The organism is Luteibacter sp. ME-Dv--P-043b (genome assembly GCF_030209605.1).
Lineage (GTDB): Bacteria > Pseudomonadota > Gammaproteobacteria > Xanthomonadales > Rhodanobacteraceae > Luteibacter.
This window is the reverse complement of the sequence record NZ_JARVRT010000026.1, coordinates 1-115343: the sequence shown is the minus strand read 5'-3', so window position 1 is coordinate 115343 and position 115343 is coordinate 1. Positions and strand designations below refer to the sequence as shown.

General features: G+C 66.3%; 99 protein-coding genes, 1 tRNA gene and 3 pseudogenes (1 of these 103 running past the window's edge). 39 read left to right on the top strand and 64 right to left on the bottom strand.

Annotated elements, in window-relative coordinates; all coding sequences use genetic code 11:
* Positions 1-409: the end of a glyoxalase gene (locus QRN34_RS14600; protein WP_285405486.1), read on the top strand. It extends 458 nt beyond the left edge of the window; only the last 409 of its 867 coding nucleotides appear in the window; the start codon falls outside the window, past its left edge; its stop codon occupies positions 407-409.
* 40 nt (positions 410-449) lie between these two features.
* Here the strand turns inward: QRN34_RS14600 and QRN34_RS14595 are convergent, their stop codons facing one another.
* Positions 450-1712: an acetamidase/formamidase family protein gene (locus tag QRN34_RS14595; RefSeq protein WP_285405484.1), complete on the bottom strand. Its 1263-nt coding sequence runs from the start codon at positions 1710-1712 to the stop codon at positions 450-452.
* 342 nt (positions 1713-2054) lie between these two features.
* On the opposite strand from QRN34_RS14595, the pseudogene QRN34_RS14590 reads away from it, so the two are divergent.
* A pseudogene (locus tag QRN34_RS14590) lies at positions 2055-2522 on the top strand (fasciclin domain-containing protein); the annotation flags it as partial.
* A gap of 14 nt (positions 2523-2536) precedes the next feature.
* On the opposite strand, the gene QRN34_RS14585 reads toward QRN34_RS14590, so the two are convergent.
* A complete protein-coding gene (locus QRN34_RS14585; protein WP_285405482.1) occupies positions 2537-3562 on the bottom strand; it encodes a LysR family transcriptional regulator in 1026 nt (341 codons plus the stop codon).
* 124 nt (positions 3563-3686) lie between these two features.
* Here QRN34_RS14585 and QRN34_RS14580 point away from each other — a divergent pair, with 124 nt between their 5' ends.
* Complete coding sequence (locus QRN34_RS14580) at positions 3687-6440, top strand: glycoside hydrolase family 3 C-terminal domain-containing protein (protein ID WP_285405480.1); 2754 nt, start codon at positions 3687-3689, stop codon at positions 6438-6440.
* Positions 6441-6530: 90 nt separating this feature from the next.
* Here QRN34_RS14580 and QRN34_RS14575 read toward each other — a convergent pair whose 3' ends face one another.
* Both QRN34_RS14575 and QRN34_RS14570 read right to left on the bottom strand, forming a co-directional pair.
* On the bottom strand, positions 6531-6836 hold the full coding sequence (locus tag QRN34_RS14575; protein WP_285405478.1) for a helix-turn-helix transcriptional regulator: 306 nt from the start codon (positions 6834-6836) through the stop codon (positions 6531-6533).
* 584 nt (positions 6837-7420) lie between these two features.
* Positions 7421-8008, bottom strand: a complete 588-nt coding sequence (locus QRN34_RS14570; protein ID WP_285405476.1) for a hypothetical protein — start codon at positions 8006-8008, stop codon at positions 7421-7423.
* A gap of 377 nt (positions 8009-8385) precedes the next feature.
* On the opposite strand from QRN34_RS14570, the gene QRN34_RS14565 reads away from it, so the two are divergent.
* The 4 genes from QRN34_RS14565 to QRN34_RS14550 all read left to right on the top strand — a co-directional run bounded on the left by QRN34_RS14565 (position 8386) and on the right by QRN34_RS14550 (position 14202).
* Positions 8386-9558: a glycoside hydrolase family 30 beta sandwich domain-containing protein gene (locus tag QRN34_RS14565; RefSeq protein ID WP_285405501.1), complete on the top strand. Its 1173-nt coding sequence runs from the start codon at positions 8386-8388 to the stop codon at positions 9556-9558.
* A gap of 22 nt (positions 9559-9580) precedes the next feature.
* Positions 9581-10444 carry a class I SAM-dependent methyltransferase gene (locus QRN34_RS14560; RefSeq protein ID WP_285405474.1) on the top strand — a complete coding sequence of 288 codons (864 nt, stop codon included), beginning with the start codon at positions 9581-9583 and terminating at the stop codon, positions 10442-10444.
* A gap of 209 nt (positions 10445-10653) precedes the next feature.
* Complete coding sequence (locus tag QRN34_RS14555; RefSeq protein WP_285405472.1) at positions 10654-11064, top strand: ester cyclase; 411 nt, start codon at positions 10654-10656, stop codon at positions 11062-11064.
* A 558-nt stretch (positions 11065-11622) separates the two neighbouring features.
* A complete protein-coding gene (locus QRN34_RS14550) occupies positions 11623-14202 on the top strand; it encodes a TonB-dependent receptor (protein WP_285405470.1) in 2580 nt (859 codons plus the stop codon).
* Positions 14203-14420: 218 nt separating this feature from the next.
* On the opposite strand, the gene QRN34_RS14545 is transcribed toward QRN34_RS14550, so the two are convergent.
* Positions 14421-15653 carry an MFS transporter gene (locus QRN34_RS14545; protein ID WP_285405469.1) on the bottom strand — a complete coding sequence of 411 codons (1233 nt, stop codon included), beginning with the start codon at positions 15651-15653 and terminating at the stop codon, positions 14421-14423.
* An 86-nt stretch (positions 15654-15739) separates the two neighbouring features.
* Between QRN34_RS14545 and QRN34_RS14540 the strand changes: the two genes are divergently transcribed.
* Positions 15740-16357, top strand: a complete 618-nt coding sequence (locus QRN34_RS14540) for a TetR/AcrR family transcriptional regulator (protein WP_285405467.1) — start codon at positions 15740-15742, stop codon at positions 16355-16357.
* Between the two features lie 83 nt (positions 16358-16440).
* On the opposite strand, the gene QRN34_RS14535 is transcribed toward QRN34_RS14540, so the two are convergent.
* From QRN34_RS14535 to QRN34_RS14520, 4 genes are all read right to left on the bottom strand, one after another.
* Positions 16441-16683, bottom strand: coding sequence for a hypothetical protein (locus QRN34_RS14535; RefSeq protein ID WP_285405465.1), 243 nt, complete (start codon positions 16681-16683; stop codon positions 16441-16443).
* A 771-nt stretch (positions 16684-17454) separates the two neighbouring features.
* The gene (locus QRN34_RS14530) at positions 17455-18084 is read right to left on the bottom strand and encodes a DUF416 family protein (protein WP_285405463.1); all 630 of its coding nucleotides are present in this window, start codon (positions 18082-18084) and stop codon (positions 17455-17457) included.
* 414 nt (positions 18085-18498) lie between these two features.
* Positions 18499-19134: an RHS repeat-associated core domain-containing protein gene (locus QRN34_RS14525; RefSeq protein ID WP_285405461.1), complete on the bottom strand. Its 636-nt coding sequence runs from the start codon at positions 19132-19134 to the stop codon at positions 18499-18501.
* Entirely contained in the window at positions 19134-19319 is a 186-nt protein-coding gene (locus QRN34_RS14520; RefSeq protein WP_285405459.1) for a hypothetical protein, read from the bottom strand. Before QRN34_RS14520 ends, QRN34_RS14525 begins: the two co-directional genes overlap by 1 nt.
* 24 nt (positions 19320-19343) lie before the next feature.
* On the opposite strand from QRN34_RS14520, the gene QRN34_RS14515 reads away from it, so the two are divergent.
* The 3 genes from QRN34_RS14515 to QRN34_RS14505 all read left to right on the top strand — a co-directional run bounded on the left by QRN34_RS14515 (position 19344) and on the right by QRN34_RS14505 (position 21035).
* Positions 19344-19943, top strand: coding sequence for a hypothetical protein (locus QRN34_RS14515; RefSeq protein WP_285405457.1), 600 nt, complete (start codon positions 19344-19346; stop codon positions 19941-19943).
* 86 nt (positions 19944-20029) lie between these two features.
* Positions 20030-20440 carry an antibiotic biosynthesis monooxygenase gene (locus QRN34_RS14510; RefSeq protein WP_285405455.1) on the top strand — a complete coding sequence of 137 codons (411 nt, stop codon included), beginning with the start codon at positions 20030-20032 and terminating at the stop codon, positions 20438-20440.
* 250 nt (positions 20441-20690) lie between these two features.
* Positions 20691-21035, top strand: a complete 345-nt coding sequence (locus QRN34_RS14505; RefSeq protein ID WP_285405453.1) for a nucleotide pyrophosphohydrolase — start codon at positions 20691-20693, stop codon at positions 21033-21035.
* A gap of 663 nt (positions 21036-21698) precedes the next feature.
* Here QRN34_RS14505 and QRN34_RS14500 read toward each other — a convergent pair.
* Positions 21699-22304 (bottom strand): hypothetical protein, encoded by a 606-nt coding sequence (locus QRN34_RS14500; RefSeq protein ID WP_285405451.1) that lies wholly within the window; start codon positions 22302-22304, stop codon positions 21699-21701.
* A 273-nt stretch (positions 22305-22577) separates the two neighbouring features.
* Between QRN34_RS14500 and QRN34_RS14495 the strand changes: the two genes are divergently transcribed.
* Entirely contained in the window at positions 22578-23351 is a 774-nt protein-coding gene (locus tag QRN34_RS14495; RefSeq protein WP_285405449.1) for a class I SAM-dependent methyltransferase, read from the top strand.
* 187 nt (positions 23352-23538) lie between these two features.
* On the opposite strand, the gene QRN34_RS14490 is transcribed toward QRN34_RS14495, so the two are convergent.
* The 16 genes and pseudogenes from QRN34_RS14490 to QRN34_RS14415 all read right to left on the bottom strand — a co-directional run bounded on the left by QRN34_RS14490 (position 23539) and on the right by QRN34_RS14415 (position 36967).
* Positions 23539-23628, bottom strand: a tRNA-Ser gene (locus QRN34_RS14490).
* A gap of 293 nt (positions 23629-23921) precedes the next feature.
* Positions 23922-25202 carry a serine--tRNA ligase gene (gene serS / locus QRN34_RS14485; protein ID WP_285405447.1) on the bottom strand — a complete coding sequence of 427 codons (1281 nt, stop codon included), beginning with the start codon at positions 25200-25202 and terminating at the stop codon, positions 23922-23924.
* 86 nt (positions 25203-25288) lie between these two features.
* Positions 25289-26827: a cation:proton antiporter gene (locus QRN34_RS14480; protein ID WP_285405445.1), complete on the bottom strand. Its 1539-nt coding sequence runs from the start codon at positions 26825-26827 to the stop codon at positions 25289-25291.
* A gap of 56 nt (positions 26828-26883) precedes the next feature.
* Entirely contained in the window at positions 26884-27201 is a 318-nt protein-coding gene (locus tag QRN34_RS14475; RefSeq protein WP_285405443.1) for a hypothetical protein, read from the bottom strand.
* Positions 27198-27527 (bottom strand): hypothetical protein, encoded by a 330-nt coding sequence (locus QRN34_RS14470; RefSeq protein ID WP_036141873.1) that lies wholly within the window; start codon positions 27525-27527, stop codon positions 27198-27200. The genes QRN34_RS14475 and QRN34_RS14470 overlap by 4 nt, the downstream gene beginning before the upstream one ends.
* 19 nt (positions 27528-27546) lie before the next feature.
* On the bottom strand, positions 27547-27939 hold the full coding sequence (locus QRN34_RS14465; RefSeq protein ID WP_285405439.1) for a hypothetical protein: 393 nt from the start codon (positions 27937-27939) through the stop codon (positions 27547-27549).
* A 37-nt stretch (positions 27940-27976) separates the two neighbouring features.
* Entirely contained in the window at positions 27977-28144 is a 168-nt protein-coding gene (locus tag QRN34_RS14460) for a hypothetical protein (protein ID WP_285405437.1), read from the bottom strand.
* Positions 28144-28584 (bottom strand): hypothetical protein, encoded by a 441-nt coding sequence (locus QRN34_RS14455; RefSeq protein WP_285405436.1) that lies wholly within the window; start codon positions 28582-28584, stop codon positions 28144-28146. Before QRN34_RS14455 ends, QRN34_RS14460 begins: the two co-directional genes overlap by 1 nt.
* A 5-nt stretch (positions 28585-28589) precedes the next feature.
* Positions 28590-28850, bottom strand: a complete 261-nt coding sequence (locus tag QRN34_RS14450; RefSeq protein ID WP_285405434.1) for a hypothetical protein — start codon at positions 28848-28850, stop codon at positions 28590-28592.
* 135 nt (positions 28851-28985) lie between these two features.
* A pseudogene (locus QRN34_RS14445) lies at positions 28986-29603 on the bottom strand (DUF2589 domain-containing protein); the annotation flags it as partial.
* 68 nt (positions 29604-29671) lie between these two features.
* Entirely contained in the window at positions 29672-30193 is a 522-nt protein-coding gene (locus QRN34_RS14440; RefSeq protein ID WP_285405432.1) for a DUF2589 domain-containing protein, read from the bottom strand.
* Positions 30194-30196: 3 nt separating this feature from the next.
* Positions 30197-30757, bottom strand: coding sequence for a glycosyl hydrolase 108 family protein (locus QRN34_RS14435; RefSeq protein WP_285405430.1), 561 nt, complete (start codon positions 30755-30757; stop codon positions 30197-30199).
* 117 nt (positions 30758-30874) lie between these two features.
* Positions 30875-31528, bottom strand: a complete 654-nt coding sequence (locus QRN34_RS14430) for a response regulator transcription factor (RefSeq protein ID WP_285405428.1) — start codon at positions 31526-31528, stop codon at positions 30875-30877.
* Between the two features lie 231 nt (positions 31529-31759).
* A complete protein-coding gene (locus QRN34_RS14425) occupies positions 31760-33088 on the bottom strand; it encodes a replication-associated recombination protein A (RefSeq protein WP_285405426.1) in 1329 nt (442 codons plus the stop codon).
* A 56-nt stretch (positions 33089-33144) separates the two neighbouring features.
* A complete protein-coding gene (locus QRN34_RS14420; protein ID WP_285405424.1) occupies positions 33145-34503 on the bottom strand; it encodes a DUF3999 family protein in 1359 nt (452 codons plus the stop codon).
* On the bottom strand, positions 34493-36967 hold the full coding sequence (locus QRN34_RS14415; protein ID WP_285405422.1) for a DUF2339 domain-containing protein: 2475 nt from the start codon (positions 36965-36967) through the stop codon (positions 34493-34495). The genes QRN34_RS14420 and QRN34_RS14415 overlap by 11 nt, the downstream gene beginning before the upstream one ends.
* Here QRN34_RS14415 and QRN34_RS14410 point away from each other — a divergent pair.
* The gene (locus QRN34_RS14410; RefSeq protein WP_285405420.1) at positions 36966-37112 is read left to right on the top strand and encodes a hypothetical protein; all 147 of its coding nucleotides are present in this window, start codon (positions 36966-36968) and stop codon (positions 37110-37112) included. The two genes, QRN34_RS14415 and QRN34_RS14410, sit on opposite strands and share 2 nt — an antisense overlap.
* Positions 37113-37754: 642 nt before the next feature.
* Here QRN34_RS14410 and lolA read toward each other — a convergent pair.
* The 4 genes from lolA to QRN34_RS14390 form a co-directional block, all read right to left on the bottom strand.
* Positions 37755-38405, bottom strand: a complete 651-nt coding sequence (gene lolA / locus QRN34_RS14405) for an outer membrane lipoprotein chaperone LolA (RefSeq protein ID WP_285405418.1) — start codon at positions 38403-38405, stop codon at positions 37755-37757.
* A 152-nt stretch (positions 38406-38557) separates the two neighbouring features.
* A complete protein-coding gene (locus QRN34_RS14400) occupies positions 38558-38986 on the bottom strand; it encodes a hypothetical protein (protein WP_036141897.1) in 429 nt (142 codons plus the stop codon).
* A gap of 7 nt (positions 38987-38993) precedes the next feature.
* Entirely contained in the window at positions 38994-41339 is a 2346-nt protein-coding gene (locus tag QRN34_RS14395) for a DNA translocase FtsK (protein ID WP_081916661.1), read from the bottom strand.
* A gap of 32 nt (positions 41340-41371) precedes the next feature.
* The gene (locus QRN34_RS14390; protein ID WP_285405416.1) at positions 41372-42436 is read right to left on the bottom strand and encodes an alanine dehydrogenase; all 1065 of its coding nucleotides are present in this window, start codon (positions 42434-42436) and stop codon (positions 41372-41374) included.
* A 228-nt stretch (positions 42437-42664) separates the two neighbouring features.
* Between QRN34_RS14390 and trxB the strand changes: the two genes are divergently transcribed.
* Genes trxB through aat form a run of 3 tightly spaced genes read left to right on the top strand, consistent with a single transcriptional unit; the run spans position 42665 to position 45508 of the window.
* Positions 42665-43627, top strand: a complete 963-nt coding sequence (trxB, locus tag QRN34_RS14385; RefSeq protein ID WP_285405415.1) for a thioredoxin-disulfide reductase — start codon at positions 42665-42667, stop codon at positions 43625-43627.
* Between the two features lie 40 nt (positions 43628-43667).
* Positions 43668-44801 (top strand): GNAT family N-acetyltransferase, encoded by a 1134-nt coding sequence (locus QRN34_RS14380; protein ID WP_285405414.1) that lies wholly within the window; start codon positions 43668-43670, stop codon positions 44799-44801.
* The gene (gene aat / locus QRN34_RS14375) at positions 44798-45508 is read left to right on the top strand and encodes a leucyl/phenylalanyl-tRNA--protein transferase (protein ID WP_285405413.1); all 711 of its coding nucleotides are present in this window, start codon (positions 44798-44800) and stop codon (positions 45506-45508) included. Before QRN34_RS14380 ends, aat begins: the two co-directional genes overlap by 4 nt.
* 233 nt (positions 45509-45741) lie before the next feature.
* On the opposite strand, the gene QRN34_RS14370 is transcribed toward aat, so the two are convergent.
* Together QRN34_RS14370 and QRN34_RS14365 are read right to left on the bottom strand one after the other, a co-directional pair.
* Entirely contained in the window at positions 45742-47139 is a 1398-nt protein-coding gene (locus tag QRN34_RS14370) for an MFS transporter (RefSeq protein ID WP_285405412.1), read from the bottom strand.
* Positions 47140-47181: 42 nt separating this feature from the next.
* Positions 47182-48048 (bottom strand): pseudouridine synthase, encoded by an 867-nt coding sequence (locus tag QRN34_RS14365; protein WP_285405411.1) that lies wholly within the window; start codon positions 48046-48048, stop codon positions 47182-47184.
* A gap of 80 nt (positions 48049-48128) precedes the next feature.
* On the opposite strand from QRN34_RS14365, the gene QRN34_RS14360 reads away from it, so the two are divergent.
* The 4 genes from QRN34_RS14360 to QRN34_RS14345 all read left to right on the top strand — a co-directional run bounded on the left by QRN34_RS14360 (position 48129) and on the right by QRN34_RS14345 (position 53777).
* The gene (locus QRN34_RS14360; RefSeq protein WP_285405410.1) at positions 48129-49172 is read left to right on the top strand and encodes an HDOD domain-containing protein; all 1044 of its coding nucleotides are present in this window, start codon (positions 48129-48131) and stop codon (positions 49170-49172) included.
* Between the two features lie 171 nt (positions 49173-49343).
* On the top strand, positions 49344-50240 hold the full coding sequence (locus QRN34_RS14355; protein WP_285405409.1) for a restriction endonuclease: 897 nt from the start codon (positions 49344-49346) through the stop codon (positions 50238-50240).
* Between the two features lie 124 nt (positions 50241-50364).
* The gene (locus tag QRN34_RS14350) at positions 50365-52734 is read left to right on the top strand and encodes a phosphoketolase family protein (RefSeq protein WP_285405408.1); all 2370 of its coding nucleotides are present in this window, start codon (positions 50365-50367) and stop codon (positions 52732-52734) included.
* A complete protein-coding gene (locus tag QRN34_RS14345; RefSeq protein ID WP_285405407.1) occupies positions 52731-53777 on the top strand; it encodes a hypothetical protein in 1047 nt (348 codons plus the stop codon). The genes QRN34_RS14350 and QRN34_RS14345 overlap by 4 nt, the downstream gene beginning before the upstream one ends.
* 181 nt (positions 53778-53958) lie before the next feature.
* Here the strand turns inward: QRN34_RS14345 and QRN34_RS14340 are convergent, their stop codons facing one another.
* Positions 53959-55476 (bottom strand): fumarate hydratase, encoded by a 1518-nt coding sequence (locus QRN34_RS14340; RefSeq protein ID WP_285405406.1) that lies wholly within the window; start codon positions 55474-55476, stop codon positions 53959-53961.
* A gap of 117 nt (positions 55477-55593) precedes the next feature.
* Here QRN34_RS14340 and QRN34_RS14335 point away from each other — a divergent pair, with 117 nt between their 5' ends.
* From QRN34_RS14335 to QRN34_RS14315, 5 genes are all read left to right on the top strand, one after another.
* Entirely contained in the window at positions 55594-56559 is a 966-nt protein-coding gene (locus tag QRN34_RS14335; protein ID WP_285405405.1) for a thioredoxin family protein, read from the top strand.
* A 450-nt stretch (positions 56560-57009) separates the two neighbouring features.
* Positions 57010-57630, top strand: a complete 621-nt coding sequence (locus tag QRN34_RS14330; RefSeq protein ID WP_081916663.1) for a PadR family transcriptional regulator — start codon at positions 57010-57012, stop codon at positions 57628-57630.
* On the top strand, positions 57627-58391 hold the full coding sequence (locus tag QRN34_RS14325; RefSeq protein ID WP_285405404.1) for a siderophore-interacting protein: 765 nt from the start codon (positions 57627-57629) through the stop codon (positions 58389-58391). The genes QRN34_RS14330 and QRN34_RS14325 overlap by 4 nt, the downstream gene beginning before the upstream one ends.
* Positions 58392-58527: 136 nt before the next feature.
* Positions 58528-60666 (top strand): AsmA family protein, encoded by a 2139-nt coding sequence (locus QRN34_RS14320; protein ID WP_285405403.1) that lies wholly within the window; start codon positions 58528-58530, stop codon positions 60664-60666.
* Between the two features lie 71 nt (positions 60667-60737).
* Positions 60738-61634, top strand: a complete 897-nt coding sequence (locus QRN34_RS14315; RefSeq protein ID WP_285405402.1) for a DMT family transporter — start codon at positions 60738-60740, stop codon at positions 61632-61634.
* Positions 61635-61741: 107 nt separating this feature from the next.
* Here the strand turns inward: QRN34_RS14315 and QRN34_RS14310 are convergent, their stop codons facing one another.
* The 5 genes from QRN34_RS14310 to orn form a co-directional block, all read right to left on the bottom strand.
* Positions 61742-61924 carry a hypothetical protein gene (locus QRN34_RS14310; RefSeq protein ID WP_285405401.1) on the bottom strand — a complete coding sequence of 61 codons (183 nt, stop codon included), beginning with the start codon at positions 61922-61924 and terminating at the stop codon, positions 61742-61744.
* A 71-nt stretch (positions 61925-61995) separates the two neighbouring features.
* Positions 61996-62931, bottom strand: coding sequence for a 2-oxoglutarate and iron-dependent oxygenase domain-containing protein (locus tag QRN34_RS14305; RefSeq protein ID WP_285405400.1), 936 nt, complete (start codon positions 62929-62931; stop codon positions 61996-61998).
* Positions 62932-62947: 16 nt separating this feature from the next.
* Positions 62948-64351: a phosphoglucosamine mutase gene (gene glmM, locus QRN34_RS14300; RefSeq protein ID WP_285405399.1), complete on the bottom strand. Its 1404-nt coding sequence runs from the start codon at positions 64349-64351 to the stop codon at positions 62948-62950.
* A gap of 77 nt (positions 64352-64428) precedes the next feature.
* Positions 64429-65328, bottom strand: a complete 900-nt coding sequence (folP, locus tag QRN34_RS14295; protein WP_285405398.1) for a dihydropteroate synthase — start codon at positions 65326-65328, stop codon at positions 64429-64431.
* On the bottom strand, positions 65325-65897 hold the full coding sequence (gene orn / locus QRN34_RS14290) for an oligoribonuclease (RefSeq protein WP_285405397.1): 573 nt from the start codon (positions 65895-65897) through the stop codon (positions 65325-65327). The genes folP and orn overlap by 4 nt, the downstream gene beginning before the upstream one ends.
* Before the next feature lie 76 nt (positions 65898-65973).
* On the opposite strand from orn, the gene sbcB reads away from it, so the two are divergent.
* Together sbcB and QRN34_RS14280 are read left to right on the top strand one after the other, a co-directional pair.
* Complete coding sequence (sbcB, locus tag QRN34_RS14285; RefSeq protein ID WP_285405396.1) at positions 65974-67398, top strand: exodeoxyribonuclease I; 1425 nt, start codon at positions 65974-65976, stop codon at positions 67396-67398.
* Positions 67399-67404: 6 nt separating this feature from the next.
* Positions 67405-68091 (top strand): DUF2461 domain-containing protein, encoded by a 687-nt coding sequence (locus QRN34_RS14280; protein WP_285405395.1) that lies wholly within the window; start codon positions 67405-67407, stop codon positions 68089-68091.
* Between the two features lie 294 nt (positions 68092-68385).
* Here QRN34_RS14280 and epmA read toward each other — a convergent pair whose 3' ends face one another.
* Positions 68386-69339 carry an EF-P lysine aminoacylase EpmA gene (gene epmA, locus QRN34_RS14275; protein ID WP_285405394.1) on the bottom strand — a complete coding sequence of 318 codons (954 nt, stop codon included), beginning with the start codon at positions 69337-69339 and terminating at the stop codon, positions 68386-68388.
* On the bottom strand, positions 69336-71723 hold the full coding sequence (gene ligA / locus QRN34_RS14270; RefSeq protein WP_285405393.1) for an NAD-dependent DNA ligase LigA: 2388 nt from the start codon (positions 71721-71723) through the stop codon (positions 69336-69338). The genes epmA and ligA overlap by 4 nt, the downstream gene beginning before the upstream one ends.
* A 102-nt stretch (positions 71724-71825) precedes the next feature.
* On the opposite strand from ligA, the gene QRN34_RS14265 reads away from it, so the two are divergent.
* On the top strand, positions 71826-73310 hold the full coding sequence (locus QRN34_RS14265) for an MFS transporter (RefSeq protein ID WP_285405391.1): 1485 nt from the start codon (positions 71826-71828) through the stop codon (positions 73308-73310).
* Here QRN34_RS14265 and QRN34_RS14260 read toward each other — a convergent pair.
* Positions 73249-74688 (bottom strand): deoxyribodipyrimidine photo-lyase, encoded by a 1440-nt coding sequence (locus QRN34_RS14260; protein WP_285405389.1) that lies wholly within the window; start codon positions 74686-74688, stop codon positions 73249-73251. The two genes, QRN34_RS14265 and QRN34_RS14260, sit on opposite strands and share 62 nt — an antisense overlap.
* Positions 74689-74806: 118 nt before the next feature.
* Between QRN34_RS14260 and QRN34_RS14255 the strand changes: the two genes are divergently transcribed.
* Entirely contained in the window at positions 74807-75256 is a 450-nt protein-coding gene (locus tag QRN34_RS14255) for a glycine zipper 2TM domain-containing protein (protein WP_285405388.1), read from the top strand.
* 159 nt (positions 75257-75415) lie between these two features.
* On the opposite strand, the gene lpxK is transcribed toward QRN34_RS14255, so the two are convergent.
* The 5 genes from lpxK to QRN34_RS14230 all read right to left on the bottom strand — a co-directional run bounded on the left by lpxK (position 75416) and on the right by QRN34_RS14230 (position 82712).
* Complete coding sequence (gene lpxK / locus QRN34_RS14250) at positions 75416-76396, bottom strand: tetraacyldisaccharide 4'-kinase (protein WP_285405386.1); 981 nt, start codon at positions 76394-76396, stop codon at positions 75416-75418.
* Between the two features lie 2 nt (positions 76397-76398).
* Positions 76399-78174, bottom strand: a complete 1776-nt coding sequence (gene msbA / locus QRN34_RS14245; protein ID WP_285405384.1) for a lipid A export permease/ATP-binding protein MsbA — start codon at positions 78172-78174, stop codon at positions 76399-76401.
* A complete protein-coding gene (locus tag QRN34_RS14240; protein ID WP_036141963.1) occupies positions 78171-78599 on the bottom strand; it encodes a biopolymer transporter ExbD in 429 nt (142 codons plus the stop codon). The genes msbA and QRN34_RS14240 overlap by 4 nt, the downstream gene beginning before the upstream one ends.
* Positions 78600-78602: 3 nt before the next feature.
* The gene (locus tag QRN34_RS14235; RefSeq protein WP_285405381.1) at positions 78603-79262 is read right to left on the bottom strand and encodes a MotA/TolQ/ExbB proton channel family protein; all 660 of its coding nucleotides are present in this window, start codon (positions 79260-79262) and stop codon (positions 78603-78605) included.
* A gap of 81 nt (positions 79263-79343) precedes the next feature.
* Positions 79344-82712 (bottom strand): GH92 family glycosyl hydrolase, encoded by a 3369-nt coding sequence (locus QRN34_RS14230; RefSeq protein ID WP_285405379.1) that lies wholly within the window; start codon positions 82710-82712, stop codon positions 79344-79346.
* 278 nt (positions 82713-82990) lie between these two features.
* Between QRN34_RS14230 and QRN34_RS14225 the strand changes: the two genes are divergently transcribed.
* From QRN34_RS14225 to QRN34_RS14210, 4 genes are all read left to right on the top strand, one after another.
* Positions 82991-83488, top strand: coding sequence for a hypothetical protein (locus QRN34_RS14225; protein ID WP_285405377.1), 498 nt, complete (start codon positions 82991-82993; stop codon positions 83486-83488).
* Positions 83485-84219, top strand: a complete 735-nt coding sequence (locus QRN34_RS14220; protein ID WP_285405375.1) for a hypothetical protein — start codon at positions 83485-83487, stop codon at positions 84217-84219. Before QRN34_RS14225 ends, QRN34_RS14220 begins: the two co-directional genes overlap by 4 nt.
* A 329-nt stretch (positions 84220-84548) precedes the next feature.
* Entirely contained in the window at positions 84549-85091 is a 543-nt protein-coding gene (locus QRN34_RS14215; protein ID WP_285405373.1) for a hypothetical protein, read from the top strand.
* Entirely contained in the window at positions 85088-85852 is a 765-nt protein-coding gene (locus QRN34_RS14210; RefSeq protein ID WP_285405371.1) for a hypothetical protein, read from the top strand. The genes QRN34_RS14215 and QRN34_RS14210 overlap by 4 nt, the downstream gene beginning before the upstream one ends.
* A gap of 20 nt (positions 85853-85872) precedes the next feature.
* On the opposite strand, the gene QRN34_RS14205 is transcribed toward QRN34_RS14210, so the two are convergent.
* The 5 genes and pseudogenes from QRN34_RS14205 to QRN34_RS14185 form a co-directional block, all read right to left on the bottom strand.
* A complete protein-coding gene (locus QRN34_RS14205; protein WP_285405369.1) occupies positions 85873-88236 on the bottom strand; it encodes a DNA internalization-related competence protein ComEC/Rec2 in 2364 nt (787 codons plus the stop codon).
* A 143-nt stretch (positions 88237-88379) separates the two neighbouring features.
* Positions 88380-89042, bottom strand: coding sequence for a hypothetical protein (locus tag QRN34_RS14200; protein WP_285405367.1), 663 nt, complete (start codon positions 89040-89042; stop codon positions 88380-88382).
* A 111-nt stretch (positions 89043-89153) separates the two neighbouring features.
* Complete coding sequence (locus QRN34_RS14195) at positions 89154-89579, bottom strand: hypothetical protein (protein WP_285405507.1); 426 nt, start codon at positions 89577-89579, stop codon at positions 89154-89156.
* A 306-nt stretch (positions 89580-89885) separates the two neighbouring features.
* Positions 89886-90485: pseudogene (locus QRN34_RS14190) on the bottom strand (histone H1-like repetitive region-containing protein); the annotation flags it as partial.
* Positions 90486-90652: 167 nt separating this feature from the next.
* Positions 90653-91258 (bottom strand): rhomboid family intramembrane serine protease, encoded by a 606-nt coding sequence (locus tag QRN34_RS14185; RefSeq protein ID WP_036141978.1) that lies wholly within the window; start codon positions 91256-91258, stop codon positions 90653-90655.
* 137 nt (positions 91259-91395) lie between these two features.
* Between QRN34_RS14185 and QRN34_RS14180 the strand changes: the two genes are divergently transcribed.
* Together QRN34_RS14180 and QRN34_RS14175 are read left to right on the top strand one after the other, a co-directional pair.
* Positions 91396-92271, top strand: a complete 876-nt coding sequence (locus QRN34_RS14180; protein ID WP_285405364.1) for a PhzF family phenazine biosynthesis protein — start codon at positions 91396-91398, stop codon at positions 92269-92271.
* Complete coding sequence (locus QRN34_RS14175) at positions 92271-92726, top strand: YaiI/YqxD family protein (RefSeq protein WP_345782906.1); 456 nt, start codon at positions 92271-92273, stop codon at positions 92724-92726. Before QRN34_RS14180 ends, QRN34_RS14175 begins: the two co-directional genes overlap by 1 nt.
* 87 nt (positions 92727-92813) lie before the next feature.
* On the opposite strand, the gene QRN34_RS14170 is transcribed toward QRN34_RS14175, so the two are convergent.
* From QRN34_RS14170 to QRN34_RS14160, 3 genes are all read right to left on the bottom strand, one after another.
* Entirely contained in the window at positions 92814-93095 is a 282-nt protein-coding gene (locus QRN34_RS14170) for a hypothetical protein (RefSeq protein WP_285405360.1), read from the bottom strand.
* Positions 93096-93236: 141 nt separating this feature from the next.
* Positions 93237-94118 (bottom strand): NAD(P)-dependent oxidoreductase, encoded by an 882-nt coding sequence (locus tag QRN34_RS14165; protein WP_285405358.1) that lies wholly within the window; start codon positions 94116-94118, stop codon positions 93237-93239.
* Between the two features lie 12 nt (positions 94119-94130).
* Complete coding sequence (locus QRN34_RS14160) at positions 94131-95306, bottom strand: NAD(P)/FAD-dependent oxidoreductase (RefSeq protein WP_285405356.1); 1176 nt, start codon at positions 95304-95306, stop codon at positions 94131-94133.
* An 80-nt stretch (positions 95307-95386) separates the two neighbouring features.
* On the opposite strand from QRN34_RS14160, the gene QRN34_RS14155 reads away from it, so the two are divergent.
* Positions 95387-95869 carry a YajQ family cyclic di-GMP-binding protein gene (locus QRN34_RS14155; protein ID WP_036141993.1) on the top strand — a complete coding sequence of 161 codons (483 nt, stop codon included), beginning with the start codon at positions 95387-95389 and terminating at the stop codon, positions 95867-95869.
* A 985-nt stretch (positions 95870-96854) separates the two neighbouring features.
* Here QRN34_RS14155 and QRN34_RS14150 read toward each other — a convergent pair.
* From QRN34_RS14150 to QRN34_RS14135, 4 genes are all read right to left on the bottom strand, one after another.
* Positions 96855-99959, bottom strand: a complete 3105-nt coding sequence (locus tag QRN34_RS14150; protein WP_285405353.1) for a ligand-binding sensor domain-containing diguanylate cyclase — start codon at positions 99957-99959, stop codon at positions 96855-96857.
* Complete coding sequence (locus tag QRN34_RS14145; protein ID WP_285405352.1) at positions 99949-101499, bottom strand: EAL domain-containing protein; 1551 nt, start codon at positions 101497-101499, stop codon at positions 99949-99951. Before QRN34_RS14145 ends, QRN34_RS14150 begins: the two co-directional genes overlap by 11 nt.
* A 256-nt stretch (positions 101500-101755) precedes the next feature.
* Complete coding sequence (locus QRN34_RS14140) at positions 101756-103834, bottom strand: S9 family peptidase (protein ID WP_285405350.1); 2079 nt, start codon at positions 103832-103834, stop codon at positions 101756-101758.
* 82 nt (positions 103835-103916) lie between these two features.
* Positions 103917-104210, bottom strand: a complete 294-nt coding sequence (locus QRN34_RS14135) for a GNAT family N-acetyltransferase (RefSeq protein ID WP_036142000.1) — start codon at positions 104208-104210, stop codon at positions 103917-103919.
* 103 nt (positions 104211-104313) lie between these two features.
* On the opposite strand from QRN34_RS14135, the gene QRN34_RS14130 reads away from it, so the two are divergent.
* The gene (locus QRN34_RS14130; RefSeq protein WP_285405347.1) at positions 104314-105291 is read left to right on the top strand and encodes a CorA family divalent cation transporter; all 978 of its coding nucleotides are present in this window, start codon (positions 104314-104316) and stop codon (positions 105289-105291) included.
* A 262-nt stretch (positions 105292-105553) separates the two neighbouring features.
* Entirely contained in the window at positions 105554-106621 is a 1068-nt protein-coding gene (locus tag QRN34_RS14125) for a GGDEF domain-containing protein (protein WP_285405345.1), read from the top strand.
* Here the strand turns inward: QRN34_RS14125 and sodC are convergent, their stop codons facing one another.
* The 4 genes from sodC to QRN34_RS14105 all read right to left on the bottom strand — a co-directional run bounded on the left by sodC (position 106622) and on the right by QRN34_RS14105 (position 110596).
* Positions 106622-107149, bottom strand: coding sequence for a superoxide dismutase [Cu-Zn] SodC (gene sodC, locus QRN34_RS14120; RefSeq protein ID WP_285405343.1), 528 nt, complete (start codon positions 107147-107149; stop codon positions 106622-106624).
* A gap of 81 nt (positions 107150-107230) precedes the next feature.
* Complete coding sequence (locus QRN34_RS14115; protein WP_285405341.1) at positions 107231-107932, bottom strand: pseudouridine synthase; 702 nt, start codon at positions 107930-107932, stop codon at positions 107231-107233.
* Positions 107929-108993, bottom strand: coding sequence for a methyltransferase (locus QRN34_RS14110; RefSeq protein ID WP_285405339.1), 1065 nt, complete (start codon positions 108991-108993; stop codon positions 107929-107931). The genes QRN34_RS14115 and QRN34_RS14110 overlap by 4 nt, the downstream gene beginning before the upstream one ends.
* A 49-nt stretch (positions 108994-109042) precedes the next feature.
* Complete coding sequence (locus tag QRN34_RS14105) at positions 109043-110596, bottom strand: protein adenylyltransferase SelO (protein ID WP_285405337.1); 1554 nt, start codon at positions 110594-110596, stop codon at positions 109043-109045.
* Between the two features lie 149 nt (positions 110597-110745).
* Here QRN34_RS14105 and QRN34_RS14100 point away from each other — a divergent pair, with 149 nt between their 5' ends.
* The gene (locus QRN34_RS14100; RefSeq protein ID WP_285405335.1) at positions 110746-111453 is read left to right on the top strand and encodes a hypothetical protein; all 708 of its coding nucleotides are present in this window, start codon (positions 110746-110748) and stop codon (positions 111451-111453) included.
* Here QRN34_RS14100 and QRN34_RS14095 read toward each other — a convergent pair.
* Both QRN34_RS14095 and gspD read right to left on the bottom strand, forming a co-directional pair.
* The gene (locus tag QRN34_RS14095) at positions 111363-113039 is read right to left on the bottom strand and encodes a GGDEF domain-containing phosphodiesterase (protein WP_285405334.1); all 1677 of its coding nucleotides are present in this window, start codon (positions 113037-113039) and stop codon (positions 111363-111365) included. The two genes, QRN34_RS14100 and QRN34_RS14095, sit on opposite strands and share 91 nt — an antisense overlap.
* A gap of 70 nt (positions 113040-113109) precedes the next feature.
* Positions 113110-115343 (bottom strand): type II secretion system secretin GspD (gspD, locus tag QRN34_RS14090; protein ID WP_285405332.1); only part of this gene is annotated, 2234 nt, incomplete at its 5' end.

Below are 115343 nucleotides of genomic sequence, written 5' to 3'. Positions count from 1 at the left end.
ACCGAACTACCCGGCGCTGGAGCATGTTCCGGAGAATCGTATCTACCTGCCACCGCAGAGTGCGGACGCCTTCATCAAGGCCTTCGTGGCGTTCGCGCACGGCAAGGTCGACGCCGACGAGACGGCACCGGGGAGCGAGGTCGGGCAGAAGGACGGCACGTACCGTCGCGTGCGGTTGTCGTCGCGGTTTGGCAAAGCTGCCGTGCTGGTCACCAACGGGCAACTCGCCTGGCCGTATGGGACGGAGATGACGGGGTATGAGGTCGGCGACCTGGATGCCACGCTGCAGCGGGCGCGGGACTCAGGGGCCAAGGTCGTGGTGGATGCGCATGCGGAAGGCAAGCGCCGGGCGGCGATGATCCAGTTTCCCGGTGGGTATGTGGCTGAGGTGCATACCGCGGGACAGTGAGCCGCTGGATAGAGCGAGCGGCCTGGGCCAGCCGACCGGCCTACTTGCCGGCGCGCTTCTGTAGATTTGCCAGCAACGCCTTGTCGAGGCTGGCCGCCACACCGACGCTGCGCCCCGCCAGATTGGCGACCGAATAATGCACCGAGCTGCCCAGCACCTGGGCCGCCTCGGACAGCGTCAGGCCGTAGTCCTGGGCCAGCCACTTGATCAGGCCGGTCGTGGCCGCGCGCGTCGCCTCGTCGACGGATCCGGCCTGCCCCAGCACCATGAGCTGCGTGGGCGATTCCACGCGCGGCATCGGTACGGTCTTGCCTTTAATCACATCGACCGAGACCTCCACGTCCATGGACGTTTCCAGGGCATACTGGGATGTCTCACCGTCGCCCTGGAGCGCATGGGCATCGCCGAAGTACAGCAATGCGCCGGGCTGGTACACAGGCAGGTAGACGGTGTTGCCCTCGACCACCTGGTTGAAGTCCATGTTGCCGCCGGAGCGACCCGTATCGCCCGTCGACATCGCCGGAGAGCCAAAACCGGGCGCCACCGCCATCCCACCCAGCATGGGCCTTACGGGTACGCTGTAGTGCGAGAGCGCCGGCGTGGGATTCATTGGAGAGGCCAGGCCCTTCTCACGATCCAGCTTCCACCGCACCGGCTTGCCCAGCGCTTGCGCCTCCGCGGCGACCGATCGGCCGAGCGCCGGGCCCACGATGCTGTCCAGGCTGTCGGCATAGTCCCTGTTCAATCGCAGCTGCCGTATGTGCACGGCCAGCGTATCGCCGGGCTCGGCGCCGACCACGTAGAACGGACCGACCTGGGGATTGCCGAACAAGGCCACCGTTCTGCCGTACCGGTCGACGCCACCGGAGTCGATCGTTTGGGTGCGGATGCCATCGCCCGGCCATACGGTGAGCACGGGCGCGCGTGTCGCAGAGAACTCGTTCGAATAATCCCTGGGTGTGAATGAGTACACCCTGGGCGGCCCATCCGGACGCTGCGGCAGCCGATGTCCGATGAACGGGTGACTCACGCGTTTGCCGGGGCTGTTGGTGTCGGGGTCATCGACCACACCGGTCATAGCCGCGCCTGTGATCGTGGCCTTGAGATGGTGGATCGCGTTGCTCGCATCGGTAACGGTGACATCCAACGCGTCACCGCGCCGGGTTCCGACGAGTTTGTCGCCGTCGAATACGCCGGTCAGGGTTTGGCCCTCCTGTGCGAACGTCAGGGTCTGATAAGACGTGTTACCCCATAGGTCCGTCTTTACCAGCCAGGCCTCTTTAGTCGGTTCGGAAGCGCCCACGGCAAGCGGGAGGCAGAGGCAAAAGCCGAGCAAGGCAAGACGAGACGACATGGCTAGCCTTCGACGCTGGTAATGCCGGCACCCTAGCAGTGCCCCTCGGCGCAAGGCATGTGGCGAATGGGCCAGTGACCGCCGTGAAGGCGCCGTCACACTTCGGCGTGCATCCGTGCTTCCGTTCCCCGCGTATCACTAACGACCCAATGACGGGCCGACGGAGAATCTGCCATGAAGACGAATCGCATGAAGACCGCATCGATAGCTGCACTGACCCTGGCCCTCGGCCTGGCCGTCTCGGCACCGGGCTTCGCCCAGAACGCCATGAGCAAGGATCAGACCGTGATGGTTGGCGGCGCGGCGATGTATCCGAGCAAGAACATCGTGCAGAACGCGGTGAACTCCAAGGACCACACCACGCTCGTAGCTGCGGTGAAGGCCGCCGGCCTGGTCGATACGCTGTCCGGCCCGGGCCCGTTCACGGTGTTCGCACCGACCAATGAAGCATTCGACGCCCTGCCGAAGGGCACGGTAGACACCCTGGTCAAGCCGGAAAACAAGGCCACCCTGACCAAGATCCTTACCTACCATGTGGTCTCCGGTCGCTACACCGCCAAGGACCTGATGGCGCTGGTGGCAAAGGGCGGCGGGAAGGCCTCGCTCACGTCCGTCGAGGGCGAGCCGCTGACGGTGATGCAGGCGGGTAACGCGCTTACGGTGACCGATGCGAAGGGCGGTGTGGCCCATGTCACCATCGGCGATGTGCTGCAGTCCAACGGCGTGATCCACGTGGTGGATAAGGTGCTGATGCCGTAATGGCAGGCACCGCATCAGACATCTGCTGACAGTTCACCGGGGCGGCGACGAGTCGCCCCTTTCCTGTTCGGCTGCGGAAGCCGCGACGCGTGGCGCAAGATCACGCTACGTAGCCACATCAGTCCTTCGTCCCCCTCACGATCCGGGCGATGCAGGATCACTTCCCGAAAAGCAGGTATCCGGAACGGCACCTCCGCGAGGCTCAACGGCCAGAGTTCGGCCATCTTGTGCGCCAGATGGCGGTGCATCACCGCGACCCGCTGCGATCCGGCGATAAAGCTGCAAACGCCGGTGAACCGCGGTACGAACAGGACGATCCGGCGTGCTGCAGCGAGCGATGCGAGGGCGGCATCGGGGAACGAAACGTAGCGGGAGCGCCCGAAAGCCACCGCGACATGATCCAGTTCCAGGAACGACTCCTGCGTCATCCGCGTTTGCATGGCGGGATTATCCTTCCATCCCACCACGACGAAGTCATCAGAGAACAGCCGTGCCGCCGTCTGTCCGGGTGCGGGAAAAACGTCCGGCGCGATGACAAGATCGGCCAGCGACGGTTCGGTGGACACGCCGTCCGCGCGTGCCATGACATGAAGCGTCACGCCAGGGGCACGGGACATCACGTCATCGAAAACATCGGCCAACAAGACCTCGCTCACATAATCCGATGCCTCGATGGTGAATCGGCGCATGCACGTGGCCGGATCGAACACGGGTGGCGATACCACCGTCGATTCGATCTGGGCAAGGATGTGCCTGACGGGCTCGACCAGTTGCTCCCCGCGCAACGTCGGGCGCATCCGTCTGCCTTCGACCACCAGCAGCTCATCGTTGAAATAGTCCCTGAGCCTGTTCAGGGCCGCGCTGGTGGCGGGTTGGCTTCGATGCAGGCGTGCGGCCGCTCCCGAGACACTACGCTCCGTCAACAGCGCATCCAGCGCGACCAGCAGGTTCAGGTCGAGTCCGTCGTAACGCATGGGTGCAACCTCTTGAAAGTCGGCGCCGCCGCTATCGCTGGCGCGCCGTGGATAGTTGATATCCAAACAACGAATTTCTCAATTTAGCGCATGTCTGCGACGATTCCTTGCGGATCGATGGAGAACAGGGGCTCCTCGATGCGATGCAAGCCATGCCAGCCCAAGCCAGACCCATCCAACGAGAATCCCCATGCGTTTAATCCCCTCCCCTGTGGCACGCGCCCACTCGTGCCGCCTGCCGCTCAGCGCGCTCGCCCTCGCCGTGCTCCTGACCTGCACGAGCGCTTCCGCCCAGGATGCCGCCCTCCTCCAGGGCCGGATGGCGTTCAAGACCCACGCATCGTCAACGCATCCGTTCGCCAAGGCCACCAGGCAGGCGAAGGTGCCGCAAGACCCCTGGCAGGCACCGGAAGGCACGTCCATCTACCGCATGACAGACGCGGAAGAGCAGCAGGCCAACCAGCTCGCCCGCCGCATGGTGGCAAACCTCAGCTTTGCCCAGAAAGTGGCCTACCTCGGCAGCGACCATTTCGGCGCCCAACCCCAATTCAACCTCCCGGCCCTTACGACGGCGGAAGGTACCGACGCCGTCGCCGCGACAGCGACACCCTCCATCGTGTACCCGTCGGCCGCCTCGCTCGCCGCGACCTGGGATCCCGCCATGGCGGCCGAACGCGGACGGCAGCTCGCGCTCGACGCGAAGATGGGCGGCGTCCAGCTGGTCAACGGCCCGGGGCTCAACATGTATCGCACGCCCTACGGTGGGCGCGAGGCCGAATACCTCAGCGGCGAAGACCCGATCCTGGGCGCGGTGCTGGGCACGTCCTATGTACAAGGCCAGCAATCGGCGGGCGTCATGGCGGAACTGAAACACATCGTCGCCAACGACCAGGAATCCAACCGCACCAATATCAACGAGACGATCGACGAGCGTACGTTGCACGAGATGTACCTCTTGCCTTTCGAAGCCGTGGTCAAGCTTGCGCGACCCAGCGCCATCATGTGCGGCTTCACGTCGGTCAACGGCATCTACAGCTGCGAGAACGGCGCCATCGATCACGACCTCATCGTCGGTAAATGGGGCTTCGACGGCTTCCTGCAGTCCGACTGGGGCGCCATCCACGACGTGGGCAAGGCCATGAAGGCGGGCATCGCCATCGACTCGTCAGGCGGCGCCGCCTACACGGAGAGCGCCATCCGTGCCGCGATCGACGCCGGCACCCTTACCGAAGCGGACCTCGACCAGCGCGTGACCGAGGTCATCCGCCAGCTGCTCTATTACAAGATGGGCCCGAACGTGGGCTCTCCCGCCACACGCACCGTGGCCCCCCGCCCGGAGGGCGAAGCGCTTGCCACGCAGGCGGCGGCAGACGGCATGGTGCTCCTGAAGAACAGGCAGGGGAACTTGCCCCTTGGCACCACCGTCCGATCCGTCGCCGTGCTCGGCAGCTTCGTCGATGGCCCTCCGGCCCGCCCCGTCGGCAGCGGCTGGGCGCCGTATGCGCATTACGTGTCCGAGCTGGCCGGCCTCAAGGCGGCGCTTCCCGCGGGCACGAAGATCGATTACATCACGACGAACTCCCTCGATCCGGCGACCGCCGCACTGGACGAGCCGTGGCAGAGTTATTACTTCACTACGCCCAACTGGCAGGGCAGCCCCGAAGTCATGCGCACGGATAGCCATATCGACTTCGACTGGGCGGCAAGCGACGAACCGGCGTGCGCCACGGGCACCGGCAGCTGCGGCTCGGCGGTATGGACAAACCACCTGACGCCGAAAGTCACCGGCGACTACGTGTTCAAGGTCCATGGCAATGGCCAGATGCAGGTGGTGATCGACGGCAAGCTGGTGGTGCGCACCAACAGCACGCTGGCCACGGGCTCGGGCGCCATCGGCTTCCCGGTACCCGCCTCGGCCAAGGTGCGACTGGAAGCCGGCCAGCGCTACGACATCACCGTCACATACACCAATGAGCCGACCTGGGTCTCGTTCCTGGGCGGCATCAAGGGCGCGCACTTCTCGTTTGCGTCGTTGGCCCCCGATGCTTCGCTGAAGGATTACGACGCCGTCATCGTGTCGGCAGGTCTTGGCAGCGAGTATGAGGGCGAAGGTATCGACCATGAGTTCGCCCTGCCGGACTTCCAGGGCGATCTCATCGCCAACGTCGCCGACGTGAACGCGAAAACCACCGCGGTCATCTATTCCAGCTCCGCCGTGGACCTCCGGCCGTTCAAGTCGAAGGTGGCCTCCCTGCTCTTTGCGTGGTATCCGGGCCAGAACGGCGGCACGGCGCTCGCCGATATCCTGCTGGGCACCATCAATCCGTCCGGCAAGCTGCCCTTGACGATCGACAAGGACGTGGCCGACAACATCGCCGCCGAGAACTTTCCCATGCCCATCAACCACCACGAGGTGGCGGGCACCTATGAACTCGGGTATGACGAAGGCCCCTACTTCGGCTACCGCGGCTACGACCGGATCGGTGTCGAACCGTCGTATCCGTTCGGCTTCGGCCTGTCGTATACCACCTTCAAGTACGGCAACCTGACCGTTTCCGACGGTTACGTCGACGGGCAGCCTTCCGTCGATGTGGCCTTCGATGTAGCGAACACCGGCAAGGTGGACGGCGCCGAGGCTGCGCAGGTGTACGTAGGCGCCACGAATCCTTCCGTGGATCGGCCGGTGCGCGAACTGAAGGGTTTCGACAAGAAGGTGATCAAGGCGGGTGCCACGCAGCATTACGTGGTTCATCTTCCGCAGCGCGCCTTTGCGTATTACGTGACCCGGAATGCGCGGTGGAGGGTGGATGCGGGGCGTTACGACATCACCGTCGGCGCCTCGTCGGCTGACCTGACGTTGCACGCGAGTTACAACTTCCAGAAACCGGTAGTGCTTACGGAACGGGATAGCTTGCCTATCTTTGATCCGGGGTTTGCGAACTAAGACGCCCCCTCGATAGGGACTGCTTGGAGCAACGCCCGCACATGCGGGCGTTGTCTTTTCATCGGGAGGCAGATGCCTTCACTCCATTGATCACTCGTCTCCGGCCTGTCGAAAAAGCAAGGTCTCAAACAATTGCAGCCATGCAGACATGCCGACGTCAGCGGCATCGCACCAGTCACGAATCTGCAAGGCGTCCAATCGGATCGCACCGGTCTCGACCGCCGAAACGAAGGATTGATTGCGCCCGAGCAGGCTACCGAATTCCTGCTGTGACAAGCCGGTTGCCAGGCGAATTTGCCGAAAACTCGCACTCAGTGCCTTGTTTTCCGGACGGTATAGCGATTTCTGTGCCCTCCGGGCGCGGGGCAGCGTTGTTTGTAGGTGCTTCACGCCCATCAGGCTGTTCTTCCGCCTGTCAGCTCTTACGATTGGCGCACTGCAGCGATTGGCCACAGCATTGCAAGATACGGATAAGTTCGTCAGTCTCCGCTCGGGTCATGCCGACGGCCTCGACCGTGACCCGAATCGGCCGTGAGGCAGGCAGAACCATCGCGACCATTCGCCCGCGAGCGGCGAGCGTTGCGCTCACCAGGGTCCCGACACCTAGACGCTCGACTTCCGGCGTCTCTACCAGTGCGAAGGCCTGTGCATACCGGAGGACAGCGACCCCGAGGTTCCGGTCACTCCAGCTCACTTCCAGCACGGTAGGGTTAGGCCTGGCAAGAATTCGATACGGCTCCATGCACTCGTCCCCCTCGTTTCTTCCATGGCCGTTTCGCAACGATTCTTTACTCGCCCCTCGGCGATATTCAATCTTTCAATTTTTGGCGGTACTGACGCCAGGGAACGTGGGCGCCGTGGGTCGGTGGCACCACAGGCAGGGGATGGGCTCGACGGAACCTGATCAGGTTATCGAGTCTTTCCATACATACTTTCAAGGTGAGGCCGGGACGTGGCCCTGGCGGTAGAACCGATATTGCCTATTCGTCCCTTGCCATCCATTGAGCCAGGACATGGTCGCCGTCCAGCCATCCACGAGGACGATTGGCAGCCCACTCAATTTCGCGAGCCTGGGCGTCCGATAGACCACCCCCAGCCAAGGCGTTGATGACGGCTTCTCGCGGCAGGCTCAAGAATCCTGGCTTTTGGAAAAGCAGCTGAAGATCTCTATCGCCCAGCTCATTGAGAATGGACATGAAGTTACGAAGGCGGTTGGTTTGAATTCGATCTTGCCACTCGTCAAGATCACGCGCCGGGGTGTGGCCCTCACTACCCTTTGCGTCATGGCCCCGTTGAAGGCCTCCGGATTGAAGCCCACCCGACATGAATCGCAGGAAATCAGGCCAATTGCCCGTACCGTGATGTGCCTTCGCTTGTTGAACGATCGTTCTGCCGAGCTGCGTAGGTATCCATACACCATAGCCATAGCCGGCAACCAGGCCCTTTCTCGATAAGCTTTCGAAGACCTTATCAGCGACGCCGATATCCGACGACTCGCCGAACCCACACAGCGAAGCCAGCACATGCGCTTCTTGTCCAGGTAACGATTCGAAGTCGAGCGGATACATACGTGATCGCTTCATGGAAAGGTGCCCACGTGGAAGCGTCTCGACGGACTGTTCTTGAATGCGCAGTCCAAAGCATCCTTTCAGCTGCTTCTACGTGGCCGGAGCATAGCCAGACTACCGCCGTGCTACCTCACGCAAGGCGTGAGGTAGCGAAATATTGCGAAATCACGCGTTGACGCTTGTGCACGGCCAACAACGTTTGGAAGAACGCGATCCATCTGAGTCACGCGTCGCACAATGCGTGAAACGCGGTTGTACACGTCATGGCGACCGTGTAGCTTCACGCCGAACCCTATTTTTAAGCGTGCAACACGCCAACGGAGATGAATATGACGCTACCCAAACTGGCGGGTACGCTAGCGGCCATAGCCGCTGCCATGCTTTCCATCGCACCCGTCCGGGCCCAGAACGTCACCATCGAACCGAGCCAGACCTACCAGACCATCGACGGGTTCGGCGGCATGAACGGGGCGGGATGGATATCGGATCTCAGTCCGGCGCAGGTCGATCTGGCTTACGGCAGCGGTGCTGGCCAGATTGGGCTGTCGATCATGCGCATGCGTATCGCCCCATCCAACGCTGACTGGAACCAGCAGGTGCCGTCCGCCGTGCGTGCTCACGCGCTTGGTGCGAAGCTGCTGGCGACGCCCTGGTCCCCACCGGCTTATATGAAGTCGAACAACAGTCTCGGGAACGGGGGCAAGCTGCTGAAGCAGTACTACGCGGCTTATACCAAGCACTTGTTGGATTTTTCGAACTACATGTCCACCCAGGGAGCACCGCTTTACGCCATCTCCCTGCAGAACGAGCCGGACTGGCATCCCGATTATGAATCAGCCGACTGGAACGGCGATGACTTCGTCAACTTCCTCAATGATCAGGGTTCCAACTTCAGCAAACTGAAGCTGGTGGCTGGTGAATCGTTGGGTTTCAACACCACGATCACCGACCCGCTGCTCAACAGCGCGACGGCGGGTCGCTATGTTTCCATCATTGGCGGGCATTTGTATGGCACGCATCCGAAGGAGTATCCGCTTGCGCGAAGCAAGGGAAAACAGCTCTGGATGACCGAGCATTACGTCGACAATATCGACGGTAACGCCTGGCCGGACGCGCTGGATGTGGCCACCGAGTTACACGAAAGCATGCTGTCCAATTACAGCGGTTATATCTGGTGGTACATACGGAGAAGCTACGGTTTGATTAGTGAGAATGGCATGGTCAGCAAGCGCGGCTATGTGATGGCCCAGTACGCTCGCTTCGTTCGTCCCGGTGCCGTACGCATTGGTGCTACCGCTCAACCCTATGCCGACATCGTTACCAGCGCTTACAAGTCGGCGGATGGGAAGATCGTGTTGATCGCGGTGAATACGGGAACGCATCAACGCCAGTTGAAGGTCGACGTTAAAGACGACAGGAATGGTGATTTCGTCAAGTATTCGACGTCGTCGAGCGTCAACGTGGGGTATGGTGGCAAGTACGCTCTAAGTGGCGGGCAGGCTTCGTTTTATGTCGAACCGCAGAGTGTTACGACGTTTGTGCAGGACTGAGAAGCCGAAAGGCCAACCAGCCATGTCAAGCGAAGAAACCTTGGGGGCGGCGCTCCATGCACTTGCCCTTGGTCGCCGCACCGAAGCTTCCACATTGCTCAAAGACGCGCACGGGCTGCACATGGCCCGTGCCCTGCTTACTCTTCTAGCTTCGGACGCGCCGACGGGCGCCTACGACCACGCCAAGGCATTTGAAGCATTCATTCGAAGCGGCGGCAATGTTGCGCTGTACAAAGCTGTGAGTTGCTTTCTCGCCCGGGCCTACGATCGCCACGGCCCCGTCTCGCTCCTGGATATCGGGGTCGGCGACGGGTTGGCACTCATCCCTGCCCTCGCACAGACGACCAACGCACCGAAAGTCATTGATGTCGTAGAACCCAATGCCGAGCTACTTCGCAGTCTTTCCAAACGCGTTGAGCTGCACGGGACGCATGCGGTGGGCTTTGAAGCATTCGCGGAAGACCTGTCAGACGATGACCGGTGGGACATGGCGCAGTCCACGTTTGCCCTGCAGTCGGTTTCCCCGGATGTCCGCAAAGACGCGCTGCGGCGACTGGCGAACCACGTCGACGTGTTGGTGGTTGTCGAGTTCGACCTTCCTGTGCATGAGGCACGGAGTGAAGCACTCTACCGATCACTGGCGCACCGCTACGAACAGGCCGCCCAGGAATGCGGAGAAGACGCCGCCCTTGTAGCCGCCGGTTTTCTCGGGCCGATGCTCTTGGGGCAGCTCAGTGCCGCTACACCATCGAACTGGGAGCAAACAGCAGGCGCCTGGGTAGATGAGCTGACATCGTGCGGCTTTACGGACATTGTCGTCGAGCATATCCATGACTACAGCTGGGCGCCGGCGGTGGGCATCACGGCGCGGTCCGGCCACGCTTAGGACCCTCTCTCCCTTCGACGGCCGACGCTACGACACCGGCCAACGCGACGTCCGTAAGCAAGTGATCGATCGATAAACGTCAGTGTCCCGAGGACCTGGAGAAAACCAACGCGGCTTGTTGCCATGAAGACGGAAGCAGCCCGGTTCACAGCAAGGGTATCCGGCCAATGATACCGTCTGCAGCATGCGAACCATCGAAGGATTTGGTCATGACTGCCCCGCTTTCCGAGCTATATACCGACTACCTCGCCTGCCTCAATACGCAGGATTGGGACAACCTCGCTCAATTCGTGGCCCCTGACGTCGTTCACAACGGCCGCCCCTTGGGATTGGCTGGCTATAGACGGATGCTGGAGGAGAATTTCAGGGACATTCCCGACCTGCAATTCGTGTCCGAATTGCGCGTCGCCGGGCCTCCCATGCTGGCAGCCCGACTGGCATTTGACTGCACGCCCATCGGCGACTTTCTTGGCCTACCCATCCATGGGAAGCGCGTCGCCTTCGCGGAGAACGTCATCTACGCCTTCGAGAACGGAAGGATCCGTGAGGTCTGGTCCGTCATTGACAAGGACGCCATTGAGGCTCAGCTACATGCGGATATAAGGAATCCAGGCCACTAAATAACAGGCGGTGCCGTCGTCCATCGGTACACCGGGCAGGGTGAGCCACACACCATCCTGCATCACGTAGTTCTGGCGTACCGCCACATCAATATTTTTTCCACCGCTTCCTGAATGCGGCTGCCAGCGCGCTTGGCACCCCATGCGTCGCGGATGCGAGAAATGACCTCATCGGTGTGCACGGGTCCCTCGATGCCCACGACATCCACTGCGAGTTGGGTGAGGATGCCGGTCGGGGTCTCGTGGATGTCCTCGGTCCGATGCGCTGGCCGTGCGCATTCGCTTCCGCATAACGGTCAAAAGCGAAGTCACCCTCTTCCGCCCTCGCCTCACGTTCGATGGCGGCGGCCGCGTCTGCCTGCTCCCTTGATAGGACCTCTTCGGCGACACGTTCGTCGAACGCGGCGCGTGCCGCATCGATCTGTCGGCAGACCCGACGTTCCGAACACCTCTTGACCGCCCGTTGTGGACCGAGCCGGCCGCATGGCGGACGGATGTGTCCGCTGGCCTGGAGCACGACAGATCCGCAAGGCACTTTTCACGGCGCGAGTCCATGCCATGCGCATGCCCATGACGCCGCGGCCCCGCTTGACTACCCAACTTGCCCAATGTCCACGAATTGACACATCGGGCCGTCATAGTTCGCGCCGCGGCCCCTCGTCCGAGCGGCCGACGCCCGTCCATCACTTGTTTCAGGCCGATCGCACCGGTCGTTTAGACATACCAAAGGCCTCACGCATGAAATTCATCCATCGAGGACACATCGGTCTCCTTTTGCTCGCCACGACCACGCCGACGCTCGCCATGGCTACCGAGCCGTCGAGCAGCGACGTCACACCGCAGGTGTCGCAGGAAGATCACGGCGATGCCGCCCCGCCGAAGCCGGCGAACGACCACGAAGGACCGAAGGCCAGCCAGTTGGACACCGTCCAGGTCACGGGCAAGGCCGTAGGTTTCACCAACACCCAGATCCCGAAGGATGTCCTGAAGTTCGAGCCACCGCTCAGCAGCGTCACCGACGCGGTCAACATGGCACCTGGCGTAAACATTACCCAGGGCGGCGTGTTCGACAGCGACGACTACTCCACGGGTATCACGTTGCGCGGTTTTACCCAGGACCAGTTGGGCTTCACCATCGACGGCCTGCCGAACGGATCCGCCGGCTATGGCGGTGGCTCGAAGCCGAACCGCTTCCTGGACAGCGAGAATCTGGGCGCGGCAAGCGTGTCGCAAGGCACGGCCGACATCGGCTCGCCATCCCTGCAGGCGCTGGGAGGCACCCTGAGTTACGTGTCCAACGACCCCGCCAAGGTAGCCGGCGTACGGGTCGATGAGTCGATCGGTCAGTGGAATGCGAAGCGCACGTTCGCGCGCTATGACACGGGCGCTCTGTTCGGCGGCAGTACCTATGGCTACATCAGCTACTCCAACACGCATAACAACCGCTGGATCGGGCATGGCAAGGCGGACAATGGGCATACCAGCCGCGACCACGTGGACGCCAAGCTGGTCACATACGCCACCGATCGCCTGACGATCACTTCGCGTGTGTCGTGGGACAACAGTTACGAAAACAACTACAACAGCGTCACCAAGGCGCAGTTTAACGACGATCCGAATTACGACTTCTTGACGACCCGCTGGACGGGAGACCCCAACACCGATCAGCAATACGTCAATGCATGGAACACCAAGCGCAAGAATGGGCTAGCGGGCGTCAAGTTCGACTACCAGGTCAATGACGATGCAGATGTCAGCTTCTATCCGTACTACCATTTTCAGGAAGGCTACGGCGGATGGATGCCTCCCTATCAGCTCTATGCGAGCGATGCGGACGGCGGGCTGGTAAATCGGTATCCCGCCGAGGGCGCCGACTTCGTGGACGCGTATTATCGTTCCCCGGATGGCACCGCCCTGGCCCAGCCCAAAGGTTGCGCCAATCCCTACGACGCCAGTTGCTATCCCGCCGGTTCAAACCCGATCAACAGCTTCCGTGCGAGCACCTACAAGAACAACCGATACGGGTTCCTGCTGAACGGCCATTGGGATATCGGTGGCAACCATCTGTATGCCGGCACCTGGCTGGAAGACCAGGACCGCCAGGCCGGACGCAAGTGGTACGCCGTGCTCGATACGGCGGCCTCATGGCGTTACGCGGGAAAGCCCTATTTCCTGCAGTTCGACGACAAACTGAAGACGGATACGCGCAAGCTCTTTCTTCAAGACAACCTGACCCTGGGTCCGATCGACGTGTCCCTCGGCGTGAGCAAGTACCTCGTGAACATCTCCGGCGACGACCTCATCGCTGGCAACCGTTTTGCCGAGAAGGATTTCAATTCCGACATCCTGCCGTCGGCCGGCGCCGTCTGGCACATCGATCCGCATTCGCAGGTCTATGCCAGCTATACCAAGAACTACGCACCTCCCTCGGACAGCGTCGTACAGGCGGCCGACGACGGCACCGACATCCGCTCAGTGAAGCCGGAAACGTCGTCAAACATCGACCTCGGCTATCGCTACCAGACCGATAGGTTGCAGGCCAGCATCGCCCTCTACCACGTCCGCTTCGCCAATCAGATCAACGAGATCACGCCTGAGTCCGAGTACACCCGCATCAATTATACCGTGGGCACCGAGGGGACCTACATCAACGTCGGCGGCATCGAATCCAAGGGCATTGAAGGACTGCTCAACTGGAGCATCGTCCCCAAGGCGCTCGATCTTTACGTGTCGGCGACGCTCAACCATTCCACCTACCTGCAAAGTATCAACGGCACAGAAAAGGGCAACAAGGTCACGGGCCAGCCGGGACGCATGCTCGGCGTGGGCCTGACTTATCACAACGATAACTTTCACGCCGGACTCTCCGCCAAGTACGTAGGTGATCGGTACGGCACCCTGGATAACAGCGAGAAGATGAATCCCTACACCGTCTTCGATGCAAACGTCGGCTACCACTGGGATCTTGCCGGAAAGTACGCCTTGGGCTCCTGGCTGAAATCGATGGACTTCAGCCTCGCCGTCACCAACTTCACCGACAAGCGTTACCTGGCAACGCTCGGCGACGACTCCACGCCTGGCTATTACTACATCGGCGCCCCTCGCACCGCCGTGCTGACGGTGTCGGCCCAATTCTGAAGCGAGGCTCAGTGCGCGCGCCACGCGTGCTTTCAGAAAAAAAAGGAGGGGGCGACCAGCCGCCCCCTCCTCTAGATAAATGTATTGCATGGTTTTCCTGGTGACGCCTTCCGTGCTGGCGGTCCGCTTGGCATTTGACTCTACGCCCGTCACCGGCCGAAATCGATGCACTGATGCGTGACTTGAGCGGGTTGCACGCAAGCGTAGACGCGGCTCGGTCAATGCGACGCCTGCAGCTTGCCCACAGGCTGGGTACCGTCGTGTGCCCAGCGTGCCGCTGTCGCCGCCATGAGCAGCGCCAGTACGCCGCCAACCACCATGGCGCTCGACACACCCAGGTGATCGACGGCCACGCCGCCGATGAGCGCGCCACTGGCCAGTGCAATCTGCACGGTCGAGACGAACACGGCGCCACCGCTTTCCATGGCATCCGGAGCCGCCTGGAATATCCAGGTCTGTACCGACATCGGCATCATGCCGAAGGCCACGCCCCACACCGCGATCGACAGCGACGCACCAGGCAAGCCGTAACCCAGTAACGGCAGGCCCAGCATCGACACGCCCAGCAGAACGCCGGTGGTGATCAGGCCCGCCCGTACGCTGCGGGAAAGGATCTTGCCGCCGATGACGTTGCCCGCCAGGCCAGCCGCGCCATAGACCAGAAGCAGCGTGCTGATGGTCTTCGGGTTGAGCAGGGTTACCTGGGCAAGGAACGGCGTGATGTACGTGTACGCGGCGAACTGGCCGGTGAAGACGAGCACCGTGATGTAGATGCCCAGCCGTGCTTTCGGCACACGCAGTAGCTGAGGCAGATGGTTGAAGGTCACGCTCTGCTTCGCCGGTAGCGAGGGCAGCAACCGCATTTGCGTCAGCAGCACCAGCACGGCAACCACACCGCCGGCCTGGAAGGCGCTACGCCACCCGAACAGATCGCCAAGAAGCGCGCCGGCGGGAACGCCAGCCACCGTTCCGAGGGAAACGCCCGCGAAGACGATCGACAGTGCCCTCGCCTCAGATCCTGGCGCAAGTCGCGTGCTCAGCGCCGGTCCAAGTGCCCAGAACCCACCCACACCGATGCCGAGCAGCGCGCGGCCGGCGAGCACCCATGGGAACGAATGCGAAAGCGCGACAATCAGGTTCGACACGAGCATCGTGGCGGTCAGACCCCACAGCACGTAGCGGCGGTCGGTCTTGCCAATGCCCACGGTCACCAGGACAGCTGCCAGTGCCGCGACCAGGCCCGGCCCCGTGACCATCATGCCGGCCACGCCTTCCGTCACGCCCAGTTCGGCGGCGATGGCCGGTAGCAGGCCGACAGGGAGGAATTCCGTCGTCACCAACGCAAACGCGCCGATCGCGATCGAAATCACGCCCGGCCAGGGGGAATGATGGACAGCGGAGGGCGGCTGCGCCTCGCCCACCGGACGAGGCATATCGGTATGATTCTTCATGGGATTCTTAGGAAGTTGAATTTCTTACTGATCGGTAATAATCTAGACCTCAACCTCTTCTGTCAATCATTTTTTTATCGATCGGTATGAAAGATCCCACTCGAAAAACGGGACGGCCGCGAACCTTCGATGCGGATACCGCCCTCGATAACGCCATGAAGGTGTTCTGGCAGAAGGGCTACGAAGGTAGCTCGCTACCCGAGTTGACCGAAGCCATGGGCATGAACCGGCCCAGCATGTACGCCGTGTTCGGCAACAAGGAAAACCTTTTCCGGCTCGCGCTCGAACGGTACGGCGTCATCCACGATCCCCTGCTCGACGCGGCGCTCAAGGAACCCACGGCGCGCGGCGTGGTGGAGCATCTGTTGCGCGGTAATGCGCATACCTTGACGGGAGAAGCTACGCCACGTGGCTGCATGGTGATCAATGGTGCACTCGCATGCAGCGATGATGCGCTACCGATTCGCCAGTCCCTGATCGATCGCCTCGCCGCGGCTGAGGTCCGTCTGCGCGCTCGCTTCGAGCGAGCCAGGGATGAAGGCGATCTGCCGCCGGATCTTTTGCCTGAGCAGGTGGCGAAGCTTGTTACGACTACGTCGAATGGCATAGCTGTACAGGCTGCCGCCGGCGCTAGCCGCGAGCAGTTGCAGGGGGTGGTCGATCTGGTGTTGCGCAGCTTTCCGTCCGTCTCGCCGAGCAGGTGATCGTGCCGCGCAGGATTTTTACCGTTGAGGCATTCTCGACTGTTACCACGATGACCTTGACTGAGGTGCACATGCGTTATTTCTTAACGTATAAAGAGGAGAACGAATAAACCCAATCCAGCGGCGATTCCGACCACCGATTCGACCAAGAACCACGTCCCATCAGGGTTCTTCGCTTTGCGAAGTTGCTGCATCATGGCGAACGCCGAAACATTCGGTCCAAAGGATTTCTGGTAACGGAAGTAGATGCGCCAACTGGCGATACCACATCCCGCCATGACGATCGTAAATACCAGATGCAACACATTCAGAGCATTGTGGCTCATACCGATTCGCCTTCTTGAAGCCTGAACTTGTACATGAGTGTTCGGCAAGGACAGTCAAAGAACAAAGTCGTGCGAAAGTTAAATCCATGATCGCTTCTTGCAGCTTATTCCAACGGTAGAAATTTGGTCATGACTGCCCCGCTTTCCGATCTATATACCGACTACCTCGCCTGCTTCAATACGCAGGATTGGGACAACCTCGATCATCTATAAGCGATCCTGTATCTGGTGCGACCGCACGGCTGACCCGAGGCGGGCAAACACGTCCGTAAGCAACGCAAGCCGGGATCGCCATCGGCGATGTATCGCGCGCAGAGGCCACCGAGTTCTTCCGAACCCGGCAGCGTGTCGTTTCTCACTTACTCGCGAGGTGTTCACGAGCCCACGCTTCGGCTGTGATCACCGGGATGGAATGCGTTGCGTTGAACGTTCCCGCCTTCGGCCAGGCCACCCCTCTTCCCTGAGCAAATACGGCTCGATATTTCTTGATGTGGTGAGTGGGCTCCTTCGCCACCATTGGTTTACGACCACCACCCAAACCCCATCCCGGAGCGTGATCCGACCAATGGCCGCCACTTCATGATCGGTGATGTAAGCCTGCAACCCTTCAGTCATAGGTACAACGGTGCCGTCTATCGCTTGACGGTCGTTGCTCCAACTTAACCTCACGGCGTCATCGTCATCGCGAGCGTTGAAATCGACGTGAAATCTCAGCACTGCTACGTTCACGACGATAAGAACCAGTCAACGATCAGATGAGTATGATGGTCATCAGGACATAACAACCCCCGCGGGCGCTCTGATTATTCTGAGGTCGCGATAGTTTAAATCGAGAATTCGTCGGGCCACTTGCGCTGCGAGCAGAGGGCGGTCGCTGGCTTCGTCCGAAAGAAATGACAGGTCATCTTGCATTCGTGCGATCTCCTCGCTCATCAACGAAGATTCGCCGCTCATGAGCGGATGATCTTCACTGATGCCACCGCTAAATCCCAACCGCTGCGTAAACAGATCAATGGTGTCTATCTGCGCGTTGATTGTCGCTTCAATCAAGCGTTTTTCTGGTTTCTGGATGAACTCCAAGAGATTGCAAGCAATATCCACCGCATCCATCGCAGCCGGCGTGTGTACAGTTCCATAATCTTCCGAGTCTGGGGCGACCTTCTCACATTCGTTGACCGATACAAATCCAGGCTTCGAGTCAACCTCTGCCTCCAAATAGCGCCAGCAGCTGGCCAGGGCCGCGAGGACCTCACCGGAGCCACGGTGTCCAGACTCCGCAGCGAACTCAAAAAACAGCGGTACCGCCCGTTCAAGAATGCACAAACCGAAGGCGAATTGGTGTAAGTGGTTCAGATCCTCGAGTGCATCGACGAGGCTCTCGATTTGTGCGTCCACACTCATGCTTACATCTTCGCCGTTGCTTGAGCGGAGATAGTGCCTCCACTCCCTCGTCTTGCAAAGTGCCCGCGCACGATGCGCAAATCGGCCGACTCGCCGCAGTTCCAGTGGGGGTCAACCCCATTCCTCTCGCCGCGTTGATGCCATTTACCTCAGCATGAACTCCGGGAACGCCTTTTCAGTAGACTTCGCCTGGTTCAAGCGCGTTGGGTTGTCTTTCTGAGATACCCCTCACTCAACGAGATGACCCGTACGCCCTCGACCGTGTCAGTTACCGCAATCGTCGTCCCCGTGCTCGTGCGGGCACTGAGCGTCTGCGCAAGATCATTCGCGCGCTCGGCGGCAGGCTGCGCGTCGCCGATGGTGGGCTTCGGCTCAAGGCCAAGCTCTTGCGCGACGATATGGTCCGAGAATGTCTCAGGAAGCGGCAAGGGCGGTGGCGGCCTGGAGAAGCCTGCCGCAGCCGTGTTCGGAACCGATAGGCGGGTTCAGCCGCGCGAGTGCAGCACGGGTTTCGGCTTCAATTTCGTCGCCATCTTCGTCCTGCTTTCCATCCGGATCCACCTTTCCGATGGGGTCGTTCGCCGTGTAGGTGAAGCGCCCGAACTCCGCCGGCGTGCCTGCCTTCGTTGCAACAGGGTCAACGGAGAGGAAACGGCCCACACTTGGGTCGTAGTAGCGGGCCTGCATGTAGACCAGACCGCTGTCCGTGTCTTCCACATGCCCCACATACCCTGGTCCTTCTGCCGGCGTGCCGCGGGCAATCGCGCCATACGGCCGGTAATCGGTATTACTCAAGACATTGCCGGCGGCATCGGCCGTCGCCAGTACCGTGCCTTGCTGGTCGGTGTAGTAGTAAGTCACCGTCTCGGCCGCGTGGCCGAGCCCCGCAAAGACCGATAAGGCCGTCCAGACCAGCCACGCCACAGCCAGCCGCACGCGCCAGCTCGTGCGCCCATTCCGGGCAGCCCCCACTCTCGCCAGGCGCTTGCTGCTGGTCGGCATGGCCGAGACATTACCGACATCCATCGTGTGCATCATGTTCGTCTTCATCAGTCAGCCTGCGCGTAGTCGGAGCAGCCGGTGTCGTTGCACGCCCGCACCAGCGCGGTGTACTTCAGCACGGCGGGCTCTTGGGTGGTTCCCAGCAGGAAGCTCAACGCTGTGCCGGAATAGACCTGGGCCCGTGTGTCGCTCCGGATGGCCTCGTACCGAGTGGCCCCTGGCTTTAGCGTCATCACATCAACAAGGAGGTCGGGTTCATGATGAGCGGCAACACATGGAATCAGTGGTTTGTCTTTGCGCGCGCTCTGCGGTTCAAAGTCCTAGAGGGATCCAGCGGCATCTACATGTACTGGTCGCCTCCCGATGGAGCACACCACGGCAAGATTTTTCGAAGGCAGCGTCAGCTCATGGGGCATTTGCGTAGGCTTGCTGTGGGATATCTTCGGCTGAATTGTGTCATTCGCTTGGATGCGCGCTACGCCTTTACCTCCGGCGATCACTCGCTGATTCACCGCATGATGGACGCTGGTCGTCCGTCGGCGTCCGACGACGCCCGCGCGGCTCATCGTTTACACCAAACGATCGCAAAGCGCACCCATCCGGCGCGAGGCCGCATCAACTTGCAGCAAGCCGTTCCCAACGTGCAAGCACTGATGGACACGGACCAAGACGAATGGTACGCCGAGGTCGCCGGGGAAGAATTGGCGAAGCAAAGCGCGCGGCAGATTGAGCGTGAATTGTGTCAAGCACCGACGGCCGTCGTTCGCCCCCCGACTCTACAGGCGTTCGCCAGTCCGCTACCTGCCGAATGGAACATCGATGGGAGGTTTGTGCCGTCGAGCAGCGCCGCGTTTTGATGAATGCGCCATGCCTATGGCGATAAAGGTGATGCAATTGATACAGTTGATCTGAAGCGCGCGTAGCCACAGAACAGGACGAAGCGATGACCACGGAGCCAAATGATCGTGTCGAAAAGAACCCAGCAGACTCGACCGCTCGTAATGAGGTCGGCTTTGCTGTCGTTTATCGGTGGCGCTTGCACCCCCACGCGGAGGAGGAATTCGTATCGGCCTGGATCCAAGTGAGCAGCCTCTTGGAATCTGAGCGCGGCTCATGTGGCGCCAGGCTCCACCGAGGAGATGACGGGATTTGGTACAGCTATGCCCAGTGGCCGACCTCTGAAGCACGCGACGCCGCTTTCTCACTTGGCGACGTCGATGCCGCTGCACAGGCAGCAATGAAGGCTGCTGTGCTGGAGTATCTTCCCGAGATCCGCCTAGTGCCGGTTGCAGATCTGCTTCACCGAAGAGGCCGCGATTCCCTCTCCTTAGCTACATTTCCATGCAGCTGGTGACGTGCCCAAACGGAATCGCCGCCCGAGCGCGACCAAAGCGATGATGTCGGTGCGAACCTAGGGGCAGAATAGTCTGAGACACGCGACGGCCTCGACAACTGCCCTCTCTTCAACCGGTGCAGCGCCAGAAGGTTGCGAAGGGCCACGCGAGGGTCACGAGTCGTAATGAGCCGGCTTCCGAGGCAACCATCTGTATTCGTCGGGCGGTGGACGCGCCACAATCTATAGAAAGAATTTAAAGGGAGGCAGCATGAGATTCAGCGATCTTGAAGAGTCTGCGCTACATCTTAATGACCTATACGAACAGCTTGAGGTCAAGAGATATGGGCGCATCTGGACCACGCAGGAGCTTGCACTTGGTTTCATGGGAGATGTCGGCGATCTAGCGAAACTAATCCAAGCAAATGCAGGTGTCCGCAACATTGCTGATTGCAAAGCGAAGCTGGGACACGAGTTGTCCGATTGCCTATGGTCCATCATCGTTCTCGCCAACAAGTGCGGCATTGACTTAGAGAGCGAGTTTGTTAGCAACACCAGAGGGATCATTGGTTATGTTTCAAGCGAGCTAGATAAGACGACCACCTCTTCTTCGTAAGGATCTGTTTTGGCAACCGAACAGTTCGCTTATCCAGGTAGAGTTTCGAGCGGAAAGAAGGTAGAAACGCGCTCGCCGCGGAGCACGAAGGCTGATGGATGGCCTTCTGGCACAAGAGAGGCGCGACGGCACTATCCAAGGGCCTGACGACGCAACGCCGATCACGCAAGATCACTCTACAAAACAACGCTATGTCAAGACGGCCAGCGCGGCGAACTTCGTTTCGCAAGATTGTGCGATCGGTCCTGTAGGCCGTTGCCTAGTCGTGCGCGCTCCTTCGCGCAACTTGCGCCGAGGCAGGCGTATGATTAACCCAATCCAGCAGGGGAGCCCCCTATGAGCATGTCGAGGCCAGATCCGATTAACGCATCGATGGCACTCCGCACCCGCTACGCAGGGACATTCGTCGGAATTTTGGGCATGTGCGCGATTGTCCTGCTCGCTCCTCTCATCGCTCGGACCCTCGGACTTGCCGTGCCAGCCGCTCGGGGCCTTCGGGCGACAAATGCCGGATGGCTATGCCTAACAGGCGCTATCCCGGGCTTCGTGTTCGCACCGCGCTTTGTCCACCTGGGTAAATCGTTCAAGCTGATCGGTTAAAAACGCGCCCTGCCTCGCGTACCCTCAGTGGCGCCGCAGATGAGTGAGGATCATCCGACCTCTTTATCTAGGCTCATCAAGCGTGAGCTGATGCACACATGCGTCGGACCTGGGCGCATCGTCCGGCGTCCAATACATGATCCTCAAGACCAGCTTATCGACGGGGCCACTCATACTCTGGAGCGATTTTGGATGAGCCGACGGTCGGACCGAAGGATTTGCAGGCGGAGTGGGCGCCGTCACGAAGACCGGTGTGTCGTGGAGACCGTAGTGACCTGCCAGAGCCCATGCGCTGACGCAGGTGTTGGTGTCCACGAAGGTCATGAAATTCGGCGGCACAATTCCATTACCTAGCCAGTGGCTCATGGAGGGCAGGTGCGTGCCGTCAAGCAAGACGACATCGGTCGTATCGCGGGACCACGGCACCCCTTCAAAGGCCACCAGATTGATGCCGTGGCTGACGAAAGGCTTTATCAATGCGTCGGGTGCTAGGCCGTCGTGAGCCACGGTGTCGATGAGGTCGTACACATCGTGAAAGGAGGATGCCTGGGTACCCAGCGCAGAGCCGGAGAATAACAGTGGCCATCCCAGCAGCAGGCAGGTCCACTGGCTAAGGCGTGGCGGTATCATAGGCAGTCTTGAAGTCATCGCGATCAAGTTTACCCACAAGCAGTGATCCGGGTGACCGGGCCAGGCAACGTGTTCTCACCGGCCTGCTTGCCCCTGCCATGTGGTCCAGATGGCTGACTGCATTGCAAGGCCAGGCACGACTGCGTTAGAGCGAGGCGTCAAGCAACGCTTAGCCAACAGCCCGGCGATCCCGCACCTGTGCGTTCAGTCCAGCCAGTATTCAACCCGCAATACGAAGCAAGCTGAAACGTGTTTTACAAAGCGGAAGTTGCTATTTAGGATGTGTTGGCAAACCGGTGAGGAGACTCTTTCGTGATTGACTTTCATTCAGACGAAAACAGGTACACATACGCTGGCAGAAGCGCCAATTCGGGCTGGTCACAAGCGATCCTCGACCTTATCGATCCGCGTGGTCAACGCGTTGCTGATGTCGGGCGTGGCGGAGGCATCTATTCAAGGGCTTGGGCTGACCTAGGTGTGACAAGCGTCATCGGCGTCGATTTTTCAGAGCAAATGATAAGTGCGGCCAAAGAAAACACTCAGGATCATCGCGGTATCTCGTTTAAACAGGGTACTGCGGAGAATACCGGCCTGCCTTCCGGTAGTTTCGACATTGTATTCGAACGCGCCCTAATCCATCACCTGAAAGATTTCGATGCCTGCTTTGCCGAGGCCTACCGCCTGCTCGCGCACGGCGGCAAGCTAATCATCCAGGACAGGACACCAGAAGACGTCAAGATACCAGGCTCGCAAAAACATGTTCGGGGCTACTTCTTCGAGCTTTTTCCCAAGCTCATGGAGATCGAAATAAAGCGCAGGCCGACAGGCCAGGGCGTGTTCGACAGCTTGCTAAAAGCCGGATTCTCAGAAGTTGAAATCAAAAATCTTTGGGAAACCCGGGAGATCCATGATGGTTTTGGCCCTTTGGCAAGGGACCTTCGGCAACGTACCGGCCGATCGATTCTCCACGATCTCACCGACACCGAGGTCGAAACGTTGATTTCGCACGTCGAGAGTCACGTTGGACAACTACGGACAATTGTCGAGAAAGACCGATGGACGTTGTGGATTGCAAGCAAGACCTAGGAATAGGCCAAGCTGATGAAGGATCTCCAGCACATGTCGCTCAATTCGGTAAACGCTTTCATAGCCATCGCCTGCCTCTGAAATGGTATCGCCGCAGCTTGCGACTAGAAAGTGCCTATGCGAGTGCCTACCACCGAATTTCTCCAGCCCCGTCCAAGTGGCTGAAAACGATCACCTTATGGGTTAATGGCGGAGAGAGTGGGATTCGAACCCACGGTAGGCTCACACCTACGGCAGTTTTCAAGACTGCTGCCTTAAACCACTCGGCCATCTCTCCGGATTGTCTAAAACGCCTTGCGCGCCCGCATTCTACGCTAGCTCCGATCACCGTCGAGGCGACCCGCACCCCGAGTGGGATTGTTCGCCGCTTCGCGACGAATCCCTCCCTTCGGTCGGACCGCCCTTTCGGGCGTCCTGCGGCGGCTGCGCCGCCTTGTCGAACCCACGGTAGGCTCACACCTACGGCAGTTTTCAAGACTGCTGCCTTAAACCACTCGGCCATCTCTCCACATTTTTCCAACCGCACCGGCAAGGCCTTGCACCCCGCCAGCGCGTCATTCTACCCGACGATCAGGCAATCACCTCAACCCCTGCCATATACGGCCGCAACACCGCCGGCACCTCAATCGCCCCATCCTTCCGCTGGAAATTCTCCATCACGGCTACCAGCGTCCGCCCCACGGCCAACCCGGACCCATTCAGCGTATGCACCAGCTCCGGCTTCCCCGTCGCCGGGTTCCGCCACCGCGCCTGCATCCGCCGGGCCTGGAAATCCGTGCAGTTGGAACAGCTGCTGATCTCCCGGTACGTATTCTGCGACGGCAACCATACCTCCAGGTCATACGTCTTCGCCGCGGCGAAACCCATATCCCCGGTGCACAGCTGCACCTTCCGGTACGGCAGTTCCAGCGCCTGCAACACCGCCTCGGCGTGGCCGACCATCTCCTCCAGCTGCTGCATGCTCGTCTCGGCCGTGGCGATCTGCACCATCTCGACCTTCTCGAACTGGTGCTGCCGGATCATGCCGCGGGTGTCGCGGCCGTAGCTGCCCGCTTCCGCGCGGAAACACATCGAATGGGCCGTCATGCGCATCGGCAATTCGTCGGCTTCGACGATGCTCTCGCGCACCAGGTTGGTCAGCGTCACTTCGGACGTGGGGATGAGGTAACGCTTGGCGTCGCCCACCTGCGTGGCGAACAGATCGTCCTCGAACTTCGGCAGCTGGCTGGTGCCCTCCATCGCGGCCGGGTTCACGATCAGCGGCACGTTGTGCTCGAGGTAACCGTGCTTCGTGGTGTGCAGGTCGAGCATGAACTGGGCGAGCGCACGGTGCAGGTGGGCCAGCTGGCCGCGCAGCACGGTGAAACGCGCGCCGGACAGCTTCGAACCCGCTTCGGCGTCCAGCCAGCCGTGGCGGGCGCCCAGGTCCACGTGGTCCTGCACCTTGAAGTCGAACGCGCGGGCGTGGCCCCAGCGCAGGATCTCGAGGTTGTCGCTCTCGTCCTTGCCGTACGGCACGCTCTCGTCCGGCAGGTTGGGGATGCCCAGGGCGATATCGGCGATGATCGCCTGCACCTCGGCCAGGGCCTGCTCGTTGGCTTTCAGCTTGTCGCCGATGCCGGCCACCTCGGCCATCAGCGGGGCGACGTCTTCGCCCTTGCCCTTGGCCTGGCCGATCGCCTTGGAACGCGTGTTACGCAGGTTCTGCAGCTCCTGGGTCTCGGTGGCGAGCGCCTTGCGCTCGGATTCGAGGCGCTCGATCGTGGCGACGTCGAGGTCGAAGTTCCGGGCGGCGCGCAGGCGCTCGGCCGTTTCGGCGAGTTTGCCGCGCAGGAGGGCAGGATCCAGCATGGGTCGGGTTCCGTGGGTGTTCGAACGGGGATTATCGCAAATTCGGCGGGCGGCATGTCCGCCGGCCGAACGGACCGACGGAACGCTCAGCCGCTGCCGATGCGCGTGGCCTCGGGCGGCAGCACGGTCAACTCGCGCCAGTCGAGCTGTTCGAGCAGGAAATTGTAGTCCTCGTCGCTCAGCTGGAACGCGAGGCGGCAGCGCTCCAGCTCGGCGCGCTGCGCGGCCAGGGCGGCCAGTGACAGCTGGCAATGCCGATCCATCGCATCGCCGCGCGGCGGTTCGTCCAGCGCGTCGATCTCGACCTGGAACAGCGCGGCCAGCCGCCTGCCCTCCTCGCTGTCCTCGTCCGCCAGCCGGCCCAGCGCGGCACGCGCCAGTCCGCGCCGCACGGACAGCAACTCGCGCTCGGTCACCGCGCGATGGTCCAGCCGGAGCAGCCGGATCATCGGCGCCAGGGTCAGCCCCTGCACCACCAACGTGGCCAGCACCACACCGAAGGCGGCCAGCACCACGGTGTCGCGCTGCGGGAAGTCGGCGGGCAGGATGAACGCGGTGGCCAGCGTCACCAGGCCGCGCATGCCGCACCAGCCGGCCAGCGTGGCCTGGCGCCAGGTGGCGGGCTCGGCGCGACCCTGTCGACGGCGGTACCACGCCACACCGCGGTTGAAGCACAGCGCCACGGCGAGGCGTGCCAGCACCACGATGGCGATCACCAGGCCGGCGAAGCCCAGCGCATGGCGCAGGTGATCGCCGTTCATGTCGCCGATGATCCGCCGGGCCTGCAGGCCCATCAGCAGGAAGGCGAGCACGTTGAGGACGAACACCACCACGTTCCACACCGCGTACGACTGCACGCGCAGGCGCGGCGAGGTCGGGGATGGCCGCGAGGCGATGGTCATCGCCAAGGCGACCACGGCTAGCACGGGCGACAGGTGCAGGTGCTCGGCCACGATCCAGACCAGGAAGGTATTGACGAACTGCAGCAGGTTGCTGTCCAGCGCGCCGGTGACGAAGCGGGTGATCTTCGACATCAGCCAGGCCGCCAGCATGCCAAACGCCACCCCGCCGGGCGCGGCCAGCGCGAAGCCGCCGAGCTGGGCCGCGGTCAGTCCCCCCGAGGTCTGCGCCATCAAGGCGGCGCCGAACAGCAACAGCGCCGCCGCGTCGTTGAACAGGCTTTCGCCACGCAGGATCGCGTCGGTGGCGCGCGGGATGGCCATGCCCGAGAGGATCGCCGTGGCCGCAGCCGCATCCGGTGGCGCGACGATGGCACCGAGCACCAGCGCGGCGGCGAACGGCAGGCCCGCATACGCCCAGCCGGCCCAAGCCACCAGCAGTGCGGTCACCAACACACCACCCAGCGCGAAGATCACCAGCGGTACCCAGAAGCGCTTCGCCGTGGTGAGCGGGAAATCGAACGCCGCGTCCATCAGCGCGGGGGCGATGAATAGCGGCAGCGCCGTGCGTGGATCGATCGGGAAATCCGGCGCGCCCGGCAGCAGTGCCACGCCGACACCGGCCAGAGCCAGCATGGACGGGTACGGCAGCGCGAGGCGTCGTGCCAGCTGCAGCAGGACGATGGCCGCGAGCAGGAGCAGCAGGAGGCTTTCGAAAAGCGTCACTTTGGCGGCGCTCCGGGCGGCAAGTCGATGCAGGCTACCCGCCGGACCGGCCGTGCTCAAGCACCGGCGGTTACCTCGGAGCGACGCCGATGCCGCGCACCGCTCAGCGACCGCCAGAACCAAGTCGCCATCATCATCGCCAGGCCGATGTTGACCACCACCTCGCCCGGCCACACCTTGCCGTAGCTGATGTCTTCGAAGCCGACGCGGTCGGCAATGATGCCAAGGATGTTGGCCAGTGCACCCGCGGCGATGAAGGCGTGGCTGACGCGGTTCACACGGCGCAGCGTGCGATCGGTGAGCAACCAGCACCCGGCCACCAGCATGACGCTGCTGCAGGCCAGGTCGCCGTAGAGAAACACGATCGGATTCATTGGGGGTCGCCTCCCGCGATGCGGTCGATCATGCGATTGGCCAGCGTCTCGCCGCGCGAGTCGATCAGCCGCTGGGCGATCATCGTCACGCGCAGGCCGAAGCAGCCGATCAGGAAGGACACGCCGGCATGGATCTCCGCCGGCGAATCGGTGAGGAAACGCCGCTCAACCGCGGGCCCCAGGAAGATCGCCATCATGGCACCGCACACCACCTGCACGACGGCACGCTTGCGCGAGGCCTCGTTGCCCAGGGCGACGGGAAGGACGGCGCCGCCCACGGCCGCCAACAGCAGCCAGAAGCGGGTGAACAGAACGACGGTATCCATGATGACGACCTCGTGGGACTCAGGGTGAGGGAACGGGCTTCAGCTTGCCGCGCCAGGGGTTGCGGGGCGTTTCGAACATCACGTCCAGCGTCTGGTCGGCCGCGACGGTGAAACGGAGATCGCGGTTGAGCACGCTGTCGCAGAACCGGCCACCGTTGATCGACGGCTTGAAGCGGTAGATCGACGTGGCGCCGTCCTCCTTGAGGAACGCGGCGGAGACATCGCACGACAGCGGCTCGTTGAAGTGCACCTTCACCAGGTTCGGCACGAAGGTCATCTGCACCGCGACATCGGCATTGGCTTGCTGGACCAGGCCGCGCCAGGTGCCTTGCGGCTGTGCGGCCAGGGCGATGGCGGGAAACAGGCCGAACAGCGCGATGCCGGCCAGGGTTTTGACGGAGGTGGAATACATCGGGTTTTCCTCTGGAGGTGATGGTAGGTGGCCCAACCTAGCGGGCGAACCACACGGTGACGCCGGTGATTCCGGCAAGAACGATGAAGCCGGCAAGCAGCCACAGGACGCGATGGCGCGGCTTGCGCGGTGGCGGTCCCGGCAAGGCGGCGACCAGTGCGGCCTCCCAGTCGGCGGACAGCCGCATCACAGTGAGCTTGTCCATCAGCCCACCTCCGGCAACGGCACGGCCACCGGCCGTCCATCCAGCGAGACGCTCGGCTGCCAGGCATCCGCCGCGCGGTAACCGATGCGCAGGCGATGCAGGGGGCGGCGGCGCCATCGGCGCGGCGGCGCAGGGTGCAGGTCGATCACCAGGGCCGTCGCGCCGTCGCTGCCGCGCTCATAGCGCAGGCGGCAGTCGAACTCCACGGACAACTCGGTGACCTGCGGCATGCGTGGGTCGCGAAACCAGCGCAGCGGCAGCACCACGGATTCCAGTGGGGCGTCCACACCGGCATCCCGCGGCACGTCCACGTGCAGCGCATCGCCGCTGGCGTCGCCGGCCGCGTAATGCGCGAGTCGGCGTCGCCGCAGAGCTTCGTTGGCCGCTTCCACGGACACGCGCAGCGCGAACAGCAACTGGTCGAACGTGCAGGTGGCCATGCGCCCTACCCCTCGCCCAGCCACGCGGGCTTGCGTGGAAAGCCGACGTGGTAGCACAGCCACTGCAGCACCACCTGGTGCTCGCCGACCTGCAGGATGGTGAAACTCTTTTCCACGCCGATGATGGACCCCTTGGGCGAGTCGCTGAGACAGCGGTTGAGCAAGGCGCGGGCGTCTTCCACCTGCGCCTCGGTCTGCATCTGGTTGGGGTTGTCGCTGCCGACAACCACGCGTTTGACGAACTTCACGTCGGTCAGGTCGAACATCCTGTATCTCCGGAAGGAATCGCGACGACCTCGCGGGCGTCGCGATCCATGGTGGGATCGAACGGCTTACGGACCGGTGCCGGTGCCGGCCGCCGGCGTCGTGGCCGGACCGGTCACTGCGGCCGGCGCGGTACCCGGCACGGCCACCGGCGCGCCGACCTTGCGCGGCGCGCAAGCGGTCTGCAGGATGTCCATGACGCGTGCCAGGCCTTCCGGCATGCCTCCGTCCTCGGCGTGCACCTCAACGTGGTAGCGCGCCGAGTTATCGGACTTGCGGGTGTTTTCCTTGTGCGTGGCGACCGAACCGGACACCTTCGCCGAGGCCTTGAACACGCCCCAGCCGATCGACATCTCGGCGCTGAACTCGCCCTTCTTGTCTTCGCTTTCGGTCTGGCTGAAGGACGACTTCACTTCCATGTCGAAGGTGATGTCGACGCGTGTGACGCTGAGGTTGGGCACCTTGACGATGGCCAGCAGCGGCACTTCCAGCTCGACGTCTTCCTCGGCGATGCCACCGGCGTTGGTGGGATCGTCCACGGGGCGCTTGAAACGGAACGTGGCGGTGCGCGTGGCGCCCACGCCGGTCGGATCGTTCGCGGGCGGCGGCAGGAAGCCGATGACCTTGATGAAATCCGCGGTGGCCTGGGCCAGCTTGACCTGGGCTTCGCAGGCGGCGCTGAGCGGCGAACCGATCAGGTCGCCCATGGGCAGACCCTTGAACTGACTGGACATGTTGACGAGTTCGTCAGCCATGGTGTGACTCCTTGCAATGGTTGACGCGACGCACGGGATGCGCGGCGCGGTTCATCCCGGCCGACGGGTCAGTCGTCCGGCGTGAACGTCTTGAAGACCCCCTGGGTCTGTGAGAGGTGGTTCATCAGCCGCGCGGCACCGTCGGTGGGCTCGCTGCCTTCGACACGAAGCTTCACGTGCACCGAGCCGCCACGGCGGTCGTTGCCGCCGGCCGCCGGGTCCACGCGCAGGTGCGGGCGGGCCGCGGCGCTCTTGCCTTTCCAGCCGGGCTCGTGCGGATCGTCGTCGCTGGGCGGATTGCCTTCCACGATCGGACCGATGTCCGCGTCGAAGGTGATCTCCACGTCCTTGATCCGCAGCACGTTGGTCGAGACCAGCGGCAGGATCGGTGCGCGGTACAGGTCCTCGTCGTCTTCGCCGGCCTTGGGATGCAGCGACGGCATGCGGATGACGACGCTCTTGGGCCGGTTGTCCTCGTCGAAAAAGTCGCTCAGGTGCGACATCTGGTGTTGCTCGATGCGGTCCTGCGCATCGACCACCGCGCCGGCGATGGCTTCGATCAGCGTGTTGAGCGAGGTCTGCGCGGCCATGGCTCAGCGACCTCCGGCCGCGGTGGGCGGCAGGTCGGGGAACGAATCCACGCGCGCCAGCCAGCCCTTGAGGAACTTGGCCAGCGACGGGCGCTGCGCCACCAGGGTGTTGTAGTAATCCTTGCGGCCCTGCTTATAGGCCGTATAGACCGCCACCGCGTTCAGGCGGCCCAGGGCGGCCATCGTGCCGGCGCCGATCACGCCGTCCACCGTGAGCGATGGCGTCGCCCCCTGCGCGTTCAGCACGCGCTGCAGCAGTTTGGAGGCGTTGGCGCCCGCGTTGACCTGGAAGTCGAAGACGATGTTGGCCAGCGGCTGCAACGCGATCTCGTCGCCGTGCACCTTGTCCCAGTACTGAGCTTTGTAGATCCGGCCCGCGTCCGCATCGCTCAGGGCGCGCAGGTTGTCCAGCGAGGGGTCGATGCCCAGCAGGCTTTTGGCATAGCGCTGGAACGTGGCCAGCGTGATGCCCTTGTTGGTGGCGCCACCCGGATCGGCCGGGTCGTTGACGAAACCGCCCTCGTGCCGCAGCAGCGTGGGAAAGAAAAGATTGAAGTCGGCCATGCTGTGATCTCCCGGTTCGACGCGGTGGCGTCGGCGGGTTCACTATCCGTTCGCGGACCGATGCGCGGGATCGGGAAAAGCCTGATTGCCGCGCCTGCGTTTGCTGATCGACGCCGGTCACGGTTCCAGCGTGGTCAGGCCCTCGCGCAGGGCATAGCGCGTAAGCTGCGCGATGCCGTTGATGCCCAGCTTGGCCATGATGTGTTCGCGGTGCGTACCCACCGTCTTGACGCTGACATGCAGGCGCTCGGCAATGTCACGCGCGCTGAGGCCTTCGGCGAACAACTGGGTGATCTCGCGCTCGCGCGCGCTCAATGCCTCGCGCGGCGCGAACGCAGGGCCGTCGTGGCGGCGAAGGCCGTCCACCAGCAGGTGCGCGATATCGGGGCTGATGAAATAGCGCAGGCGCATCACACTGTCGATCGCCTCGCGCAGCACGTCGAAGCCGTCGCGCTTGAGCACGTAGCCGTGGGCGCCGGCGTCGAACGCGGCGCGTACCCAGCGCGAATCGTCGTATGCGGACAGGCACAGCAAGCGGGTCTGCGGACAGCGCGGCGCGATGCGGCGGATCGCTTCCAGTCCGCTGAGCCCACGCATGGCGCAATCGAAGACGATCAGGCCCGGCTGGTTACGCAGCGCATGACGCACGCACTCGCGGCCATCGGCCGTGCTGCCGGTCACCTGGTAGCGCGGCGAGCCTGCCAGCAGAGCGGACACGCCCTCGCGCAGCAACGCCTGTTCGTCCGCCAGCAGGACGGTGATGGGCATCATGCGCCCCACCTCGCCCGCACGCCGGCGCGAACGCACATGAAAACACCGCCATGACTGACGGTGCTGCAGTGATGCGAATCCATCCTCGACCCCCTCGGTGGACGTCGTGCCGGCCCCCGTGGCCGGCCGGACGTGACAGCCGCGCAATGTTCCGCGGCTGCCGCCAAGGTATGTCGTGGCGCCCACCGGCCGTATCGGCCAAATGCTGATTTTTCGGCGCCGTCCTGCCGGTTACGGGCTCTTGCGAGCCGCCGCCCGCGCGGCACGCAGTGCCTCGAGCTTTTCCCGCAGCTTGGTCTCGAGCCCGCGATCCACCGGCTCGTAGAAGGTCGTACCGACCAGGGCGTCGGGCAGGCACTGCTGGTCGAGGGCGATGCCGCCCTCCACGTCGTGGTCGTACTGGTAGCCGGTGCCGTAACCCAGGCCCTTCATCAGCTTGGTCGGCGCGTTGCGCAGGTGCATCGGCACGTCCAGCGTGCCCATCTGCTTCACGGTCGCCTTGGCCTTGTTATAGGCCATGTACGCGGCGTTGCTCTTGGGCGAGATGGCCAGCCAGATGGCCAGTTGCGCCAGGCCCAGTTCGCCTTCCGGACTGCCCAGCCGCTCGTAGGTATCCCAGGCGTCCAGGGCCATGCGCCAGGCACGCGGCTCGGCCAGGCCCACGTCTTCCACGGCCATGCGGGTCATGCGTCGGGCGAGATATAACGGATCGCAACCGCCGTCGAGCATGCGGGTCAGCCAGTACACCGCGGCATCCGGATCGGACGAGCGCACGGACTTATGCAGGGCCGATATCTGGTCGTAGAACTGCTCGCCGCTCTTGTCGAAGCGGCGCGTGCGGTCGGCCAGCACCTGCTCCAGCGTGGTGTCGTCGATGCGGCCGTCTTCGGCTAGTTCCGCGGCGATTTCCAGCAGCGTGAGCGCGCGGCGCACGTCGCCGTCCGCGGCACTGGCGATGAGTTTCAGCGAGGCCTCGTCCACATCCAGTGCCAGTTCGCCGAGGCCACGCTCGGTGTCCGCCAGCGCGCGATGCAGCGCGGCCACGATATCGTCGGGGCTCACCGAGTCCAGCACGTGCACGCGGCAGCGCGAGAGCAACGCGGAGTTGAGCTCGAAGGACGGATTCTCCGTGGTGGCGCCGATGAAGATGATCACGCCGCGTTCGATGTGCGGCAGGAACGCGTCCTGCTGGGCCTTGTTGAAGCGATGCACCTCGTCCACGAACAGCACGGTGCGGCGGCCCTGCGCGAAGTTGCCTTCGGCTTCGGCCAGCGCCTTGCGCACGTCCGGCAGGCCGCTCATCACCGCGGAGATCGCCCGGAAATCCGCATCGGCGTAACGCGCCACCAGCAGGGCCAGGGTGGTCTTGCCGCAGCCCGGCGGCCCCCACAGGATCATCGAGTGCACCTTGCCCGCTTCCAGCGCGCGGCGCAGCGGCTTGCCCTCGCCGGCCACGCGCTGCTGGCCCACGATCTCGTCGAGGGCGCGCGGGCGCATGCGCTCGGCCAGGGGCTTCAGCGCTTCGGGTTCGGCGAACAGGCCGGGGGAGGAGAAGGACATGGCACTCGCGGACGGGGGTGAACGCGCATTATCGCGCGTTCACCGTGCACAGTCCCTCAATCCTCGGGTGGAGGCGATCCCGGCTTCGGCTTGCGCAGCAGGCTGGCCGCCATGCCGACGATCACCGCCGCGCCCAGCAGCAGCACGATCCACAGCAGCGGACGGGTCCAGTCCAGCGGCACCGCGGGGGCCGCGAGGGCCTGGCGACCGCCTTGCTCCTGCGACGGGCCCAGCGTGGTGCGGTCGGGACGCCAGGCGGCCCCTTCGCTCTTGCGCAGCGCGGCGATGGCGTCGTCCACCGGCCAGGCCGGCCGCCGCGCACGCGCGCTGCCCACCAGCAGGCGCCAGGGGCCGTTGCCTTCGGGCAGGAAGACGAAGCGGTCCGCGCGCCAGCCCACCGAGAAATGCGGCGGCTCTCGCAGCGGCGTGGCCGAATGCAGGCGGATCAGGTCGCGGCGACGCGGCGTCACCTCCAGGGGACGATGGCCCTCGGTGCCGTCCGGCGTGACCACGAGCGTCCCCAGCGCCTCGCTGCTCAGGCTGTCCTCCACCGCGGAGGCATCCAGCCGGGCCACGCTGTCGCTTTTGCCCAGCGTCACACGCACGGCGCTCACGGGCAGCGCGGCCGGCAGGCGGTAGTCGTAATCGACGCCCTGCCCGCTGCTGCGCGTGTCTGCCACGGGCACGTCCAGCCAGTGCAGCACGGGCTCGTCCCTGGCCGAGGCGTCCTCGACGGTGCCGGACAGCGTCACCGCGGCGGTGCCGTCGGTCGGCCAGGGCGCGTCGCCGCCGGTCACCCGCACCCGGAAATACCGGGCCGCCGGGCCCGCCAGCTTGACCACACGCGCGTCCACCGCGTCGGCGTCCTTGCCCAGCGTGACCACGGACGCACCGCGCACGCGTGGTGTCCAGTCCTGCAGGTCGCGGCTGACGTCGATGTCCACGGTGAGGTTCACGTCGTGGTCCGGCCGGGGAAACTCCAGCCGTTCCGGCGCGACCTCGTCGTGCGCGTCGAACAGCCACGTGCGCGGCGTGCCGCTGGCCGGCGCGCTGCCCGGCTCGATCACGATGTCGCCATTGGTGCTGCGCTGGATGCGCGCGCCCGGCACGCCGTCCACCGCGGAAGGCACCGCGCGCAGCGGCGCATCCAGGGTCACCGGATGCGACGTCGGGTCGGCGGCGCGATAAGGGCCGGTCGCCACCTGGCGACCCTGCGCATCGACCACCACCACGTCGCCCAGGCCCGCATCGCGCACGGCCCAGGCATAGGCGTCCTGCGGCAGCTCGACCAGATAGGCCTTGCCGCCGGGCGGCGCGACGATCGGCCAGGCATAGGCGAACGCCTCGGGCGTTTCAGCGCGGGCGCCCAGGGTGAACAGACTGGCGATGAGCAGGCAAACCACGTCACGACGCATGCGGCGGCTCCGGAACGATGGCCGCACCGTCTTTGGGCGGCGCGGGGGCGAGGTAACCGATGACCGTGCAGAGCAGGCCATAGGCGATGAAGGAGGCGATGCCGAACAGGTTGCCCAGGTGGCCGCGGTCTACCAGCAGCAGCTTGAGCAGCACCACGCCCATGCTGCCGGCGCCGGCCATCCAAAGTAGCCGCTGCCCGCGACGCGAGCCGAGCACCCAGGCGACGACGCCGATGATGCTCCACACCACGGTGAGCGACAGCTCGGCCAGGCTGGACGACGGCATGTCGCCGTTCCAGGGCACGCCGCCCAGGTGGTGCACGGTGCGCAACGTCATGCTGGTGGCGACGACGAAGAACGCGATGGCGAGCACCGCCGGACGCGCGCGCACCACGCCGGGGGGCATCACCGCGTCCGCCATGACGCGGGCGAGGAACAACCCCACCGCCACCAGCAGCAGGTCGATCGGATTGAGCAGCGGGATGAAGGGCAGCGGGTGAGCACCGCCCGCCGCGCCCAGCGCGACGAGGCCGACCGCCGCCATCGCCATCAGCATGAACGCGCCGACACTCAGGCGCAGATCGCGTACGTAAGCCACCAGCGGCGAAGCGATGACGCGCGGTCGCCAGACGACGAGCGCCGCGACGAGCAGCGTCGGCACTGCGCAGGCGAGGATCTGCCAGCCCTGCCCCACGCGCTCCGCACCATCCAGCGCGAGGCCGATGGCGGTGGTGAACAGCACCAGCCAGCGCAGCCACCACAGCGTGCCGCTGGCGACGGCGGCCACCCGGTGCTGGCTTTCGCCACGCATCGACAGCCAGCCGGTCACGGCCATCACCGCCACCGCCGCGAGCGGCCAGCCCACCAGCCATTGCATGCCGGCGCTGCTCGCCTGCAGCACGAGCAACAGCGTGGCCAGGAAGGACACCGGTACGGCAAACGCGAGCACGACGCCCAGGTCCAGCTTGCGCACGCGCGGGCAGGCCAGCGACAGCAACCAGCCGGTGGAGGACACCAGCGCCAGCCATGCGGCGTTCTCGTCGGTCGCCCCGAAAGACGAACGATCGATCTCGCGCCCGAAGCCGACGTACCACCAGAGCACCGCCCAGAACAGCAGCCCGAGACGCGCCAGGCCGGAGATACCGCGCGACGCGCCATGGCGATCGAACTGCCACACGCCCACGCCCGCACCGACGACCAGGAGCAGGCAGCCCACGAAAGGCGCGTTGAGCAGCGGCGTGTCGAGCGAGTGCACACCGAAGGCCAGCGCGAGGAACCACGCCGCGCCCGCCACCAACTGCAGGAACACGCCCGACCAGCGCGGCAGGCGCCGCCCCTGGCGGAAACCGAGCCAGATCAGGCCCGCGCCTTCCAGTGCAAAGACGCAGGCGGTGACGCTCGCGCTCAACGCCAGCGGCACGGCGATGGTGGCGAAGGCGACGGCCAGCACGGCCCAGGTCTCGCGCAGCAGGCCCATGTCCTCGCGCTTGCGGATCGCGAAGGCGATGGCGATATAGATGGCCGCGGCGATGAGTGCCGAGATAGCCAGTGGCATCGGCTCCCAGTCCAGCAACGCCCCCTGCAACAACAGGCTGGCGATCGGGTTGCCGAACATCAGGCAGCCGTCGAGGATGGCGCGGCCACGCCGGGGCGAGCGCAGCACGTGCAGCCACGGCACGATGAGGTACATCAGGAAATGCAGGATGAGGAAGGGTTCGGTGCTGGCGAACAGCGAGGGGTTGTAGCGCAACACGCCCCACGCCGTACCCACGCCGAACGTCGCCACGAAGCCCAGCACGTTGAGCACCCGCCATGCCTTCTTCCAGGCGATACCGAGGATGCCCAGGTTGAGCAGCGCGTAGTAACCGAACAGGGCGACATGGTTGCCCTGCCCCGACGACGCGATGATCGGCGCGGCGAACCCGGCGATCAGGCCCAGCACGGCCAGCGCCAGCGCATCCTGCAGCACCGCCAGCACGCCCATGCCCGCGACGAAGACCACCAGCAGCGCGAAGGTCGGCGTCGCGTCCAGCAGACCGTAGAGCCGGTACGCGGCGAACACCGTCATCACCAGCACGCCCAGCCCACCACCCTGCAAGGCCAGCGCGAACGCACGGCGCCGGTCACGCTGCACCCAGCCAAACGCCACGCCCGCGATCGCCGCCAGCGCTACGAGGCTCAGCCGCACCGACACCGGCACACGCAGCATCCCCGTGTCCGACGCGTACTTGAGGAACGCCGCCACGCCCGCGAACAGCACCAGCATGCCTACCTTCACCGGCACGTTGCCTTCGGTGAACCAGCGCTTGGCTGCCGTGATGCCGCGATCGATCCAGGAGGGACCGCCGGGGTCGTCGCCTGCGGCTGCGCTAGAGGCGGTCGACGCGTCGCTGGCGACAGGGCCAGACATGGCGTCGGCGGCGACCGCCCGTGTCGTGCCCGGTAGCGGCGGCATGGCAGGCATGGGCGGCATCGACGGCATCGACGCGTTGGACGGAACGGATGACGCCGAAGGCGCCGCGCTGTCCGGCCACTGGGCCGGCACAGGTGCATCCGATACATCGGGCGACCTATTCGAGGGCACCGCCGGCGCTATCGAAGACGCATGATCCGGCGATATCGCCGACGCGTGCTCCGCGCCCCGCTGCCTCGCGGCAACCGTCAGCGCTTCCACCCGCGCGTGCATGGCATCGAGGTCACTGCGCAGCTGCGACGTCCGCGCCAGCAGCCATCCGATGGCAGCGCCCGCGACCCCGCCGGTCCACCCTTGATCCACCAGGCCACCGACGACCGCGCACACCAGAATCCAGACCACCACCATGCTCCGCCCCTCACTCACATATCCGTATAGGCAGGGAGTCTGGCATGAAATGCCAGACTCCGTAGGAACGCACGATGTGCGCGATCCCTCACCCTAGGACCGAGGCGGTAGGAGCGCACGATGTGCGCGATCCCTCACCGTAGGACTGAGGCGGTAGGAGCGCACGATGTGCGCGATCCCTCACCGTAGGACTGAGGCGGTAGGAGCGCACGATGTGCGCGATCCCTCAGCCTAGGACTGAGTCGAGAGAAGCCGACCTTCCGCACTAGCGAGCGTTTCCGTGCATCCAGCATGCGCTTTTCAAACGCCCGGAACCGCCCGCACGGTTGCAACGGGCGGCATCATTCGCCGTATTCGTGGTGAGGGTTCGCGCACATCGTGCGCTCCTACGAAGGCCGGGCGAGGCTCGACGATAGGGCTATGGACGGTTTTATTTAACCGGCTGCGTCTGCAACACAGGCGCATCGCCGATCACGTCGGTGCCCTTCGGCGGCACGAACTCGAACGTGCCCGCGGGAATGGCGGCATTCTTCTGCCACCCGGCAAACGAGATCTGCGTGGTATTCCCCAGCTGATCCTTGAACGCCATCCGTGCCAGCCCACCCGCGTCGAACCCCAGGTCGGCATAGTCGAACTGCGGGTCCTTGCTGGTGGACTGCAGGCGCAACCAGACCAGGCCATCATGCTCGCCCTGTTCGGTGACCTTGAAATCCTTGTCCATCTGCGAGAGGTCGGTCAGCACGGTGAGCGGGCTCTGCGCTTCCTCGCTGCTCTGCCGGCGAACGGTGACCTGTTCCAGGTCGGGGTCGTACAGCCAGACGCGGCTGCCGTCGGCGACGATGGTCTGCTTGTACGGGGCCGTGGTTTCCCAGCGGAACTGGCGCGGCGCCTGCAGCGCCAGCGTGCCCGAGCTGACCTTGCCCTGGTCGCCGTTGGCATTGGCCAGCGTCTGGCTGAAACGCCCGGTGAGCGCATGCAGCCCCGTGGAGAACGCATTCAGGCGCTCGCGGGCCGCGCCGGTGGCGGCGAAGGTCGGCAGGCTGAGGAGGGACAGCGTTGCGGCGAGCAGCAGGCGTTTCATAGGGCGGGGATATCCTGGGGAAGCAGGCATGGTGGCGAGGGTTAGGCGTAAAGGGTAAAGCGCCAGTCGAGCACGCACACATGGCGCACCAACCAGTTGCACGTCAATCTACATCGCCAACGCTTAACACGGGACGCTGGACGACCAACGCTCTACCGGTCCGTTTCAAACAGCGACTTGAGCATATCGATGGCTTCACCGGGGGAAATCTCGCCGGCCTCCATCTTCTCGCTGATCTCGGCGATGGCCTTGCCGTCGCGATGCCAGAACGGCGCCGCGCGGGTGGCGGTGTGTGCCGGGCGCGTTTCCTGGCCCAGCACCACGATCTCGGCGATATCCGACTGCTCGGCGAAGATCACTTCCAGCGCGTCGTCGATCTCGCCGGTGTGCCCGGCCGGATAGTCACGGGTGACGAAGCAGGCGCGGCCGTCGTCGGCGCGCAGTTCCAGCCCCGGAATGGACGGGTTGAGCTCGAAGACACTGGTCACCTCGTCGAGCACCTCGGCGGTGGGCACGAGATCACCGGTGACGAGGAGGCTCCAGGGGCGCTGGCGCAGCACACCCGGCTTCATGGTGTTCATGGTGGGATCAATCCTTGGGCGGCGGCGGGGCCAGCACTTCGCGGTTGCCGTTGTGCTGGGGCGCGCTGACGATGCCGTCCTGCTCCATCTGCTCGACGAGGCGGGCGGCGCGGTTGTAGCCGATGCGCAGGTGGCGCTGCACGCCGGAGATGGACGCGCGGCGCGTTTCCGTCACCACGCGCACGGCGCGGTCGTAGAGGGCGTTGTCGCTGTCGCCATCGCCGTCGGCATCCTGCGGCAGGCCGGCGTCGTTGATGATCTTGCCGTCGGCGGTGGACTGCACTTCTTCCAGCACACCCTCGATGTAGTTCGGGGCACCCTGCGCGCGCAGCCATTCCACGACGTTGTGCACCTCGTGGTCGTCGACGAAGGCGCCGTGCACGCGCTCGGGCGTGGCCGTGCCCGGCGGCAGGTACAGCATGTCGCCGTGGCCCAGCAGGGCCTCCGCGCCGGACTGGTCGAGGATGGTGCGCGAATCGATCTTGGACGAGACCTGGAACGCGATGCGCGTGGGAATGTTGGCCTTGATCAGGCCGGTGATGACATCCACCGAGGGGCGCTGCGTGGCCAGGATCAGGTGCACGCCCGCGGCACGCGCCTTCTGCGCCAGGCGGGCGATCAGTTCTTCCACCTTCTTGCCGACGATCATCATCATGTCGGCGAACTCGTCGATGATGATGACGATGTGCGGCAGCGGCTCCAGCGGATCGGCCTTCATCGAGGGCATGTCCGGGTTGGCGCGGAACAGCGGGTCGAGCAACGGCTGCCCGCTGCTCTCGGCGTCTTTCACCTTCTTGTTGAAGCCGCCCAGGTTGCGCACGCCCACCGCGGCCATCAGCTTGTAGCGGCGCTCCATCTCGGCCACGCACCAGCGCAGCGCGTTGGCGGCTTCCTTCATGTCGGTAACCACGGGCGCCAGCAGGTGCGGGATGCCCTCGTAGACCGAGAGCTCCAGCATCTTCGGGTCGATCATGATCATGCGCACGTCCTTGGCGCTGGACTTGTACAGCAGGCTGAGCACCATGGCGTTCACCGCCACGGATTTACCAGAGCCGGTGGTGCCGGCCACCAGCAAGTGGGGCATCTTGGCCAGATCGGTAACCACGGCCTTGCCGCCGATGTCCTTGCCCAGCGCCAGCGCCAGGGGCGACTTCACCTGGTCGTAGCGCTCCGAACGGAGGATCTCCGACAGGTAGACGATCTGCTTCTTGGTATTGGGGATTTCCAGGCCAATGACGTTCTTGCCGGGAATCACGTCCACCACGCGCACGCTGACCACGGACAGCCCACGGGCGATGTCCTTGTCCAGGCTGGATACCTGGCTGCCGCGCACGCCGGCGGCGGGCTCCAGCTCGAAGCGGGTAATGACGGGACCGGGATAGACCCCGACCACGCGTGCCTCGACCTTGAAGTCCTTCAGTTTCAGTTCGACCTGGCGCGACAGCACCTCCAGGGTTTCCTCGGAGTACCCGGGGCCCTGCGGCGGGGCTTCGTCCAGCAGCGACAACGGCGGGATCTCGCCCTCGATGGACGCGCCGGTGAACAGGGGAATCTGGTTTTCGCGGGTGGCGCGCTCGCTCTTGACGACCATCGGCGTGGGCGTCTCGATGCGTACCGGCTCGCGTTTGGCCTGCTTGACCGCTTCCGCCTTCTTGACCACCTCGCGCTCGGCGCGGGCGGTACGGGCGGCCATCACATCGGGCGCACGACGCATCTTGCCGCCGAACCAGCCGCCCAGCCGCACCACGCCCTGCCCGGTCACGTCCATCAGGCGGAACCAGGACAGGCCCGTGGCCAGGGTGACGGCGATCAGGAACACGGCCAGCAGCAACAAGGGCGCGCCCTTGTCGCCGAACGCGGCATGCACCCCGCGACCGACCCACTTTCCGACGATGCCGCCCGCGCCTTCCGGCAGCACGGGGGAATCGACGTTCAGGTAGACCAGCGCGGGGCCGGTGATGAAGAAGAACACGAACCCGATCAGGCGCAGCGAGGGCTCCCACGGGGCGACGTGGCGCTCGCCCCGCTGGCGGATCACCTGCACGCCCAGGGCCAGCAGCAGCAGCGGAAAGCAGTACGAGACCAGGCCGAAGATGTAACGCAGCAGGTTGGCGATGTTGGCGCCGACCGCGCCACCGAAATTGGTGGCGTGCTCGGCAACCCCCATGTGGCCCCAGCTCGGGTCCTGGTCGTTGTAGCTGATCAGGCAGACGAGCAGGTACAGCGCGAGCGGGAGCACCAGCAGGGCTCCCGCTTCACGCAGGCGGCGCTTGAGCTCGTCGCTCAAGCCCTCGCGCTGGGCCTTGATCTGCGTCCTGGCCTGTTTCTTGACGACTTTCGCGCTACGCGCCACTTAGCAGACGACCTCGGATCGGGTTTTGGGCATCATGCCATGCCCTGGAGGGCCGGATGGACGAGCTTGCCGCCCTCGATGTTGATGCCCGCGGCCAGCGGGGCGTAGTCGCGCCAGGCATGGCCGGCGGCCAGGCGCTGCACGTACGGCAGGATGGCGGCGGAAATGGCGGTGGACGAGGTCTGCGGCACGGCGCCGGGCATGTTGGTCACGCAGAAATGCGTCACGCCGTGGACGTCATAGGTCGGCTCCTTCCAGGTGGTCGGGCGCGAGGTCTCGAAGCAGCCGCCCTGGTCGATCGAGATGTCGACGAGCACCGAGCCCTTCTCCATCGTCTTGACCATGTCCTCGGTGACCACGCGCGGGGCCTTGGCGCTGGGGATGAGCACGGCACCGACGACGATGTCGGCGTTGCGGACTTCCTCGGCCACCGACGACTCATAGGCATACAGCGCGGTGACGTTGGGGCCCATGGCCATCATCTCGGCCAGGCGGTCCTGGCGCTTGTCGAACACCACCACGTTGGCACCGGCCTGGGCCGCCAGGGCCGCGGCGTTGCCACCGGCCGCGCCGGCGCCCAGCACCACCACCTTGCCGCGCGGGGTGGAAGCCATGCCGCCCAGCAGCTTGCCCTTGCCGCCGTTGGGCTGGTGCAGGAGGGTGGTGCCGATCTGGGTGGCGATGCGGCCGGCGATGACGGACATCGGCAGCAGCAGCGGCAGCACGCCGTTCTCGTCCACCGACTCGAAGGCGATGCCGGTGAGGCCGATGTCCAGCAGGCTACGGGTCAGCGCCGGCTCGGCGGCCAGGTGCAGGTAGCAGAACAGCAGGTGGTGCTTCTTCAGCAGCTTGAGGTCGCCCTCGATCGGCTCCTTCACCTTGACGATCAGCTCGCCCTTCTCGTAGACGGCGGCGGCGTCCGGCAGGACGGTGACGCCCAGGGCCGAGTAGTCGGCGTCCGAGTAGCCGGACTTGGTGCCGGCACCGGACTGGATGAACACCTCATGGCCACGGCGGGCCAGGTCGGCGGCGGCGGCCGGGATGAGGGCCACGCGGCCTTCGAGGGTCTTGGTTTCGGAAGGGATACCGATGCGCATCTGAGGATGATCCTGAATGAACCGAAGGAAGTCGTGACGGAACAAAAGCCGCCGTGTGGGGACACGCCGGCAGCATCAATGAAGCGAACGTCTTGAATCGCACCCCCGTCTTCCCCATTCTTCCGGGTCGACAACGATCTCGCGCAACCTCGACACGGCCTGAGCAACCTGCCGCAAGAGGCCAGCGGTACGACTGAAACACGCCGCAGCAAACCTCAAGGATTATACATGAGCACCCCCAAGCACAGCCGCCTGCTGATCCTCGGCTCCGGCCCCGCCGGCTACACGGCCGCCGTCTACGCGGCGCGCGCCAACCTCAAGCCGACGATGGTCACCGGCCTGCAGCAGGGCGGCCAGCTGATGACCACCACCGAGGTGGACAACTGGCCCGGCGACGAGAAGGGCGTGCAGGGTCCGGAGCTGATGCGGCGCATGGCCGAGCACGCCGAGCGCTTCGAGACCGAGATGGTCTTCGACCACATCCACAGCGTGGACCTGGGCAACCGCCCGTTCCGGCTCAAGGGCGACAGCGGCGAGTACACCGCCGACGCGCTGATCATCACCACCGGCGCCACGGCCAAGTACCTGGGCATCGCCTCGGAAGAGAAGTTCAAGGGCCGCGGCGTCTCCGCCTGCGCCACCTGCGACGGCTTCTTCTTCCGCGACCAGGACGTGGTGGTGGTCGGCGGCGGCAACACGGCCGTGGAAGAGGCCCTGTACCTGGCCAACATCGCCCGCAAGGTCTACCTGGTCCATCGCCGCGACAAGTTCCGCGCCGAAAAGATCATGCAGGACAAGGTGTTCGAGAAAGCGGCCGCTGGCAAGATCGAACTGCTGTGGAACCACCAGGTGGACGAGGTGCTGGGTGACGATTCGGGCGTGAACGGCGTGCGCGTGAAGGACGTGAACTCCGGCGCCACGCGCGACCTGGCCGTCCAGGGCTTCTTCGTCGCCATCGGCCACACCCCGGCCACGGGCATCTTCGAAGGCCAGCTGGAGATGAAGGACGGTTACATCCAGATCCAGTCCGGTACCCAGGGCATGGCCACGGCCACCTCGGTGCCCGGCGTGTTCGCCGCCGGCGACGTGGCCGACCACGTCTACCGCCAGGCGATCACCTCGGCCGGTTTCGGCTGCATGGCCGCCCTGGATGCGGAACGCTGGCTCGACCAGCAGCACCTGCTGACGTGATGGAGTCGCCCCGCGCGGCCGGCGCGGGGCGTTGCCCCGCATGAGCGAGATCCGTTTCCTCGACGGGCTCGGCGGCATCCCGGCCGCCGACTGGGACGCGCTCGTGCCCGACGGCAACCCGTTCGTGTCGCACGCGTTCCTGAGCGGCATGGAGGCCAAGGGCTGCCTGCGTGAAGACTATGGGTGGCGGCCGTACCACCTGGCCATTCTCGACGGCGGGCGGCTGGTCGCGGCGGCCCCGACCTACCTCAAGGGCAACTCGCACGGCGAGTTCGTGTTCGACTTCAGCTGGGCGGCGGCCTGGGAGCGGGCCGGCGGCGATTACTACCCCAAGCTGCTGGTCGCCGCGCCCTACTCGCCCGTGCCCGGGCCGCGCCTGCTGGTGCGCGAGAGCCTCGACGCCGAGATCAATCGCAACCGGCTGACCGCCGCGCTGGTCGATGAAGCCGACCGCCTGGGGCTGTCCTCGATCCACGCCAACTTCCTTGCCGAGGCCGACCTGCCCGCCTTCGACGACCGCTGGCTGGCCCGTGCGGACTACCAGTTCCACTGGCACAACCGCGGCTACACGGATTTCGACGAGTTTCTAGCCGCCCTGGCCCGGAAGAAACGCAAGAACATCCGCCAGGAGCGCGCGCATGCGGCCGCATCGGGCCTCACGCTGGAGATGCGCGGCGGCGACACGCTGGGCGACGCCGAGTGGCGGCAGATCCACGCGCTCTATGAGCTGACCTTCGACATGAAGGGCAACCACGCCGCGCTCACTGCCCGCTTCTTCCAGTACCTGGGGCATACGATGGGCGCCCGCGTGCAGGTGGCCCTGGCCCGTGACGGCGCGGACATCGTGGCGATGGCGCTGTTCCTGCGCAGTGCCGACGCGCTGTATGGACGCTACTGGGGCGCCAGCGTGGAACTGTCCGGACTGCATTTCGAGCTGTGCTACTACCGTGGCATCGAGTACGCGATCCGTGAAGGCATCGCGCGCTTCGAGCCCGGCGCGCAGGGTGAGCACAAGCTGGCGCGCGGCTTCCTGCCGACGCTGACCCACTCGCGCCACTACATCGCGCACGAGGGCTTCCGCCAGGCGGTGGCCGCGGCGCTGGTCCAGGAGGCAGCGCATCGCGAGGCCTACAAGGACGAACTCATGACCCATTCGCCGTACGCGGATCGATGATCAATCTGCCCCAGCTGCATCCCCTGCGCCCCGGCCTGTTTCCCGCCCCGGAAACCGCGCTGACGGAGCCGAACGGCCTGCTGGCCTGGGGCGGCGATCTGTCGGCGGAACGCCTGCTGGCCGCGTATGCCCAGGGCGTGTTTCCCTGGTACAACGAGGAAGAGCCGATCCTGTGGTGGTCGCCGGACCCGCGCTGCGTATTCCACACCGACGCCATCCACATCAGCCGCAGCCTGCGCAAGCAGCTCGACACGTCCCACTGGCGGCTGACCGCCGACACCTCGTTCTCGCGCGTGATGCGCGCCTGCGCGGCCCCGCGCAACGGCCAGCCCGGCACGTGGATCGGACCGGCGATGATCGCCGCCTACGAGGAACTGCACCGCCGCGGCCACGCGCACAGCGTGGAGGTATGGGACCGCGGCTCGCTGGTCGGCGGCATCTACGGCGTGGCCGTGGGCCGGCTGTTCTGCGGCGAATCGATGTTCAGCGCCCGCAGCGGTGGATCGAAGGTCGCCCTGGCCGGATTGTGCCAGCTGCTGCACGGCTGGGGATTTCCGCTCCTGGACGCGCAGGTGACCAACGACCACCTGCTGAGCATGGGCGCCGTGGAAATCGCCCGCCGGCCGTTTGTCGCGCAGGCGCGGAAGCTGGCGGCGATGCCGGGGATGGTGGGGTCGTGGGTGAGCCATCCGGTGGCGTTGCCGTAACGTCGATCGTGCGGGGGATCGTGGATCGCGCACATCGTGCGCTCCTACAAGGCTCCGTAAACCCCGGATGTAGGAGCGCACGATGTGCGCGAAAAACCAACCACGCGAAGAAGACCTAACCCATCGACGAAGCCGCGATGCCGGATCGCGCACATCGTGCGCTCCTACAAGGGTGTCGCAATCTGCATCGTGCGGGATGTAGGAGCGCACGATGTGCGCGATCCAGGATAACGTCACCGCGCGCGGTGACCGCTCATTTCCGCACCGGCATTCTTCGGCAGCAGCAGGCACACCGGCGCGGCGAGCACCGAAACGAACGTGACCACCAGGAACGCCACGCTGAAATCCGGCAGCAACGCATGTTCGCGGCCGTGCCAGGTGACCGACGCATGCAGCGCCGCGGCGGCGACGCAGATGCCCAGCGACAGCATCAGCTGCTGGAACGTGGTGTAGAAACTGGTGGCGCTGGAGAACCGCTCGCTGGGGATGTCCGCATACGCCACCGTGTTGTACCCGGTGAACTGCAGCGACTGGAAGAACCCGCTCATCAGCAGCACGGCGTAGATGATCCACAGCGGCCAGTCGGGCCGGAATGCGGCGCACAACGCCACACAGCACATCGAGAACACGCCGTTCCAGACCAGCGTGGCGCGGAACCCCCAGCGGCGCAGCACCGGTGCGGCGGTCGCCTTCATCAGCATGGCGCCCAGTGCGGAGACGAAGGTGATGACGCCGCTGTGCGCCGCCGACATGCCGAAACCCAGCTGCATCATCAGCGGCAGCAGGAACGGCACCGAGCCCGCGGTGATGCGCGTGAGCGACCCCGCGATCACCGACAGGCGGAACGTGGGAAAACGCATCAGCGACAGGTCGAGGATGGGATGGGCCGCGCGCTGCGCATGCCACACGTAGACCGCACCGACCACGATACCGGCCACGATCAGCCCGGTGGAACCGAGCACGGACGTCACCCCGCGACTGGCCATTTCCAGGCCGAACACCAGGCAGGACAGCGACACGCCCGACAGCACGAAACCCAGCTTGTCGAAGCGCATCTTGTCCGGGATGCGGATATCGGGAATGTACCGAGACGCCAGCCACATGCCGACCAGGCCGATCGGCACGTTGATGTAGAAGATCCAGCGCCACGACACCCAGGTGACGATGAACCCGCCCAGCGGCGGACCGATCACCGGGCCGATCAGCGCCGGCACCAGCAGCCACGACATGGCGCTGACCAGTTCCGACTTCGCCACCGAGCGCAGCAGCACCAGGCGTCCCACCGGCACCATCATGGCGCCGCCGATACCCTGCAACAGGCGCGAGAGCACCAGCAGCGGCAGGCTACCGGAGATGCCGCACAGGATAGAGCCGATGGTGAAGATGGCGATGGCAGCGCGGAACACGTTGCGCGAGCCGTAGCGGTCGGCGATGGCCCCGCTGGCCGGAATGAACACCGCCAGGCTGAGCATGTACGAGGTGAGCGCCACGCTCATGTGCAACGGGGACACGCCGAACGACTCGGCCATGGCCGGCAACGCGGTGGCGAGAATGGTGCCGTCCAGTTGCTCCATGAACATCGCGCTGGCGATGATGAGGGCGACGGTGCGAAAGCCGGGAGCGGAAGTCATCCGGGTGGAGGTAACGAAGAAGGCGTAAGTCTGCGCCCGCCGCTACGGAAGATCGAGTGAAAGGTTGCTTAGAAACGCCCGCTCCTGCCCCGTCAGCGGATCGACGAAGCGGAGTTCGCGGGCCAACAGGCGCAGTGGCTGGTCGAAACCGGTGGGCTCGTCGCGCAGGTCCGGGTAGACGTGATCGCCCAGGATGGGCGCCCCCAAGGCCGCCATGTGCACGCGCAACTGGTGCTTGCGACCAGTGACCGGTTGCAGGCCGTAGCGCCAGACCGTTGCGCCACGCGCCAGCACCTCGATCCGTGTGCACGCGTTCGCCGTGCCCGGCACTTCGGCCACGCGGAAGAACGGCTCGCCCCGCTCGACCCGGCTTTCCCGCACATGCGGCATGGCCACGCCCGGCAGCGGCGGCGCCAGCGCCTCGTAGGTCTTCACGATGCGCCGCTCGCGGAACAGCCGGGTGTAGGCATCGCGCGTGTCCGGCCGCGCCGAAAACACCACCAGCCCCGCCGTGCCCCGGTCCAGGCGGTGCAGCGCCACCAGCGCGGGATTGCCCAGGCGACGCATCAGCCGCACGGAAAGGCTCTGCTCGACGAAACGGCCGGCGGGCATGGTGGGCAGGAAATGCGGTTTATCGGCCACCACGATATCGTCGTCGGCGTAGACGATGCCTTCGACGAACGGGATGACCGGCTCGTCGGCCACCTCGCGGTGGTAGGTCAGTACGCCGCCGGGCCGGTAAGGCGTCAGCCGGTCCACGGGCACACCGTCCACCGCGACCGCCCCGCGCGCCATGCGTTCGATCCATGCCTCGCGACCGATCGCCGGAAACCGTTCGCACAGGAAATCCAGCACGGACGGCCAGGCACCGCGCGGCAGGACGATACGGCTGGGTGGGAGCGCTTCCATCGCAAGAGTGTATCGCTCAAGTCCTTCGTGACGCGGCCGCCATATACTGTACGTCTTACCTCCCCTCCCCAGAGGCATCCGTGATCGGCCGGTTCTTCCGCAAGCTGTTCGGCAACCGTGGCGTCGCTCCCGCGATGGACGCGCGTGCCTTGTCCATGCCCGTGGCGCCCGTCGCCGTCGGCACCCCGGTCGCGCCCGTCGATGCCCCGGCCGGCGCGCTCCCGGCCGACGAGGTGGAAGACCGCTTCTACCGCCTGGTACTGGGCGCAGCATGCTCGCCGGACCCGGGCATGAGTGCCCATGAGCAGACGCTCCTGCGTCGCCTGCGCGAGGCCTTCGGCGGCGAGCGCTTCGACGTGACCCTGCTGCCGCGCCTGCCTGCCGTGGTGCCGCAGCTGATGCGCGCGCTGCGCAACGACGCCAGCGACAGCCGCATGCTGGCCGAGCAGGTGGCGCGCGATACCGTGCTGGTCGGCGAAGTCATACGCGTAGCCAACAGCGCGTTCTTCCGGCCGGCCAAGGCAGTGACGGGACTGCCCCAGGCGATCACCCTGCTCGGTCACGACGGCCTCCGCCGCGTGGTCATGCAACTGGTGATGCGCCCCATCCTGCGCACCGGCGAAGGCGCCGCGCAGCAGGCGGGCGATCGCCTGTGGGAGCACGCCGAGCGCTGTGCCCGCGCCTGCGCGCACCTGGGTGAAGGCACTTGCGATCCGTTCGAATCGTTCCTCGCCGGACTGGTCAGCCATACCGGCGCCCAGGCCATCCTTGCCGAACTGGACAAACACGGCCCGGCCGCGCCTGCCTACAGCCGCCGTTTCGTCGCGGCGGTGGCCCAGCAGATGGAGCGCCTGTCGCTGCACGCGGCACGCCACTGGGATTTCCCCTCGCGGGTGGTCCAGGCGCTGGCCGAACGCGCCGACCCGGCCGACGCAGGCGCACGCACGCCCCTGGGCCGTGCACTGCTCGCCGCCAGCCGCGTGGCCATGCTGGACGTGCTGGCGGAGAACGGCCTTGCCGAGGCCGACGCCGTCCTCCTGGCTGGCCCGGATCCGACCTTCACGCAGGCCCGGCTCGTCGACTGTCAGGCGTTCGTGCGCACCGCGCATACGGCCGAAGCCTGACCCTCGTCACCGTGCACGTGGACATGACCCACGCCGTGTGCGTCGTGGTGCGCCCGGACGCCTGCGACGCAGAGGCCGCGCGCGCGATGGACCGCTTGATGGACGCGGATACCGCCATCGCCGACCGGGTATAATATCGGCCTGATTCCCCCGGCAGGACGCTCCAGAACGATGTTTGCGGCACGACAGACTCCGTCCACCGGAGGCGATGCCCTCGCGCGCCTCATCTGGCAGGATTTCGAGCACCTGCTTGCCGAGTACTACCGTGGCCAGGGTTACCACGTCGAGCGCCATAACGCCTCCCGCCCCCTGCAGGTCCCGAAAGGCGGCATCGACCTGCGCCTGCGCCGCGGCAGCGAGACCGTGCTCGTCCAGTGCAAGCACTGGGACGCCGAGGAAGTGCAACTGGCCGACGTCAACGGACTGCTCGGCAACATGCTCAACGAAGCCGCCAGCCGCGGCGTGTTCGTCACCCGTGGCCGCTACAGCCGCGAGGCCATGGCGTTCATGCGCCGCCAGCCCCGGCTGCAACTGGTCGACGGCGACATGCTCCGCGTGATGCTCAAGCTGCCCGAGCGCGCCGATACGGCGCTGGCGGCGCGCGGCGAGCGGCTATCCGCCGCCCCGCGCCGCAGTGCGACGGGCGTGCCCTCCTGGCTCGGACCAGCACTGCTGGCGTTCGCCATCGCCGGTCTGCTCGCCCTGTTCGTCTGGCGCACGGTCACGCGCCACGACGCACCCGCCACGCCGCCGGGCAGCGCGGCGGAAGGCCCGCCCCAGGCCAGCGCGGCGCCATCCGCCTATGGCTCGGCATCCGCCGCCGATGCCGTGCACACCCTATCGCCGGTGGCCGTGCAGCCCACCGCCCCACCGGCCCTGCCACCGCTGAGTGGCGCGTCCGGCATCGTCCAGAAAGCCGTCTCGCCCGGCCGGCCCTCCGTCTCGCAGGAGATCGCCGAGCGCGAGCGGCTGCGTCAGCCATCCGAAGACGCGCGCCATGCACGCCTGCATGAGGACGGCATGACGGTGCTCGAACGCAGCACCCGCGAGCTGGGCTCGCACGATTGATCGCCCGTCGGGCGTGAGCGGCGTTTGGTCGCGGCCCGCAAGCTCCTGAAGGCGGTTCATTTCACGCCGGGGCAATCCCCACGCGCCTAGCCTTCCGGGAGACCCCCGTCGCCTGGAAGCCTCCATGACCGAGACGCTTGCGCCCGATCTGCTACGCCGCATGCACGCCTACTGGCGCGCTGCCAACTACCTCACCGTGGGCCAGATCTACCTCCGCGACAATCCGATGCTGGAGCAGCCTCTCCGGCGCGAGCACATCAAGCACCGCCTGCTCGGCCACTGGGGCACCACCAGCGGCCTCAACTTCATCTACACCCACTTGAACCGCGTGATCGTCGAACGCGACCTGGACATGATCTACGTGATGGGTCCCGGTCACGGCGGCCCCGGCGTGGTGGCGCACACCTACCTGGAAGGCTCGTACACCGAGGTCTACCCGCATATCGACCGCAGCGAAGCGGGCATGCGCGAACTGTTCCGCCAGTTTTCATGGCCGTACGGCATTCCCAGCCACGTCGCACCGGAAACGCCGGGGTCCATCCACGAAGGCGGCGAGCTGGGCTATTCGCTGTCGCACGCGTTCGGCGCGGCATTCGACAATCCCGACCTGGTGGTGGCCTGCGTGGTAGGCGATGGCGAGGCGGAAACCGGCGCGCTCGCCACCGGCTGGCACGCGAACAAGTTCCTCAACCCGGCCCGCGACGGCGCCGTGCTGCCCATCCTGCACCTCAACGGCTACAAGATCGCCAACCCCACGGTGCTGGCGCGCATCCATCCGGACGAACTGCGCGACCTCATGCGCGGCTACGGCTACGAGCCGCATTTCGTCGAGGGCCATGAGCCCGAACCGATGCACCAAGCGTTCGCGGCCGCGCTGGACACCTGCCTGGACGAGATCAAGCGCATCCAGGACGACGCACGCAAGGACGATGCGGCGGACGCCGTGCGGCCGCGCTGGCCGATGATCGTGCTGCGCAGCCCCAAGGGCTGGACCGGCCCGAAGAACTTGGACGGCAAGCCGGTGGAAGGCACCTGGCGTGCCCACCAGGTGCCCATCGCCGACTTCACCTCGGACGAGCACCTGAAGATTCTCGAAGACTGGATGAAGAGCTACGACGCGCACGAGCTGTTCGACGAGCGCGGCCGTTTCCGCGAGGAGTTCGCCTCGCTGGCGCCGACTGGCCGTCGCCGCATGGGCATGAACCCGCATGCCAACGGCGGCCTGCTGCTGAAGCAGCTGCACATGCCGCACTTCCACACGTTCGCCGAGGACGTCCGCACACCCGGCGACCACAAGGCCGGCGCCACCGCGGTGCTGGGCACCTTCCTGCGTGAAGTGATGCGCCAGAACATGCAGACCTTCCGCCTGTTCGGCCCCGACGAAACCGCGTCCAACCGCCTGCAGGCCGTGTACGAGGCCAGCGGCAAGACCTGGATGGCCGGGCGCGAGGCCGTGGACGAAGACCTGTCGCCCGCCGGTCGCGTGATGGAGGTGCTGAGCGAGCACCAGTGCCAGGGCTGGCTGGAGGGCTACCTGCTGACGGGGCGACATGGCCTGTTCTCCTGCTACGAGGCCTTCATCCACATCATCGATTCGATGATGAACCAGCACGCGAAGTGGCTGAAGGTCACCCGCACCATGTCGTGGCGGCCGCCGATCGCGTCACTCAACTACCTGCTCAGTTCGCACGTGTGGCACCAGGACCACAACGGCTTCTCGCACCAGGACCCGGGTTTCATCGACCACGTGGCCAACAAGAAATCCGAGATCGTGCGCATCTACCTGCCGCCGGATGCCAACTGCCTGTTGTCCGTGGCCGACCATTGCCTGCGCAGCCGCCATTACGTCAACGTCATCATCGCCGGCAAGCAGCCCGACTGGCAGTGGCTGGACATCGAAAGCGCGATCCGCCACTGCGCGGCCGGCGCCGGCATCTGGAAGTGGGCCAGCCGCGGCGTGGATAACCCCGACGTGGTGATGGCCTGCGCAGGCGACGCTCCCACCGTCGAAGTGCTGGCGGCCGTGATGCTACTGCGCGAGTACGTGCCGGACATCCGCATCCGCGTGGTCAACGTGGTGGACCTGATGTCGCTGGAACAGCCCGACGAGCACCCGCACGGCATGGACGACGACGTGTTCGACGACCTGTTCACCAAGGACACGCCGGTGATCTTCGCCTTCCACGGCTACCCCGGCATCATCCACAAGCTGACCTATCGCCGGCACAACCACGACAACATCCACGTGCGCGGCTACAAGGAAGAAGGCACCACCACGACCGCGCTGGACATGATGGTGCTGAACAACATGGACCGCTTCCAGCTGGCCCTGGATGCGATCAAGCGCATTCCCCGCCTGGCCGGCGAGCGCGAAAAGGCCGAGCAGCGCTACTGGTCCGACATCCAGCGGCACAAGCTCTACGTCAGCGAGCACGGGCAGGATCTTCCCGAGGTCCGCGACTGGCAATGGAAGGCCGAGGAGACCGCCGCGTGAGCCGGCCCGGGCACGTGCTGGCGCTCAACACCGGATCGTCGTCGCTGAAATACGGCCTCTATCGTGTCGACGGCGATCGGTGCGAGGCGCTGTTGACGGGGCAGGCCGAGGGCGCGGCGGATAACGATCCCCTGTCCGCCGTGCTTGCGGCGCTGCGCGAACACGACCTGCCCGCGCCCGATGCCATCGGCCACCGCATCGTGCACGGCGGTCCGAACGTGCGTAAGCACGCGCGGATAGACGCGGCGATGATGGAACATCTGGAACAGGCGTGTGCCTTCGCACCGCTGCACGTGCCGCCAGCACTGGCGCTGGTGAAGCAATGCACGATGCGTTTCCCGGGCCTGTCCCAGGTTGCCTGCTTCGATACGGCCTTCCACGCATCGATGCCGGCGGTGGCGAAAACCCTGCCATTGCCGGCGGACCTGCGCGAGGGCGGCATCGAACGCTACGGTTTCCACGGGCTGTCGTACGAATCCATCGTGCGGCAGCTCGGCGACGACCTGCCGTCGCGCGTGGTCATTGCGCACCTGGGCAACGGTGCCAGCCTGTGCGCCGTCCGCGACGGTCGCTCCGTGGACACCACCATGGGCCTCACCCCCACCGGCGGCCTGGTGATGGGTACGCGCCCGGGCGACCTGGACCCGGGCGTGCTGCTGTACCTGATGCGCGAGCGCGGTTACGACGCCGATGCGCTGGAGACGCTGGTCGATCGCGAGGCCGGCCTGAAAGGACTCTCCGGCGGCACCAGCGACATGCGCAAGCTGCACGTCACGGACAGTGCAGCCTCGAAGCTGGCCCAGGACGTGTTCGTCCATGTCGCCCGCAAGCATGTCGCCGCCATGGTCGCGTCGCTGGGCGGCATCGACCTGCTCGTCTTCACCGGCGGCATCGGCGAACACGACGAAGTGACCCGCGACGCGATCCTCGCCGGCCTGCGCTGGATCGGCGACTTCGCCTCACGCACCGTGGCCACGCAGGAAGACGAACAAATCGCCCGCCACACCCACCACCTGACCCGCACCCCCACCCCCACCACGTAGGAGCGCACGATGTGCGCGAAAAGGGTGCTCGCCTCGTCGTTGCGTTAAACGCGTCATCGTAGAGGCGTCGCAGTCGACGCCGTGCCGCGTCTTCGCCTTGTTGGCTTTTCGCGCACATCGTGCGCTCCTACCAACCGCGGTGTTGGCGTGCAGCCGCGGCGGGGGTTCGGGGCGTTCTTTGTTACATCACCACCACGGGGATCTTGCCGATCTTTGAGCGCCATTCCTTCGGGCCGGTTTCGTGCACCGACGTGCCGGCGCTGTCGACGGCGACCGTAACCGGCATGTCCTTGACCTCGAACTCGTAGATCGCTTCCATGCCCAGGTCTTCGAAGGCCAGCACGCGCGAGGCCTTGATCGCCTTGGATACCAGATACGCCGAACCACCCACGGCCATCAGGTACACGGCCTTGTTGTCGCGAATGGCCTCGATCGCGGCGGGGCCGCGCTCGCTCTTGCCCACCATGCCGAGCAGGCCGGTGGTCTCGAGCATCTGCCGGGTGAACTTGTCCATGCGCGTAGCCGTGGTCGGACCGGCGGGGCCGACCACTTCGTCACGCACGGGGTCCACGGGGCCCACGTAGTAGATGAAGCGGTTGGTGAAGTCCACAGGCAGCGTCTCGCCGCGGTTCAACATGTCGATCATGCGCTTGTGCGCGGCGTCACGCCCCGTCAGCAGCTTGCCGTTGAGCAGGATGGTCTCGCCCGGCTTCCAGTCGAGCACGTCCTCGCGGGTGATGGTGTCGAGGTTCACCCGGCGACCCTTGGATGCGTCGTAGGTGAGCTTCGGCCAGTCTTCCAGCGACGGCGGATCGAGCGCCACCGGGCCGGAACCGTCCAGCACGAAATGCGCATGGCGGGTAGCGGCACAGTTGGGGATCATCGCCACCGGCAGGTTGGCCGCGTGGGTGGGATAATCCTTCACCTTGATGTCGAGCACGGTGGTCAGGCCACCGAGGCCCTGCGCGCCGATGCCCAGCGCGTTGACCTTCTCGTACAGCTCCAGGCGCAGTTCTTCCGCGCGGCTGGACGGGCCACGGGCGATCAGGTCGACGATGTCGATCGGCTCCATCAGCGCCTCCTTCGCCAGCAGCATGGCCTTCTCGGCCGTGCCGCCGATGCCGATGCCGAGCATGCCCGGCGGGCACCAGCCGGCGCCCATGGTGGGCACGGTCTTCAGCACCCAGTCCACGATGGAGTCGGACGGGTTGAGCATGGCGAACTTCGACTTGGCTTCCGAGCCGCCGCCCTTGGCGGCGACGATCACGTCGAGCGTGTTACCCGGCACGATCGACACGTTGACCACGGCCGGCGTGTTGTCGCGGGTGTTCATACGCTTGCCCGCCGGATCGGCCAGCACGGAGGCGCGCAGCTTGTTGTCCGGGTGGTTGTAGGCGCGGCGCACGCCTTCGTTGACCATGTCCTCGACACCCATCGTGGCGTCGTCCCAGCGCACGTTCATGCCCACCTTGAGGAAAACCGTGACGATGCCGGTGTCCTGGCAGATCGGCCGGTGGCCCTCGGCGCACATGCGCGAGTTGATGAGGATCTGGGCGATGGCGTCCTTGGCCGCCGGCGACTCTTCACGCTCGTACGCTGCGGAGAGGTTTCTGATGTAGTCGACCGGGTGGTAGTACGAGATGTACTGGAGGGCGTCGGCGACGCTGGTGATGAGGTCGTCCTGCTTGATCGAGGTCATGGCGCTTCGGCTGGCTCGCGGCGGCTGGCAAAGCGGCGATTTTAGCGCACCCGGCGGTGTAAGGTGCCGGCCCATGGGCCGGTCTGTTCCGGGTACCCCAAGCACAACGGAGTTTGCATGCGTCAGCTACGTACCGTTTTCCTCGCCCTGCTGGTGGCCGTGACCACCCTGGCCGCCGCGACGCCCGCCCTGGCGGCGCAGACCGCGCCGGAGTTCGCCGGCATCGCCAACTGGCAGAATTCCAGGCCGCTGACGATGAAGGGCCTGCGCGGCAAGGTCGTGCTGATCGATTTCTGGGCCTATTCGTGCATCAACTGCCTGCGCACCCTGCCCCACGTCACCCGCTGGTACGACCAGTACAAGGACAAGGGCCTGGTGATCGTCGGAGTGCATTCGCCGGAATTCGCCTTCGAGAAGCAGGACGCCAACGTCCGCGACGCCATCGCCAAATACAACATCAAGTATCCCGTGGCCCAGGATAACGACCTGGAAACCTGGGACGCCTGGGACAACCAGTACTGGCCGGCCGAGTATCTGGTGGACCAGCGCGGCAACGTGGTGGCCCATCATTTCGGCGAGGGCAACTACGCCGAGATGGAAAACGCCATCCGCACGCTGCTCGGCCTGCCGCGTCTGGCCGCCAGCACCGAGAACGACAAGGACGCCCCGGATTTCAGCCAGCTGGGCTCCCCGGAGATGTATTTCGGCAGCGAGCGCAGCAAGAACAACGCCAGCGCCGGCGGCGACAGCACCGGCACGCGCGACTTCACCGCCCCGTCCCGCCTGGAGCTCAACCAGTTCGCCCTGGTCGGCAAGTGGGAAATCGGCCGCCAGAATGCCTCCCTGGTCGGCCCGACAGGCGAGATCCGCCTGCATTTCAAGGCGAAGAAGGTTCACATGGTCGCCAGCGCCAACGACCCGGTCACCCTTCAGATCGCCGTCGACGGCAAGCCCATGGCCCCGGTGACCGTGCAGAAGAGCCAGCTCTACACGTTGTTCGACGGTGACGGCTACAAGGACCACGTGCTGACCATCAAGATCGACAAGGCCAATTTCCACGCCTTCACCTTCACCTTCGGCTGAGCCAGACGCCGAGCGGCACCCGCCAACCCCTCGCCCTGGGGGGGCGTCTCGCCGCCCCCCCAGGGCGAGGGCGTAGGAGCGCACGATGTGCGCGAAAAGCCAATAGCGCGAAGACGCCGCAATTCACCACCCTCCCCGCGCGCGTAGGAGCGCACGATGTGCGCGAAAAGCCAACAGCGCGAAGACGCCGCACCGCTGCTAGTTGAGACGATTCGACGCCACCGAACCTTTCAACCCTTCGGATGATGAAACCGGGAAGGCAACAACCGTCGCGCACATCGTGCGCTCTTACGCGGGGGACGTGCGGTGCCGCGTCATCGCGCTGTTGGCTTTTCGCGCACAGCGTGCGCTCCTACATCTCTTTCATCTTTGGGGGAGGCGGTGGGTTGCGCGAGTGTTTCTTAAGATATATCGTACGATCACTACGTACGATATATCTGGAGTACTCCCATGCACTTTTTCCATCACGCCAAACACCACTTCCACGACACGATGGCCGCCATGGCCATGGGCCGCGGGGGTCCGGGCGGTCGCTTCGGCGGCGGCCCGTTCGGTTTCGACGATCGCGGTGACGGCATGCGCGGTGGCCGCGGCGGCGGTCGCTTCGGCGGGCGCATGTTCGGCCACGGTGACCTGCGCCTCCTGCTGCTGGCCCTGATCGAGGAACAGCCGCGCCATGGCTACGAGCTGATCCGCACCATCGAGGAGATGTTCGAAGGCCAGTACAGCCCCAGCCCGGGCGCCATCTACCCGACCCTGACCATGCTCGAGGAACTGGGCTATGCGCGGGTCGAGGCGGAAACCGGCGGCAAGAAGCTCTATGCCATCACCGAAACCGGTAGCGCCTTCCTTCGCGACAACCGCGACACGCTGGAAGCCCTGACCGAGCGCCTTCAGGTGATGTCCCGGCACATGCGCCGGATGAGCGTACCCAACGAGGTGCGCGAGGCCATGCACACGCTGAAGCACCAGCTCGTCAACCATCACAAGGGCTGGGACGACGCCGAGCTCAAGCGGGTCGCTCAGCTGATCGAGGCCACGGCCCGGGCCATCGCGGAGCGCAACGCATGAACGGAACCGTCGCGCGCCACGCCATCACCCGTGTCCGCCATACGCTCAAGGCACGCCGCCTGACGGTCTCACGCGTGCAGAACCTCTCCCCGCGCATGGTCCGGGTCACCCTCACCGGCGACGACCTGGAGGGCTTCGTCACCGCCTCGCCCGACGACCACGTGAAATTGTTCTTCCCCGTGGAAGGCGGCGTGATCAACGCGCCGACGATGACGCCGGAAGGTCCCGTCTACCCGGAGGGCGTCACCCCCTCGCCCGCCCGCGATTACACGCCACGGCGCTACGACGCGGCCCGTAACGAGCTGGACATCGATTTCGTCCTGCATGGCGAGGGTCCGGCGTCCACCTGGGCCGAGCAGGTGCGGGTCGGCGACACGATCGGCCTGGGCGGGCCACGCGGTTCCATGATCGTCCCCGACGACTTCGACCACTACGTGCTGGTCGGCGACGAAACGGCACTGCCGGCCATCGGCCGCTGGCTCGAAGAGATGCCGGCCACCACGCCGGTCACGGTGCTGGTGGAAGTGGCGGCCGGCGAGGAACGCCAGGTACTGGCCCGCAACGTGCACTGGTTCATCCGTGGCGCGTCCACGCCGTCGCTCGACGAGATGCTGGCCGTGTTGCCTATCCCCGCCGGCGATACCTTCTGGTGGGTGGCGGTCGAATCCGCTCGGGCGCGCAAGCTCCGCACCCTGCTGGTGGAGACGCGCGGCATCGACAAGGACTGGGTCAAGGCGACCGGCTACTGGCAGGCCGAGTGAGGCCGCACCGGCGCGACGCCATCGTGCTCGGGGGCCACGCCGGGCCCCCGAACCTTAATCGCACCCTGTCATGAACACATAACCTTGTCGGCCTTCACGTTAACTCTGTCGCTGTTATGGGAGTGGAGGCTGAACGATGCGGCGTGGAAGGAAAATACTGGCGTGGGTGCTCGGGATCGTCATCCTGCTCATCGTGGCGATCATCCTGTTCATCGCGTTCTTCGACTGGAACCGGCTGAAGCCGACCATCAACGCCAAGGTGTCCGAGGCCATCGGCCGCCCCTTCGCCATCAACGGCGACCTCTCCGCGCACTGGTCGCGTGAGCCCGGCGAAAGCGGGTTGACCAGCCTCGTCCCGTGGCCCCACTTCGAAGCGCGTGACATCACCGTGGCCAATCCGGACTGGGCGAAGACGAAGCAGTTCGCCACGCTGGACTCCCTGCAATTCCGCCTGTCGCCCTTCCCGCTCATCTCCCACCGCATCGTGGTGCCGGAGATCCGCCTGGGCCAGCCGAAGATCGACCTTCAGCGCGTGAAGAACGGCGACGACACCTGGACGTTCAAGCTACCCGAGAGCTCCGGCCCGTCGGAATGGCAGCTGGAACTCAACGCCATCGTGTTCGACAAGGGCCACATCGACTTCAACGATGCGCAGACCCAGATCGTCATGGGCATCGACGTGACCCCCTTGGCCAAGGGCATCCCGTTCGACCAGATCATGGCGCAGCAGGAGACCGACTCGCGCACGCAGGCGAAGAAGACCACCGGTGCCAGCGCGAAGACGATGGCCAAGAGCGATGCGGACGAAAAGGACCGCAACGACGAGACCAAGAAGAAGCAGGTCTACCTGTTCGCCTGGGATGCCAAGGGCACCTACAAGAAGGCCACGGTGACCGCCACGGCGAAGACCGGTGGCGTGCTGGCCCTGCGCGACGCGACCCGGCCCTTCCCCGTGGCCGCCGATGCCCGCTTCGGCGACACGCATATCGCCTTCGTCGGCACGCTGACCGACCCGGTCAACATGGGCGCGCTGGATATCCGCCTGTGGTTGTCGGGCACGAGCATGTCGCACCTGTACGACCTGACCGGCGTCACCCTGCCGGACACCCCGCCTTACGCCACCGAAGGCCACCTCACGGCGAACCTGAAAAAGGGTGCCAGTGTTTTCACCTACGACCATTTCACCGGCCGTGTCGGCGGCAGCGACCTCGGCGGCAGCCTCACCTTCAACACCGGCGGCGCCCGCCCCAGCCTCACCGGCGCGCTGAAGTCCAACCAGCTGCTCTTCAGCGACCTGGCACCGCTGATCGGCGGCGGCTCCAACAAGGAAAAGACCGAGCGTGGCGATGCGGTCAGGCAGCCCGACGACAAGGTGTTGCCGGTGGAACCGTTCAAGACGGACCGCTGGAACGCGATGGACGCCGATGTCGAATTCACCGGGGTGAAGATCGTCCACGGCGAGCGCCTGCCGATCGACAACCTGTACACGCACCTGGTCCTGAAGAATGCCGTGCTGACCCTCGACCCGCTGAAGTTCGGCGTGGCCGGCGGCACTGTGGGCAGCAACATCAAGCTGGACGGTTCGAAGACACCGATGACCGGCGGCTTCAATCTCGGCGCCCGTCACATGAAGCTGAAGGAGCTGTTCCCGAGCTTCGAGCCGATGAAGACCAGCTTCGGTGAACTCAACGGCGATGCCTCGCTCACGGCCACCGGCAATTCCCCGGCCGCCCTGCTGGGCAGCTCCAACGGCGAGGTGAAGCTGCTGATCAACGATGGCGCCATCAGCAGTTCGCTGCTGGAGTTGGCGGGCCTCAACGTGGGCAGCTATGCCGTCAACAAGCTGTTCGGCGACGAGGTGGTCAAGATCAACTGCATGGCCGCGGACCTGGTGACCACGCACGGTGACATGGAGTCGAAGCTGTTCGCGTTCGATACGGAAAAGGCGCTGATCAACGTTACCGGCGACATCGACTTCAAGACCGAGAAGCTCAACCTCGACATCGTGCCGCATACCAAGGGCTTCCGCCTGTTCTCGCTGCGCTCGCCGCTGTACGTGCACGGCACGATGAAGAACCCGTCGGTGGGCGTGCATGCCGGCCCGCTGATCCTGCGTGCCGGCGGCGCCGCCGCGCTCGCCGTGTTCGCGGCCCCGGTCGCCGCCCTGGCCGCACTGGCCGTTCCCGAAAGCGGCAAGGCCGATGCCACCCAGTGCAAGCCGCTGCTGGACGACATCCGCAGCACCCCGCCGAAGGCACCCGCCGTCCGCAAATAAGATAAGCCAGGACCCTGCCGACCGCAGGGTCCTGCTGGCGATGTCCCCCAGGCTTCGGGCAAGCTTCCCCCATGACCCCTGCCCGCAAAGCCCATCTACAGATCCACTTCTGTGTCCTGCTCTGGGGCGTCACCGCCATCCTCGGCAAGCTGATCACCCTGGCGGCGCTGCCGCTGGTCTGGTGGCGCATGCTGCTGGTCTCGGTCACGCTGCTGTGTCTTCCGCGCGTGTGGCGGTCGCTGCGTGCCCTGCCCCCTCGACTGTTGCTGTCCTACGCCGGCATCGGCGTGATCGTCTCGCTGCACTGGCTGACCTTTTACGGCGCCATCAAGCTGGCCAACGCCTCCGTTGCCGCCACCTGCATCGCCTTGTGCCCGGCGTTCCTGGCCATCGTCGAGCCCTGGGTTGCCGGTAAGCGCTTCGACGCGCGTGAACTGTTGATCGGCGCGGCCGTGGTGCCCGGTGTGGCCCTGGTGGCCGGCGGCGTGCCGGGCGAGATGCGGATTGGCCTGGCGGTGGGCGTGTTGTCGGCGATCTTTGTGGCGTTTTTCAGCGCACTGAACAAGCGGCTGGTGGACAAGGCGGATGCGCTGACCGTGACCTGTATCGAGCTGGGCAGCGGCACCCTGTTCCTCACCCTGCTGGCGCCGTTCATGGCAGGCCCGCTGTTTCCCGTGCCGGATCTGCATGACGGCGTCCTGATCGTCTTGCTGGCGTACGGGTGCACGCTGCTGCCGTTCGTGTTGGCGCTGACGGCCTTACGGCATCTCACGGCGTTTGCGACCCAGATGGTGACGAACCTGGAGCCGGTGTACGCGATCCTGCTGGCCATTCCGTTGCTGGGGGAGCAGCGGGAGCTGGGCTGGGCCTTCTACGTGGGGGTGGCGATCATCCTGGGCGCGGTGTTTGCTCATCCGTTCCTGCACCGGGGAGAGGTGGCGGGGGCGTCAGATCTGGTGGTGCCTTGAGGGGGCTTTGAGCCCTTGCCCTGAGGGGATCGGGATGGCCGACCTCGATCGCCGACATCGTCGGCTCCTACATACACATAGGCAGCGGAGCGGGAATTGGGTGGCGGTCAGGCGCGGCCGCGGGCGCGCATGGTGCGTTGGCGGCGGACGCGTTTGCCGGAGGTGCGGATGGTTTCGCGCTTGCGGGACGGTGAGGCCGCTGCGTTGCCGCGAGTCTTGGGTCGGTTCGTTTTCAGGGCGCTGGACATCTTCGGAGCGATGGACATCTTCGGGGCGCGGGACATCTTCATGGGTACTCCGGAACGGGACCGGGAGGTTCCCATGCTGGGGACCTCCCGGTGAAAAACCCGCTAAGAAGTGATCAGATCAGCTTGATCTGGCGCAGACGTTCCTGAAGATACTCGTGCGCCGTGATCGGCTCGGGGTAACGCTTCGGGTTGTCGGGGGTGACGCAGGACGGCAGCACGTCGAGCACCACGTCCGGATTCGGGTGCAGGAAGAACGGCACCGAATAGCGCGGCTTGCGCGCGTTGGCGTTCTTCGGATTGACCACGCGGTGGGTGGTGGAGGGGTACACGTGGTTGGTCAGGCGCTGCAGCATGTCGCCGATGTTGACGACGATGGCGTCGCCCTCGGTGGTGATCGGCAGCCACTCGCCTTCGCGCGTGAGGACCTCCAGGCCCTCGGCGCTCGCGCCCACCAACAGCGTGATGAAGTTGATGTCCTCGTGCGCGCCGGCGCGCTCGTTGGGCACGTCGTCGGCGACGATCGGCGGGTAGTGGATCGGGCGCAGGATGGCGTTGCCCGAATCGATCTTGTCGTCGAAGAAATGCTCCGGCAGGTCGATGTGCAGGGCCAGGGCGCGCAGCACGCGCGCGCCGAGCTGGTCCAGCGCGTCGTACAGCACGTAGCCCTTTTCCTTGAAATCGGGCACTTCCGCCGGCCAGATATTGGGCGGCATGACGTCGGCGAAGACGGAATCGCGGGGGATCTCGCGCCCGATGTGCCAGAACTCCTTGAGGTCGGCGAACTGGCTGTCCTTGGCGGTTTCCACCTTGAACGGGGTGTAGCCGCGCGCGCCACCGCCGCCGGGGATGTGGTACTGGCGCTTGACGTCGTCGGGCAGCGCGAAGAAGCGGACGAATGCGTCGTACGCCCCGTCGATCGCTTCCTTGGGGATGCCGTGGCCGCTGATGCCGCAGAAGCCGTATTCACGGTACGCCGCGCCCAGCTCGGCGACGAACGCCTCGCGGTCGGTGTCGTAGCGGCGGATATCGAGGGTGGGGACCTTCTTCATACGGCTTCCGGGTGGTTCAGGCGGCTGCCTGGGCCGCCGATTTTACGGCCTCGGCCAGTCGCGCCGCCAGCCGTTCCACTTCCGCCGCATCGGCGGCCTCGATGGTGACGCGCACCAGCGGCTCGGTACCCGAGGCACGCAGCACCACGCGCCCGCGGCCTTCCAGCACGCCTTCCACCTCGGCCAGCGCCTGCCGCACCGTCTCGCTGCCCAGGGCCTCCTTGGCGCCCGGCATGCGTACGTTGACCATCGTCTGCGGCAACTTGACCAGGCCGGCACGGGCCTCGGCGAAGGTCTCGCCGGCCTCGACCAGGCACTCCAGCAGGGCCAGCGCGGCCACGATGCCGTCGCCGGTGGTGAAGCGGTCCAGGCACAGCACGTGGCCGGAGGTCTCGCCGCCCAGGATGCCGCCGTGCTCCTTGAGTTGGCGCAACACATAACGATCGCCCACGTTGGCGCGCAGGAACGGGATGTCCATGGCGCGGAACGCGCGTTGCAGGCCGTAGTTGCTCATGGACGTGCCGACCACGGGTCCGGGCAGCGCGCCCTTGCGCTGCCAGTGGCGCGCGATGACGTAGAGCATGTCGTCGCCGTCGGTCACGGTGCCGTCGGCATCCACGATGCGCACGCGATCGCCGTCGCCGTCGAAGGCGATGCCGAGGTCCGCGCCGCGCTCGATCACCGCCTGGGCCAGCGCCGCCGGCGCGGTGGAGCCCACGCCGCGGTTGATGTTCAGGCCGTCCGGCTCCGCGCCGATGGTGGACACCTCGGCGCCCAGCTCGCGGAACACCTTGGGCGCCGCGTGGTAGGTGGCGCCGTGGGCGCAGTCCAGCACGATGCGCAACCCGCGCAGCGAGAACTCGTCGGCCACGGTGGCCTTGCAGAATTCCGCGTACTTGGTCACCGCGTCGTCCACGCGGCTGGCCTTGCCCAGGGCCTCGGAGGGCACGGTGGCGAAGTCGGCTTCCAGCTCGGCCTCGATCTCGGCTTCCAGCTCGTCGTCCAGTTTCTCGCCCTGGGCGGAAAAGAACTTGATCCCGTTGTCCTGGTGCGGGTTGTGCGAGGCGCTGATGACGATGCCGGCGTCGGCACGCAGCGAGCGCGTCAGGTAGGCCACGCCGGGCGTGGGCATGGGCCCGAGCAGGCGCACGTCGGCGCCCGAGGCGACCAGGCCGGCTTCCAGCGCGGCTTCGAACATGTAGCCGGACACGCGGGTGTCCTTGCCGATCACCACCATCACCTTGCGGTTGGGGTCGCGCCGGTCCGCGGCGGCGCCAGGCACGCGGCGCTCGGTGCCACGGCGGCGCGCCAGCACGGCGCCGGCGGCACGACCCAGGCGCAGGATGAAATCCGCACTGATCGGGTAGGTGCCCACACGGCCGCGGATGCCGTCGGTGCCGAAGTATTTGCGTTCGCTCATGGGTGGCACTTCCTTTCGTGGACCGAAAGGATACTCCTCGGCGCGGCCACGGTCGGCCCGGCCGGACGGACTAGGCCTTAGTCGTCATCCGGCCAGCGCGGCATGGACGGCGCCGCGGGCAGGGGGGCGCTGTCGCCGGCGCTCACGACCTGCCAGACGGCCAGGGCGTCCACCGTGGCCGCCACGTCGTGGACGCGGACCAGCAGCGCGCCACGCTGCACCGCGACCAGGGCCGCCGCCACCGAGCCGGAGACACGCTCGCGCGGGTCGTCCCGGCCGGTCAGGTGGCCGATCATGGATTTGCGCGACACCCCGACATAGGCCCCCGCGCCCAGTTCGGCGAAACGGGCGGTGGCCCGCAGCAGGGCGAGGTTGTGTTCGAGGGTCTTGCCGAAGCCGAAGCCCGGGTCGACCAGTACGCGGCGGCGATCGATACCGGCCAGCTCGCAGGAGAACAGCCGGTCGGTAAGGAAGCGGTGCACCTCGCCCACCACGTCGTCGTAGTACGGGGCGTCCTGCATGCCCCGCGGCTCGCCCTGCATGTGCACCAGGCACACCGGCACGCCGAGGTCGGCGGCGGTGTCCAGCGCGCCCTCGCGGCGCAGCGCGAACACGTCGTTGATCATGCCCGCGCCGGCGCCCACGGCGGCGCGCATCACCTCAGGCTTGGACGTGTCGACGGACAGCGGCACCGTGGTCGCCGCGGCCAGCCGCTCGATCAACGGCACGACGCGGCGGATTTCCTCGGCCGCGTCGACCTCCGCGGCGCCCGGCCGCGTGGATTCACCGCCGATGTCCAGCATGTCGGCGCCCTCCTCCACCAGCCGCAGCGCATGCGCATAGGCGGCGTCGAGGGTGGCGTGGCTGCCGCCATCGGAGAAGGAATCCGGCGTGGCGTTGACGATGCCGACCACGCGTGCACGGTCCAGGAGCAGCGCGCGCCCGTTGCAGTCCAGCGAGGTGGCGAAGGGGTTCATCCGCCGGCCTGCTGCGGGCCGCCCAGCGGGCCCATGAAGCGGCGGTAATGACGCAGTTCCTCGATGGAATCGCGGATATCGGACAGCGCGGTGTGTGCGGAATCCTTGTTGAAGCCGCGCGCGATCTCCGGCGACCAGCGGCGTGATAGCTCCTTCAGGGTAGATACGTCGAGGTTGCGGTAGTGGAAGAAACGCTCCAGCCGCGGCATCTCGCGATGCAGGAAACGACGGTCCTGGCAGATGGAGTTGCCGCACATGGGCGATTTGCCCGCCGGCACCCACTGGCGAAGAAACTCGATGGTGGCGGTCTCCGCCTCGCCGGGCACCGCGTCCGACTCCACCGCGCGGCCCCACAGGCCCGAGCGCATGTGCTGGTTGCGATTCCACGCGTCCATCTGCTGGAGGCGCGCGTCCGCATGCGAGATGGCGAAGACGGGGCCCTCGGCGAGGACGTTCAGGTCCTTGTCCGTCACGATCGTGGCGATCTCCAGGATGGAATCGTTGTCCGTGTCCAGACCGGTCATTTCCAGGTCGATCCAGATGAGGTTGTCTTCGTGCGCTGGCGTCATGGGAGCTCCTTCGGGTATCGCGCAGTCTAGCGGCAGCGCGCGTGGAAAGGAGGTCGACCCATGCGATGATATTGCGATGGCCGAACCGACCTTCTTCTGGCACGACTACGAAACCTTCGGCATCGATCCGCGCCGGGACCGTCCCAGCCAGTTCGCCGGCATCCGCACCGACGCCAACCTGCAGATCGTCGGCGAGCCACTGATGATCTACTGCCGGCCGCCACGGGATACTCCGCCCCAACCCGGCGCCTGCCTGGTCACCGGCATCGCGCCGCAGCTGGCCGAGCGCGAAGGCCTGCGCGAGGCCGAATTCGCCGCCGCCGTCCACGAGCAGCTGGCCCTGCCGGGCACCTGCACGGTGGGCTACAACTCGCTGCGTTTCGACGACGAATTCACCCGCCACCTTCTTTACCGCAATTTCTACGATCCATATGGCCGCGAGTGGGAAAACGGCAATTCACGCTGGGACCTGATCGACCTGGTGCGCCTGTGCCAGGCGCTGCGCCCGGAGGGCATCGTCTGGCCCACCCGCGACGACGGCACGCCCAGCTTCAAGCTGGAGCACCTGGCCGCCGCCAACGGCCTGAAACAGGACCGCGCGCACGACGCCCTGTCGGACGTGGAGGCGCTGATCGCCCTGGCCCGCCTGATCCGCCAGCGGCAGCCGAAGCTGTGGGACTGGTATTTCGCCCTGCGCCGCAAGCAGCGCGTGTTCGAACTGCTCGACGTGGCGGCGATGACGCCGGTGGTGCACGTGTCCTCGCGCTATCCGGCCAGCCGCCAGTGCCTGACTGTCATCGCTCCTCTGGCCATGCATCCGGCGCGCACGGGCGAGATCATCGTGTACGACCTCGGCGCCGACCCGGCCGACCTGCTGGCACTGGACGACGGCGACATCGCCGACCGCGTGTTCACCTCGCGCGCCGACCTGCCCGAGGGCGTGGAGCGTATCGCCCTGCGCACGATCAAGGCCAACCACGCCCCCGCCCTGGCGCCGCTGTCGGTGCTCAAGGGCGCCGACCACGCGCGGCTGGGCCTGGACATGGAGGCGGTGACGCGCCACCTGGAGGCGCTGCGCCACGCCGACGGCCTGGCCGAGAAGCTGCGGCGTGTCTACGGCCATGCCGCCACGCACGCCCCGGCGGAAGACCCCGAACTGGCTCTCTATGGTGCATTCCTGCCGGATGCGGACCGCCGCCTGCTGGCCGACGTGCGCGCCACGCCGCCGGAGCATCTGGGCACCCGCACGTTCCCGTTCCGCGATCCACGCTACCCGGAGCTGCTGTTCCGCTACCGCGCGCGCAACTGGCCGGAAAGCCTGACCGTCCAGGAACACGCGCGCTGGGAGGCCTTCCGCATCGACCGGCTCACGCGCCACGGCCCGCTGACCACGCTTACGCTCGACGACTACCGCCTCGAACTCGCCACGCTCCGTGCCCAACCCGGTGCCCCGCTGCCGCTGCTCGACCAGCTGGAAGCGTGGGGCCACGAACTGCTCTGAAGACCCATGCCGCCCACCTATTTCACGCCCGCCACGTTCCGTTTCTTCAAGTCGCTGATGCGCAACAACAACCGCGAGTGGTTCCAGGACCACAAACCGGACTACGAGCGCCACGTGCGCGAACCGTTCCTGCGCCTGATCGGCGACCTGGACGCACCGCTGAAGAAGATCAGCCCGAACTACCGTGCCGACACCCGCAAAGTGGGCGGCTCGCTGTATCGCATCCACCGCGACACGCGTTTCGCCAACGACAAGCAGCCGTACAAGGGCTGGCAGGGCTCGCGCTTCTTCCACGAGCGCCGCCACGAGATCCAGGCGCCGGGCTTCTACGTGCACATCCAGCCGGGCGAGTGCTTCGTCGGTGGCGGCATGTGGCACCCGGAGCCGCCGGTGCTGAAAAAGCTACGCGACTTCCTGGCCGACAACCCGGATGCATGGAAGCGCGCCACGCACGGCAAGGCCTTCCAGGAACGCTTCAGCTTCTGGGGCGAAAGCCTGACCCGGCCGCCCCGCGGGTTCGATCCCAACCACGAGTTGATTGCCGACCTGAAGCGGAAGAACTTCGCCGCGGGGCAAAATTTCGACGAGGCCATGGCCTGTTCGCCGGAGCTGCTGCCCTTCATCGTCGACAACTTCAAGCGACTGGCGCCGATGGTCGATTACCTGTGCGCGGCGCAGGAACTGGAATTCTGAGTGTAGGAGCGCACGCATGTGCGCGACATCGTCTCGCGGCAGCATCGGGCCTTGCACGTGAATCCGGCTGCCCGGCCCCAACACATGTCGCGCACATCGTGCGCTCCTACCAGGGTGCCGCGGCTTGAAATGGCCGCGGCCTGAAATGTAGGAGCGCACGCACGTGCGCGACATGTGTTGAGGCCATACCCCCATCCTGGCGCGTGAACCCGGCGAATCCCGTAAATCCCGTAAATCCCGTGGATCGACGCTGAGCCGTATCGCGCACGTGCGTGCGCTCCTACAGTTACCATTTCATGCATGCGCAAACGGAAACGCCAGCACATCGGCGATCGCATCCGTGCCGGCCAGCACCATCAGCAGCCGTTCGATACCCAGCGCCACGCCCGCGCAGGCGGGCATCGCATCCAGCACCGCCAGCAGCGGTTCGTCGAGCGGCACCTCGCGATCGCCGCGTGCGCGCCGCTTTTCGTTGTCGCGCACGAAGCGCGAACGTTGCTCGGCGGCGGCGTTGAGTTCGTGGTAACCGTTGGCGACCTCGTACGGCCCGATATACACCTCGAAGCGCTCCGCTACCGGCGGCTCACCGGGGCGTATGCGCGCCAGGGCGCACTGGCTCGCCGGAAAATCGCGCACCACGGTCACCCGGTCGCGCGGGAATGCGGGCTGCAGGCGGTGGGTCAGTAGCAGGTCGAGCCAGTCGTCGCGCTCCAGGCCGTCGCCGTCGATCACGGTGGTGCCTTGCAACGCGCCCTGCAGCACATCGACCGGGTCCACGAGCGGGTCGATACCCAACGCATCGTGGAACAGGCCCCGGTAGGTCGTTTCCACGATAGCGACGGTCCTGCCGGCCTGCACCAGCACGCGCTGGAGCAGGTCGATCACCTCGCGCGCCAGCCGCGTGTCGTCCCAGCCCACGCGGTACCACTCCAGCATGGTGAACTCGGGATTGTGGCGCCCACCCGCCTCGCCGTCGCGGAACACGCGGCCCAGTTCGTAGATGTCCGGCGCACCGGCAGCCAGCAGACGCTTCAGCGGGAACTCGGGCGAAGTGCGCAGCCAGCGTTCGCGCGCGCCGGCATCCACGTGGCCGCTGAACCGGGTGGTGAAGCTGCGGATGTTCGGATCGGTGTTGCCCGCGGCGGAAAGGATGGGTGTTTCCACCTCCAGCACGCCGCGCTCGGCAAAGAAGGCACGGATGTGCGCATAGGTGTCCGCGCGCAGGCGCAGTGCCGCCAGTTCGCTCACGGAGCCACCCCATGCTTGGCAAGCAACGCGATCAGGTCGGCCTCCGTCGCCACCGGCACGCCCAGTTCCTTTGCCTTGTCCAGTTTGGAACCGGCGGCTTCACCGGCGAAGACGGTGGTGGTCTTCTTCGAGACCGAGCCGGCCACCTTGGCACCGAGACTTTCCAGACGCTCGGTGGCGTCGTCGCGCTTGAGCGTTTCCATGGTGCCGGTGATCACGTAGGTCATGCCTTCGAGCGGCAACGCCGCGGCGGCCTTGGCCGGCAGCGCGGCGGCCAGCGCCTGCATGGCCGCGGCATGCGCACGGATGGCGGTGGCGTTCGCCTTGTCGCCTAGGTACGCCATGAGGTTGGACGCGGCGGCCTGCGGCACGCCGGCCACGATCCACTGGTGCTCACCGGCCTTGATCATGTCGTCGAGGTTGGCGTAGTGCCTGGCCAGGGTGGCCGTGCTCTTCGGGCCCAGTTTGGACACCTTGGCGGCATCCAGCAGCACGTCCAGGCCCAGCCGCTCGCGCAGCTTCGGCGACGGCTCGCCCTCGTCGGTGAAGGTAATGTAGCCGAGCAGCGCGTCGACAACGTCGTTGTTACCGTCCTGGCCGAAGAAGGCCTCGATCGACGTCGCGACCTCGTCACCGATATCGGGCAACACGCGCAGCACCGGCGCGGGAGCCTTGCGGACGTGTTCGATCGAGCCGAGCCAGGACGCCAGTGTCTTGGCCGTGCTTTCGCCGATATGCATGATGCCCAGGCCGAACAGGAACCTGGGCAGCGTGGTGGTCCTGCTCTTCTCAATGGCCGCAACGAGGTTGTCGGCCCACTTCGTCGCCACCTTGCCCTGCTTCACCGTCTCCGGCGTCGATCCGTCGCGCTCGTCGGCGAGGGTCTTCATCCGGATGAAGTCATCGATGGTCAGCGCGTACAGGTCGGCCGGCGTCTTCACCATGTCGAACTCGACCAGGGCGTCGACGAAGCGATCGCCCAGGCCGTCGATATCCATCGCGCGACGCGAGGCGAAGTGGATCAGCGCCTCCTTGCGCTGCGCGGCACAGACCAGCCCGCCCGAACAGCGGAACGCCGCCGCGCCCTCTTCCCGCAGCAACTCGGAACCGCACACCGGGCAGGTGGCCGGCATTCGCCACGCCACCGTGTTCGCCGGCCGGCGCTCTTCGACCACGCGGGCCACCTCGGGAATCACGTCGCCCGCGCGGCGAACGATCACGGTGTCGCCGATGCGCACGTCCAGGCGTGCCACCTGGTCGGCGTTGTGCAGCGTGGCGTTGGTCACGGTGACGCCGCCGACCTGTACGGGCGTGAGACGCGCCACCGGAGTGGCCGCACCGGTACGGCCGATCTGGATCTCGATCGCCTCCACGGTGGTCATCTGTTCCTGCGCGGGATACTTGTGCGCGATGGCCCAGCGCGGTGCACGCGAGACGAAGCCCATCTCGCGCTGGCCTTCGTAGTCGTCCAGCTTGTAGACCACGCCGTCGATGTCGTACGGCAGGCGGTCGCGCTTGTCGCCGATGGTGCGGAAATAGGCGATCAGCCCGTCGAAGCCTTTTGCCGTGGACACTTCCGGCGACACGGGAAAACCCCATTCGCGCAGTTTCGCCAGCGTGGCCGAATGCGTATCGGGCAGCTCGCCGCCATCGACACGGCCAATGGCATAGGCGAAGAACGCGAGCGGGCGCCGGGCGGTCACCGCCGGATCGAGCTGGCGCAGCGAGCCCGCCGCGCCGTTGCGCGGGTTGGCCAGCGGCTTCTCGCCCGCTTCGCGCGCCCGCGCGTTGAAGGCCTCGAAACCGGCACGCGGCATGATCACCTCGCCACGCACTTCCAGCAGGCGCGGCCAGCCTTCGCCACGCAGGCGCAGCGGAATGGCCTTGACCGTGCGCAGGTTGGCCGTTACATCCTCACCCACCGCGCCGTCGCCGCGCGTGGCGCCCTGCACGAATACGCCTTCTTCGTAACGCAGGCTGATGGCCAGGCCATCCAGCTTGGGCTCCACCGAGAACACGGGCTGGCGACGCCCCAGGGTCTGTTCGATGCGGCGCTCGAAATCGGCCACCTCGCGGTAACGCGTGCGATCGTCGTCCCCGTCCTGCTCGAACGCGTTGCCCAGCGACAGCATGGGCAGCGCATGAGCCACCTCCGCGAAGCCACCCTGCGCACGGGCACCGACGCGACGGGTGGGCGAGTCGAGCGCGGCCAGGTCCGTGTACTCGGCTTCCAGCGCTTCCAGCTCGCGCATCATGCGGTCGTACTCGGCGTCCGACAGGTCGGGCTCGTCGAGCACGTGGTAGCGATAGTTCGCATCCTCGATGCGGCGGCGCAGTTCAGCGGCACGCGCAGCTTCGGTCTCGGGGGCGGTGGGTTGCGGCATGTGCAGGGTCCGTGAGGGCGGGTGCGGGGCAGACACGACCCTGAACTGTCGGCTGAAGCTGCCGCAAATGCAAGAAGGCCATCGGCTATAATCGTGCAAACCATGCCCCCTTACGACGTCATAGACAGTACCGCGTCCACCGACGTCCACGCCCTGCCCACCGACCGACCGGCCCTCGCCCCGGCGGAGCCCTCCAGCAAGGCCCGCTATCGCGGCCTGATCTGGCTCGTGTCGGCCGCATTCTTCATGCAGGCGCTGGACGCGACGATCGTCAACACCGCCGTGCCCGCCATCTCGCAGGCGCTCGAGGTGACCCCGCTGAGCATGCGCACGGCGCTCACCAGCTACGTGCTCACCCTCGCGATCTTCATCCCGATGAGCCCCTGGCTGTGCGATCGCTTCGGCACGCGGCGGGTCTTCGGCGGCGCCATCCTGGTGTTCGCCATCGGTTCGCTGCTGTGCGGCGTGGCACAGAGCCTGCCGCAGCTGGTGGCCGCGCGCATCGTCCAGGGGCTGGGCGGCGCTGCGCTGATGCCGGTGGGACGCTACGTGCTGGTACGCAGCATCGACCGCCGCCAGTTCGTCAGCGCCATGACCACCGTGGCCACGTTCGGCCTGCTCGGTTCCGTCGTCGGCCCGCTGATCGGCGGCGCGCTGGTGGAGTTCACCAGCTGGCGCCTGATCTTCCTGATCAACGTGCCGGTGGGTATCGTCGGGCTGCTGCTGAACCGGCGAGAGATGCCCGAATACCGGCTCGAGCAGGCCCATCGCTTCGACACCACCGGTTTCATCCTGTTCGCCGGTGCGTCCGCGCTGCTGTTGATGGCGGCGGAGACGGCCGGCAGCCGCGGACACTGGCCCGAGGTGGCCGGCTACGCGGCGGCGGCGGTGGCCAGCGCCGTGCTTTACGTGCGGCACAGCCGGCGCACCGCGTTCCCGGTCAGCGACCTGTCGTTGCTGAGGGTGCGCAGCGTGTGGGTCTCGCTGGCCGGCAACCTGTTCACCCGGCTGGGCGTGTCGGGCATGTACCTGCTGCTGGTGCTGTTCCTGCAGATCGGTTGCGGCTGGTCGCCACTGGTGGCCGGCATGATGATGGTGCCGCAGGCCATCGGCTCGATCACGGTCAAGCCGTTCATCAACCGGCTGCTGACCCGGTTCGGTTACCGGCGCCTGCTGCTGGGCAACACGTTTGCCGTGTCGGCGGTGCTGTGTTCGTTCGCCCTGCTCTCGGCGGATACGCCGCCCTGGATCACCGTCATCTTCGTGTATGTCTACGGCGCGGTGATGTCGCTGCAGTACACGTCGATGAACACCTTGGCCTACGTGGACCTGGACGTCCGCGATGCATCGCAGGCCTCGTCGATGGCCTCGACCGCGCAATACCTGTCGATGAGCTTCGGTATCGCCCTGGCGTCGTTGCTCATGGCGGCGTTCCTCGGTTCGCACAACGCGCAGGGCTATGTCTGGGCCTTCCGTTGGACCGTGATCGTCCTGGGCCTGATCACGCTGGCGGCCAGCTGGATCTTCAGTCGCCTGCACGATCCGCGGACAGCGTCCGACCGCCCCGCGACGCCTGGTACGCCGTGAGTGCGTCCTCGCGGGTGGCCTTGAGGTCCACCAGCGGGCTGGGGTAACCCGAGGCCTTGAGGAACGCCTGGTCTTCCCATGGCGCGTGCACCAGCCGGCCTGGCGCGTCGCGCAGCTCGGGCACCCAGCGCCGGATGTACGCGCCGTCCTTGTCGAACCGCTCGGACTGGGTCACGGGATTGAAGATACGGAAGTACGGCGCCGCGTCCGCTCCGCTGCCGGCCACCCACTGCCAGCCCAGCGAGTTGTTGGCCAGATCCGCGTCGACCAGCGTGTCCCAGAACCACTTCGAACCCAGCACCCAGTGTTGGCGCATGTTCTTGGTCAGCAGGCTGGCCACCAGCATGCGCACGCGGTTGTGCATCCAGCCCGTGGCCCACAGCTCGCGCATGCCCGCATCCACGATGGGAATGCCGGTCATGCCTCGCTTCCAGCGGCGCAACGCATGGGCGTCGCGCGGGGCCCAGCGGAAGGTGTCGAACTTCGGGTTGAAGTTTTCCCTGGGCGTTTTCGGAAAATGGAACAGCAGGTGGTGGGCGAATTCCCGCCAGCCCAGCTGGCGCAGGTAGGGCTCGATGTCCGGCGCCTTCTTGTGTCGTGCCGCGTGGGCGCGCAGGCCCGCGGCGATCTGCAGCGGCGATATCTCGCCCCAGTGCAGGTGCGGCGACAGGCGCGAGGTGCCGTGGCGCGCCGGCAGGTCGCGCCCCTCGACGTAGTGCCCGACGGCATCGTCGGCGAAGAGCTGGAGCATGTCCTGCGCGCCCTGCTCGCCGGGCGTCCATGCGTCGAAGCCCCTGGCCCAGTCGCGCGTGGGCAGCAAGCCCAGGTCGTCCAGTGCAACGGACCCCGGCAGCGCGCCCAGGTGCATCGACGCGGGCGCCTCCACGGCAGCCACGGCATCGATGCGCGTGCGCAGGTTGCGCCAGAAGGGGGTGAACACCCGATAGGGTTCGTCCTGCTTCGTCGCGACCTCCCAGGGTTCGCACCACAGCGAGGCGTTGAACGAGGCGACGTCGATGCCGTCGGCTTCGAGGGCCTTGCGCACGGCCTTGTCACGCCGGATCACCCGCGGTTCGTACAGCCGGTTGAAGTAGACGGCCGTCGCGCCGGTGGACTCGATCGCCGCACGCAGCGCATCGAGGCTCGGCCCGTGGCCGATCTGCAGGGCGCCCCGGTGCTTGCCCAGCGAGGCATCCAGCGCCGCCAGCGAATGGTGCAGCCACCAGCGCCCGGCCGCACCCGGCGCCCATTCGCCCTCCTCGTCCGGCGCGTGGATGTAGAGCGGCACGACCCGGTCGTGCGCCGCGAGTGCCTGCACCAGGGCGGGATTGTCGGCAAGCCGCAGGTCGCGGCGGAACCACATGAGGGCGATAGTCATCGACCTAGTATCCAAGGTTTGCGTGAAGCGCGGATCGCGCTCGCCATCCATTCAGCAGCAATGCTTAGACTGGAGCCACTACGGCCCCTGTTTCCGCCGTCGATTGAGGAGTGACTCCATGCATATCAAGACGATCCTAGGCCTTCCCCTGGCCGCCCTTCTCGCCACGGCGGTAGTCGCTCCCGCGTCGGCCGCCACGCTGACCCGCAGCGACGGCATCTATGTCCGCTGCGACCAGTGCGGCGTGGTGCAGAGCATCGAGCACAACGTCGTCCAGGGCCGTGACCACGGCACCGCGGGTGCCGTCATCGGCGCCATCGCCGGCGGCGTGCTCGGCAACCAGGTCGGTCGCGGCAACGGCCGCAAGCTGGCCACGGTCGGCGGCGCTGTCGGCGGCGGCTTCGCCGGCAACGCCATCGGCAAGGGCGGCGGCAGCGAGAGCTACACCCTCCGCCTGAAGATGGGCGCCGGCGGCTACAGCAACGTGCAGGTCAAGGACGCCAGCGCCATCCGCCAGGGCGACATCGTGGTCGTCGACGAAAACGGCAACGTCTCCCGCGTCCAGTAGGAGCGCACGATGTGCGCGATCCAGGATCGCGCATAAGTGGTGTAGGAGCGCACGATGTGCGCGACCCCGGTCTACGCCACGCCAGCCTCAAGGCGACAACACCACGCTAGCACCGAAAACCCCAGAGCCGGATCCCATCCGCTCTGGGGTTTTTTCATATCAAGACCGACCCGCCACCCTCGCCGCCACCGCATCGTAAAACGACGCCGGCAACACCGCCCTCACCGGCACGCGCCACCAGTTGTCACGCGCGAAATCCCGGCACTTCACCGCGTCCTTGTCGGTCATCAGCACCGGACACCCATCGGCGAAGGTGAAGTCGTCACGGGTGAACGCGTGGTGGTCGGCGAACGGATGTCCATCCACCGTGATCCCCTGCGCTGCCAGGCTGGCGAAGAAGCGCGCCGGGTGACCGATGCCGGCGACCGCGTGCGCGGGTCGCCCGGCGAATTCCGCCAGCGGCACGCTACGCGACGGGTCGACCATGTTGACGGCGATGCCACCTTGCAGGCTCATCGCGATCTCGCCGGGCTGCGCGGCATGGCCGTTGACCACGATGAAATCCACCCGCGCCAACCGGCTGGCGGGCTCACGCAGCGGGCCCGCGGGCAAAAGGTGGCCGTTACCCAGGCGGCGCTCACCGTCGATGACGCAGATCTCCACGTCACGGCCCAGCCTATGGTGCTGCAAGCCGTCGTCGGCGAGGATCAGGTTGCACCCCGCGTCGATCAGCAGCTGCGCGGCTTCGGGGCGCTCGCGGCCGATGGCGACGGGAAAGCCGCTCTGACGGATCAGCGCAGGCTCGTCGCCGACCTTCGCCGGCGCATCCTCCGGGCCGAGCAGCCATGGGCCGCGTTCACTGCCACCGTACCCGCGGCTGACGATGCCCGGGTGGAAACCGCGCTCGCGCATGGCGTGGGCCAGCGCAACGATCAGCGGTGTCTTGCCGGTGCCACCGAGGGTGATGTTGCCGACCACCACCACGGGCACCGACAGCCTGATCACGGCCGAGGGATCACGGCGAAAGCGCCGCGCGCGCTGGCGCACCACGGCGCGGTACAGCGCCTCCAGCGGACGTGTCCACAGCGGGGGTGACCCACCGCCGTACCACCGTCGCTGCAGGGAATCGCCAAGGGCCACGGTCAGCCCTCGGACGGCTGCTCGTGGAACTGCATCCGGTGCAGCGCGGCGTACTGGCCCTGCTTGTCCAGCAGCTGCCGGTGCGTGCCCAGTTCGATGATGCGGCCCTGTTCCATCACGGCGATCTGATCGGCGTGCTCGATGGTGGACAGGCGGTGCGCGATCACCAGCGTGGTGCGATCGCGCATGAGACGGGTCAAGGCGTCCTGGATCAGGCGCTCGGATTCGGTATCCAGCGCGCTGGTGGCTTCGTCCAGCACGAGGATCGGTGCGTTCTTCAGGATGGCGCGCGCGATGGCGATGCGCTGGCGCTGGCCGCCGGACAGCGAGTTGCCACCCTGCCCGATCTGCGTGTGCAGCCCCTCGGGCAGCCGCTCGATGAACTCCATCGCGTTGGCCGCGCGGGCTGCCGCCACGATGTCGTCCTCGGAGGCGCCGGCCATTTCGCCATAGGCGATGTTGGCGGCCACCGTGTCGTCGAACAGCACGACGTGCTGGCCGACCCAGGCGATCTGCCGGCGCAGCGAGGCCAGGGTGTACTGCGCGTAGTCGCGGCCGTCGAGCAGGATGTGCCCCTCGGTCGGCTCATAGAAGCGCGGCAACAGGCTGACCAGGCTGGACTTGCCACTGCCCGAGCGCCCCACCAGCGCCGTGACGGTGCCCGGCGCGCAGACCAGGTCGACGCCACGCAACGCCATATGGTTGTTGCGCTCGTAGACCAGCCGGACGTTCTCGAAGCGGAGATCGCCGCGGGTGCGCACGAGGGGCTCTGTGCCGTTATCGACTTCCGCCGGCTCGTCGATGATGGCGAACAGGTCTTCCGCGGCGCTGACGCCCTTCTGCAGGTTGGACTGGATGCCGGCCAGGCGCTTGAGCGACGGCAGCATGCCGCCCATGGCCGTGAGCACCGCCGTGAACACGCCGGGGGTGATGGTCTCGATGACGCCGGGGCGCGTGCCCAGGAACACCAGCGTGGCTAGCGCCATGGCGCCGACGGTCTGGATCGTGGCGCTGGACGCCGCACTGGTGGCCGACACCTTGAGGTTGAGCCGGCGCTGGCGATCGGCGATGGACGCAAAGCGGTCGCCTTCGCGCGCCTGCCCGCCGTAGATGCGCACCTCGCGATTGGCCGCGACGGCTTCTTCCACGGCGCTGGTCACCGTGCCCATGTTGCCCTGGATGCGCTTGCTGATCTTGCGGTAGCGGCGGCTGATCACGGTGACGATCACCACGACGCACGGCACCAGCACCAGCAGCGCCATGGCCAGGTAGGCGCTCTGGTAGAGCATGACCGACAGCAGGCCGACTACGGTCAGGCCCTCGGTCACCGCCACCTTGAGCGAATCCGACGACGCCGCTGCCACCTGCTCGCTGGTGTAGGTGATGCGCGAGATCTGCTGGCCCGACGGCTCCTTGGCGAAGAACGTGGACGGCAGGCGCAGGTACGCCGCGAACACGTCGATGCGGATGGCCTGCACCACGTTGCGACCGACATAGGCGATGCCGTAGTCGGTGCAATAAGACGCCACACCGCGCACCGCGAAGATGCCGATGATCCAGATGGGCATCCAGAAGATCGTGTGCGCGTCGCGTGCGATGAACAGGTTGTCGATCAGCGGCTGCAACAGGTTGGTGAACAACGACAGGCAGGCCGGATCGATGATCATGCCGACGATGGCGACGATACCCGCCGCGCGATAGCGCCGGGTGTAGCCGAGCAGGCGCTTGTAGGTCTGCCAGGTCCGGGCATCCCAGACCGACGTGCGGGAGCTGTTCACGGCTTGGCAGTCCCTTCGGAAGGCGTCGTGGCGATGGACAGCCGCGTGAAGCCGACCTGGCCCAGCGCATCCATGGCGCGCACGACGTTCTGGTGGGGCGTCATCGCATCGGCACGGATCACCACCAGGCGGTTGCGGTCGTCGCCGGCGGCGCGCTGGATGGCCGTCTTCAGGGGCTCGATGCCCTCGCCCATCACTTCGTCGCTGCCCACGGCGTAATGGCCGTCACGGTCGATGACCACGTTGAGTGCGTTGTCCGTGCCCTCGCGCGCCTCGCCATCCGCCTTGGGCAGGTCGACCTTGAGCCGGGAGTGCTGGACGAAAGTGGTACTGAGCACGAAGAACATCAGCAGGGTGAGCAGGACGTCGATCAGCGAGATTACGTTGATCTCGAAGTCGTCCTCGCGACGGGAGCCGATGCGCATGGATCAACCCGCCTGCGGTGCGACGGCATCCGCCGCCGCAGGACGACGGCGCGCGGCCGGACGCGCGGCGGAAAGATCGTCGAGCAGCGCGGTGGCTTCCTTTTCCATCTGCACCACGTAGCCGCCCACCTTCGAGCGGAAATAACGATGCAGGACATACGCCGGGATCGAGACGATCAGGCCGAACGCCGTGCAGATCAGGGCTTCGCCGATGCCGCCGGCCATGCGCGTGGGATCGCCGATGCCGCCGGCCATCACGCCCATGAACATGCGGATCAGGCCGATGACCGTGCCCAGCAGGCCCAGCAGCGGCCCGATGAGGGCGATGGTGCCCAGCGTGTTGAGGTAACGCTCCATGCGATGGACCACATGGCGACCGCTGTCCTCGATCCGCTCCTTGATGATCTCGCGGGGGCGATCGCGCACGGCCAGCGCGCCGGCGAACAGTTCACCCAGGGGCGAGCCCTTCTCCAGCGCCGCGAGGTGGCCGGCATCCAGCTGGGCGGAACGCGCCCACTGGCGCACTTCGTCGCCCAGTCCTGGCGGCAGTACCGCCGCGCGGCGCAGTGCCCAGAAGCGTTCGAACACGATCGCCATGGCGACCAGCGAGCAGATCAGGATCGGCAGCAATGCCCAGCCGCCAGCGAGAAGGATCTCGAGCACGTGAACCCCGGAGGTACGTTTGAGTCAGGGCGACATCATAGCAGGGCACGTGGCGGGGGCTGGACGCCCCCGCCCGTCCGCTCACCGATGGCCGAGGAACTCCACCTCGCCCAGGTCGATACCCGCGCCCGGGTTCGCGGCCACCAGCCGCAGGCGGTACCAGGCGTACGCCCCGGGTGTCGCCACGGCGAAGGCCCGCGTCTGCCGACGCCAGGACCAGGCCTGCCCCTGGCGCTGGTCCACGGTGGTGTAGTGCTTGCCGTCGCTGGAACCTTCCAGCACCCAGCCCGAGGCATCCGCCGCCGTGGTGGCCGAGGTCAGGGTGAGCATCCGCACCGTCACCGGCGCATCGAAGTGCCAGCCCAGGCTGGCCCCCTTGCCGTCGAGGTGGGCCGTGGTGTCCGAAGTGTTGTCGAACAGCTTGGCCAGCTCGCCCGCCGTCGCCGAACCGAAGGCCTTGCCGCCCGCCGCGGTCAGGTCGACCAGCGGTGCGGGCTTGCTGCCTTCGGCGCTGATCGATGCCGGCAGCGCGTCGGCGCCCGTGCCCCACGTAGACGGGCTAGAGCCCATGGTGAAGTCCAGGGTGGCGCCACGGGCCAGCAGCTCGTGCGGCAGCGTCACGCTGTTCCAGGGCTGGCCGTTGACCGTAAGCGACTGCACGTAGCGGTTGGTGTCGCTGACGCCCGGCGCGCGGATGTCGATGGCCGCGCCGTTTTCCAGGCGGATGGTCATGTGCGGGAAGTGCGGCGCGCCGATCACGTACTCCGGCGTGCCCATGCGCAGCGGATAGAAACCCGCGGCACCGAACAGCCACCACGCCGACATCTCGCCGTTGTCTTCGTCGCCAGGATAGCCCTGGCCGATCTCGCTGCCCACGTACAGCCGTGACACGGCGTCGCGCAGCTTGTCCTGGGTCTTCCAGGGCTGGGCGGCCTCGTCGTACATCCAGATGATGTGGTGCGAGGGCTGGTTGGAGTGGCCGTACTGGCCCATCCGCACGTCGCGCGCTTCCAGCATCTCGTGGATCACGTCGCCGTAATCGCCCACATCGAACGTACCGGGCGTGGTGAAGAACTGGTCCAGCTTGGCGGCCAGCGCGGCACGGCCGCCATAGAGCGCGGCCAGTCCGGCGCCATCCTGCGGCGCATGGAAGGCCATGTTCCAGGCATTGGTCTCGGTGTAGTCGCCACCCCAGCGCGTCGGGTTGAAGTCCTTGTCGTTCCAGCGCCACTTGCCGGCGGGATCGCGTGCGACGAAGAAGCCCACCGCCGGGTCGAACAGGTTCGCGTAGCCCAGCGCCCGCGAGCGATACCAGGCGGCATCGTCCGCATACGCGGCATAACCGCCGGACGAGGGGGTGTCCTTCGCCAGCGCCGCGGCTAGGTTGCCGATGGCAAAATCGTTGATGTAGCCGTCCATCGACCAGGACAGCCCTTCGTTCACCGTGTCGTCGGTGTAACCGTTGAACAACGAACGCTGGATGCCCTTGCGGCCCGCACCCTTCACGTCACTGACGGTGGACGCGTTGCGGATGGCGGACTGGTAGAACGACGCGACGTCGAAGTTGCGCACGCCCTTCAGCCACGCATCCGCGAACGCCACGTCGGAGCTGGTGCCCACCATCAGATCGGCGTAACCGGGCGACGACCAGCGGGCGATCCAGCCGCCGTCGCGGTACTGCTGCACGAAGCCGTCGATCATCCTGCCCGCCTCGGTCGGCGTCAGCAGCACGTACGCCGGCCAGGCGGTGCGGTAGGTGTCCCAGAAGCCGTTGTTCACGTAGGGCTGGCCGTCCACCACGCGCGCGCCGGTCTGCGTGGCGGTGTTCACGCCCGCCGCAGCGGAGAACGGACTGGCGTAGCGCCAGACGGGCTGGTCCTTCGTACCGGTGTTTTCATAGGCGTGGTTCGGATAGAGGAACAGCCGATAGAGGTTCGAGTAGAGGATGGTCCGCTCGTCCGGCGTCGCGCCTTCCACCTGAATCATGCCCAGGCGCTCATCCCACGCCTTGCGGGCCCGCTCGCGCACGCCGTCGAACGTATCCGTCGTGGCGATTTCCTGCGCGAGGTTGGCCTTGGCCTGGTCGACGGAAATCAGCGAGGTGGCGATACGCATCGTGACCGTACGATCGCCCTTCTTCGCGGTGTCGAAGCCGAACCAGGCGGAGGCGGCATCGCGCTTCTCACCCGTGAGACGACCGCTGTCGGCCACGTCCCGGTCGAACTCGGCATAGAAGAACAGGCGCGTGGCGCCGGTGGACAAGCCGCTGCGGACGTCCGACCAGCCCTGGATGGCACGATGTCCCGGATCGAGCGTGACTTCAGCCTTCTCGTTGAGGTTGTCGAACACCAGCTGCGATCGCTTGCCGGTAAAGGTGAAGCGGAACATCGCGGCATGGTCGGTCGGCGTGATCTCGGTGGTCAGGCCGTTGTCGAAACGCACCCGGTAATAATCGGGGTGGGCCACCTCGGCGTCGTGACCGAACGACAACGCGCGCGTCTCGCGTTTCAACGCCGGTGCGCCCGTGGTCGCCTGCGCCGGCATCACCTGGAAGGTCTGGCGCTCGCCCATCCACGGGCTGGGCTCGTGGGACAGGGCGAAGGCCTCGATCCGCGGCCGGTTGTCGGGCCCGTTGCGCTCCTGGTACTGGTAGAGCCAGTTGGACCCGGCGTTGGTGACGGGCGTCCAGAAATTGAACCCGTGCGGCAGGGCCACCGCGGGGAAGTTATTGCCGCGCGAGAAATTGGCGTTCGCGTTCGAACCGCGGCGCGTGTCCACATAGTCGGTGGGGTGTGTGCTGTTCACCGGCGTGACGGTGCCGATGCGGATGTCGTCCACATAGCCCTCGAAGGCCTTGCCCGGCGGCGCATCGGCGACCAGCTCGATCGCCTTGACGCGACGTCCCCGCGCCACCGCGCCCAGGTCCACGCTGACGTAGTTCCACTGGTCGGGATAGAGCACGCGTCCTTCGCCCTGCCCCTTCGCGGTCGCGCGCACCCGATGCTGGTCGCGTGCCGCCATGGTGGACAGCCGCGAGCCGTCGTCGAACACCAGGTCCACCGCGACATAGTTCGCCGGATTGGCGAGGTCGTCCTTGTTCGACCGCGGAAAGACCAGCCAGGACAGCGTTGTGCCGTCGCCCACGCGGATATCGGTATCGAACAAGCGGGCGGCGTTGGGCGCGCCCGTGGAATTGCCGGCGTAACGCAGGGAATGCGTGCCCGTAAAGCCGACATCGGCCTTGGCGGTGAGTACCGCCTCGGCCGGCGGCCCGCCGACCAGGCTGATGTCCAGGCCACCCGCAGTCCGGGTCACCAGGGCGGGATCGCCGGGCTCGAACGAGGTGTCGAAGCGCTGCGCCGCCGCCGTGGCGCCCGCCGGTCCGGCCACGGCCGTCATCATGCCGACGACCCATGCCGTCCTGCTCCAACCCTGTTTCGTTCGCGTCACGCGCGTTGCCCCTGGAAGTGCGGAATCGCCATTTAAATCGTTCTAAATTTCGAAAGTCAAACTGCGGTGCAACAACCGGGGCTGTGTTCCGGGTCGGCAGGACGCGGGCGAGGCCACGACGAACGCGCATGAACATCCCTTCCGACGAGTGACGGAACGCAGCGACGCGGGGGTCATGCCCGACAGATGGCGGCAAGGTTTCTACCTACGTTGAGACCTCACCCACCAGCGAGGCACCCGACATGCGAAATACGTCAACGATGGCATGCGCACTGGCCATGGCATGCACCGCCGCCATGGCATCGGCGAGCACCCATGCCGTCATCACCAACGCGAGCAGCCGCGAAAACATCACGCATCTCGCCCCGGGCCTATACGGCGGCAGCATGCCGGGCGGAGCCAATGCCGCGCGATTCCTCGATGTCACGGCGATGGTCTTCCAGGCCGATGGCACGACACCCGCACCCGGCGTGTCCGTCACGTTCGAGGCCTTCGATGGCGATGCGAGCGCTGAACGCAGGACCCCACTGGCCACGACCGTCGCCGTAGCCAACTCCCAGGGTGTGGCCCGCACCCGCCTCGATATCGGCGTATGTCGGGGACCGGGCATCGTGGGACCCGTGACGGCCCGTCGCCCATCGAACCGACCGGCATGGTGGTCGATCACCTATGTTCCAGGAGCTATCGTGAGAGCGAGGACATCGCCCGACACTACGGTCCGTGAGGCCAATTTTCAGCATGTGTGTCGTGAGCAGTATCTCGGAGCACGTCCATGACCCTGCCTGCTTCGCTCGATTCGCTGCAGTACGTCGCACCCATCCCCCCCTCACCGCCAACCAGACCTTCGCGTACTCATGATGGCTCAAAGGAATGCCTGGACTCACTCAACACGCGGATCGACTCGAAGCGTACGTTTGAAACCGAGATAGCCAACATAAAAGCTGTGCAGGACCGCTTCGTCGATTTCGTCAATACGCTGCGACCCAGGCTGCAAACCATGCAGATGCTCAGGCCTGATCTGATGGAAAAGCCCTTCGACACGATCTACGACAACGGGCGACTCAAGGTCGTGGACACTGACATGACCCATGAAGAAAAAGCATGGGTAGAGGAGCAGCTGAATATCGACGGGGTGTTAGCTCGGCTGGCAGACGCTTTCAACCGACAAGTTGTCCGGACCTACGATGAAGACAATGGCGCTTGGGACGAGGCCGGCGTTTTCCACGGGCACGTCCCGCTGAACGGCGACGCCTTCAACGAAAGCATCAGTTACCTGGGGCTGGATCGCACGGTCAATGCGTCCGTCAAGTTGATTTCCCTTTGCAACGATGTGCGCGACTACAAGCTGCCTTGCTACATGGACGAGTCGGATCGTGACCGCATGGGCGGGCATCTGGTGCAGAAATACCTGGATGGTGAACTGTCGCGCTATGTGAAACGTCCCGACGGCACCGTTGAGCTGCAAACCGAACGGGGTTCGTTTCAGCACAAGGGTCTCTGGATATGATCGGCACGCCGTGGAAAGGGAAATTGATATGCCTCCCCGCTACCCGCCGTCACCAGCAACCATGCATCCTGATCGATGCGGCGTTCGGCGCGTTCGCTGATGTCGCCGGTCAGGAGGAAGCGTCCCGGTGAAACCGACATCGGCCTTGGCCGTACGCACCGCCTCGGCCAGGGTTTCGGGCGAGCGGGATGCGGGCAAGGCCACGACGAAGGCGACTAAACGCCCTGTCCGACGGGTGACGGAACGAAGCGACGCGAGGGTCGTGCCCGACAGATGGCCGCAAGGTTTCCACCTACGTTGAAACGTCACTTATCAGCGAGGAAACCGACATGCGAAACACATTGACGATGGCATGTGTACTGGGCATAGCATGCACCGCTGCCACCGCCACGGCGCTGGCAAGCACCCATGCCGTCATCACCCGCGCGGGCAGCCGCGAGAACATCACGCATCTCGCCCCGGGCCTGCGCAGTGGCAGCATGCCGGGCGGCGCCAATGCCGCCCGATTCCTCGATGTCACGGCGGCGGCGTTCAAGGCCGATGGCAAGACCCCAGCGCCTGGCGAGCGCATCCGAATCGTTGCCTTCGATCGCGATGGCACGACGAAGAAAGCAGTGGAACTTGCGGCGGTCGATGCCATCACCGATTCCCTCGGCATGGCGACCGTGCGCTTGCCGATCGGCGAGTGTCGAGGGCCTGGTATCGTGGGTCCGCTCAGCGTGCACCGCCGATCCAACAAGCCGGCGTATTGGGATATCACCTATGTTCCCGGGGCAACCGTTACGGCGACAACAGCCGACGACCGCCAGCCGCCCGAAGGGGCAAACTTCCAGCATGTGTGTCGTGAGCGCTTCCGGGGGAACCAGCCATGAACGCATTGAGCGCACTGCCTGCATGGTCGCCACCTTCGTTGCCAAAGGTTAAACCGCCACCGGCCACGACACCGGACACACTATGCGCCAGGGGTTGCGTCAAGCATCCGTTATCCGACGAAGATCGCCAGCGCACCTATGACACCCGATGGCTCAACCAGCAGGCCGTCGAGTATCGCTTCGTCGATTTCGCGAACGCACTGGAGCCGAGGCTTCAGACCATGAAGATGCTGCGGCCGACCATCATGGAGAAGCCTTTCGACACGATCTACGATGACGGCCGGCTCAAAGTCGTCGACACCGAGATGACGATCGACGAGCGGGCCTGGGTCGAGGACCAACTCAACTTCGACGGTAGCCTGCCTCGGCTTGCCGATGCATTCAATCGGCAGGTCGCACGAACCTACGATGAAGACAACGGTTCCTGGGATATCCAGGGAAATTTTCACGGCAGCGAGTCGCTCAATGCCGATGGATTCGAGGTCATCGACCCGGTCAATGCCAGTGGATTCAGACGCATCAACTATGCCGGTCTTGGTAACACGGTCAACGGATCGGTCAAACTGATGTCGCTCTACAAGGAAACCGCGAACGTCAAGCTTCCCCCTTATTGGGATGAAGCCTCGCGATACCGACTCGGCGGCTACCTCGTGCAGAACTACCTTCAGGGCGACGTTTCATACTACGTCAGGCTAGCCGACGGCAGCGTCGAACTGAAGGTCGAACGGGGATCCTACCGGCAAGAGGACTACGTCATCTGAAGCCCGCGATCGCGACGCCGCTACTCCCGCCAGTAGCGGCGTTCGCCCAGTCGCCATTCGCGAACCACCCTCGGCCCGACGCGGAGCGGAAAATCGATACGCACCGCCCCGCTACCCGCCGTCACCAGCATCCGCGCACCCACCGCTTCGAAACGACGCACCACCGTCGGGTGCGGATGCCCGAACCGGTTGCGGTAGCCCGCGGAGGCCACGGCGAGAACGGGCTCGACGGCAGCCAGCCAACCCGCACCCGAAGAGTGACGGCTGCCGTGGTGGGCCACGGTGCTCACCGTGGGCAGCTCGGATAACCATGCATCCTCGTCCACGCGGCGCTCGGCGCGTTCGCTGATGTCGCCGGTCAGGAGGAAGCGGCCGCCTGCGCCTTCGATCGAGAGGACGCACGAGCGGTCGTTGCCAGGGGTCTTTCCCGAACGCTCGCGCGGCACGTCGATGAAGCGGAACACCACGCCGTCCCACGACCACGAGGTCTGCGCCGTGCAGCGCTGTGCCGGGAAGGCAAGGCGGCGTGGCTCACCCGACAGGCGCAGGGCCTGCGGATAACGTGCCGCGATCGACGAGGCACCGCCGGCATGGTCGCGGTCGCCGTGGCTGACGACCAGCATATCCACGGGGCCCAGCCCCAGTGCCGTGATGGACGGCAACACGACGCCCGCGCCGGCGTCGCGGCCGCCCGCATACGCCGGTCCGGTGTCGTACACCAGCGTGTGCGAGCGCGTGCGCACCAGCACCGCCAGGCCCTGCCCCACGTCCAGTACCCAGGCGTGAAAGGCACCGTGCGTCGGGACTGCCTTCGGCGGCATCAGCAGCGGCAGGCAGAGCAGACTTCCATAGCCACGCAGTGGCACGCCGCGCGGCAGGAAAAGCCAGGCCGCACCGAAGGTGGCGAGCACGACGGGAACCAGACCCGCTTCCGCCACGCCCAGTCGCGCGGCCGGCCACGCCGCGACCAGGGCGAGGCCATGCCACAGGGCGTCGAGCAGTCCGCTTGCGGTGGACAGCAGGGGCGCGGCAAGCACGGGCCACGGCAGCAACACGCTACTGGCCAGGCAAAGCGGCACCACCAGGAAGCTCACCAGCGGCGCCGCCACCAGGTTCGCGGCGAAACCGGCCAGCGAGGCACTGCCGAACCACCACAGGGACATCGGCAGGAGAAGGAGACTCATGGCCGCCTGGGCGCGCAGCAGCTCACCGATCCAGCCGCGCCATCCCTCGGCGCGCGGCGCGACGCATGCCATCAGGAAACCGACGCCTGCGAAGGACAGCCAGAAGCCTGCGGAGAGCACCGAAAGCGGCGACGCGACCAGCACGGCGACCAGGGCAAGGGCGAGCATGGTCACGCCGTGGACGCCACGACGCAGACAATGGGCAGCGGCCATGACGGCAATCATCAGCAAGGTGCGCACTGTCGGCAGGCCCATGCCCGCCAGCAGGCCGTAGCCCGTGGCGACAAGCAGGCCGGCGACGGACTGGACCACCGGCCGGGGAAGCCGTAGCGCCAGCCAGGGGAACACTGCGTAGATCAGGCGCACGAGAAGCACGCCGCCACTGGCGGCCACGCCCACGTGGAACCCCGAGATCGCGATGAGGTGGGACACCCCCGTGGCGCGGGCGATGTCCCAGTCGGCGCCATCGAGCCCACGCGTGTCGCCCACGGACAAGGCCTTGATTACGCGGGCACGTCGGGCCCCCAGCTGACGATCCAAGGCATCGGCGATAGCGGAACGCCACCCGTCGACGCATTCGCTGTCGGATACCTTGCGATTGTCCCGCGATGGACGAACGTAGCCGGTTGCCACGATGCCCCGCTGCAAGGCCACGCGCTCGGCGTCGCTACCGCCGGGATTGACTGACCCGCGAGGACGGCGCAGGCGAACCCGCAATCGCCAGCGTTCGCAGGGGCGCGGCGGCGATGCCGACCGGTACCAGGTCAGACGCACCCTGCCCCGAAGCACGACGGTGGCGTCACCGATAGCGTCCGGGACGAAGAGAAAGCTCGTGTCGGCATCGACGCGCCGGGGCAAATCGACGACCCGGCCCACCAGGGTGACGTCCTCTCCTTCGCTCTCGCGCGGCAACCGCTCGCTGACACCGCGCGCTCCGTGCAGCGCGGCCCATGCGGCAAATAGCGCCACGGTGACGGCATGCCGAGCGACATCGTTTCGCACGCGCATGAGCACTACGAGCAGCGCCATGACGACGGCGAGACACAGCGACGATGACGGCAGCCACGGTGCGGCTTGTACCAGCGTGCAGCCGAGCAGCGCGGCTATGGCCAGGGTAACCAGGGAAAAACGGGGATACCGAGACAAGGCGGCCAGCCGATACGAGTCAGCCTGCAGCCTAGGCGCCCATTCGAAAGACATGGCCCACGATCTTCTGTGGGCTTTCGCTGCAAAAACATCAGCGCTGCGCGTGATCGCGCATGTATCGCGGGAGGCTGGCCTTCATCATGTGACTGCCGACCTGAGTGATGCGTGCCTTGCGGCGGCCCGACGTTGCGGGCGGCCTAACGCGAGTCGTGGTCGCGATCGATGCGGCGTGGCCCGTTCGTGTCCCGTCGGTTCTGCGACGGTCGCGCGTCGGGGTTGCCGTTGCTCGGGCGGTTACCTGGCCCCTGGCCGTTGGGGTCACGGGACGGACGACCGCCTTGCCAACCACCGGGACGGTCACCGCCAGGGCGACCGCCCTGCGAGCCGCCGGGGTGATCGCCGCCGGGACGCCCCCCTTGCCAGCCACCAGGGCGGTCGCCGCCGGGGCGGCCGCCCTGCCAGCCACCGGGACGATCGCCACCCGGACGATCATGATCCGGTCGATGCCCCTGCCAGCCGCCCGGACGGTCGCCGGGCGGTCCGCCGCGACCCGGGGGCGGGCCTCGGTGGCCCGAGCGATCCCAGTAATTGCCATCGCGTCCGCGGTAGTAACGGCGACCGCCGTAGTCGTACCAGACGGCTCCGACGGTTACGCCGGAGTAACAGCAGCCGGGACCGTAACCGTAGCCATTGTCGTAGTAGCCGTAGCCCGGATCGACGATCGTGGTCGTTGTTTCCTGTCCGTAGTAGGCATCGCCACCCGTTCCATTACGCACGTAACCGTAGCCAGGGTCGTAGTAGCAGCCGGAAAGTGGCGCACAGATGACCAGGGCAAGTACGGTGGCTCGCACGGTTCGCATGGCACTTCCCCTCGGTCATCGACGATACCGACACTGCACCCTTGCGATTGAACGGCGAGAAAACACGAAGGGCCGCACATGGCGACCCTTCGGCTTCATTCAGACTGGGTGTCAGTCCTTGCTTTTCTGCTGATCGCCACGCTCGTGAGCGGTGCTGGCGTGGGTCGCCTCGGGCGAGGGCGCCGTCGACGCCTGGCCGTTGTCGCCCGACGAAGGGGACGACGTCGTGCCATGTCCCGCATCACCCGTCGGCCACGTCGGCGCTTGCCGGTCGCGTTCACGCTTGGCGTCCAGCAGGGCCTGGATGTGCGCAACGGCTTCCTCCTGACTGATGTGCTGCACCGGCTCGTGGTCGGTCGCGGCAGGGGCAGGGGCAGGCTTCGACACCGTCGGCTCAGGCTTATTGGCCACCGGGGCCGGTTTCGACACGGCCGGATCCGGCTTGGCGACGACGGCGCGAGGCTTCGCAGCCACCGGTGCCGGCTGACGTGCCACCTTCGTTTCGGACGCACGCTGCACGGGCTTGTGCTCGACCACGTGCGCCGCGGCGGAACGGTCCGTGGCGTCGGTACGTGCCGGGGTCTTCGCAGCGGGGACGTTCCGGCTCGGCGGGGGCGTTGCCGTCGTCTTGCGGCTGACCGTGGACGTCGTCGTGGACTTCGTCGGCGCAGTCTTCGCGGGCGAGGCCTGCTTCGATGCCGTACGGGTGGTCGTGCCCCTGCCTGTCGTCGTGGTGGCAACGGGTCTTGCTACCGTCGTCTTCCGACCGGCCGGCTTGCGCTCCGGCGCCTTACTGGCGGCCGTTTTCCTGGCGACGCCCCGCGTGGCGACGGTTTTCGTCACGGCGGTTTTCTTCGTAGCGGTTTTCTTCGTTGCCGTTTTCTTCGTAGCGGTTTTCTTCGTTGCCGTTTTCTTCGTGGCGACCTTTCCGGCAGCACCCTTGCTGGCGGCAACCTTCGTCGCAGGTACCTTCCGTGAAGCAACCTTCTTCGTGGCTGTTTTCTTCACGGCCGCCTTTTTCACCGCTGTCTTCTTGACAGCTGTCTTCTTGACAGCCGTCTTCTTCACGGCCGTCTTCTTCACAGCCGCCTTTTTCACGGGCGCTTTCTTGACGGCTGCTTTCTTGACGGCTGTCTTCTTGACAACGGCTTTCCTGGAAGCCGTCTTCGTGACCGCGGGCTTCGTCGCCGCCGTCTTCCTGGTGGCACTTTTTGTCCCCGCGACCTTCTTCACGGCAGCCTTCTTCACCGTAGCCTTCCGGGCCGTGGACTTACCGGCCGATCGGGCGGGGGCGGCCTTCCTGGACGCCGGCCGCGTGGCGGCGGTGCGTGGGGTCTTCGTGGCAGCAGCGCCGGCACCGGCCTTCCTGACCGCGGTTTTCTTCGCTGCCGTCTTTTTCTTGGCCGCGGATGTCTTCGCAGCGGACTTTCGAATCGTAGCCATGCGTTCATTCCTCGTGCGGTAGAAGCCGACGCGAACTACCCCACCGGGGAAACCCGCGTACGTGCCGGACGACTGGAAGGAGAAAACTGTTCGTCGCGGACAACTGCATGATGTAACAGCTGTCGGCCGAAGTCACATCGCGGCGCGGGAAGAATTCAGGTTCGCACTCAGAAGAAGCGCGGATTCATCAGGGCCTGGAGAAAGTACGGCAGGATGCGCGGCTCCAGCGCCACGGTGAAGATGACGCCGTAAGCCGCTCCCCACAGATGGGCGCTGTGGTTGACATTGTCGCCGCCACGCTTGTCCATGTAGACCGAATAGGCCACGAAAAGCACGGCGTACAGGATCGCCGGCATGGGCACCACGAACACGATGATCCGTGCCCAGGGCTGGACCAGGATGAAGGCGAACAGGATCGCCGACACCGCGCCCGAGGCACCGAGGCTGCGGTAACCGGCGTTGCGCCGGTTGGCGATATACGACGGCAGGATCGAGAAGATCAGCGCGCCGATGTAGAAGGTGACAAAGCCCAGCGGGCCCATCTCCTGGGTGAACAGCTGTTCCATGCCACGCCCGACGAAATACAGCGAGAACATGTTGAAGAACAGGTGGCCCATGTCCCCATGGACCAGGCCGTAGGTCACCAGCCGGTAGTACTCGCGGCTGCGCGACAGGGCCGGTGGCCAGAGGATGAGATCGTCCAGCAGGCGCTGGTTACGGAAGGCGACGATCGAGACCACACAGGTCACGAGGATGATGAGCAGCGTGATCATGCGGGGTACCGCGTCCTTCGTCAGGTCGAACCAGCGCGCATCTTGGCGCGTGCCGACGCCGATGTCGAATCGTACCCCGCCCCGTCGTCGCTCTGGCCGGTATCATGCAGGCCTTCCCCACCGCTCCGGTTCCACGCATGCCCTCGATTCGCTACAAGCAGCTGGATGTCTTCGCCGCCCGCCGTGGCGGTGGTAATCCCCTCGGTGTCGTCGTCGACGCACAGGACTGGTCCGACGCGGCGATGCAGCGCTTCGCCCACTGGACCAACCTCGTCGAGACCACCTTCCTGCTACCCGCTCGCGCGGCCGGTGCCGACTACCGGGCGCGTATCTTCACGCCTACGAAGGAAATCCCCTTCGCCGGACATCCGACGATCGGCAGCGCCCACGCCGCCCTGGATGCCGGGCTGGTGACGCCGGATGCCGCCGGGGTGATCTGGCAGGAATGCGGAGCGGGCGTCCTGCCCATCCGCGTCGAGGGCCAGGGCGCGGATCGCGAACTGTTCGTGCAGTCGCCCAAGGCGCGCATCGTCGGCGATGCCTCGCACGGCGGCGAAGCCCTCTCCAGCGTGCTCTACGGCATACAGCCGGGCGTACTGCCGCCAGCTTGTGTCGAAGGCGGCCGCCGCTGGTGGGTCGCCGAGTTCGCCGACGAGACGGCGCTGCGCGCCTGGCGCCCCGACCACGCGGCCATCCGGGCACTGGCCCTGGCCACGGACACGCTCGGGTTGTGCGTCTTCGCCCGATCGGCCGAAGGACTGGCGGTGCGTGCCTTTCCCGCCGGCGTGGGCATCGTGGAAGACCCCGCCTCCGGCGCCGCCAACGGGTTGATTGCGGCCTACGTGGCGGAACGCGACCGGACCGGCCAGCTCGCCCAGGGCTACATCGTGAGCCAGGGTCGGGAGATCGGCCACGACGCCCGCCTCATCATCCGCATCGACGGGGAGGCCATCTGGGTCGGCGGGCGCACCAACACCATCGTCGACGGTCACGTGGACTGGACGGACGCCTGATCGTGCAGATCTGGGTCGACGCCGACGCCTGCCCCAATGTCATCAAGGACATCCTGTTCCGGGCGGCCGAACGCGAAAAAGTGATGGTGACCCTGGTGGCCAACCAGTGGATCCGCACGCCACCGTCGAAGTTCGTCCAGTCCATCCAGGTGCCCGGCGGCTTCGATGTCGCCGACGACGAAATCGTCCGCCGCGTGCAGCCGGGCGATCTGGTCGTGACGCAGGACATTCCGCTGGCGGCCTTCGCCATCGAGAAGGGCGCCCTGGCGCTGCATCCGCGTGGCGAGATGTTCACCCGCGACACCATCGCGGCACGGCTATCGATGCGCAACTTCATGGAGGAACTGCGCGGCGCGGGGGTGAACACCGGCGGGCCGGCAGCCATGCATCCGCGCGACCGGCAGAACTTCGCCAATGAGCTGGATACATGGCTTGCCCGGCGGGGGAAGGGTTAGAGGCCTGGTTCGCGCACGAACGTGCGCTCCTACGGGGCGTCTGGTTTCGCGCACAGCGTGCGCTCCTACGGGACGCCTGGTTCGCTTCTACGGGAGCTTTTGGAGAATCGCGCTGACCGTCTCGCTGGAGAAATGGAGTTCCTTCAGGGCTTCTTGCAGCGAGTCGCGGGAGTTGGCCTCGCTCTCCACCTGCTCGCCGGGGCTGGCGGGCGACACGTGCACGTAGCGTTCGCCATCCTGGTACGCCGTGCCTTCATCTTTGAAGTTCTGCGTCGTCAGGACCTTGTACGTATGGTCGTTGGATTCCTTGACCGAGACCGAGCGGCCTTCGTGATCGCCTTCGTAAACCGTTTTCCAGGTTGCCGACATGAGTTCGTTCCCAGGACTGCACAACAGCGTGCGGTAGACATTGTGGCGAACCGACCGGACTGGAGAGTGTGAAGGCGCCCTTCCCCGGCGCACCTGCCGTTCCATGTCTGACCAGCCAGCCGCCACTTGCCGGGTCGCCGCTCAGTCCTTGAGGTGGGCGCGGGCCGCCGCAACGCGGGCCATGCCGGCCCAGTCGATGTCGCCGTCGCCCTGCGCCAGGGATTCGAGCAAGGTGTCGTGCAGCACGCTGGCCAGCGGCATCGGCACCCGCTCCGCTTCAGCGGCCGAGCGTGCCAGGCCCACGTCCTTGAAGCCCAGGCTGAGCTTGAAGCCGGCCGGGGTGTAGGTGTCACGAGCGATCTGGCCGCCGTAATTCTTGAACACCGGCGCGGCGAACAGCGAATTGGACATGACATCGAGGAAGTCGGCGGCGCTCACACCATGTGCGCGGGTGAGCGCCGTGGCCTCGGCCATGCTCTCGATGGCGGCGCCGATCATGAAGTTGCCGCCGATCTTGACGATGGTCGCGCGGATCGGATCGTCGCCCATCGGCCAGACCTTCGCCGCCAGCAGCGCCAGCAGCGGCTGCACGGTGGCCACGGCCTCGGGCCTGCCCGACACGACGATGTTCAGCCCGCCCGCGGCAGCGACCTCCGGCCGGCCAAACACCGGGGCGGCCACGAAGCCCAGGCCACGCGTCTCGTGCGCCTCCACCAGCTCGCGCGCCAGCGCCACCGAGATCGTCGCATGGTTCACATGGACGGCCCCGCGCGGCAACGCATCCAGCACACCGCCGTCGAACAGCACCTGGCGCACGGCGGCATCGTTGGCGAGCATGCCGTGGATGACGTCGGCACCCTCGGCCACCTCCGCCGGATTGGATGCCACGCGGGCGCCCTGCTCCGCCAGCGGCCGGGCCGCCTCGGGCGAGCGGTTCCATACGGTGACCTCATGGCCACCCTTGACGAGGTTGGCGGCCATGGCGGCGCCCATGGCACCCAGGCCGATAAATCCGATACGCATGTCGCGCTCCTGTCAGACGGCCAGGCCGGCGGCATGGCCGCAGGCCCAGGCCCATTGGAAGTTGTAACCGCCCAGATGGCCGGTCACGTCGAGAACCTCTCCTACGAAATACAGCCCCGGATGTCTTTTCGACATCATGGTGGACGAAGAGACCTCGTCGGTATCCACGCCGCCCAGCGTGACCTCGGCGGTGCGATAGCCCTCCGTGCCGCTGGCCACGACGGGCCAGTCGGCCAGTTGCGCGCCGATGTCGTTCAGTTCGGCGGCGCGGTATTGCCGCATGGGCCGGTTGGGCAGCCATATCTCGCACAGCCGCTCCGCCAGGCGCCGCGGCAGCAACGACGCCAGCACGGTCTTCAGCTCGGCCGCCGGGCGCTCGGCCTGTCCCTGGCGCAGCGCCTCAGCCGCATCGATGCCGGGCAACAGGTCGACGCGCAGGTCTGCCCCCGGCTCCCAGTACGAGGACACCTGCAGGATCGCCGGACCGCTCAGACCCCGATGGGTGAACAGCAGCGCATCGCGGAACGCGGCATCGCCCACCCGCGCCTCCACCGGCAGCGCCACGCCGGCCAGGCCATCGAAACGCTCCTGGTGCTTGCCGCTGAGGGTGAGCGGCACAAGCCCCGCACGCACCGGCAGCACCCGGTGGCCGAACTGCTTCGCCACCTCGTAGCCGAAGCCCGTGGCGCCCAGGCTGGGGATGGACAAGCCGCCGGTGGCGACCACCAGCGATGCCGCGCGCACCGCCCCCAGCGGCGTGTCGCAGGCGAAGCCACCCTCCACCGCGCGCAGGCGCGACACCCCGCAGCCGGTCTCCACGCGTACACCCGCCGCCGCGCATTCGTCCAGCAGCATGCGCACGATCAGCTTGGAGGACTCGTCGCAGAACAGCTGCCCCGGCGATTTCTCGTGCCAGGCGATACGATGCCGGTCGACCATCGCGATAAAATCCCACGGCGTATAGCGCGCCAGTGCGGACTTGCAGAAATGCGGGTTGGCCGAGAGGAAGTTGGCGGGCGTGGTGGCGGTATTGGTGAAATTGCAGCGCCCGCCGCCGGACATCAGGATCTTCTTGCCCGCGCGGTTGGCGTGATCCACCACCAGCACGCGCCGGCCACGGCCACCGGCGACGATGGCCGTCATCAGTCCCGCCGCGCCCGCCCCGATGACGAGGACGTCGTATTCCATGGTGCTTCCCGTCGTGCAAACGCACATGGTAGCGCCCTCGCGTAAACTGGGGCATCGCCCCCTTCGACAAGGACCCCGCCATGCCCTCCTTCGACATCATCTCGGAAGTCGACAAACACGAACTCGTCAACGCCCTGGACCAGGCCAACCGCGAGGTCACCACTCGCTTCGACCTGAAAGGCACCTCCGCGAAGATCGAGCAGGAAGAAAACGTCCTGACCCTGCGCGCCGACAACGAATTCCAGATCAGCCAGGTGATGGACATCCTCCGCGCCCGTCTCTCCGCCCGCCAGATCGACGTACGCGCCATGGACGTCGGCAAGGTCGAGACCAACCTCGCCGAGGCGCGCCAGAAGGTGACCATCAAGCAGGGCCTCGAGCAGAAGGTCGCCAAGACAATCATCGCGAAGATCAAGGAAGCCAAGCTGAAGGTCGAGGCGCAGATCAACGCGGAGAAGATCCGTGTCACCGGAAAGAAGCGCGACGATTTGCAGGCAGCCATGGCGCTGCTGCGCAAGGCCGATGTGGAAGTGCCGTTGCAGTTCGACAATTTTCGGGATTGATGGCGGGAGTTGTGTGGGCTCGCCTTCGGCGTCGCGTTTGGCCTTAGGCCGTGGAGCAAGAGCCGGCGGGTGCCACCCTCGGGGCCACGCCTGCGGCGACCCGCTAGGGAAGGGCCGCTCCGCGGCCGTGTATTTATTCCCCTACGGGGCGGGTCGGGCTTCGAACGGGGGTTTTCGACTCGACATCCCTGTCTCGCGAAAACGGCCGGCCGTCCGGGCCGGCCCCGCTTCGCGGCCTGATCCGTTCGAACCCCTCGCCTGCGGCTACCGGCCCCGAGGGTGGCACCCGCCGGCTCTTTCCAGCACTGAGGTTGCGTGTGGGGAGAGCGAAGAGCTGGGTTTCGCTTCGTGGGTGGGAACGCTCGCTTGCCTGCTTTGCATGGCATCGGTCGCCTTAGGTACGTCGAGGGTTCGCGCACGTGCGTGCGCTCCTACCCCCCCCCAGACGGCCGACCACGCGTTGGATATGCCACAACCTGCCCTACACCTGCGACCTACCTACCCTTGGCGTAGGAGCCCACGATGTGGGCGAAAAGCCAACAAAGCGGCGACGCCATACCCTGCACGTCTGCGGCCGCTCTCGTCACAACCCACCTCAGTCTTGGAAAGAGCCGGCGGGTAGCCCCCTCGGGGCCGGTAGCCGCAGGCGAGGGCTTCGAACGGACAAGGCCCGAAGGGGGCCGGCCAGGACGGCCGGCCATTTTCGCTGAGCCATGGATGGCGAATCGAAAATCCCCGTTCGAAGCCGGACCCGGATGTGGCGCGGGTAGGAGCGCACGATGTGCGCGAATCAGGTACACGGCCGCGCCAGCGGCCTTTCCTTTTCGGGTCGCCGCAGGCGTGGCCCCGAGGGGGCTACCCGCCGGCTCTTGCTCGAGGAATTCGGCTTTACCGCTTTACCGCCTTGTTGGCTTTTCGCGCACATCGTGCGCTCCTACCGGCACATCGTGCGTTTCTACCGGTACATTCTGCGGTCCTAACGGGCTTAGAGGCTGGCGATGCGACTGCGGTTGCGGCCGTCGTTCTTTGCCTCGTACAGCGCCTCGTCGGCGCGGCCCAGCAGGGAATTGAGCGACTCGGGTGCACGCCACATGGCGACGCCTGCGCTCACCGTGATGCGGATGCGGTAGTCGCCGTGCACGATGGTCATCGCGCCCAGTGCGTGGCGCACGCGCTCGGTGATGTCCAGTGCGTGCTCGGCCAGGGCGCCCGGCAGGCAGAGGATGAACTCCTCGCCGCCGAAGCGGCCGGCCAGGTCGTCGGCGCGGCACATCGACGAGATCACCCGCATCGTCTCGCGGATCACCGTGTCGCCGGCCAGGTGGCCGAACGTGTCGTTCACCGTCTTGAAGTCGTCGATGTCCAGCAACACCATGCTGAACGGGATGCCGTCGCTCGCGGCGCCCTGGCGCACGCGCTCGGCCTGTTCGAGGAAGCGGCGGCGGTTGAGCGAGCCGGTCAGCTCGTCGGTCCCGGCGAGGTGGTCGAGCCGTTCGTTCGCGGCCTTGAGGTCGCGCGTGCGCGCATCGACCTGCACCTGTAACAGCTCGGCACGACGACGCAGGTAGAGCGTGCGCAGGTGGACCAGGCCGAAGAATGCCACCACGCCCAGCGCCACCCCGAACGCCAGCGTCCACAGGCTTTCGTACCAGCGCGGCACCACGGTCACGTGAATGGAGGATTCCACCGTGCGGGCGTCCAGCCCGCGCATCGTCGCGCGCAGGCGCAGCGTGTAGTTACCGCTGGCGAGGTTGGTGTAGATCGCGCTGGGCGGCAGCCCGCGGGCCACCTCGTTCCAGCCGTTGTCCGCGTCGTCCATGCGGTAGGCGTAGTGCGTCTCCGCGGGTGCGCGGAAATCCAGCAGGGCGAAGTCCACGCGCAGGTTGCGGCCATCGCCGTCGAGGCTGACGCTGCCGCCGTCACCCGGGAGGTCGGCCAGGGGCAGCGACTTGTCGTTGACCGTCACCTGGGTGATCGCCAGGCGCGGCGGTGCCACCCGCGGCGCCACCCAGTAGGGACGGATCACCGTAAGGCCGCCCAGGCCGCCGAACATCAGCTCGCCGCCCGGCGCCTCCGCGGCGGCACGGTGGATGTAGCTGGGAATGCGCAGGCCGTCGCGGATACCCAGGTCGGCCACCCGGTGGGTATGGGCATCCACCATGGCCACGCCATTGGCCATCGACGCCCAGACCCGGTCGTCGTGGTCGATCAGCAAGGCGTTGATCTTGGTGTTGACCAGGCCCTCGCGCGCGCCGATCACGCCGAAGCGGAACGGGCCGCCCGGCTTGAAATCGTCGACATAGGCGATGCCGCCGAAGGTGCCCAGCCACAGCCGGTGATGCGAGTCGAACGCCACCGAGCCGGTGTAATCGTGCGGCAGGCTGGTGGGGTCCGCCGGATCGTGGTGCAGGTTCACGAAGCCCGGCTTGCCGTCGTAGGCGATGCTGATGCCGCTGATGGTCGAGAACCACCACGCCCCGGGCATGCGCGTGATGTAGCGCACCTGGTCGCCGACCAGGCTGGTCGGATCGCCGTCGTCGTGGCGCATCTGCACCAGGGTGCCCTTGACCGTGTCGTAACGGAACAGGCCGTCGTAACCGCCGATCAGGATGTCGTTGCCGTCGCGCTGCATCGACAGGATCAGCTTGCCGTCCAGGCTCGGGATCACCGAGCTGGTCATGGCGAAGGTCTCCGGATCGATCCGCGAAATGCCTTGCGCGCCCGCCCAGATGGCGCCGTCGGGCGCCACGACGAAGGCCTGCACGTCGCGCTCCGCCTGCTCGCCGCCCAGTTGCAGGTGGCGCATGCCGCCCTTGCCCAGGTCGAGCACGTCGATGCGCCCCATGCCCAGCCCCAGCCAGACCCGGCCGCGCGGGTCGACGAACACCGAATGCACGTTGGCGTTGGAGAGCGTGTGGGTTTCCAGCGGCGAGGGCAGCACGGAGAACACCGCGCGACCGTGGGGGTCGTAGCGCGCCGCGCCGAGCTCGGTCGCGACCCAGATGTTTCCCGAGGCGTCCTGCAGGATGTCGCGCGTGATGTCGCCGGGCAACGACGAGGGCATGGCGGCATCGTGGGCCAGCGGACGCACGCGTCCCGTCACCGTGTCGTAGGTGACGACACCCGCGCCGTCCGTCGCCGCCCAGAGCACGCCCTGCGGTGTCTCGTGGAAGGCGCGCACGGTGCGCCGGCGGGCCACGCTGTCCTTGCCCGAGAGGCCGGGCACGCGGTGCGCCTTGCCGTCCGCGTCGATGTAGATGGCGCCGGACTGCCCCGTGCCTATCCAGAGGTTGCGCCTGGCATCGGGCAGCAGCGCCCAGACCTGGTCGCGCAGGATCTCGTCGATGGCCGGATCGGTCGACACGACGCGCTCGAAGTGGCCGCCGGGACGACGCACGAACAGGCCATTGTCCGCACCCGCCCAGAGGTTGCCCACGGCGTCCTCGGCCACCACGAAGGTACGCGGCCGCATGTCCTTTTCGTCGCCGGGCTGTCCCGAGACGTGTTCGATGCGGCCCCGGGCGACGTCGATGCGGTCGATGCCGCCTTCGGTGGCCACCCAGTACACACCGTGCTCGCGCGCCGGGGCGATCGAGAAAATCTTCGCGTGCGACGTGCCGCCGGGCCCCACGGGATACACATGGAAGCGCATGGTCTGCGGATCGAACCGCACCAGGCCACCGGTGTTGGTGCCGATCAGCAGGCCGCCGTCGTCCAGCGGCATCAGGGCGCGGACGTAGGCATCCGGCAGCACGGCGCCCGCATACGCATCGGGCTCCTGGCCGAACACCTGCATGCGGTAACCGTCGTAGCGCACCAAGCCACCGAACGTACCGATCCAGATCAGGCCGCGCTTGTCCTGCACGATAGCCGTGGTGGTCGAGTGCGGCAGGCCGTCGGCGACGCCGACGGTGTCGAACCATGCGGTCTCGTACACCGCCCAGGGATCGACCGCGGCGGGGGGCACGGCCGGCGCCACCTCCGCAGCCACGGCCGTGGCGACGAACAACACCAGCCCGGCCGCAAGGACCGCAAGGCGGGCTCGAAGGCGCGAGGGGCGCACGGGCCGGGAAGCGTGCTCAGCCGGCATGGGCCATCGTCGGATCGAGGTAGTGACTGAAGGCGTCGGCGGTCATCGGACGGGCGAAGAAGTAGCCCTGGCCGATGTCGCACCCGAGTTCGCGCAGCCAGTCGGCCTGTGCCTCGGTTTCCACGCCTTCGGCGATGGTGCGCATGTTGAGCTTACGGGCCAGCCCGACGATCGCCTCGGTGATCTCGCGGTCGGCCAGGTTGAGGGTGCTGCCACGCACGAACGACTGGTCGATCTTGATGGTGCCCACGGGCAGCTCGCGCAGGTGGCCCAGGTTCCAGTAGCCCGCGCCGAAGTCGTCGATCAGCAGGTCGAAACCGTGGGAGCGCAGCTTGACCAGCTGGCGCAGGGTTTCTTCCGGCTGGCGCATGGCCGTGGATTCAGTGAGCTCGAAGCGGATCCGGCCCGGATCCACGCCGTAGGAACGTACGACACGGTGCAGCGTCTCGACGAAAGCCGGTCGGGTCAGCTCGTGCATGGAGAGGTTGATCGCCACGTAATCCACCACGATGCCCGCCGCGTCCCAGGCTTTCACCTGGGTCAGCACTGCGCGCAGCACGTATTCGCCCAGGGCGTGGATCAAGCCGGAGCGCTCCGCCACCGCCACGAACACGGCCGGTGGCACCTGCCCCCGCACGGGGTGCTTCCAGCGCGCCAGCGCTTCCACGCCGGCCAGCGTGCCGTCGCGCAGGTGGCGCTTGGGCTGGTATTCCAGGCTGAGGTTGCCCTGTTGCAGGGCCTCGCGCAGTTCCACCGTCAGCGCGACGCGTTCGCGGGCCTGCTCGAGCATGCCTTCCTCGTAGAAACGGAAGTCGGCCTTGCCGGTTTCCTTCACCGCATACATCGCGGCGTCCGCGTTGCGGATCAGCATCTGGGCGACGGTGCCGTCCTTGGGCGCCACGGCGACACCGATGCTGGGGCTGACCGCCACGAACTGGCCGGCGACGCTGACTGGCTGCGAGACCAGGTCGAGCACCTTGCGACAGACCCGCACGAGGTTTTCCATACCGCCATAGGCCTGCACCACCACCACGAACTCGTCGCCGCCGAAGCGCGACACCGTGTCGCGTTCGCGCACGCTGCTGCGCAGGCTGCTGGCGACGGCCTGCAGGAAGGCGTCGCCGGCCTCGTGGCCGAGCGTGTCGTTGATGGACTTGAAGCCGTCCAGGTCGATGAACATCACGGCGAGCGCCTCGTCGGAGGACGTCGCCAGGGCTCGCTCAAGCGTCTGCAGCAGGTAGGCGCGATTGGGCAGCCCGGTCAGGGTGTCGTGGTAGGCGCGGAACGCCAGTGCGCGGCGCGCCTGCTCGCGGGGATCGCCCAGCCGGCTGCGCAACCGCACGCGCTGGCTGGCCAGCCAGGCGATGACGACGGTGGCCAGGACAACCACGACAACCAGCGAGACGAGCCAGCCCAGACCCGCGCCGGCGGTGCCAAAACCGGTGCAGTGACCACCCTCGCCCGAACCCGTGAGGGTCCAGCGGGCACACCGCGAAGCGGCCCCGTGAAGGCCGCCCTCGACACTACGATGGCTCAGCACACTTTGCTCCGGCCCGGACATCGCCGGGATGTCCCGGTGACCGACGCAAGACGCGCCGGGCCGGGGATGTTCTTCGAATACGAAACAAGTACGCCCGGGTACCCGGAGAGACACCAGGCGCAAAACGACTTCTCCCTAGGTGTAACGGCCACCAACGCCCCCGCCTTTAGCCCCGATCTGCCGAATGATGATGGACCGGCGAAAAAACGCAATGCACCATTAGGCGTGCGCTTCCGAAAACGCGCACGATCGCGATTTATTGCCCCTTGGCCGACAGGTAGCGGTCGAACCACGACAGCGCCCGGGCGACCACGTCACGCCGGTTTTCCTCGCGCGCGAAGCCATGCCCTTCACCCGGGTAGACCACCAGCGAGGTGGGCACGCCCTGCGCGCGCAGCGCGTGCCAGAACTCGAACGACTGCGGTGCCGGCGTTTCGGCGTCGCGTTCGCCCACGACGATCAGCGTGGGCGTCTTCACCTGCTTGATGAAGTTGATCGCGGAACTCTTTGCATAGACGCCGGGGTCGTCGTACACCGAGGCGCCGAAGTAAGGCGTCATCCACTGGTCGATCAGGTTCTGCCCGTAGTAGCTCTGCCAGTTGGAGATACCGGCGCCGGCCACCGCCGCACGGAAGCGGTTGGTCTGGGTCACGCCGAACATCGTCATGAAGCCGCCATAGCTCCAGCCGGTGAGGCCCAGGCGCTTGTCGTCCACCGGGTGATCCTTCTCGATCGCATCGACCCCGGCAAGGATGTCGCGCAGGTCGCCGTAGCCGAAATCCTTGCGGTTGGCCTGGACAAAGGCCTCGCCCTGGCCGTAGCTGCCGCGCGGGTTGGGCATGAAGACGAAATAGCCCAGGGCCGACAGCGGCGCGCCGCCGTAGCCTACGCCGGGCCAGCGCGGCATGACCGATGCGGCCGGGCCACCGTGCACCGCGACGATCATGCCGTAGCGCTTGGCCGGATCGTAATGCGCCGGATACAGCAGCCAGCCCTGCACGTCGTGGCCCTCGAAGGTCCAGGAGATCGACTCGGCCTTGCCCCAGGACGGCTTCAGCCCGGCGTTGAACGTGGTCACCGCCACCGGCGCCTGGCCGCCGGCCAAGTCGGCCACGTGCACTTCGTAGGGTTGCTCGAACGAGCTGGCAATGAAGGCCGCATGCGTGGCCGCCGCATCCAGCGACACGGACATCGACAGACGGCCATCGCCGATCGACATCGGCAGATCGAACAGGCGGGTGGCCGATGCCGCGCCGGTGGCTGGCAGGGCATAGCGCGACAGCCGGGCCGACCCGGCGGCCACCTCGTCGACCAGCAGCTGGTCGTTCGCCGTCCAGGCAAACCAGGCCGGCGTGGTATGGATATCCGGGGTGACATCCACGGGCGCCGCGCCCCCGGCGGACGGTACGGTCCAGATGTCGCCGCCGGTCGAGCCCTGGTCGCTCATGAGGCCGCCGATGAAGGCGAGGCGCGAGCCGTCCGGCGAGAAACGCGGCACGGCGATCTGCAAGCCCTTGAGCGCACCGGTGAGTTTCGTGGTGTCCACCACCACGTCGGTCTTGGCGCCTGCGCGGCTGGGCTGGACATACAGCTTCGCCACCCACCAATTGTTGTCGCCCGGCGGCTCCGCCGCGACATACGCCAGGCGGTCGCCCGCGGCGGAAAACGCGAACTCGTAGACGTGCAGGCCCGCGGGCGTCAGCACGTGGACGTCGCCTCCCGTGGCGTCCACGCTGGCCACCTGCTGGATCTCGATGCCCTCGACGCCGACCTCACCCAACTGCGGCTTGGCCGCGGCCGTGGCGCTGGCCTGGCGCGTGGCGTTGGGCACGTAGAGGAAGCCGAGCTGCCTGCCATCGGGACGCCAGGTCAGGCTGTCGACGTAACCGGTAAGGTGGGTCAGCCGCTGCGGTGCAGCCTTGCGCGAGGTATCGACGACGTAGATGTCGTTCTGCTTGCCCTCCCCCACGCCCGGGCCCTTGCCGGCGCAGTCGGAAAGGAAGGCCAGGTGGCGCGAGTCGGCGGCCCAGGTCACGCCGACCTCGCTGCACCCCTTCGACGCGGTGATCCGGTGCGCATGGTGTCCCTGGGCGTCGGCGATCTCCACCACCGGCTTGCCGTCGGTCTTGACCGCCCAGGCCAGCTGCTTGCCGTCGGGCGACAGCGCGACGGACTCGATGGTGCGGACCTTGCCCAGCGCGTCCAGGATGCCGGCGATCCGCGCATCGGTGGGCGACGCCGCCTTCTTGCCCGGCGCGGAGGCGGTATCGGCGGCGGCGGAACCGGCATGGACGATGGCAAGTGCCAGGGCGGCGGCGATCCACTTCGTGCGCATGCGATTACCCGGTCTGTGAGTTAAACGTGAAAACTATCACGACACCCATCCACCGGGGTAGGCATGCGCCTACGTGACGTGCTCAACCGCGCAGCAGATGGGCGTACTCGGGATGACGCTTGAACCAGGTGTCGGCGTAAGAACATGCGGGAACGATCTTCCAGTGCCTGCCCTCGGCAAAGCGCACCGCGAACAGCGTCAACGCCGCCGCGATGCCGCGCCCGCCCACCGGCGAGGGAACGCCCGTATGGGTGATGGTCATGGCGTCGCCTTCCAGGCGGTATTCCACCTCGCAGGTGTGCCCGTCGACCACGGCGGTGAACACCTGGTTGGCGGCATCGTGGGTAATGGCCAGTGGCTGGGCGGTGTCGCTCATTGCATACTCCGGACGGAACAAGGTGCCGACACTTTCGCACTCCGTGGATGGGCGCGGCGTTAAGGTCGCGTCCCACTGGTCAGGCCACAGGATCGACACGCGCGTGCTCATCATTCATGAACACGGCCGCAAGGCGGCCATCCACTGGACAACCGGCATGGACGTGCCCCGGGCGCCGCTGTGGATCGACCTGCTCGACCCCAGCGACGACGAACGCCGATGCGCCGGGGCGATATCCGGCCTGCGCGTGCCCGACCGCGGCGATGTGGACAACCTGGCCCTGTCCAGCCGCATCCGTACCGACGACGACGCCATGTACCTGTCCATCCCCTACTTCGCCGACGTGGATCACGCCGCGCACGACGGTGGGGGACATCGGCCGTCGCCGCTCGGCATCGTGGTAACCGGTCGCCTGCTGATGACCCTGCGTTTCCACGATTCCCCCGCCTTCGACCTGGCCAGCCGCAGTTGCGACGAGCAGCGCTGGGAATCCAGCGGCGACGTGCTGGCCACGTTGATCGAAGCCATCGTGAACCTGGCGGCCAAGCGGATGGAAGACGTCTCGGCCGACCTGAAGAAACTCTCCGACCGCGTCTTTACCACCGAGCGGCTGGGCACCCCGGCCCTGCGCGACTGCATGCTGGAGGTGGGACGGCTGGAGGGCGAGCAGGCGCGCAATCGTTCCTCGATGCTGGGCGTGCAACGCATCGTGTCGTTCGTGCGGGCCAAGCAGCCGGAATGGATATCCGACCAGGTGGAAGTGCGGCTGCGCGTGGTCGACCACGACCTGCGCACGCTGGACGAGTTCGACGACCAGTTGACCAACAAGCTGCAGTTCCTGCTGGACGCCAGCCTGGGTTTCATCAGCACCGACCAGAACCACGTGATGAAGGTACTGACCGTGACCTCGGTAGCGACCATTCCGCCGGTGATCCTGGCCGGCGTGTGGGGCATGAATTTCAAGCACATGCCGGAACTGGACTGGACGTTCGGCTATCCCATGGCCATCGGGATCATCCTGCTCAGCATGCTGCTGCCGGTGCTGTTCTTCAAATGGCGCGGGTGGCTCGAGGGCGATTGAACCCGACACACCCCGCCCTTAACCCACGCCGCCCTGCATGTGAAGACGTCAAGGCGGACCCTCGTCACACTTTCACGCATCGGGCCTGTTTTTACCCTAAAGTTTCCGGCTTGGGTGCCGTTATCCCTCCCTGAGGATAAGCCCGGTATCAGCCGGTCGAACGACACGGGGCGCCGCCAGGCCGCCCGACTCGGGGGAGGATGTGCTCGGTGCCAGTCAGTAACCACCATCGCGGACACCATGTCGCGCCGCGGGATACCCCATGAGGACACCCTGGCACGCCCTCGCGGGCGGCTTTCCCGAGACGCGCCTGCTGGCTTCGGTGGCGGAGTTCACCCACCATCGCGACATCGACGCACTGGACCACAGCCTGGTGCTTTCCCTGGCCGAACTGGTGCCGGTCAACAGCGTGACGCTGTGCAAGCGCGGCGAAAGCCTGCAACAGCCGATCGAATCGATGGTGGTGTGCTCGCGGAAGACCGAAGGCGGTTTCGTCGTCGACGCCCTGGAGCCCCCGCGCGAGGGCGACCCGGTCGACAGCATCGTGTGCGCCATGGAAACGCTGGAAGTCGTCAGCGACGTGACCGACACCGGCGACTGCCGCCTGGTGATTCCCATCCAGCGTGAATCCTCGGCCATCGGTGCGCTGATGCTGGAGGCGAACGATTCACTCGACGCCGTGCGCGTCATGATCGAAGGCTTCGCCCGTATCTACGGCAACTACATCGCCCTGCTCAACGAGAGCGAGCGCGACAAGCTCACCGGGCTATACAACCGTCGCAGCTTCGAACAGCGCCTGCGCCGCCTGCTCAAGCTCAGCCGCCAGCGGGCCCGTGCCGCGGTGGGTGGCGAGGACGAGCGTCGCGGCCGCGACGACGACAGCAAGATCTACCTTGCGATCCTGGACATCGACCACTTCAAGCGGATCAACGACACCTACGGCCATGTCTACGGTGACGAAGTCATCCTGATGCTGGCCCAGCTGATGCGCGCCAGCTTCCGCCAGAGCGACGTGCTGTTCCGCTTCGGTGGCGAGGAATTCGTGATGCTGATCGCTGCGGAAAACGAAAACGTGGCGCACTACGCGCTGGATCGTTTCCGCCAGTTCATCGCCGACCACGCGTTCCCGCAGGTCGGCCATGTCACCGTCAGCATCGGCTACGCGCGCATCACCGAGAACGACTACCCCGAGATCGTGCTCGACCGGGCCGACAAGGCGCTCTACTTCGCCAAGGAAAACGGCCGCAACGGCGTGCACGGCTACGAAAGCCTGGCCGAACGAGGCCAGCTGGCCCCGCCGGTGGCGCTGGGCAGTATCGACCTGTTCTGACTAGGGCACCACACCGCAGGCGATACGCGCACCGCCGCCGCCCAGCGCTTCGGGCTGGTCGGCGTAGTTGTCGCCCCCGGCATGGATCATCAGGGCATGGCCCTTGAGCGTGGCAAGCGAGGTCAGGTGCGGCGCGGTGACCGGCGTGGTGTCGGTGCCATCGGCGCCCACGTCGATGCGCGGCAGGTCGCCCTCATGGCCCATGGCCTCCGGGCCCGCGTGCTTGCCGGTCTTCGCCGGATCGTAATGGCCGCCGGCGGCCAGCGCGGCGCCCTTCTTGCCATCCTTCTCGCCCGGATCGCAGCTCGGCTTCTCGTGCAGGTGGAACCCGTGCTGACCCGGCGGCAGGCCCTTCAGGTTCGGCGTGAATACCAGGCCCTTTGCGCTTTCGGTCACGGTCACCGTGCCGACCGACGCACCGGCACCCTGCGCCGTGACGGCGGCCAGCGGCACCACGAGGCTCTTGTCCGCGGCATGCGCGGCGGCACACGCGACCAGGCCGGCAACAACGATAGCGATCTTCTTCATGGCGCACTCCTTGGGTTCGGGACCTTCCAAGGGATAGTGCATGCGGCGTGGACGGAGCGTCCACGCCGGCACCCGGGTCGCTCAGCCGCCGAACATCCGTGCGCGGTCCGCGTCGTCGAGCGCGCGCCACTCGCCCACCGGCAGGTCGTCGAGCGACAAGCCACCGAGCGTGGTCCGTTCCAGGGCCGCGACATGGTTGCCGACCGCCGCGAACATGCGGCGCACCTGGTGATAACGGCCTTCCGTGAGCGTCAGGCGGGCCCGCCGCGGGCCGAGCACGTCCAGCGTCGCCGGCAGCAAGGGGTCGGTCTCACCCTCCAGCATCAGGGTACCGGCCGCGAAGATCGCGGCTTCGTCGCCGCGCAGGTCCTCGGCCAGCGTGGCCTCGTAGACCTTCGCCAGCGAGGCCTTGGGCGAGATGATCCGGTGCAGCAACGGGCCGTCGTCGGTGAACAGCAGCAGCCCCGAGGTGTCGCGATCCAGCCGCCCCACCGTCGACAACACCGGGTTGCGCAGCGCGAAGCGCGGCGGCAGCAGGTCGTAGACCAGGCGCCCGACGTCCTTGCGCGAGCAGGTATAGCCGGTGGGCTTGTTGAGCATCAGCAGCAGGCCCTGCGGCGGATCCAGGGGCTGGCCCTCGAAACGGATCTGGCCGTGTTCCACCTTGTCGTCGGCGTACAGCACCTCGCCGTCGGCGTCGGTGACCGCGCCTTCCCGGAACAGGGCGGCGACCTGCTTGCGACTGCCATAACCAAGATTCGCCAACAGGCGGACGAGTTTCATCGACGGGGCTCCTGTGCTTCGATGACTTTGAAGCCGTCGCTGTCGACGACCCTGTGGACGCGGGCAAACGCCGCGTCGAGTGCCGCCTCGTAAGCGAGGTGGCGATTGGCGACCATCCAGAACCGGCCGGTGGGCGCGAGGCCCCGCACCGCGGCCGCGATGAACGCGCGGCCGAGTTCCGGCTGGTCCGCGCGTCCCTGGTGGAACGGCGGGTTGGACACGATCACGTCGTAACCGGGGGCGATGCCGTGGGTCACGTCGGCCCACTGCACGGACGTGGCGACGTCACGCCCCGCATGGCCCGCGGCCGCGGCAAGGTTGGCGCTGGCCGGCGCAAGGGCCCGGCCTTCGGCTTCGTAGAGATCCGCGGCGACGATGCCCGGGCAGCGCTCGATGGCGGCGCACGCGAGGTAGCCGAAGCCAGCACCCAGATCGGCCAGCCGCCCGCGCAGGTCCACCGGCAAGGCCGCGGCCAGCAGCGACGAGGCGGTGTCGACGCGGTCCCACGCGAACAGCCCGCGCCGGCTGAGGAAACGCCCGCCCTCGATGGCCGTGGGTGCGTCCAGCGCCAGCCACGCTTCGTGCAGCACCGGGTCGGGCGTGCTGCCGGGCCGGGTCCAGAACACCCGGCACTTGTGCTTCGACAGCTGGCCATCGAGGCCGGCCAGGGCCGTCAGGTCGCCTTCGGCCGTCTTCGCGCCTTCGCTGTTGGGCACGGCGGCCACTACGATGCCGTCGCTGCCGGCGCACGCCAGCGCCTGGGCGAACAACGCGCGGGTTTCCTCGCGTTGCCGGGTGGGCAGCACCATGACGACGCGGAAACGCCCCGCGGGCGGTTCGGCCACGACCTCGAAGCCGGAGCGCGCCAGCGCGTCGGCGGCCGGCTTGAACGACTGCTGCATGACCCACCCGGGACGGCGGTGCTCACGCAGGGCGAAGCCGTCGCGGGCGCGCAGCATCAACAGGCGCCCGTCGTCCGGCCAGCGCAACGCGCCCGTGGCGAACGGGACGAAAAGTGCCTCCAGGGCGGCTTCGGATGCGGTTCCGGCGGACAACGCCATGGACCTCGGCAGGGTGGACGACCGCCGATTCTAGCGCGAGCGGCCGCGCTCAGCTGCTGCAGGAGAGCATCGAGCAACCCAGCCGGTCGCGGGCCCAGTCAGGACGACGGGCCGCAAGGTGCTCGCGCCCCGGCTGCTCGTCGTAGGGACGACGCAGCGTGTCGAGCAACGCGTGCACGCCGCTGTCGTCGCCTTGCTCCGCACGATCGATCGCCTCCTGGGCGAGGTAATTGCGCAGCACGTAGCACGGGTTGCTCGCGTGCATCAGCGCCATGCGCTCGGCCGGTGACGCGCCGTCGTCGCGCAGGCGGGCGGCATAGCGACGCAACCAAAGCAGCAGGGCCGGCTCGACGGCGGCGCGGCGGGCGTCGTCGTAGAACGCCTCCGCCACCGTGTCGACGGACGGTGCTTCGAGGTCCAGCGCCGCCAGCGCGCGGTAGAAGATCGTCATGTCCATCTCGCCAGCGGCCAGCAGGCCACGCAGGTCCGCGACCAGGCTGTCGTCATCCTCCCGCGCCTGCGCCAGGCCGAGCTTGGCGCGCGAGAAGGCCGCGTCGGTGGCCTCGAACACCTCCACATAGCGCGCCAGCCCGGCCTGCAAGGCGTCGGTGTCCGCGAACAGCGGCGCCAACGCCTGGGCCAGGCGTTGCAGGTTCCAGTACGCCACCTGCGGCTGCTGGCCGAACCGGTAGCGCCGATGCGCGCGGTCGGTGGTGTTGGGCGTCCAGTCCGGATCGAAATTGTCCACCCAGCCGTACGGGCCGTAGTCGATGGTCAGGCCGAGGATGGACAGGTTGTCGGTGTTCATGACGCCATGGACGAAGCCCACGCGCATCCAGTGCGCGACCAGCCGTGCGGTGCGCTCGCACACCTCGGCGAAGAACGCGCCATGGCGATCGGCCTCCGGCAACGCGGCGATCGCCGGGAAATGCGTGCGCACGGTGAAGTCCACCAGCTGCCGCAACAGGCCCGTGTCGTTGCGCGACGACGGCAGCTCGTACGAGCCGAAGCGCAGGAACGACGGTGCCACCCGGCAGACGATGGCGCCCGGCTCCAGGGCCGGGTGGCCGTCGTACATGACATCGCGCAGCACCTGGTCACCGGTGGCCAGCAGGCACAGGGCCCGCGTCGTCGGCACGCCCAGGTGGTGCATGGCCTCGCTGCACAGGAACTCGCGGATGGAGGAACGCAGCACGGCCCGCCCGTCGGCGCCACGCGAATACGGCGTGCGGCCGGCCCCCTTGAGCTGCAGCTCCTGCCGGCCGTGATGCGCCGTCAGCACTTCGCCCAGCCCGATCGCCCGCCCATCGCCCAGTTGGCCCGCCCAATGGCCGAACTGGTGACCGCCGTAGGCCATGGCGTAGCCACGCATGCCCGGCCAGGTCGCGTTGCCGGCGAACACCTGGGCAAAGTCCGGCGTGGCCGGATCGATGCCGAGCATGGCGGCCACGTCGTCGGCCACGGCGACCACGCGGGGCGCGGCCACCGGGGTGGGGTCCACCCAGGAATACGCCGCGCCTTCCACCTGGCGCGGCGCGTTGTGGGTGTCCGGGTCGGCCGGCAGGTCGCGGACGAAGGCGTTGTCGAAACGGAGGGCTGTCATCGGCGAGGGGGGCTGGCGCGTTGGATGGTCACTTCAATATCCGGTCGGCAGGGCGCGTTACAAGGCGTAGGGTCCGCACGAGGGCCCGATGCCGCACGAGCCGACCGACTCGTGCACACTAGCGCCCCGCCCTCCCCGTCCTGGATTCCATGCGTCCGACCCGCGCCCTGGCCAGCCTGCTCGCCGCCTCCCTGGCCTCCGCCGCCTGGGCCGGGCCGTTGGCTGTGCCGCGCAGCGACAAGACGCTGGTGGAAATCGTCAACGCGACGATGGGCACGCTGCCGAACGCCGTGGATGCGTTGTCGCGCAAGCTGCCCGGCGGCCTGCACGCGACGGCGGACGCGCCGCCCCAGATCGTCCGCAGCCAGCCGTTCGTCACACGCGACGGTTACCGGGTCAGCGCGTTCGAGGCGCGCGGTTTCAACGAGGGCGGCGACGTGGCGATGGCCCGCTTCACGTCCATCCAGCTCGAACAGCGGCCGTGCTTCCCGCGCGCGGACCTGGCGGAGGCCTTCCACGCCACCGCCTCGGAAACCACCCTGCCGACGGCGCCGTCCATGCTGCCCAATCGTTACACGGTGCTGCAGATGCCCTGGGGGCGGCTGTCGTTCGGCAGTTCGCAGGAAAGCGGCGGCTGCGTCATCGCCATCGTCGGCGATGCCACCGGGGGCGTATCCGGTGCGCGCATGCCGCTGCCCTTGCCCCAGCCGACCAGCGTGCCCGGCATGCCGGACCTGCGCCGGACCTGGCCGATGCCCGCGGACGCCTATTCCAGCGAAAGCACCGCGGCGGGTGCCGGAAACGACTGCGCCATGTGCTCGATGCCGTCCTCGGGCACGGCCGGCGAGAACAGGTAACCCTGCAGTTCGTCGCATCCGGCTTCGCAAAGGAACGCGCGCTGCTGCTCGGTCTCGACGCCCTCGGCCACCACGCACAGGCCCAGGGCCGCACCCAGGTTGGACACGGCACGTACGATCGCCGCGGAGTCGCCCGCCGTCGGCGCCATCTGCACGAACGAACGGTCGATCTTGACCTTGTCCACATCGAGGTCTTTCAGCAGGGTGAGGCTGGAATAGCCGGTTCCGAAGTCGTCCAGCGACACGCGCACGCCCACGCCACGCAGCTGCCGGAGCAGGCTGACCGCGAGGCCGTCGGCGTGGACGATCGCGCTCTCGGTGATTTCCAGCTCCAGGCGCTGCGCCGGCAACCCTGATTCGCGCAGCACGCGCAGCACCATCGCGGCGAAGTTGTCGTCGCGCAATTGCACCGCACTGACGTTCACGGCCACGAACAGGTCGGGCAGACGGGCCACGCGCGCACAGGCCGTGCGCAGCATCCACTCGCCCAGGCGATCGATCAACCCAGTTTCCTCCGCCACGGGGATGAACTGCACCGGCGGTATCTCCCCCAGTCGCGGATGCTGCCACCGCGCCAGCGCTTCCAGGCCGATCAGCTTGCCGTCGCTGGCACGAACCATCGGCTGGTAATGGCAACTCAGGCCTTCGCCGCTGACCAGGGCATCGTCCAGCAGGCGTTCCACATCGCGGCGGTGTTCCAGCGCGGCGTCCAGTTCGTCGTTGTAGAGCACGTAGCGGTTGCGCTTCTTCTTCGCCTCGTAAAGCGCGCTGTCCGCCTTGCGCGCCAGCTCGCCGGCCGCCACCGCCTCCCGGTCGATGGTGATCACGCCCACCGACGTGCCGATGAATGCGGTGGTGGAAAGCACGCCGAACGGCTTGCCGGCCAGGGCGAGGAAGGTAGCGGCCAGGGCCGCGGCGTCGAAGCCGTCGCGTTCCTCCACCAGCACCGCGAATTCGTCCCCGCCGATCCGCGCCACCGTATCGCTCGGGTCCACCGCGTCACGCAGGCGGACCGCGAACTGCATCAGCAATTCGTCGCCGGCCAGATGGCCCCAGGTGTCGTTGACCTTCTTGAAGCCGTCCAGGTCCAGGTAAAACAGGGCCGAACGCTCCCCGCCCGCGGCCGCCTTGGCGATGGCGGCGTCGATGCGGCCGAACAGCGCCGTGCGGTTGGACAACCCGGTCAGCGCGTCGTGGCAGGCCAGCCAGCGGACATAGGCTTCCGATTCGCGCAACTCGGTGATGTCGGTGATCGAGGCCAGCACATGCGGCTGGCCGTCCAGTTCGATGCAGGTCTTGCGGGTGATCAGCGTGCGCACGCGGCCCTGCGGATCGGTCATCGATTCCTCGGATTCCACCACCTCATGGCTGCGCAACACGGCTTCGTCCCCGGCGGCCATGCGCGCGGCCTGCTCCGGCGGGAACAGTTCGTCGTCGGTACGCCCGAGGACATCGTCCGGGCCGAGGCCGAAATACGCATAACCCATGCGATTGACCAGCACCCAGCGGTGCCGTGCGTCGCGCACGAACATCGCCGTGGGCATCAGTTCCAGCACGGTCGACCAGCCCTGCAGATCGTATTCCACCCGTTCCCCCTTCCCAGAACACGTCAGACGACGTTGGAACGCCCCGTGTGACGCGCGTGTGTGCGAAAAGCTACGGGTAGGCCGCGCCGGTGGACGGTGCGACCGACGGGTTGCGGGTCAGGGGCCGCAGCGATTCGAATTTGCGCTGGTATTCGTCGGTAACCTGCTTGGCCTCGTCGCCGTTGGTGATCACCCGCGGCGTGATCAGCACGATCAGCTCCGTGCGGGCGCGGCTGCGGTTGGTCGTTCCGAACAAACGGCCGAAAACGGGTATCCGGTTGAGCCCGGGAATACCGGTGTCGGTGGTGGTGTCGTTCTGCTTGATCAGGCCGCCCAGCAACACCGTCTGCCCGCTCTGCACGGCCACCTGGGTGGCCACCTCGCGCTGCTGGATCGGGAAGTTGCCCGTGGCGGTATCCTTCTGGCCCGCCGCGCTCACCACCTGGTTCACGTTGAGGTACACCAGGCCACCGGGATTCACGCGCGGACGCACGTTGAGGATCACGCCGGTGTCCTTGTACTCCAGCTGGCCGATGGTGTTGTCCGAATTGGCGTTGGTGTTGATGTAGGTCTGCGTGATGGGAATCTGGTCGCCGACCTGGATGTGCGCCTTCTGGTTGTTCAGCACCACGAGCGATGGCGCCGACAGCACCTTGGTATTGCCGTTCTGCTCCATCGCGTGCAGGGCGACCGAGATATGGTTGTTGACGAACGAATAGAAGAAGCTGTCGTTCGCCGAGTTGTACGTGGCGCCACCATTGCCCAGCGCGTACTGGTGCTTGTTGCCCGGCTGCGTCGGCTGGCCGTTGGTGGTGCCGGTCAATCCTTCGAGGTACCACTGTACGCCGAACTGGAATTCGCCGGTGAGGCTGACCTCGAGGATGCGTGTCTCGATCTGCACCTGCAGCGGCACCGCGTCCAGGCGCTTGATCGCCTGCTCGATCTCGGCCCATTGCGCGGGACGGCAGCGCACCATGATCTGGTTGTTGCTGTCCACCGAGGTGATCCGCACACCGTCGTCCGTGGTGGTGGCGGAATGGCTCTTGCCCGTGCCGCCACCGTCGCCCGACGACGCGTCACCCGCGCCAGCACCGCCCAGGCCGCCGCTTGCAGTCGAACCGGTCGATCCCGTCGACCCGGTGCTGCCCGCCGTGCCCGACGCCAGCCCGCCCGTGGTCGAACCGCCGCCGGTGCTGCCAAAGGCACCCGTGGTGCTGCCGAGACCCGAACCGCCGCGATTGCCCAGGTCGCTGTCGCCACCGCCCAGCGTACCCGAGGTCAGGCCGGGGCCCACCTTGCCGCCGCGGTCGGTGGCGCCGCCTTTCGATCCGCTGCCGTAGATGTCGGAAAGATAATCGGCCATGTCCGAGGCCTGCACGTTACGCACGTCGTAGACGTACAGCTGCGGCTCGTTGCCGCCGCCATGATCGATGCGGTCGATCCAGCTGCGTACCTCGTCGAGGTACGCCGGCTGCGGGCTGATCACCACCAGCGAGTTGGTCCGCTCGATCGGGATGAAACGCAGCACGCCGGCCATCGGCGTGTTGCCCTTCTCGCCGAAGATCGCATCCAGCTGCGGCTGCAAGTCCTTCACCTGCGCACGCTGCAGGCTGAACACGCCCACCGACATGCCACGCAGCCAGTCCACGTCGAACGTGGCCACGGTGCGCTGGTAGTTATCCAGCTCGGAAGGCGTGCCGGCCATGACGATGACGTTGCGCGTGGAATCGGCCAGCAGCGTGGCGTCCGGCCGCGCGAACGGCTTGATCAGCTTCTGCATCTCGGTGGCCGAGATGTAGTGCAACGGGAACAGCCGCGCCTGCAGGCCGCCGGCCGGCGCATTGGCGCCCAGGCTGGGCACCAGGTTGCCCGCCACGGCATCCTTCGACGGCACCACCACGTAACGGCCGTTGCTGTGCACCAGCGAGTTATCCGTCCACGACAACAGCGTCTCCAGGATCGGCAGCGCCTGCTCCGCCGTCACCGGCTGCGAGGTGGAAAAGGAAATGTTGCCCTGCACACCCGGGGTGATCGAGTAGTTCTCGTGCAGCAGGTCGCCCAAAATGGCCTTGACCACCGCCTCGACCGGCTGGTTCTCGAAATTGAAGGTCACCGTACCCGTGCCCGCGGCAACCGGCTTTGGCCTGGCGAGACCCACGGGGCGGACGAACTGGCCGGTACCGGTGGTGATCTGCGGCTGGGTGGTGGTCGGCGTGGAGGGATTGGTCGACGGCGCGATGCGCGGCCGCGGGGCAGGCAGTTCCGTACCGGCCATGGCTTCGCGCTGCAACGATCCATCGTCAC

Bases quoted from the DNA above. Each gene is read 5' to 3' on its own strand.
- QRN34_RS14580 (WP_285405480.1), top strand. From the start codon at position 3,687: ATGCGTTTAATCCCCTCCCCTGTGGCACGCGCCCACTCGTGCCGCCTG.
- QRN34_RS14575 (WP_285405478.1), bottom strand. From the start codon at position 6,836: ATGGGCGTGAAGCACCTACAAACAACGCTGCCCCGCGCCCGGAGGGCA.
- QRN34_RS14570 (WP_285405476.1), bottom strand. From the start codon at position 8,008: ATGTATCCGCTCGACTTCGAATCGTTACCTGGACAAGAAGCGCATGTG.
- QRN34_RS14565 (WP_285405501.1), top strand. From the start codon at position 8,386: ATGCTTTCCATCGCACCCGTCCGGGCCCAGAACGTCACCATCGAACCG.
- QRN34_RS14560 (WP_285405474.1), top strand. From the start codon at position 9,581: ATGTCAAGCGAAGAAACCTTGGGGGCGGCGCTCCATGCACTTGCCCTT.
- QRN34_RS14555 (WP_285405472.1), top strand. From the start codon at position 10,654: ATGACTGCCCCGCTTTCCGAGCTATATACCGACTACCTCGCCTGCCTC.
- QRN34_RS14550 (WP_285405470.1), top strand. From the start codon at position 11,623: ATGCGCATGCCCATGACGCCGCGGCCCCGCTTGACTACCCAACTTGCC.
- QRN34_RS14545 (WP_285405469.1), bottom strand. From the start codon at position 15,653: ATGAAGAATCATACCGATATGCCTCGTCCGGTGGGCGAGGCGCAGCCG.
- QRN34_RS14540 (WP_285405467.1), top strand. From the start codon at position 15,740: ATGAAAGATCCCACTCGAAAAACGGGACGGCCGCGAACCTTCGATGCG.
- QRN34_RS14535 (WP_285405465.1), bottom strand. From the start codon at position 16,683: ATGAGCCACAATGCTCTGAATGTGTTGCATCTGGTATTTACGATCGTC.
- QRN34_RS14530 (WP_285405463.1), bottom strand. From the start codon at position 18,084: ATGAGTGTGGACGCACAAATCGAGAGCCTCGTCGATGCACTCGAGGAT.
- QRN34_RS14525 (WP_285405461.1), bottom strand. From the start codon at position 19,134: ATGAAGACGAACATGATGCACACGATGGATGTCGGTAATGTCTCGGCC.
- QRN34_RS14520 (WP_285405459.1), bottom strand. From the start codon at position 19,319: ATGACGCTAAAGCCAGGGGCCACTCGGTACGAGGCCATCCGGAGCGAC.
- QRN34_RS14515 (WP_285405457.1), top strand. From the start codon at position 19,344: ATGATGAGCGGCAACACATGGAATCAGTGGTTTGTCTTTGCGCGCGCT.
- QRN34_RS14510 (WP_285405455.1), top strand. From the start codon at position 20,030: ATGACCACGGAGCCAAATGATCGTGTCGAAAAGAACCCAGCAGACTCG.
- QRN34_RS14505 (WP_285405453.1), top strand. From the start codon at position 20,691: ATGAGATTCAGCGATCTTGAAGAGTCTGCGCTACATCTTAATGACCTA.
- serS (WP_285405447.1), bottom strand. From the start codon at position 25,202: ATGCTGGATCCTGCCCTCCTGCGCGGCAAACTCGCCGAAACGGCCGAG.
- QRN34_RS14475 (WP_285405443.1), bottom strand. From the start codon at position 27,201: ATGAATCCGATCGTGTTTCTCTACGGCGACCTGGCCTGCAGCAGCGTC.
- QRN34_RS14470 (WP_036141873.1), bottom strand. From the start codon at position 27,527: ATGGATACCGTCGTTCTGTTCACCCGCTTCTGGCTGCTGTTGGCGGCC.
- QRN34_RS14465 (WP_285405439.1), bottom strand. From the start codon at position 27,939: ATGTATTCCACCTCCGTCAAAACCCTGGCCGGCATCGCGCTGTTCGGC.
- QRN34_RS14460 (WP_285405437.1), bottom strand. From the start codon at position 28,144: ATGGACAAGCTCACTGTGATGCGGCTGTCCGCCGACTGGGAGGCCGCA.
- QRN34_RS14455 (WP_285405436.1), bottom strand. From the start codon at position 28,584: ATGGCCACCTGCACGTTCGACCAGTTGCTGTTCGCGCTGCGCGTGTCC.
- QRN34_RS14450 (WP_285405434.1), bottom strand. From the start codon at position 28,850: ATGTTCGACCTGACCGACGTGAAGTTCGTCAAACGCGTGGTTGTCGGC.
- QRN34_RS14440 (WP_285405432.1), bottom strand. From the start codon at position 30,193: ATGGCCGCGCAGACCTCGCTCAACACGCTGATCGAAGCCATCGCCGGC.
- QRN34_RS14435 (WP_285405430.1), bottom strand. From the start codon at position 30,757: ATGGCCGACTTCAATCTTTTCTTTCCCACGCTGCTGCGGCACGAGGGC.
- QRN34_RS14430 (WP_285405428.1), bottom strand. From the start codon at position 31,528: ATGATGCCCATCACCGTCCTGCTGGCGGACGAACAGGCGTTGCTGCGC.
- QRN34_RS14425 (WP_285405426.1), bottom strand. From the start codon at position 33,088: ATGTCCTTCTCCTCCCCCGGCCTGTTCGCCGAACCCGAAGCGCTGAAG.
- QRN34_RS14420 (WP_285405424.1), bottom strand. From the start codon at position 34,503: ATGCGTCGTGACGTGGTTTGCCTGCTCATCGCCAGTCTGTTCACCCTG.
- QRN34_RS14410 (WP_285405420.1), top strand. From the start codon at position 36,966: ATGGGCGGCATCGACGGCATCGACGCGTTGGACGGAACGGATGACGCC.
- QRN34_RS14415 (WP_285405422.1), bottom strand. From the start codon at position 36,967: ATGCCTGCCATGCCGCCGCTACCGGGCACGACACGGGCGGTCGCCGCC.
- lolA (WP_285405418.1), bottom strand. From the start codon at position 38,405: ATGAAACGCCTGCTGCTCGCCGCAACGCTGTCCCTCCTCAGCCTGCCG.
- QRN34_RS14400 (WP_036141897.1), bottom strand. From the start codon at position 38,986: ATGAACACCATGAAGCCGGGTGTGCTGCGCCAGCGCCCCTGGAGCCTC.
- QRN34_RS14390 (WP_285405416.1), bottom strand. From the start codon at position 42,436: ATGCGCATCGGTATCCCTTCCGAAACCAAGACCCTCGAAGGCCGCGTG.
- trxB (WP_285405415.1), top strand. From the start codon at position 42,665: ATGAGCACCCCCAAGCACAGCCGCCTGCTGATCCTCGGCTCCGGCCCC.
- QRN34_RS14380 (WP_285405414.1), top strand. From the start codon at position 43,668: ATGAGCGAGATCCGTTTCCTCGACGGGCTCGGCGGCATCCCGGCCGCC.
- aat (WP_285405413.1), top strand. From the start codon at position 44,798: ATGATCAATCTGCCCCAGCTGCATCCCCTGCGCCCCGGCCTGTTTCCC.
- QRN34_RS14370 (WP_285405412.1), bottom strand. From the start codon at position 47,139: ATGACTTCCGCTCCCGGCTTTCGCACCGTCGCCCTCATCATCGCCAGC.
- QRN34_RS14365 (WP_285405411.1), bottom strand. From the start codon at position 48,048: ATGGAAGCGCTCCCACCCAGCCGTATCGTCCTGCCGCGCGGTGCCTGG.
- QRN34_RS14355 (WP_285405409.1), top strand. From the start codon at position 49,344: ATGTTTGCGGCACGACAGACTCCGTCCACCGGAGGCGATGCCCTCGCG.
- QRN34_RS14350 (WP_285405408.1), top strand. From the start codon at position 50,365: ATGACCGAGACGCTTGCGCCCGATCTGCTACGCCGCATGCACGCCTAC.
- QRN34_RS14340 (WP_285405406.1), bottom strand. From the start codon at position 55,476: ATGACCTCGATCAAGCAGGACGACCTCATCACCAGCGTCGCCGACGCC.
- QRN34_RS14335 (WP_285405405.1), top strand. From the start codon at position 55,594: ATGCGTCAGCTACGTACCGTTTTCCTCGCCCTGCTGGTGGCCGTGACC.
- QRN34_RS14330 (WP_081916663.1), top strand. From the start codon at position 57,010: ATGCACTTTTTCCATCACGCCAAACACCACTTCCACGACACGATGGCC.
- QRN34_RS14325 (WP_285405404.1), top strand. From the start codon at position 57,627: ATGAACGGAACCGTCGCGCGCCACGCCATCACCCGTGTCCGCCATACG.
- QRN34_RS14320 (WP_285405403.1), top strand. From the start codon at position 58,528: ATGCGGCGTGGAAGGAAAATACTGGCGTGGGTGCTCGGGATCGTCATC.
- QRN34_RS14315 (WP_285405402.1), top strand. From the start codon at position 60,738: ATGACCCCTGCCCGCAAAGCCCATCTACAGATCCACTTCTGTGTCCTG.
- QRN34_RS14310 (WP_285405401.1), bottom strand. From the start codon at position 61,924: ATGAAGATGTCCCGCGCCCCGAAGATGTCCATCGCTCCGAAGATGTCC.
- QRN34_RS14305 (WP_285405400.1), bottom strand. From the start codon at position 62,931: ATGAAGAAGGTCCCCACCCTCGATATCCGCCGCTACGACACCGACCGC.
- glmM (WP_285405399.1), bottom strand. From the start codon at position 64,351: ATGAGCGAACGCAAATACTTCGGCACCGACGGCATCCGCGGCCGTGTG.
- folP (WP_285405398.1), bottom strand. From the start codon at position 65,328: ATGAACCCCTTCGCCACCTCGCTGGACTGCAACGGGCGCGCGCTGCTC.
- orn (WP_285405397.1), bottom strand. From the start codon at position 65,897: ATGACGCCAGCGCACGAAGACAACCTCATCTGGATCGACCTGGAAATG.
- sbcB (WP_285405396.1), top strand. From the start codon at position 65,974: ATGGCCGAACCGACCTTCTTCTGGCACGACTACGAAACCTTCGGCATC.
- QRN34_RS14280 (WP_285405395.1), top strand. From the start codon at position 67,405: ATGCCGCCCACCTATTTCACGCCCGCCACGTTCCGTTTCTTCAAGTCG.
- ligA (WP_285405393.1), bottom strand. From the start codon at position 71,723: ATGCCGCAACCCACCGCCCCCGAGACCGAAGCTGCGCGTGCCGCTGAA.
- QRN34_RS14265 (WP_285405391.1), top strand. From the start codon at position 71,826: ATGCCCCCTTACGACGTCATAGACAGTACCGCGTCCACCGACGTCCAC.
- QRN34_RS14260 (WP_285405389.1), bottom strand. From the start codon at position 74,688: ATGACTATCGCCCTCATGTGGTTCCGCCGCGACCTGCGGCTTGCCGAC.
- QRN34_RS14255 (WP_285405388.1), top strand. From the start codon at position 74,807: ATGCATATCAAGACGATCCTAGGCCTTCCCCTGGCCGCCCTTCTCGCC.
- QRN34_RS14240 (WP_036141963.1), bottom strand. From the start codon at position 78,599: ATGCGCATCGGCTCCCGTCGCGAGGACGACTTCGAGATCAACGTAATC.
- QRN34_RS14225 (WP_285405377.1), top strand. From the start codon at position 82,991: ATGGCATGCACCGCCGCCATGGCATCGGCGAGCACCCATGCCGTCATC.
- QRN34_RS14220 (WP_285405375.1), top strand. From the start codon at position 83,485: ATGACCCTGCCTGCTTCGCTCGATTCGCTGCAGTACGTCGCACCCATC.
- QRN34_RS14215 (WP_285405373.1), top strand. From the start codon at position 84,549: ATGCGAAACACATTGACGATGGCATGTGTACTGGGCATAGCATGCACC.
- QRN34_RS14210 (WP_285405371.1), top strand. From the start codon at position 85,088: ATGAACGCATTGAGCGCACTGCCTGCATGGTCGCCACCTTCGTTGCCA.
- QRN34_RS14205 (WP_285405369.1), bottom strand. From the start codon at position 88,236: ATGTCTTTCGAATGGGCGCCTAGGCTGCAGGCTGACTCGTATCGGCTG.
- QRN34_RS14200 (WP_285405367.1), bottom strand. From the start codon at position 89,042: ATGCGAACCGTGCGAGCCACCGTACTTGCCCTGGTCATCTGTGCGCCA.
- QRN34_RS14185 (WP_036141978.1), bottom strand. From the start codon at position 91,258: ATGATCACGCTGCTCATCATCCTCGTGACCTGTGTGGTCTCGATCGTC.
- QRN34_RS14180 (WP_285405364.1), top strand. From the start codon at position 91,396: ATGCCCTCGATTCGCTACAAGCAGCTGGATGTCTTCGCCGCCCGCCGT.
- QRN34_RS14170 (WP_285405360.1), bottom strand. From the start codon at position 93,095: ATGTCGGCAACCTGGAAAACGGTTTACGAAGGCGATCACGAAGGCCGC.
- QRN34_RS14165 (WP_285405358.1), bottom strand. From the start codon at position 94,118: ATGCGTATCGGATTTATCGGCCTGGGTGCCATGGGCGCCGCCATGGCC.
- QRN34_RS14160 (WP_285405356.1), bottom strand. From the start codon at position 95,306: ATGGAATACGACGTCCTCGTCATCGGGGCGGGCGCGGCGGGACTGATG.
- QRN34_RS14155 (WP_036141993.1), top strand. From the start codon at position 95,387: ATGCCCTCCTTCGACATCATCTCGGAAGTCGACAAACACGAACTCGTC.
- QRN34_RS14150 (WP_285405353.1), bottom strand. From the start codon at position 99,959: ATGCCGGCTGAGCACGCTTCCCGGCCCGTGCGCCCCTCGCGCCTTCGA.
- QRN34_RS14140 (WP_285405350.1), bottom strand. From the start codon at position 103,834: ATGCGCACGAAGTGGATCGCCGCCGCCCTGGCACTTGCCATCGTCCAT.
- QRN34_RS14135 (WP_036142000.1), bottom strand. From the start codon at position 104,210: ATGAGCGACACCGCCCAGCCACTGGCCATTACCCACGATGCCGCCAAC.
- QRN34_RS14125 (WP_285405345.1), top strand. From the start codon at position 105,554: ATGAGGACACCCTGGCACGCCCTCGCGGGCGGCTTTCCCGAGACGCGC.
- sodC (WP_285405343.1), bottom strand. From the start codon at position 107,149: ATGAAGAAGATCGCTATCGTTGTTGCCGGCCTGGTCGCGTGTGCCGCC.
- QRN34_RS14115 (WP_285405341.1), bottom strand. From the start codon at position 107,932: ATGAAACTCGTCCGCCTGTTGGCGAATCTTGGTTATGGCAGTCGCAAG.
- QRN34_RS14110 (WP_285405339.1), bottom strand. From the start codon at position 108,993: ATGGCGTTGTCCGCCGGAACCGCATCCGAAGCCGCCCTGGAGGCACTT.
- QRN34_RS14105 (WP_285405337.1), bottom strand. From the start codon at position 110,596: ATGACAGCCCTCCGTTTCGACAACGCCTTCGTCCGCGACCTGCCGGCC.
- QRN34_RS14100 (WP_285405335.1), top strand. From the start codon at position 110,746: ATGCGTCCGACCCGCGCCCTGGCCAGCCTGCTCGCCGCCTCCCTGGCC.